Origin of the sequence: Amycolatopsis sp. NPDC021455 (assembly GCF_040640995.1) — a bacterium.
In the GTDB taxonomy this organism is placed as follows: domain Bacteria; phylum Actinomycetota; class Actinomycetes; order Mycobacteriales; family Pseudonocardiaceae; genus Amycolatopsis.
This window is the reverse complement of the sequence record NZ_JBFACT010000011.1, coordinates 1-115343: the sequence shown is the minus strand read 5'-3', so window position 1 is coordinate 115343 and position 115343 is coordinate 1. Positions and strand designations below refer to the sequence as shown.

Here is a 115343-nt window from a genome sequence, read left to right as displayed (position 1 = left end):
ACCGGCGTGGTGTTCCACGTCGTCCAGGAACCGGTCCCGGCGAACGACGGGGTCTCGGCGGTCGTGCCGTCGACGGCGATGGTCATCGGCCGGGCGGTCGTCGTGCCGTTGGCGAACCGGAACGTCAGCGACGTGCTGCCGGCGGTGGCGACCGAGACGGACCACTGGACGTAGGAACCGGTCAGGTTGTCGTAGTTGACGAAGCCGGTGCCGGTGAAGCCGGCGTGGTCGGCGTTGACCGCGCCCTGCGAGATGGTGGCGTTCTCGGCTTCGTAGGTGACTGTCGCGGCGTTCGCGGCCGCGGGCGCGATCAAGAACGCACCTGCGGCCGCGATCGCCATGGCGATCGCCCGGGGTCTGTGCATGAGGACCTCCGACAGTTAGGAAAGTTTCCTTACTGTCAGAAAACGCTAAGTCGACATGCGACCCTGGTCAATACGAACCGTACGGGCTCCCGTTGACCGGGAAGCCGTTCAGCGGGCCGACACCGTCCGAAGTGGACTCAGGACGCGAGCGCCGGGTAGAGCCCGGTCAGGTCGCCGGCCAGCCCGGCCCGCACGTTCCGGCTGAGGTCGTCGGCGAGCACCTCGAAGCGACCCTGCTCGACGCCGTCGAGGGCGAGCCGCGCCACGACCGCCGGGTCGGCCTTCGGACCGTCGACGTGCTTGGCCATGTCGGTGTCCATGTAGCCGACGTGCAGCGCGGTCACCAGCGTGTTCTGCGGCGCCAGCTCTTGGCGCAGCGCGTTGGTCAGCGACCACGCCGCCGCCTTCGCCGCGGAGTACGCCGCGACCTGCGGCGCGGTGAACCAGGACAGCACGGAGAGCACGTTGAGCACCGCGCCGCCGCCGTTGCGCTCCAGCACGGGCGCGAACTCGCGCGTCACCGCCAGGGTGCCGAAGTAGTGGGTGTCCATCTCCAGCCGGATGTCGTCGAGGGACCCGCCGAGCAGCGACGCGCCGGTGGACGACCCGGCGTTGTTGACCAGCAGCGTGACGTCTCCCGCGATCGCCACGGCTTCCCGGATCGACTCCGGGTCGGTCACGTCGAGCTTCAGCGGGACCACACCCGGCAGATCGACGGACTCCGGGTTCCGCGCGGCGGCGTAAACCTTGGCGGCACCACGCTCGAGAAGGGCGGCGGCGAACTGACGGCCGAGGCCCCGGTTGGCTCCGGTGACCAGCGCCACCGCACCCGTGATGTCCATGACGAGCTCCTCTCGCATCTGGCTTGCTCGTTGCAAGCTAGCTACGGCCGACCTTACGACGTAGACTTGCTCGGAGCAAGTCAGCACGAAGGGAACACACGATGAGCCGTCGCATCACGTGGGAGGACGCGTCCTGCCCGATCGCCCGTGCCGCCGACGTCCTCGGCGAGCCGTGGACGCTGCTGATCCTGCGCAACGCCACCGCGGGCACCACCCGGTTCGAAGACTTCCGCGCGCAGCTCGGGATCGCCGACAACGTGCTGACGACCCGGCTGGGCAAGCTCGTCGCCCGCGGCCTGCTGACGAAGCTCCCCTACCGGGACGGCGGCCGCACCCGCCACGAGTACCGCCTCACGCAAGCCGGCTCGGACGCGTTGCCGGTGCTGCACGCGCTCGCCGCGTGGGGCAACGCGCACACTTCGTCGGAGCACGCCCCCGGCCCGATGAACCTGGTCCACACCCGCTGCGGGCAGCTCACGCGGCCGGGCGAGAAGTGCGACAGCTGCGGAAAACCCCTCGTCCGGGCCGATCTCGCGTGGCGCGGCTCCTGGCTCACCGAAGGCGAGATCCCCCTCGCGGACCCGGTCGCCTGACCCGGTCCCCGGCGAGCCGGGGTCGGGGACGGCTAGGTTCGGGGGCATGCTCACCACGCTGGCCGTCGAGAACTACCGCTCGCTGCGCGATCTGGTGGTGCCACTGTCGGGACTGACCGTCGTCACCGGACCGAACGGCAGCGGCAAGTCGAGCCTGTACCGGGCCCTGCGGCTGCTGGCGGACGCGTCCCGCAACGGCGCCGTGGCGGCGCTGGCGCGGGAGGGCGGCCTGCCGTCGACGCTGTGGGCCGGCCCGGAGAACGGCGTGCGACGGGGCACCACCCGGGTTCAGGGCAAGGTGCACACGAAGGCCGTCGGGCTGCGGCTCGGCTTCGCGGGCGACGAGTTCGGCTATGCGCTCGACCTGGGCCTGCCAGTGCCGGCCGCGACGCTGTTCAACCTCGACCCGGAGTTCAAGCGGGAAGCGGTGTGGTCGGGGCCGGTCCTGCGGCCGGCGGCGTTGCTGGCGGACCGGGCGGGCCCGTCGGTGCGCACCCGCGTGTCGTCCGGGGCGTGGGGCGACGAGCGGTTCAAGATCCGGTTGACGGACAGCATGCTGAGCGAGTTCGCGGACCCGCGGGCGTGCCCGGAGCTGCTGGTGCTGCGGGAGCGCATCCGGTCGTGGCGGTTCTACGACCACTTCCGCACGGACGCGGACGCCCCGGCCCGCCAGTCCCGCATCGGCACGCGCACCCCGGTGCTGTCCCACGACGGCGCCGACCTCGCGGCGGCCCTGCAGACGATCATCGAAGTCGGCCGGGCCGCGGAGCTCGCGGAAGTGATCGACGCGGCCTTCCCGGGCTCGGCCTTGGAGGTGCGGCGCTCCGAGGACGGCCTGCTGTCGGTCGAGTTCCGCCAGCACGGCCTGCTGCGGCCGCTGTCGGCGGCGGAGCTGTCCGACGGCACGCTGCGGTTCCTGCTGTGGGTGGCGGCCCTGCTGACCCCGCGCCCGCCGGAGCTGCTGGTGCTGAACGAGCCGGAGACGAGCCTCCACCCGGACCTCCTCCCGGCCCTGGCCACCCTGATCGCGACCGCGGCGAAGGAAACCCAGCTGGTGGTGGTCTCCCACGCCCAGCCCCTGATCCGCGCACTGGCGGCGGTGACCGACGTGGGCACGGTGGAGCTGGAGAAGGAGTACGGCGAGACGAAGGTGGCCGGCCAGGGCCGCCTGGACCGGCCCTCCTGGCACTGGCCGGCCCGCTGACCCCAACGCCCCAATGTGGCATTGGGTGCGTCCAACGCACCGAACGCCACATTGGGTGCGTCCAACGCACCCAACGCCACATTGGGGTGCTTTGGGCCCTCAGCGGCGGCCGCGGGTGCTTTCGCGGATCTCCAGGGCGAACGGGGTCTGGATGTCCTGTGGCGGGGACGTCGTGTCTCCCGTGATGCGCCGGTGCACGAGGTCGACCGCCGCCTCGGCCAGTGCCGTCTTGTCGGGGGCGATCGTCGTCAGCGAGGGCAGCGAGAATGCGCTCTCTTCGTTGTTGTCGAACCCCACGATGGCGACGTCGTCCGGGACCCGCAGGCCCTGCTCGGCCACCGCCCGCAACGCGCCGACGGCCAGGAGGTCGTTGAAGCAGAACACCGCGTCCGGCGACGACGCCAAGGCCAGCAACGACTTCATCGCCGCCGCCCCCACCGACCGGTGCCACTTCTCCGCCGGGGCCACCAAAGCGTCCGAATAGGACAAACCCGCCTCGGACAGCGCCGCACGGTACCCGGCCAGCCGCTGGGACGACGTCCCGCGCGCCGGGTTCCGGCCGATCGCCGCGATCCGCGTGCGGCCCAGTGACGCCAGGTGGGACACCGCGGTCCGCGCCGCCAGGACGTTGTCGATCGCCACGTGGTCGATCGGCACGTCCACCGCGTGCTCACCCAGCATGACCAGCGGGATCCCGCCCGGATCCGCCGGGAAGTCCGCCGCCTCCAGGGCCTCCGGGTGCACCAGGGCGCCGTCGACCAGATGCGGCCCCAAGGACGACAGCGTCTCCCGCTCCCGCGCCCGCGTCCCCTGTGTCTGTTCGATCAGGACACTCCAGCCGCGCTTCTGCGCCGCCGTGATGACCAGGCCCGCCAGCTCCCCGAAGTACGGGATGGACAGCTCCGGCACCATCAGCGCCAGGAACCCGGTGCGCCCGCGGCGGAGGTTGCGGGCGCCGACGTTCGGCCGGTACCCGGTCGCCGCCAGGGCTTCCTCGACGCGCCGGCGGTTCTCCGGCTTGACGAAGGCGTAGCCGTTCACGACGTTCGACACGGTCTTCACCGACACTCCGGCAAGCGTGGCGACGTCCTTGAGCGTCACGGTCACGGGCGGTCCCTTCAGAGAGTGAGCACGAAGTGTAGCGAGCGGCTGCCGGTTTACAACGTTGTTCCAACGATGTAAAAAGTACCTCAAGGCTCTCGGGGTGACCCCGGTCACTCCGGCGAGCGGGTCATCAACGACGCTGCCCGAGGAGTCGCCGTGCTCTTGCCTTCCCGTCCCCGATTGGCGCTGGTCACCGCGGCCGCCGCCGCACTGACCCTCACCTCCTGCACCAGCCGGGAAGAAACCTCCGCCGCGCCCTCCAGCGGCGGCGGGCCGGCCGCGAGTGCCCAGTCCGCCGCGCCGGCCGCCGACGGCTGCACGCTCGCCAAGACCGGTTACCCCAAGCTCGACGTGAAGACCGCGGTGGTGGGTTTCTCCCAGTCCGAAAAGGAGGCCAACCCGTTCCGGATCGCCGAGACGCAGTCCATTCGCGACGAAGCCGCGAAGCTCGGCATCGGCAAGCTGCTCGTCACCAACGCCCAGAGCGACCTCAACCGCCAGATCAGCGACATCAAGTCGCTGCTCGACCGCGGCGCCCAGCTGCTCGTCGTCGCGCCGCTGAACTCCGACGGCCTCCAGCCCGCGCTCGACGCGGCGAAGGCCAAGAAGGTCCCGGTCGTCACCATCGACCGCAAGGTGACGTCGCAACCGTGCACCGACTACCTGACGTTCATCGGCTCCGACTTCGTCGAGCAGGGCAAGCGCGCCGCGCAAGAGACCGCGCGTATCACCGGCGGCACCGGCAAGGTCGCGATCCTGCTCGGTTCGTCGGGCAACAACGTCACCACCGACCGCACCAAGGGCTTCGAGGACGAGCTGGCGAAGACCCCGGGCCTGTCCGTCGTCGCCGAGCAGACCGGCGAGTTCGACCGGTCCAAGGGCCAGGCCGTGATGGAGCAGCTCATCCAGAGCCACCCGGACATCACCGCCGTCTACGCCGAGAACGACGAAATGGGCGTCGGCGCGGTCAACGCGCTCAAGACGGCGGGCAAGTCGCCGGGCAAGGACGTCAAGGTCGTCTCCATCGACGGCACCCGCAACGCCGTGCAGCTCATCGTCGACGGCAGCTACAACGCCGTGATCGAGTCGAACCCGCGATTCGGCCCGCTCGCCTTCCAGACACTGCAGAAGTTCGAGAACGGCGAGCCGATCCCCGCGAGCATCGTCATCACCGACGACCAGTACGACGAGACCAACGCCGCCCAGAAGGTCGGGAACTCCTACCAGTGACAGCCACCACCGAAGTGACGACCGCGCCGGTGCTCGAGGTGACCGGGGTGACCAAGCGGTTCCCCGGCACCCTCGCCCTCGACGACGTCAGCTTCGCGCTGGCTCCGGGCGAAGTGCACGCGCTGGTCGGCGAGAACGGCGCCGGCAAGTCCACGCTGATCAAGGTGCTCACCGGCGTCTACCGGCCCGACGAGGGCGAGGTGCGCCACCTCGGCGAGCCGGTGACGTTCAAGCGGCCGATCGACGCGCAGCGCGCCGGGATCTCCACGATCTACCAGGAGGTCAACCTCGTCCCGCTGATGAGCATCGCCGGCAACGTCTTCCTCGGCCGCGAGCCACGCACCCGCGCGGGGCTCGTGGACTGGTCGAAGATGTCCGCCGACGCCCGGGAACTGCTCAAGGGCTACGGCGTCGACAACGATGTCAGGCGGCCGCTGCACACGCTGGGTGTCGGCGCGCAGCAGATGGTCGCGCTCGCCCGCGCGGTCTCGGCCGACGCGAAGGTCGTCATCATGGACGAGCCGACGTCGTCGCTCGAGCCCCGCGAGGTCGAGACGCTGTTCGAGGTGCTGAACCGGCTGCACGCGGAAGGCATCGCGATCGTCTACGTCAGTCACCGGATGGACGAGCTGTACCGGGTCTGCGACAGCGTCACCGTGCTGCGCGACGGCCGGGTCGTCCACAGTGGACCGTTGAAGCCCTTGCCGCGCATCGAACTCGTGTCGCTGATGCTCGGCCGGGAGATCCGCCAGATCCGTGAAGAGGGCGTCACGGCGTTCGGCGAGGAGCACGACGTCGAGCGCGAGCCGCTGCTCAAGGCCGAGCACCTGAGCGGGCTGCGGAAGCTGCACGACGTCTCGGTGAGCATCCGGCCCGGCGAGGTCGTCGGCCTGGCCGGGCTGCTCGGCTCCGGCCGCAGCGAGACCGCGCGGGCGATCGTCGGGGCGTTCCCCTTGGACGGCGGCAGCGTCCTGCTCGCCGGGAAGCCGCTCAAGCGAGGCCGGATCAAGAACGCCATGCGCGCCGGGATCGCATTGCTGGCCGAGGACCGCAAGACCGACGGGATCATCCCGAACCTGTCGGTCCGCGAGAACATCGTGCTCGCCGCGCTGCCGGCGCTGTCGCCGTTCGGCCTGGTCAGCAAGGCCAGGCAGGACCGGATCGTGAAGATCTTCATGGACCGCCTGCGGATCAAGGCCGCGAGCCCCGAGCAGAAGGTGTCCGAGCTCTCCGGCGGCAACCAGCAGAAGGTGCTGCTCGCCCGCTGGCTGGCCACCGGCCCGAAGATCCTGCTCCTCGACGAGCCGACGCGCGGCATCGACGTCGGCGCCAAGGCCGAGGTCCAGGCGCTGATCGACGAACTCGCGCGGGAAGGGCTCGGCGTGCTGCTCATCTCGTCCGAACTGGAAGAGCTGATCGACGGCTCCGACCGCGTGGTCGTCCTGCGCGACGGCTCGGTCGCCGGCGAACTGACCGGCAGCAACATCACCGAAGAAAACGTCCTGGCAGCCATCGCAGCGGAGGGTGACAACGATGTCCACCGCCACCCTTGAGCGCGCGAAGGTCACCGCGTGGCTGCAGGACTACGGCGTCTACCTGGCCGTCGTCGTCCTGCTGCTCTTCAACGTGGTGTTCACCGAGAACTTCCTGTCCGCGGCCAACTTCCGCACGCAGCTGGTGCAGGCGGCACCCGTCTGCATCGTCGCGCTCGGCATGGCGCTGGTGATCGGCACCGAGGGCATCGACCTGTCCGTCGGCTCGGTGATGTCGATCGCCGCCGCGCTCATCCCGCTCTACCTCGGCGCCGGGCCGCTGATGGCGATCCTCGTCGCCGTCATCGCGGGGATCGTCTCCGGCCTGTTCAGCGGCTACCTCGTGGCCTACCTCGGGATCCAGCCGATCATCGCGACGCTCGCCCTGCTCGTCGGCGGCCGCGGGCTCGCCCTGGTCATCGCCCACGGCCAGCTCGTCCAGCTGCACAACCCGGACTTCCTGGCGCTGGGCACCGGCGACGTCCTGGGCGTGCCGATCATGGTCATCGTGGCGGCTGTGCTCGCGGTGCTGGCCGGGCTGGTCGTGCAGCGCACGACGTTCGGGCGGCACCTGGTCGCCGTCGGGGGCAACCGCGCGGCGAGCACCCTGGCCGGGCTGCCGGTGAAACGCGTGCTCGTCGGCGTCTACGTCATCTCCGGGGCGCTGGCCGCGGTGGCCGGCGTGCTGGCGACGTCGAGGCTGGGCGCCAGCGACCCGAACGACCTCGGGCTGCTCATGGAGTTGTCCGCGATCACCGCGGTCGTCGTCGGCGGCACGCCGCTCACCGGCGGCCGGGTCCGAGTGCTCGGCACCGTGTTCGGCGCCCTGCTCATGCAGCTCGTGCACGCCACCCTGATCAAGCACAACCTGCCGGACTCGACCGCGCAGATGGTCCAGGCGGCCATCATCGTCGCCGCGGTCTACGTGGCCCGCGAGCGGAGCAAGCGATGACCACCACCACTCAGAACGCCGCGCTCGCCGGGGTCCTGCAACGCCAGGGCGCGGCCGTCGTCCTCGTCCTCGGCATCGCCGCCGCGTGGTTCGCGTTCCCGCGCTTCGGGTCCGCGGACAACCTCCGTGACCTCGCGCTGCAGAGTTCGTTCCTGGCGATCATCGCGCTCGGCATGACGTTCGTGATCATCTCCGGCGGCATCGACCTCTCGGTCGGCTCGAACTACGCGCTCGGCGGCGTCCTCGCCGCGTACGGCGCGCAACACGGGCTGCTCGTCGCGATCCTGCTGCCCCTGGCGGTGTGCTCGCTGATCGGGCTGGTCAACGGCCTGCTCATCGCCCGCACCGGGATGGCGCCGTTCATCGTCACCCTCGCCTCCCTGCTGTTCGCCAGGGGACTCCTGCTCGCGCTGACGTCCGAAGGCGCGACGACGTACAAAGTGGTCCCGGGCTCGGCATTCCTCTGGCTCGGGCAGGGCACGGTCTTCGGCGTCGGCGTGCCGGTGTACCTGACCTTGGTCCTGTTCGCGCTCGGCGCGTTGCTCCTGCGCCGCACCGGGTTCGGCCAGTCCGTGTTCGCCATCGGCGGCGCCGAACAGTCCGCGCTGCTCATGGGCCTTCCGGTGGCGCGCACCAAGATCACGCTCTACACGCTCAGCGGCGCCCTCGCCGGGTTTGCCGGCGTCCTGACCGCCGCGTACCTGCAGTCCGGCGTCACGGTGATCGGCGTCGGCACCGAGCTCGACGCGATCTCCGTCGTCGTCATCGGCGGCACGCTGCTCACCGGCGGCGCCGGGACGATCGCCGGCACCCTCGTCGGCGTGCTGCTGCGCACGCTGATCCAGAACGTCATCAACCAGATCGGCACCCTCGACTCCAGTTACCAGACGGTGGTGAGCGGGGCCTTCCTGCTCGTCGTCGTGGTGATCCAGCGCCTGCTGGCGCGCTCCCGAACCCGCTGAACCAGGTCCCCTACCAGGAGGTTCGACGATGTTCCGCCCCGCCCGCCTCGCCGCCGCACTGGCGCTGGTCTTCACCGGCCTCGCGGTCCCCGCCGCGAACGCCGCGTCCCCGCCGCAGTGGCAGCGGCTCACCCCGCCGCTGTCCACCCCGTGGACCAACGACGTCTCCCCTGCCAACGCCCTCCCCGACTACCCGAGACCGCAGCTGACCCGCGACAAGTGGCAGAACCTCAACGGCGTCTGGGAGTTCGCCGCCGCCAAGCCCGGCGAGGCGGCCCCGGTCGGCCGTTCGCTGGGCGAGCGCATCCTCGTGCCCTACCCGGTGGAATCCGCGTTGTCCGGGATCATGCGCCACGAGACGCAGATGTGGTACCGCCGCACGTTCCAGCTGCCGCGCGACTGGCGCGGACAGCGGATCCTGCTGCACTTCCAGGCCGTCGACTACGACGCGACGGTGATCGTCAACGGCAAGACCGTCTCGCGGCACACCGGCGGTTACGACGCCTTCTCCGTCGACGTCACCGACGCCTTGACGACCGCGCGGGACCAGGAGCTGATCGTCGGCGTCGCCGACCCGAACGACCAGGGCGGGCAGCCGATCGGCAAGCAACGCCAGCCCGGCGACGGCATCTTCTACACGCCGACGTCCGGCATCTGGCAGACCGTGTGGATGGAACCGGTGAACCCGGCGCACATCGACCGCCTCGACATCACGCCGGACGCGGCCAGCGGCTCAGTTACGGTGAACGCCGTGGTCGGCGGGCCGGTGCGGCAGCGCGTCGAAGCCGTCGCCTACGACCACGGCCGCCCGGTCGGGCGCGTGAGCGGAGACGCGAACAAGCCGTTGAAGCTCAAGGTGGACCGGCCGCACCTGTGGTCGCCGGACGACCCGTTCCTGTACGACCTGCGCGTCCGGCTGGCAGGAGGGGACGAAGTCGGCTCGTACTTCGGCATCCGCTCGATCAGCGTCGGCAAGACCGCCGACGGCAAGCAGCGGATGCTGCTCAACGGCAAGTTCGTCATGCAGGTCGGCCCGCTCGACCAGGGCTTCTGGCCGGACGGCATCTACACCGCGCCGACCGACGCGGCGCTGAAGTTCGATCTCCAGCAGGAGAAGGCACTCGGCTTCAACATGGTGCGCAAGCACATCAAGGTCGAGCCCGACCGCTGGTACTACTACGCCGACAAGCTCGGGCTGATGGTGTGGCAGGACATGCCGGCGATGAAGGACGACGTCGAACCGTCCGCCGCGTCGCGCGTCAACTTCGAATCGGAAATGAAGCGGATGATCGACCAGCACCGCAGCTTCCCGTCGATCGTCACGTGGGTGCCGTTCAACGAGGGCTGGGGCGACTACGAGGTCGGCCGGATCGCCGATCTCGTCAAGTCCTGGGACCCGACCCGGCTGGTGAACGCCGAATCCGGCGTCAACTGCTGCCGGTCCGAACCGGACAGCGGCCGCGGTGACATCTACGACGACCACTCCTACACCGGGCCGGGCACGCCGACGCAGACCGGCACGCGCGCGGCGGTCGACGGCGAGTACGGCGGCCTCGGCCTCAAGGTCGACGGCCACCAGTTCGACCCGGCGGGCAGCTTCGCCTACGAGATGGAACCGGACAGCGCGACGCTGACCCGGCGCTACGGCGAACTCCAGCAGCGCCTGCTGCTCGTCGCCCAGCGGTGCGGGGTGTCCGCGGGTGTCTACACGCAGACGACCGACGTCGAGAAGGAGGTCAACGGCTTCTTCACCTACGACCGGCAGGTGAAGAAGATGGACTTCGCGGCAGTCCGCGCGGCCAACCTCGCGGTGATCAAGGGCGCCACCGGCAACCCGGTGTCCGGACCCTCGGTTCCCGCGGGCACGCCGGGGATCGACGGCATCGCCGCGTACCCGTTCGACGAAAACGCGGGCACGGTGGCTGCCGATGCGGTCGGCGACCACGACGCGACGCTCGTCGGCGGCGCGTCCTGGACGGCCGGGAAGAGCGGATCGGCGTTGGCCACCAACGGTTCCGGCCAGTACGCCGACACCGGTGCCGCCCTGCTGAACACCGAAGGCAGCTACAGCGCGGCGGCGTGGGTCAAGTTCAACGCCGTCGGCGACGGCTTCCAGACGGCGGTGAGCCAGGACGGCCCGGGCAACAGCGCGTTCTTCCTGCAGTACTCGGGCGCGGACCACCGGCTGGCGTTCAGCTTCGTGGGCACGCGGGCCCTGGCGCCCACCGCGCCGGAGCCGAACCGCTGGTACCACCTCGTCGGCGTCCGCGACGCGGCGGCGGGCACGCTCAAGCTGTACGTCGACGGCCAGCTGGCGGCGACGAAGAGCGTCTGCCTCGGCGAGGCGTCGACCGGGCACACGGTGATCGGCCGCGGCAAGTACGGCGGCAACCCGGTCGACTTCCTCGACGGGGCCGTCGACCAGGTCCACGTCTACGACCGGGCACTGTCCGATTCGGACGTGAATGCCCTTTTCACCAGCGGAAAGTAGCCGAGGCAACCGGTAACGCCCCCTGTGCGTGTGCGATAGCGGTATGGCCGCATCCCGCGGCCATCGGGTGCACACGCACAGGGGGTGAGCCGTTTTGGGCTCCGGAAGATCCACCCTGCCCGCGAGAGCGGGCGTCATCACATTCGTCACGGCGCTGGCCGCGGCCGGCACGGCGGTGCTCGCCGCGCCACCGGCAGCGGCGCAGACGGTCACCGAGACCGCGGCCTCGTCGTGGGCCTACGTCGACTCGGCGGCACCGAAGGCCAGCTTCGTCAACCAGGCCGGGAACGCGCCGGTCGGCGCGCACGTCTACGCCGGCGGCACGAAACACGTCTTCAAGTCCTACGTCACTTTCGATATCTCCGCGTTGAAGGGCAACCCGCTCGAGCGGGCGTACCTGAGCACCGGCGAAACCGCCGTCACCGACTGCTCCCACCCGCGGACGACCGAGGTCTGGCTGACCGAGCCCGCGAAAAAGCCGACCTGGAACAACCAGCCGGCGGAGCTCGTCAAGGCCACCGGCCCGTACATCGACTCTTCGTGCCCTTCGCGGCAGATCACCTGGACGGTCACCGCGGCGGTCCAGTCCGCGCTCGACGCCGGCCGCACCACGGCGACCTTCGTCCTGCGGCTGCCCGACGACCAGCAGAACGACCTGGCACTCGGCCGCGAGTACGACCCGAAGGCGGTGCTCGGGCTCACCTTCGACAAGGTGCCGGGCAAGCCGTCCGGGCTCACCGTCAACTACCAGGCGTGCACGGCGAAGCCCCTCGTGGTCTCGCGCCAGGCGCACCTGACCGCGACGGTTACCGACGGCGACGACTCCTACCTCAACGGGGAGTTCGCTTTCTGGCCGGCCGACGCGCCGGACCAGCGCCGTACCGTCGGCAACACGGGCATCGGGGTGGACCAGATCTGGGCCGACGTCGACTCGTTCCTCGCCGAAGGCGTCACCTACGTCTGGCAGGCGCGGGGCAAGGACTACCAAGGCAACTTCGGGCCGTGGAGCGCGACCTGCAAGTTCACCACCGACTTCACTCCGCCCAAGGCGGCGCCGGTGATCACGTCCACGGACTACGCGGCCCAGGCGCCGCCCGGGTCCGGGGGCACGGGCGTCCCGGGGACGTTCGTCTTCGACGCCAAGGGGGACAAGGACGTCGTCGGCTTCAAGTGGGACGGCGGCTACGCGGCCGCCGACCGCCGCGGCGGCAAGGCGACCGTCCGCTACGCACCTCGCAGCAGCGGACCGGTGAGCATCGGCGCGGTCTCCGTCGACGCGGCGGGCAACCAGTCGCCGTCGGCCGGCTACCGGTTCTGGGTCGCCGCCAACCAGCCCGGGGTGACCTGCGCACCGTTCGACGACTTCGTCGGCGTGACGCGGACATGCACCTTCACCCCGTACGGCACCACCCCGGTCACCGGGTACGTCTACCACCTGACCAACCAGCCGGACGAGACCGTGGCGGCCGGCCCCGACGGGACGGCGACCGTGCAGGTCACCCCGACCGATCCCCAGCTCACCTACCTCCAGCTGGCCGTGCGTGCCCAGCTCGCCACCGGCTACCTGACGTCGGAGAGCAGCGAGACGGTCGTGAGCGAGCCCGGCGAGCCCGAGGTCGAGTCGCTCACCGCGAACCCGACGCAGAGCCTCCCGGCACAGTTCCGGGTGCGCGCCGTGCTGCCCGGGTCGGTCTCGCTCACCTACCACTGGAACGACGAGGACCTGATCACGGTGCCGCTCGGCGCGGACGGCACCGCGACCGTGACGGTCACGCCGAAAACGTCGTCGTGGGGTTCGTTCTACGGCTACACCACGACCGCGTCGGGTGTCCGGTCCGGCTGGGGCGGGATGAACGTCTCGGTCGCGTCGAACAAGCCGAACGTGACGAGCGCGGAGTATCCGGAAGGCGGCGGCATGACCGGGGCGGTCGGCGTCCCGGGCACGTTCGTGTTCTCCTCGCCCGTGCCGGGCGCGGTGAGCTACACGTACGACTTCAACAACGGGGTGCACGGCACGGTGGCCGCGGGACCGGACGGCACGGCGAGCGTGGTCTTCACCCCGACGCAGAGCTACATCAACAGCATCTACGTGACGACGAAGTTCGCCGACGGCACGGTTTCCGAGCAGGGCGGCTACACGTTCTACGTCGCCTACTCTTCGCCGAACTTCTCGTGTGACCCCACCGGGTGGTCGGTGGCGCCGGGGCAGCACATCCAGTGCACCCTGACGCCGGTCCAGGCGAATCTGGCCACCTACGGCTACAAGGTGGACTCCGGCCCGGAGACCACCCTGGCGCCGGGGTCCGACGGCACCGCCACGTTCGGCTTCGACGTACCCGCGGACGCCCACAGCGGCTCGTACGTGAACCTGCGGGTGTGGAGCACGAACACCGCCGGCACCCGTTCCGACGAGACGGGTACCAGCTTCTACGTCTACGTGAACACCGGTGCTTCGGCCCGGGGCACGGCGACGGCGGTCTGACAGCCGTGACGGCCACCCGCTGTGGTGGCCGTCACGCTGGACCTGGAGCACGCTCCAGCCCCTAGCGTCGGTTCCGGCACCGAAACACTGGGGAAAGGAACCCGAGATGACCGACGAGCGCTTCGAGCGTGGCCTCAAGACCCTGAACGAGATCGACGGCGAGAGCGGGCAGCGCGTCCTCGACAACCTCGCCGACGTCTCGCCGGCGCTGGCCGAAGCCGTGGTGTCGTGGGGGTTCGGCGAGATCTACGCCCGGCCCGGCCTGGCGCCGCGCGAGCGCCAGCTCGTCACGCTCGGCATGCTCACCGCGCTCGGCGGGTGCGAACCGCAGCTGGAGGTGCACGTCAACGCGTCGCTCAACGTCGGGCTCACGCCGGCCGAGATCGTCGAGGCGCTGCTGCACTCGGCTGTCTACTGTGGATTTCCCAAGGCGCTCAACGCGACCTTCACCGCCAAGAAGGTCTTCGGCGAGCGCGGGCTGCTGCCGGTGACGCCCGCCTGACGTCACCGGCCGCGGGCGACGAGACCGGCCAGCAGGTTCGTGAGCGTCTCCCCGAGCCCGGCCGCGAACCCCGGCGGTTCGCCCAGCTCGGCGGCCGCGGCCGCGACGGCCGCCGTCGGGTTGGCGTGGGGCCACGACCCGGACACCAGCACCAGGACACCGCGGGCGAAGTGGCGGGCCCCTTCGGCCGGCAGCTCCGGGATCCGGTCGTGGACCAGGGTGCCGAGTCGCTCGGTGTTCGCGGCCGCGCGGCGTTTGAAGCCGCGGGCGGAGTCCACCGTGATGTTGCGTTCCAGCACCGGCGCCGTCGAGCTGACCAGCTCGCACAGCAGCGGCCGCTCGGCGAGCGTCCGCGCGATCGTCCCGGCGACCCGTTCTTCCCGCGCGAAGCCGGGTTCCGCCGGGCCGGGCTCGTCGAGCGCCTTCTCGAGGTCGTCGAGCCACGCCGTCCACACGTCGTCGAGGACCTCGAGGAAGATCGCCTCGCGGCTGTCGAAGTACCGGAGCACATTGGACTTCGCGAGCCCGACGCGGCAGCTGAGCTCACGCAGGCTGATGTCGGCGACCGGCCGCCGGTCGAGCAGCTCCCGCGCGGCCGCGAGGATCGCGGCGCGGCGGGCCTCGACCTGCTCGGGCCGCCGGGCTCGCTGGAATCCGGCGCTCATGGCGCCGACGTTACCGGTCAGGCGGCCTTTGTCCCGGCTTCGCGGCGCGACTTGACGCGGTGGTAGCTCCAGCCCAGCAGCGCGAAGAGGATCACCGACGACAGGATCAGGCTCGACCCGGTGCTCCAGCCGCTGAACGGCAGCGACTTCACCGTGCCCCAGACGATCCCCGCCGCCAGCAGCGCCAGCCCGGCCAGCACCGAACCGGCGATCCGCAGCGGCGAGGACACGCTGTCCTCGGCCGCCTTCATGGCGCGGTCGCGCACCGGGTCGACGTACCGCTCGAGTGCCGGGAACTCCGACGCCAGCAGCAGCAACCCGGCGAGCACCAGCAGCAGCCCGGGGCCGGGCAGGACGAGCAGCAGCACCCCGACCACCAGCAGGATGGCCCCCGCCACCGTGATCAGGATCCGCTTCGTCTGTTTGCCGATGCCCACTGGGCGTCTCCCCTCGTCGGGTCCGATTCTTCCTGGTCGCGGCCTCGCGTGCCACTCACGAGGACTCGCGTCCTGGCCGCGGCCACGGTCAGGCCCGCCAGCGCGACCACGCCGAGCGCGACCACCAGCCCGGGCCAGACGTAGAGCACCTGGGTGTAGGTACCCTGCCGGCCGGCGAATACCCACCCGAGCAGCTGCGGCAGGAACACCAGCGGGACGAGCGGCAGCAACGGCGGCACGATCCGCCACCACCGGCGCTTCCGGGCCCTGCGCACCCCGATCGCCGCCAGGCCCACCGCGACCAGGGCCAGCGCGGCGAGCACCCGGTCGGCGAGCACGCCGGCGGGCGGTGCGGGTTCCGGCGAGCCGCCCTCGAGCAGGCTCGCGAGGCCCTGGGCCAGCAGCTCCGCCTCGTTGTCCAGGGCCATCCCGGTGTTCGCGAGCACGGCGATGCCGTACCCGCCGGGCAGCAGCACCTGCGCCGCGGTGTGGGAGAACCAGTCGCCGGTGTGCGACGTTTTCCCGTCCTGGACGCGCCAGCCCAGCGCGTAGTCGCGTCCGGGCGCGGGCGTGTGCGCCAGCGCGGCGCTCGCCGGCGAGACCACCCCGCCGCCGTCCCGCTGCGCGCTGAGCCACTTCGCCATGTCCGCCGCGGTGCTGAGCACGCCGTGGCTGCCGCCGGTGAACCCGTCCGGTTCGGACACCGGGACCTCGATCCCGAAGGCCCGGACGTACCCCTCGGTCCCGGCGGGCGGCGCGTCCACGGAGGTGCTGCCGGTCATGCCCAGCGGCCCGAACACCTGCGTCCGCAGGTACTCCGCGAACGGCCGGCCGGCCACCACCTCGACGATCCGGGCGGCCACCTCGTAGTTCGGGTTGTGGTAGTGGAACCGCGCCCCCGGCTCGTCGGCGAGCGGCGCGTCACGCAGGCGGGCGACGGCCTCGGCGAGGCTGTGCGGCTGCGCGAGCTTCAGGTCGGGGAACGTGGAGTCGGCCATCCCGGACGTCTGGTCCAGCAGCATCCGGACGGTGATCCGGGCGCCGCGCGGATCGGCGAGCCGGAACTCCGGCAGGTAGCGCGTCACCGGCTCGTCGAGCCCGATCCCCAGCCGGAGCACCGCGAACGCCGTCATGGACTTGCTCAGCGACGCGATCGGCAGCCGCGTCGACGCGGTGATCGGCGCGCCCGTGGCGTCGTGGCCGTAGCCCGCGACGCGCACGATGTCGCCGTTGTGCGTCACGGCGACCGCGGCGCCGGGCAGGCCGGTGTGGTCGAGGTGGCTGCGGACGTAGCCGTCGAGGTCCATCGCCGGTGCCGCGGCCGCCGGTGGCGCGGTGGCGAGCAGGAGGACCGCGAGCACGAGGAAAAGCCTGGTCATGCGGGTCAACCTAGGGATCAACGGCCCTTCGCCACCTCTGCCGGACGACGCCCGCCACCCCCGACTTTCGGCAGGGCCTTGACAGTCCGCCTATAGTCAACTCATCGGTTGATAAACAGATTGGTTGATAAAGATGGCGATTGACGAGGAGGCACTGGACCGGGCGTTCACCGCACTCGGCGACCCGGTGCGCCGGGCGATCGTCGCGCGGCTGTCCCGCGGAGAAGCGACGGTCAACGAGCTGGCCGAGCCCTTCTCGATCACGAAGCAGGCGATCTCCCGGCACATCCAGGTGCTGGAGCAGGCGGGACTGATCACCCGAAGCCGCGACGGCCAGCGGCGGCCGTGCCACCTCGTGCCGTCCGCTCTCGAAGCCCTGACCGGCTGGATCGACACGTACCGGCTGGCGACCGAACGCAGCTACCGGCGGCTCGACGCCGTCCTGGACACACTGGAGGAGAAGTGAGCACCACGATCACCGCCCAGCCGGGCACGCCGTTCATCGAGATCAGCCGCGAGTTCGCGGCCCCGCCGTCGGCGGTCCTGCGCGCACACACCGACCCGGACCTGATCGTCCGCTGGCTGGGCCCGCACGGAATGGAGATGGAGCTCATCGAGTTCGACGCCCGTTCCGGCGGCGCTTACCACTACATCCACCGCGACTCGCGCGGCGAGCACGGATTCCGCGGCGTCTACCACACGGTCGAAGCCGACCGGATCATCCAGACGTTCGAATACCTCGGCGCCCCGGGCGAGGTGTCCCTGGAGTCGATGACGTTCACCGACCTCGGCGGCCGCACCCGCCTGTCGAGCCGTTCGGTGTTCCCGTCCGTCGAGGCCCGCGACACGGCGGTCGAGAGCGGGATGAACACCGGGATCACGCAGTCGTACGAGCGGCTCGACACGGTTCTGGAGGAGAACTGAGATGACGGTCGTCGCCAGCTTCTGCATGTCGCTCGACGGGTTCGTGGCGCGGCCCGACGACAGCGTCGGGCCGCTGTTCGACTGGTACCAGGGCGGTGACGTCGAGGTGCCGATGATCGGGTACCCGATCGACTTCCACGTCAGTCCGGCCAGTGCCTCTTACTTACGTGACTTTCTGGAATCCATGCGCGGTTCCGCTTTCGTGTGCGGCCGGCGAGTGTTCGACTACACCCACGGCTGGGGCGGCAACCCGCCCGGTGCCGGACGGGCTTTCGTCGTCACGCATCGGCCGCCGCCTTCGGACTGGTCTTCCGCCAACCTTGCGCCGTTCACCTTCGTTTCCGATGTCGCCGGCGCTGTCTCGCAGGCTCGGTCGGCCGGGGATGGGACTGTCGGGGTTTCCGGGCCCAGTATTGCTCAGCAGTGTCTTCGTCTCGGGCTTCTCGACGAGGTTCGGATCGATCTTGTCCCTGTTTTTCTCGGGGAGGGGGTTCGGTACTTCGCCGGGCTCGACTCCGGGCTTGGTTCGCTTGATCTTGTCGAAGTTGTTGCCGGGGACGGGGTTACTCATCTTCGTTACCGGGTGGGTTGAGTTTCGAGATACGGCTTCGCCGTGGCGCGAGTTGTTCGGTTGCCACCTGATCGTGTGATGACAGGTGTTCGATTCTTGGTGATCATGAGGTTATGACCGAACGTGCGATCTGGCGGGACGAGGCGGTGGCTCTGGCCGACCGTGTCGGTTCGCTGCTGGCGACCGTGCGGTCTGCGGAAGCCGAGTTGGGTGCGGTGTTGGTGGAGATCGAGCAGCGGGGTGTGCTGGAGCTGTTCGGCTACCGATCCGTACCCCGGCTGCTCGAGCATCTGGCGGATGTCCCGAAATCCTCCGCTGAGCGGATGGTGAGACGGGCCCGGGTGGTCAATCCCGGCCGGAACCTTGACGGCACCCCGATCCCTGCGGTGGCTGCGGCGACCGGGGTGGTGGCTCGGTCGGGGCGGTTGAGTACCCCGATGATCGATGTGATCGTCGGGGTGTTGCAGGACATTCCGCCGGAGCATCGGGAGGGTGCCGAGCGGCACCTGCTGGACTTCGCGGAGGAGGCGGGGCATCGGCAGGTCGCCGCGCTCGGTGCCCGGATCTTGGCCCACCTGGATCCGGACGGTCCCGAACCTGATGACTCCGAGCCTGCCATCCCTGCCCGGGAACTGTCGTTGCGGCGTAAGCGGTCTGGGGTCTGGGAGGTCAGCGGCAGGCTGGATGACGAGACCGGTGTCCGGGCCAGTGCCCTGCTGGACTCGCTTGCTCAGCGTCGCAGCAGCGGCGAGGGCCCGGATCTGCGGTCGCCGCAGGAACGTTACGGCGACGCCTTCTCCGACGCCATCGACCTGGCGTTGAAACACCCCGGACCTGCCGGTGCAGGCCGGGGAACGCGCCCATGTCATGGTCGCGGTCTCCCTCGCAGACTTGCGGTCCGGGATCGGTACCGCGCTGCTGGGCGACACCGGAACGATCTCCGCGGCCGAGGCCCGGTTGCACGCCTGCGACTGCACGATCATCCCCGCGGTTCTCGGTGCCCACAGTGAGCCCCTTGATGTGGGGCGGCTGCGTCGTCTGGTCCCGCGGGGTATCCGCCATGCCCTGTACCTGCGTGATCGGGGTTGTGCGTTTCCGGGTTGTCCTCGGCCACCGCGGCACTGTCAAGGCCACCACGTTCGGCACTGGGCTGATGGCGGCCCGACCGAGCTGGGGAATCTGGTGCTGATGTGCGCCCATCACCACCGGTTGCTGCACCGCTCCGGGTGGGAGGTCCGCATCGCCGCCGACGGTCTTCCGGAGTTCCTGCCCCCGGTGTTCCTGGACAGGCGGCGAAAACCGAGGCGCAACAACCTCCACCAACCCCTGCCCTTCGCGGCATAACCGAACACGGGACAGGCCCGCAGCCTCACGGCTACGGGCCTACACCCACGCGTATCAAAGCCAAATCGGTTCAACGAGCCGAGAATCGGTCACCACCAAGCACCCGCGGAGTGCCACCTACGCCCCCACCGGCAACAGCCCGCCACCTGGCGGCCGGCCCACCGGCCGACTTCGCCCACTGACCCGTGCCGTTCTCGACGAAGAGACCAACTTCCAGCCGCCACAACGCAAAGCCTGACCCCAGCCGGCCGCACAGCGGCGCGCATGTCCTAGCGGCGAGCCTCGCCGACAACCGACCCGCCGCAGACGATCGGACCCTCCAGCCGGACACCCCACAGCCAGGCCCCTGCGGCTCCGATAGCCCCACTCCTGCTACGGCCTCCACGAACCCCAGCCGTCAACCAAAAGCCGACCGCCCCGGCTGCCGACAACCGCAGCTGGAGAGCCAGGCCGGGGCAGCCGCACAACCGGGCAACCGCACAGCCGGGCGACCGGGCAACCGCACAACCCGGCAACCCGGCAACCCGGCAACCCGGCAACCCGGCAACCCGGCAACCGACCGGTCTACTCCCCCGCCGAGGCGAGCAGCTGCTCAAAGGGCACGAACTCCGGCCCAGCGGCAACAGCCGGCCGCCCGGCGACGCGTGAAGCCAGCTCGGCCCCGGCCTTCTCGATCCGCCGCTGCAACGCACCCTCCCCGCTTCCCCAGTCCGACGATGCCGCATACACGCCCGTCGCGACCGGATCCGCCTTCAGATACCCGAACAACGGGCGCAGCTGGTAGTCGAGTACCAGCGAATGCCTTTCCGTCCCGCCCGTCGCCGCGAGCAGGACCGGCTTGCCCACCAGGGAATCCGCGTCCAGCACGTCGAAGAACGACTTGAACAACCCGCTGTAGCCCGCCGTGAACACCGGTGTCACCGCGATCAGCGCGTCCGCGCCCGTCACCGTCTCGATCGCCGTCCCCAGCTGGGGGCTCGGGAAGCCCGTCAGCAGGTTCTTCGTGATGTCCACCGCTACATCTCGCAGCTCCACCACGGACACCTCGACCGGGGACCCGGCCGCGGCGACCGTCGCCGCGGCCAGGCGGTCCGCCAGCAGGCGGGTCGAGGACGGGACCGACAGTCCCGCTGTCACCACTGCGAGCTTCATACCAGCGCCGCCTTCAGCGATTCGTGCGTCGGGGCCTCCGGGACGTGGGCGGGACGCATCGAGTCCAGTTCCTTCCGCAGGACCGGCACGACCTCCGAGCCCAGCAAATCGAGTTGCTCCAGCACCGTCTTCAGCGGCAGGCCGGCGTGGTCCATCAGGAACAGCTGGCGCTGGTAGTCACCGAAGTGCTCGCGGAACGTGAGCGTCTTGTCGATGACCTCCTGCGGGCTGCCGACTGTCAGCGGCGTCTGGTCCGTGAACTCCTCCAGCGACGGCCCGTGCCCGTACACCGGCGCGTTGTCGAAGTACGGCCGGAACTCGTTCCACGCGTCCTGGGACTTGGGGCGGATGAACGCCTGGCCGCCCAGACCGACGATCGCCTGGTCCGCCGAGCCGTGCCCGTAGTGCTCGTAACGCTGGCGGTAGAACCCGATCAGCTGCTGGAAATGCTCCTTCGGCCAGAAGATGTGGTTCGCGAAGAAGCCGTCGCCGTAGTACGCGGCCTGCTCGGCGATCTCCGGGCTGCGGATCGAACCGTGCCAGACGAACGGCGGCACTCCGTCCAGCGGACGCGGTGTCGACGTGAACCCCTGCAGCGGGGTGCGGAACTTGCCTTCCCAGTCGACCACGTCCTCGCGCCACAGCCTGCGCAGCAGCGCGTAGTTCTCCACCGCCAGCGGGATGCCCTGGCGGATGTCCTGGCCGAACCACGGGTAGACCGGGCCCGTGTTGCCCCGGCCCATCATCAGGTCGACGCGGCCGTCGGCGAGGTGCTGCAGCATCGCGAAGTCCTCGGCGATCTTCACCGGGTCGTTCGTCGTGATGAGCGTCGTCGACGTCGACAGGATGATCTTCGACGTCTGCGCCGCGATGTAGCCCAGCATCGTCGTCGGCGACGAGGGCACGAAGGGCGGGTTGTGGTGCTCGCCGGTCGCGAAGACGTCGAGGCCGACCTCTTCCGCCTTGAGGGCGATGCGGACCATCGCCTTGATCCGCTCGTGCTCACTCGGCGTGGTGCCGTTGGTGGGATCGGTCGTGACGTCGCCCACCGTGAAGATTCCGAACTGCATGACCTGCTCCCTTCGCGAGCCCCATCTTACATGCGCGTTCAACTACTTCCAAGCAAGAGATATTCCGCCCGTCAAAGCCGCGAGACGCACCAAGTAAGGTCAAGGACATGGACGCGGAGCTCGCTCGGCTGGGTTTGGCAGAACGTTCGGTACGACTACTCGCCGGTCGCGACATCTGGGCCTCGATCACCCCCTTGCTCGCCCCGCGCCGGAACCTGGTGGCCGCCTTCGGTCACGTCGGTCCCGGCGCGGCGGCCCTGCTGCCCTTGCAACCCGGCGACACGCTGATCACGGACGCGAGCCTGGACACCGTGCTGTCCGGCGCGACGAGCCCGCACGCGCTGCTGCACTGGGTCAAGGCGGGCGTGATCGTGCACTCGCTGCGGGGGCTGAACGCGAAACTGGTGATCGCGGAGGACGACCCGTCCTTCGTCGTGGTCGGCTCGGCCGACGTCACCGCCGCCGGCCCGCGGCAGCTGTTCGAGGCCGTCACCGTCTCGCACGAGCGGCACACCGTCGAGGAGGCCCAGGAGGCCTGGCTCGAGTGGTGCGACCTCGCCGGTCCCTCGCTGACCGCCGGTGACCTCGAGCCGCTGCTGGAGCAGTACGGCGCCGGCAAGCCGGTCACGGCCCGCCCGGCGACGCCCGCCCGGCCCGCCGCCGCGCCGGCCCGGCCCGTGGTGACCAGCCGCCCGGCGACGCCGGTCCGGCCCGCGGCCGCGACGCCGCCGCCCTCCCCGGTGCGCCCGGCGACCCCGCCTGCTTCCCCGGTGCGCCCGGGTGTTCCGGGCGCCGCCCCTTCGACCGTGAACCGCCCCGGCGTCCCGGGCGGCACCTCTTCGCCCGTGAACCGCCCCGGCGTCCCGGGCGGCACCGCCGTGTCGCGGCCGGAGGTCCCGGCCGGCGCCATCCCCGATGTCCCCAGTACCTCGCAGCCCGCCACGGCCACGCCGGCCGCCCCTCCCGCCGAGCAGCCGGACCAGCCGGAGCAGGCGGCCCCGGCCACGCCCGCCGTCACCGCCGAGGCCGGAACCGCGGAACCGGTTGCGGCCGAGCCGGAAGCCAACGAGCCCGAACCCGCCGACGTGCCCCGGCCGAACTGGCCGCGCCCGGCCGAGCTGTACCTGGTGAGCCTCGTCGAAGGCGGGGAGCCGTCGGCCGAGGCCGAGTACCGGCTCGAAGAGCTGACCCGCGAGTACACCCACCCGGGCGAGAACGGCGAATCGCCGTTCCGGGTCGAGCTGTTCTGGGCCGACGACGGCCAGGGCCAGGACCCGCCGCGCACGCTGCGCCCGGGCGTGCACGTGATCCGCGTCTACAGCCAGAAGCAGGGCCGGGCCCTCGTCGGGTCGCGGATCGAGGCCCCCGGTCTCGTGCTGCACGCGTACGCCGACGAGTACGCCTACCCGCGACGCACGTACTGCTACCTCCTGACGCGGCAGACGGCGGCGAAACCGCTCTTCGGCGACCTCCGGAAGGGCCTCGCCGCGATCGGGGAGAAGCCGAACTTCCGGAACAGCTTCCAGGTCCCGCGGAAGATCGAAGCCCTGCTGGGCCTGTGGCCCGACCTGGGCTACGACCCCCGTTAGGGGCGGCGCACGCCACTCCGGGAGCGACAGCGCGCGGAAACTGTCGGGGCGGGCGGATATCCTGCAGTACGGTGCAGGCCGAGTCCGCACCACCACCAGCACTTTCGCGAGCCACGATCCGGGAGAACGACCCTGTGACTGCCGAGACCTTGTACGGGGCCGACGACCTGACGCATCTCGAGGGTCTCGAAGCCGTCCGCAAACGACCCGGGATGTACATCGGCTCCACCGACAGCCGGGGCATCAACCACCTCTTCTCCGAGGTGGTGGACAACTCCACGGACGAAGGTGTCGCCGGCCACGCGACGAAGGTCGTCGTCACCCTGCACGCCGACGGCAGCGTCCAGGTGGACGACGACGGCCGCGGCATCCCGACCGGCACCCACGCCAAGTCCGGTTTGTCCGGCGTCGAGCTGGTGCTGACGCGCCTGCACGCCGGCGGCAAGTTCGGCGGCTCCGGCTACAAGACCTCCGGCGGCCTGCACGGCGTCGGCGCTTCGGCCGTCAACGCGCTGTCGCACCGCTTCGACGTCACGGTGAAGCAGGACGGCAAGGTCCACCAGATGTCGTTCAAGCACGGCGTCCCGGGCATTTTCGACGGGCCCGGCCCGAAGGCGAAGTTCACCCGCCGGTCCGGGCTGAACGTCACCGGCAAGATGAAGCGCGGCGAGCGCAGCGGCACGTCGATCCGCTACTGGTACGACTCGCGCTACTTCGAGTCCGGCGCGGCGCTGGACGTCGAAGGCGTCCGGGCGAAGCTGCGCAACACCGCCTTCCTCGTCCCGGGCGTCACGTACGTGCTGCGCACCGCGATCGAAGACACGATCAACGAGGAGACGTTCCACTTCCCGCACGGCCTGGCCGACATGGTCGACTTCCTCACGCCGTCGGGCGAGAAGCCGGTCTGCGGCACGCTGCTGATCACCGGCGAAGGCACGTACAAGGAGAACGCGGCCGACGCCGCCGGCGTCATGCAGTCCAATGTGGAGCGTCACGCCGAGGTCGAGGTGGCGCTGCGCTGGGGCACCGGCTACGAGCGCACAGTCGAGTGCTTCACCAACACGATCCGCAACGTCCACGGCGGCACCCACCGCCGCGGCTTCGACCGCGCGGTGACGAAGGCGTTGCAGGAGGCCATCTCCAAGACCCGCGGGCTGCTCAAGCCCAAGGAGGACATGCCGACCCTGGAGGACGTCCTCGAGGGCATGACGGCCGTGGTGCACGTCCGGCTGCCGGAGCCGCAGTTCACGTCGCAGACCAAGGACGAGCTGTCCACCGCCGGCATCACCCGTGTCCTGCAGGGCATCGTCGACAAGCACGTCAAGGCCTGGACCGAGGACCGCAAGACGAAGTCCGAGGCCAAGGTCGTGCTGCAGAAGGTGGTCGACGCCTCCCGCGTCCGGCTCACCCAGAAGCAGCAGAAGGACGCCGCCCGGCGCAAGACCGCGCTGGAAGGCGCGGCGATGCCGCCGAAGCTGGTCGACTGCCGCACCACCGGCGTCTCCCGCAGCGAGCTGTTCCTGGTCGAAGGTGACAGCGCGCTCGGGTCGGCGCGGATGGCGCGCGTGTCGGAGTACCAGGCGCTGCTGCCGCTGCGCGGCAAGATCCTGAACGTCCAGAAGGCGTCGCTCGGCGACACGCTGAAGAACGCCGAGATCGCGTCGATCGTGCAGGTGCTCGGCGCGGGCACCGGGCGCACGTTCGACCTCTCGACCATGCGCTACGGCCGGGTCATCCTGATGGCGGACGCCGACGTCGACGGCTCGCACATCCGCACGCTGCTGATCACGCTGTTCGCGAAGTACATGCGCCCGGTGATCGAGGACGGCCGGCTGTACGCGGCGATGCCGCCGCTGCACAAGCTCGTCACGAAGGGCCGCAACCCGGAGACGCACTTCACCTTCACCCAGCGGGAGATGGAGCAGAAGTTCGCCGAGCTGGAGAAGGCGGGCAAGAACATCGTCACGCCGGTGCCGCGGTTCAAGGGTCTCGGCGAGATGGACGCCGACGAGCTGTGGGAGACCACGATGAACCCGGCCACGCGCTCGGTGCGCCGCATCACCATGGACGACGCCGAGGCCGCGGAGGCGGCGCTGGAACTGCTGATGGGCGAGAAGGTCGAGCCCCGGCGGAACTGGCTGGTCGCCTCCTCCGACCGGGTCGACCGCGAAGCCATCGACGCCTGATTTTCGCTCAGCTACCAAGGAGTTTCCCCGTGGCACGCCGCAAGGGCAGCACCACCAAGGTCGATCCCAGCGCGTTCGACTCCCCCGGTGCGCACGTCTTCGACAACTCGCTGAAGACCGAGATCGAAGACTCCTACCTGGAGTACGCGTACTCGGTCATCCACTCGCGCGCCCTGCCGGACGCGCGGGACGGGCTCAAGCCGGTGCACCGCCGGATCCTGTATTCGATGAACGAGAACGGCTACCGGCCGACGCACGCGTACGTGAAGTCGTCGCGCGTGGTCGGCGACGTGATGGGCAAGTACCACCCCCACGGCGACGTCGCGATCTACGACGCGATGGTCCGGCTGGCGCAGGACTTCTCGCTGAACGTCCCGCTGATCGACGGCCACGGCAACTTCGGCTCGCCCGACGACGGCCCGGCCGCCTCGCGGTACACCGAAGCCCGCATGTCGCCGGAAGCGATGCAGCTGGTCGGCGAGCTGGGCGAGGACACCGTCGACTTCCGGCCGAACTACGACGGCTCGCTCGAAGAGCCGTCCGTGCTGCCGGCGGCGTTCCCGAACCTGCTGGTCAACGGCACGTCCGGGATCGCGGTCGGGATGGCGACCAACATGATCCCGCACAACCTCGGCGAGGTCATCGCCGCGGCGCGGTGGCTGATCACGCACCCGTCCGCGACGCTCGACAAGCTGATGGAGTTCGTCCCCGGCCCCGACCTCCCGACCGGCGGCAAGCTGCTGGGCCTCGACGAGGTCCGCCGCGCGTACGAGACCGGCCGCGGCGTGGTCCGGATGCGCGCGAGCGTCGAGACCGGACCGCTGGAAGGCAGCCGCGGGCGGCAGGCGATCACGGTCACCGAGCTGCCCTACGGCGTCGGCCCGGAGAAGGTGATCGAGAAGATCACCGACGAGGTCAACAAGTCCAAGCGGCTCACCGGCATCGCCGACGTCAAGGACCTCACCGACCGCGAGAACGGCACCCGGCTGGTCATCGAGTGCAAGGTCGGCGTCAACCCGCAGGCCCTGCTGGCCGACCTCTACCGGCTCACGCCGCTGGAGCAGTCGTTCGGCATCAACAACCTGGTGCTCGTCGACGGCCAGCCGCAGACGCTGGGCCTGAAGGAGCTCCTGGAGGTCTTCCTCCGGCACCGCTACGACGTCGTCACGCGGCGGACCAAGTACCGCCGCCGCAAGCGTGAAGAGCGGCTGCACCTGGTCGACGGCCTGCTGATCGCGCTGCTGAACATCGACAAGGTGATCCGGCTCATCCGCGAGAGCGAGAACGCGCAGGCCGCGAAGGACGGCCTGATGACACGCTTCAAGCTGTCGGAGATCCAGGCGACGTACATCCTGGACACGCCACTGCGCCGGCTGACCAAGTACGACCGCCTCGAACTCGAGGCGGAGCAGGAGCGGCTGCGCGAGGAAATCGCGGAGCTGACCAAGATCCTCGACGACGAGTCGGTGCTGAAGAAGCTCGTCTCGTCGGAGCTGGCGAAGATCGCGAAGGACTTCCCGACCGAGCGCCGCACCGCGCTGATCGACGGCGACCTGAAGGAGGTCCTGGCCGCATCGAAGCCGTCCGGGCCGCTGGAGGTCGCGGACGACCCGTGCCAGGTGATCCTCTCGGCGACCGGGCTGGTGGCGCGCACCGCGGCCGAGTCCGAAGAAGCGACCGAGACGCGCCGCCGCAACGGCCGCGTGAAGCACGACGCCGTGGCGGCGCTCGTCCACACGACCGCGCGCGGGCAGGTACTGCTGGTGACCAGCCGCGGCCGGGCGTTCAAGACGGACGTGCTGCCGCTGCCGGTGCTGCCCGAGCAGGCCGGCACGGTCTCGCTGCGCGGCGGCATGGCGGCGAAGGAACTGGTGCCGCTGGAGAAGGGCGAGACGGTCGTCGGGATCGCCCCGCTGGGTGAACAGGCGGCGGGCTCACCGGGCCTCGCGCTCGGCACCCGGGCCGGCGTCGTGAAGATCTGCGCGCCGGAGTGGCCGGTCCGCTCGGACGAGTTCGAGGTGATCAGCCTCAAGGACGGCGACGAGGTCGTCGGCGCCACGTGGCTGACGGACGGTTCGGAGACGCTGGCGTTCGTGTCGTCGGAGGCGTCGCTGCTCAAGTACGCGGCGTCCCTGGTCCGCCCGCAGGGCCTCAAGGGTGGCGGCATGGCGGGCATGAACCTGGGTGCGGGCGCGTCGGTGGTGTTCTTCGGCGCGGTCCGCACGGACGACGACGAGCACGGCGAGCCCCTGGTGATCACCGCGACCGGCCAGAGCGTGAAGGTGACGCCGTTCAGCGAGTACCCGGCCAAGGGCCGCGCCACGGGCGGAGTCAGGGCCCAGCGGTTCCTCAAGGGCGAGACGGCGCTGCGAGTGGCGTGGATCGGCCCACGCCCGGCAGGTGCGGCGCGCAACGGCGACCCGGTGGAACTCCCGGAGATCGACGTCCGCCGCGACGGCTCGGGTCACGCGCACCCGGGCCCGGACGTGGTCGGCCACCTCATCGAACGCGACTGACGGCGGTCCCCGAGGTGACCTTCACCCCGAAGGTCACCTCGGCTCGGCCATCGGGACGCCGAAGAGCAGGCACTTCGGCGGACTGCCCGGCGCCGCCCGCACCGCCCGGTCGCAGCGGCCGAGCGGGCAGCCGTACGTCGTCGCTGAGCCGGCGAACCAGGCCGGGGTCTCGTCGGCGAGCTCCCCGTGGCGGATCGTCTGATCCAGCTCCGCCGCGGTGAGGCGGGCGATGTCCGCCTCGAGCGCGTGCCATCCGGCGAGCGTGTCCTCACCGCCACGGGTGGCCGCCACGAGTTCGTCGAACCGATCCCGCAGGGCGAACCAGTTCGCGTCGCCGGCGATCCGCCGCCACCTCGTGCACACCGCGGCCCACGCCTGCTGCCGCCGGGCCTCCTCCGACATACGACCTCCGGGTGTTTTCGCCGGTGACAGGACCTCGGTAAGGTGGCCAGCGTACGCACCTCGCCGGGGAGGTACAGGTGGCCGACGCGGAAATCCTCGCACGGAACGTCGAACTCCCGCCCGGCCGAGGCGGCCTGATCCGGCACGCCCTGCAGCGAATCAGCCATTCCGCGGACGGCTGGCACGGCCCGGTCGAAACGATTGAAATCACGCGAGTGATCGACGTCGGCCGCAGCGGCGCGGTCGTCATCGAGGTCGCCTTGCGCGCCGGGGACGAATACCGGCAACGCGTCGTGAAGATCGGCCCGGCCGGTGAAATGGCCCGCGAGTACGCGAATTTCCGCCGCTTTCTGGCGCACTACCCGGCAGCGTTGTGCGCACCGATCCAGGAGGCGACACCGGGGGCCGTGGACGCGGCCGAACAGCGGGACGGCGAAGTCGAGGCCGTGGTGTACGCGCACGTCACCGCCTACGCGGGCCGGCCGAGAACGCCGGCGCCGACGCTCGAAGACCTCGTCCGGGCCGCCTTCGACGGGCAAGCCGGAGTCACCGAGGTCCGGCGGCTGATCGAGCGGTTGTTCACGAAGATGTCCGACCCTTTCCACAGCCGCCGGAAGGTGCGCACGCAACGCAGCCTCCGTGATCTCAACCCTTCGCTCGGACCCGACCTGGTGCTCGGCCCGGCGGAAGTGCAAGCCGAACCGATCTACGCGGAAAACGTCCTCGACGTCTCCCTCGGTTCCGGCGAATTCCCGGCCGGGCGGGAATTGCGCATAGCGGATTCGGGCGCGCGGGAAATCCGCGTCGAAACACCCGACGGCCGGCCGGTGCTCGCCGGCCACGTGATCCGGAGCCGGTTCGCCGAACAGCGGCGGAAACTCGACGGTGCCTTCACCGCCGTCGAACGGTCCGGCGAATCGGTCGTCGCCGACGGTGTGCCGACCGCCGACCCGGCCATCGGCCTGCGTCCCGTGCTCACGGATCCCCGGTTCGGCCGGGTCCGCGGGGTCGCGCACGGGGATCTCAACGCTCGCAACGTCATGTGCGTCGAGAACGAGCCGCTTTTGATCGACTTCGCCGAGACGGCCGGCGACCGCCCGGTGCTGTCGGACGCCGCGTGGCTGGAGGTCAGCCTGCTCCGTGACGTCTTCGCCGGGCTCTCCTACGGGGATCTCGTGCGCATCCAGCGTTGCCTCGCGCTCGCCTCCCGGTTCCGGCCGCTGGTGAACGACCTCACCGAACTGGAAGCGGCCTTCGCCGCGGAGCTCACGGGCAGCGCTCTCGTGGCCTTCCAGGTCCTCCACGAGATCAGGACGCAAGCCCAGCTCGCCTTCCCCGGCGACGACGCTTGGCTCGACTACCTCGCCCAGCTGCACCTGTCGGTCTATCGCACGGTCAAATGGGACAGCCAAACCCCACAAGCGCTCCAGGCGGTCCACGCGGCCGCCGCGGTGGCCGCGGAATGGCTGGCCACCGAGGATCCTTACGCCCACTGGGACGACCTGCTCGAGCCGGTGAACCGGTTGTCCCCGCTCGTCGATCTCACCCGGCCGGACGCCGTCACGGCGGTGACCGGCCTGCTGGCCACCGTGGACTCCCGGCACCCGGGCATCGACGCCCCCGGCGTCGACGAACTGCGGGACCGCTTCGTCCGGGCCCGGTATCTCGAACCCGCCCGCGAACTGGTCATCGAACTCTCGCGGGAACACGAGACCTTCCACGTCGCGCAACCCGTCCCGGTGGGGAGGACGGCGGTGCTGGCCGGCGGCCCCGGCGCCGGGAAGTCCCGGCTCCTGCGCGAGCTGGCTCACTCCGGCGCCCTCGACATCGCCCGGCCCGGTCCGCAGGCGCCGCCGCTGCGCATGCCTCTCCTGGTGACCGCCGCCGGCCTGCCGGAAGACCTGCCCCGCGAAACACTCGTGCTCGGCGCCGTTCACCTCCTGCTCGACGGCGTCGACGAGCTGCCCGGCGACGAACGGAACCGGATCGCCGCGTGGTCCCGGTCGCTGCTCGAGCGCTTCCCCCGGGTCCGGCTGACCGTGGCGGCACGCAACGGGGCCTGGGCCGCCGACGCGTTCGGAATCCCGGTGATCGAGCTGAGGTCCTGGGGTGACTGGGAAATCTCCCGGTTCCTCCAGCGGTTCGAACTGCCGGAGTCGACACGCGACGCGACGAAGAAGGAAATCCTGGACGTGCACCGCGCCGACGGCGTGGCGCCGCCGGGATTCGTCGCCATGATCGCCGAAGCCGTCACCACGGCGAGGCAACCGTTCGGCTACTCGTACCAAAAGTACTTCGGCGCCGGCCTGACCGAAGGCGAGCTGGCGGCACTCGGCTCGGTCGCCGCGGCCGCCGTGGACACCGACCGTCCGGTACGGCCCGGCGTCGACGTGAGCGCTTTCGTCGATCGCGGAATCCTCGAACCCACCGGGCCGAGCGTGCGGTTCCGGCGGCGGGCGGAACGGGACTTCTTCGCGGCGCGGGCGTTGAGCCGGGAAGCCGGCCTCGTCCCGGAGCGCGCCCGCTCGTTCGCCTGGCGCGACGTCTGCCTGTTCGCGGCACGGCTGCCCAGCACACCCGACGCGGTCGTCGACCGGATGGTGCGGAGCGTGGGCACCGCCGATCCCCGGTACGCGGCCCGGCTGCTGTCGTTCCGGCCGGCCATCGCCCCCGGCCACCTGCCGGCGTGGGAAACGCTGCTCGCCGATCCGGCCGCCGGGTCGTACGCACACCGCGTGGCGGCCGACGCGCTGCTGCTGACCGCGATCCCGGCCGCCCGGCAGGCGCTCGGCGACATCCTCCTCCGGGAGACGACTCCTGCTTCGACCCAGCTCGACATCCTCGACGTGCTCGGGCCCCATGTCGTCCCGAACGAGGCAGACGCGGCCTTCGGGCATTGGGTCCGCGGGGTTCTCGGCGCCCTCCTCACCGGTGACTACGCCGCCGGCGTCCGGGTCGCGGCCATCTCGGTGATCAAGGCCGGCCAGCTCCGCGGGCTCGAGGTGCTGCTGGCGGAACTGTTCTCTTCCGCCGAGCCCGCGGTCGCGGCGGCGGCGGACGACGTGCTGCGGTCGTTCAAGGTGCTGGTGCCGGACCGGCTGGCGGAAGCCCGGGCCGCGCTGACGCCGAGGCACCTCGCCGACCTCGAAGCCCGGCTTCCGGCGTTGTTCCGGGCCGAGGACATCCGGGAAGCCAACCGCCGGCGGGTCGAACTGCTCGAACGGCACGGAACCCGCGCCGAACTCCTGTGCCGGAGGTTCCGCTACGGCATCGCCTCCTCGGTCGGTGATCTCCTGGAGGAAGCCGGGCACGTCGACCGCGACCCCCGGGCGGCCTCGCGGCTGCCGGTTCCGGCCGATCTGCCGGAGGAGGAGGCGGTGGCACTGGCCCACCGGATCCTGCGCGACAGCCCGCAGGACCGGGACTCCCTGGTCTTCGCCGCCCGGGTGGACTCGCCGCCGCACCTCCTGCTGATCGCCGCCGCCGCGGTGTCCTCCCCCGCCTCGGTGGACCATGCGGCGAACCTCGTCGCCGAACTCGCCCCCATCGTGACGGCGGACCGGATCGAAGGCCTGGCCGCGCTCGGTCAAGCCATCGCCACCCAGGACCGGCGGCGCGGGTTCACCGTGACCAGGCAGGCGACCCGCGTCCTTCGCGACCGTGACATCGCGGAGCGGTGGCACTGGTCGTGGCGCACCATGCTGGCCCACACGAGCCCGGGCCCCCACGAACTGGACCGGCTCCTCGCCGACGGAGTGGACGGCGCGCTCGAGGAGCTGGCGAAGTACGGGCCCTCGTGGGACCTTCTGCTCCAGCCCGTACCGCCCCTCGGTGCGGCCGCCCGTGATTTCCTGCTCCGGAAAAGCCACGAAGACGAGAGCGAATGGGTACTCGCCGTCGCGGCCGCCAGACTGACGAATACACTTCCCCGAGTATTCGAGATCGCCGGAAAGCGCGATCTCGCTACAGTCGCCGAAAGAGTTTCCAGCGGCCGTTATGGAATCGTTGAATCGACGCCCCGGGCGCGGGTGCTCGCCGCACTGGGCGCTCTTGCCCGGGAAAGCGCCGAACCGGACACCGCCCACCGCCTGCTCGCCGCGTTCGACACCGCCGGGCTGCATCCGAGCGTCGAAGCCGGCCGGCTGGCCGGGCTGGCCTTCCTCGGCGACTGGGAACCGCTGCTCCTGGCCGTCCCCGGCGACGGAGGCCCGCTGGACACCGCCTCCCACCAGGCAATCGGCACCTGGGTGCCGGGACCGTGCACGCCGGCCGGGCTACGCGACCCGGGAGACGTCGCGGCACGATTGCTGCGGCTGCGGGCGGAGCCGGGAACGACCCCGGAACGCCGGTCACTCCTCGACGAGCTGATCCACGACGCGGAACAATCCCATGGGAACCTTTTGCCCCGCCCGCAATGATCGAACCCGGCGAGTTGTAACACTCGCGCCATTATCTGCGAGCTTGTGGGAGTGAATTCCGTTCACTCGGCACGGGAAGGGGGCGAGCTCGCCCGTGGTGGTCCGCGATCAGCTGCCGTCGGAACACGGATTGTTCGCCGCGTTGGCGCCGGCGACGGTGTCCGCGCTCGTCCGGATCGGCACCGAGCGGGTTTACCACCCGGGAAACATCCTGGTGCGCCAAGGGGAATCGACCACCTTCGTCGTCCTGCTGCTGGCGGGGTGGGTCAAGGTGACGGCGACGACCGCCGACGGCGGCCACGCCCTGCTGGCCGTCCGGAGCAGTGGCGACCTGGTCGGAGAGCTCGCCGGGCTGGACGGAGAGCCCCGGTCGGCCACGGTGACGGCCGTCGGCAGGCTGCGTGCCCGGGTGATCGGCCGCCCGGAGTTCCAGCGCTTCCTCATCCGGTACCCGGACGCGGGGCTGGCCGTCAGCCGGATGGTCGCCGCCAAGCTCAGGTGGTCCACCCAGCGCCGGATCGACTTCAGCGGCTACGACGTGCCGGGACGGCTGGCCCGCATCCTCGTCGCACTGGTCTCGGCCTACGGCACGCCGACGCCGCGCGGCTGGGAGGTCGGTTTCCCCATCACCCAGCCCGAGCTCGCGGCGCTGATCGGCGCCGCCGAGCCGACCGTGCACAAGTCGCTCACCGAGCTCCGGCGCCGGAACGTCCTCGACACCGGTTACCGGCGGATGACGATCCTCGATCTCCCCGCGTTGCGCGCGGCCGCCGGACTGGCACCGTGACGCCGGCGTGAGATGAGGCAATCCCGTGCCAGCACGGGGTTCCCCGGCGTGGAGCGCGGCACAGTGCTGCCGGTGGACGTCGAGGAATGGCCGGCCCGTTCCCTGCTCGGCAGGCTCAGCCGCGGGGCGCGGGAAGCGCTGCTCCGGCTCGGCACCCCGGTCGGTTACGAGGCGCACCAGCGCATCATCCGCCAGGGCGATTCGGCGCGGCACACCCTGCTCGTGCTCCGGGGCCTGGTCAAGATCGTCGTCGACACCGAGCGAGGCCGGGACGTCGTCCTCGCCGTCCGGGGCCGCGGTGACCTGCTGGGCGAGATGGCGACGCTGGAACGGCGCCCGCGGGCGGCGCACGTGATCACGTGCGTCCCGGTCCAGGGCCGGATCATCCACAGCCCGGATCTCGGCGACTTCCTCGAGCACAGCCCGGAAGCGTGCCTGGCGGTGGCCCGGGTGCTCAGCGAGCGGTTGCGCGGCTCCGACCGCCGCGGGATCGACTTCATGGTGTGCCCGGCGCCGGTCCGGGTCGCCCGCACGCTGCTGGAGGTCACGCAACGGTGGGGCGAAACCCCCGACGCCGACCGGCAATCCGGCATTCCGCTGTCGCAGAAGGACATCGCGTCCCTGGCCGGGACCGGGCTGAGCTCGGTGGAAAAGGCCTTCCGGCTGCTCGAAGAGGCGGGTGCGGTCGACCGGCGGTACCGGCGCGTGCTCGTCACCGATCTGCGCCGGCTGCGTCGATTCGGCGAACTTCCTGACGAGATCCCGTACTAGTACGGGGTCGGCCGTCGCGTTCTGTCACAAAGTAAGGGCCGTCCTCTTCCCGCCACCGCCGTTGGCAGGACTTCGCCGCAATGCGGTTGCCGCGCCGAAAGGGTTCTCGATGCCGACTCCCCGTGACAGGTTCCAGCAGATGCGCAGCGCAGTCAGCGGGCTTTCCGGACGCCGGGCCGGCCCGGCGTCCGGAGAGGACGTCTTCGCGCGGGCCTTCCCCGAAACCGTGCGGCTGACCGAGCGGTACCACTACGAGCAGGAGATTTCGCGCAACTCCTCCACCCAGCGCAGTGATCCGCCCAGCGGTGAGATCGAAATCGTCGTGCCGTTCGACGGTGCCGACCACTTCACCCGCCAGGCCTGCGACGACGTCGAGGCCGCGGTGCGCGGCAAGCACCCCGACGAGCCGGTCAGCGCGCTGATCGGGCACGTGGTGTTCAGCGGCCACCAGCAGACCGATCTGGGGGACCGCCTCGGCCTCGACGACACCTACGGATCGCTCCCGATCCGCGTCCCGGTCACCGGGGAGGGCAGCCCGGGTGGGCTGCCGGAGCTGAGCGGCGACCGGCACGCCTGCGTGATCAGCCACGAGTACGCGCCGAAGCCGAGCCTGCTGGAAGTGATCCCGATCAAGGTCCAGGCGGACCTGCTCGACCCGGACACCGTCGGCGACATCGGCACGATCACCCCGGACGGCCAGGGCGGGGTGGACTTCTCGAAACTGGGCCAGCAGCCGAACTTCGAGTCCTTCCTGTGCCTGCTCCTCGAGGTCAGGCTGATCCTGCCGTGGAAGGAGAAGCGGGACGAGCCGAGCCCGGTGATCGACCGGATCTCGCTCGACTGGCCGTCCATCACCTCCCTGCAGGCACTCACCCTCAAGCTGCCGAAAGGCCAGGCGCCGATCACCTACAACCCGGTCGAGCGCAGCATCGAGTGGCGGGACATCCCGATGCGGCGGGTCCGGGAGACCGCCGGCCGGGAGGACGAGCTCGAGTTCGTCAGCGAGGGGATGGCGCTGGTGATCGAACAGCCCGGTGAGCTGTACCAGCAGCCGAGCCTGGACGGCCGGGTGGAGGTGAAGATCCCGGGCTACCTGCTTTCGGGCATGCGGACCCGGCTGTTCGACGGCACGGGCCGCCGAGCCGAGAGCGACGGCCACGAAGAGGTCAGCTGGGTCGATTCGCGGATCCACCTGATCCTCGACGACGCCTTCGCGCGGCGCACCCTCAAACCGCACCAGCACCTGTACTTCGACGAGGTGATCCCCGAGGACGCGCGCGTCGCCGACATCGAGAACGCCCTGCGCACGAGGGGCTTCACCGTGCACTTCCGGCCGATCTCGGACGACGGGACGAGGCGGCAGTGGGCGGGCACGGCCGAGCGCCCGGAAGGGCCCGAGAAGATGCTGCTGCAGCTCTACGTCGAAGGGAGCCGGCACGAGACCGAACGGCAGATCCGCCGCGGCGGCCAGACTTTCACCACCACCTTCCCGAGTGGCGAGCTCAGGTTGTTCATGTACGGCGCGCTGCCGCGGACGAGCGGGGCGATCACCCGCGAGATGAACGCACTGCACGCCGTCATCCGGGACCGCTTCGCCCGCATCCGCGCCACGCACTGACCCGCCACGAGAGGGAGACGGACAGATGTCGATCAAGATCCGGTCGCGGGCCCCGCAGGCCCGGTGCCACCGCTGCGGGTCACCGGAAATAGCGGCACTGTGCCACCACTGTGGCCGCCCGCTGTGCAAGGAACACCGCTCGGGCCAGGTCGTCACCAGCGAGTTCGACGGCCTCGGGTTCCAGAAGGCCGAGCCACAGCACTGCGCCGACCACCTCCACGTCGTGAAGCCGTCGATCCGCAAGTACGTCTTCGTCGCGGCGGCCGTGGCCGGCCTGGGTGTGCTGCTGATGTTCGCTTCGGTGGCCGTCGGGCTGGTGCTGTTCCTGGGCGGTCTCGCCGGCGGCGGCCTGGCCTGGTTCGAGGACCACCGCCGGACCGCCGTGGCGTTCGCGAACCGCCCCAAGCTGCCGGTGGTGCCGAGCATCGATTCGGTCCACGTGCGGGAACTCGTGCAGGGCAACCTCGTGCTGGACGAGAAGGGCACCTACTACAGCTCGGTCACCCCGGTCGAGGGCGGCATCACGCTGGACATGACCTTCGGCCGCCCGGACCAGGACCGCCTGCGCGACTACCGCACGAAGTACCGGCTCGACCCCGCCCAGGACGTCGAGTTCTCGGCCGGGTACGCGGTCCTGCGCGGCCGGGCCGGGCTGGAGTTCGCCGACCGGGCGCTCACGCCGCCGGTGCTGCCGCTGACGGGCCTGGTCCACGAGCACGCGTTCCTCGCCTCACCGGAAAGCCGGGCCGGCGCGAAGTGGCAGCTCGACTTGAAGCACCGGCTCACCAGCGGCCTGGAGGTCGACGCCTTCCCGCTGTGGCTGACCCCGTCCCTGGTTCCCGAATCCGACCAGCGAGCCCTGCAGCTGGACCTGCAGTGGCTGGGCAACTGGCCGTCGGAGGAGGCGAGCCTGGAGGCGGACAAGGTCGAACGGCTGACCCTCTACGTCCCGACCTCCTGGGGCAACGTCGAGTTCCTCTCCGAGAGCGCGACCATCGGCGGTCAGGCCGACCCGGTCACCGGCGGCCGGATGATCGAGTGGAAGCAGCTGCCGCTGGGGGCTCGGACGGACCACCGGCTGACCCTCGCCGTCCGGTTCGAGGACCGGATCCAGCTCACCGACGTGATCACCGGCTCGCTCGTGGTTTCCTTCAAGGGAGCGCTGTCCGGGCTCGAAGGGGTCGACTTCTACCACCCGATGGGCGGGCGCCGGAAGGGCGGCCGCGACGGCGAGGTGAAGACCGAGGTCACCGCCGGCGTCTCGCTCAGCCTCAGTGGCGTGCGGTACCAGGACGTCCGCGTGGTGCCCGACCAGAAGAAGGACGATCTCCTGGTCCGCCCGGAAAGCCACGAGTACCCCGGGGTGATCCCGGACCACGAGACGCTGATCGCCCTGACGGACGCGATGAGCAACAGCGGCTACTACGTCAAGTGGGTCATCGGGCACGCGCCGCGCAACGGCGACCGGGCCAACGCGCTGAACCGGGCGTGGGACATCGGTGGCCGGCTCTACGAAGGCGTCTACCCGGTCGACTTCTACGTCGGGCTGGCCGGCGAAGAGATCTACGGCGGCGACATCCACGCGGAATCGGGCAACAGCAAGGTCCGGTTGTCGGTCAAGGGTGCCTTCGCCAGCTCGGAGATGGAGGAACGCATCGAGTCCGTCTGGTACGGGCTGCAGGACATCGTCTCCGACACGCTGAAAGAGCGGAAGCGGCCCGAACCGGCCGGGCGCGGCGGCGACCGCGGGCACCGGTCCCGCCATGCCGGGCCGAGGGACGACGACCGGGCGAAGGCGCTCCAGGAGCTTCGGCGGCGACGGCGTGACTTCCAGGCCGCCGTCGCGGAGGGCCGGATCTCGGAAGAGCTGTTCCGGCAGTTCGACGCGGAGATCGAACAAGAGATGGCCGAGCTGAACCGGGCGGACGGCCCGTGGGACGGGGAGAAGTGAAATGGCGTGGGAATGCAGTGACTGCAGCGAACGGGAAGACGACCAGGACGGCGTCGTGATCGACGCCGTCTGCCACCACTGCGGCAAACCGCTGTGCCGCAAGGACCAGATGGTCGTCGCGCTGGACGATGCCTTCGCCCCGGCGCGGCTCACGGATGTGGTGCCGCCCGAAGGGTTCGGTGTGGCCCCGGCGGGTTTCGCAGTGCACTGCAAAAGCTGCCTCACCGCGCACCACGGGCGGGCCACGCTGCTCGAAGGGCTGCCGAAATGATCAAGGCCGAGGTGCTGGCCGGCCGGCTGAACGTCGGCCGGCCGGCCGATATCACCGTCCGCCTGACCAACAACGGCGACGGAACCTGCACGAACATCGTCTTCACGCTCCGGCTGCCGCCCCAGGTCCCCGCGGTGCGGGGCAGCCGGGCCCTGGAGGCAGCACGGCTGGCGCCGGGTGAAAGCTGTACCGCGGTCGTCCGCGTCCGCCCACGGCAGGCCGGCAGCTGGGAAGCGACCAGCACCAACTTCTCCTTCCGCGACCACCGCGGGGCGGCGTTCCGGGTTTCGGACTTCAGTTCGCCGCTGGCGGTGGCCGCCGCCGTGGAGGACGTCAAAGTGCCGGCGCCGCAGTTCGACATCACGTTGTCGACGCCGGTGCTGGCCCACGGCGTCTGGGACACGCTGCGCGGGAGCGTGACCAACACCGGCCCGACCCCGATCAGCTGGGGCCGGCTGAGCCTGCAGGGACCGTTCGTGATGGACCCCACCGGGGTCTCCGCCGATCTCGGCTGCCTGCAGCCGGGCGAAAGCGAGTCGTTCGCGTTCCACGTGCTGGCCCGGGAAGCCGGCCGCGAAGTGCCGGTCCACCTCAGCGCGGTGTGCGTCGACGGCACGGCCCAGCGGACGGAGAACGCGAAGAAGCTCTCGGTGCAGGTCGGCGAGACGGTCACGGCGAACCCGGATCAGGTGCGGATCCTCTACCTGGCCGCGAATCCCTCCGACGCCGAGCACCTCAGGCTCGCGGCCGAGGTGCGGGACATCAAGCAGACCCTGCGGCTCGGGTTCGAGCGCGACCGCTTCGAACTGGCCGAGCACGGCGCGCTGCGGGCCAGGGACCTGACCCAGGCGCTGCTCGACTTCTCGCCGCGGATCGTCCACCTGTCCGGGCACGGGGCCGAGGACGGGCGGTTCGTCGCCGAGACCGAGGACGGGGGGCGGAGGCTGCTCTCCACCGCAGGGATCGCCGCGTTGTTCAAGGAGGTGTCCGACAGCGTCGAGTGCGTGATCGTCAACGCGTGCTATAGCGATGATCTGGCGCAGGCGCTGGCCGAGCACATCAGCTACGTGATCGGCATGCGCAGCTGGATCGGCGACCGGTCCGCCATGGACTTCAGCGTGGGTTTCTACCAGGCGCTGGTGGCCGGGCGGGCGATCGAACCGGCGTTCCGGTTCGGCCGGGCGGCGATGGTGGCCGGCGAGAGCAACGGGCGCGGCGCCGACGTGCCGGTCCTGTTCCGCAGGCTCTGACCGCTCAGCTTCGCGGCACGTAGACCCAGGCGCGTTCGGCGAAGTTCTTCTGCGGGATCACGACGTCGGCGGGCGCGAACTCGGCGGCGTCGAGCGAGCCGTACCCGTCGGCGATGATGTCGGTGTAGAGCACGTCGGAAACGATGAGCGCGAAATCCGCGTCGGGCTCGCGGGCCAGCGCGGCGCGGACCGGGGCGCTGTCCAGCAGGCGGTGCACGGCGATGGTCGCGCCGCCGAGCCAGCCGTTGACCCCCGCGGCGACGTGCCCGCGGTGCAGGGCGACGCGCAGCCGCAGCCGGGCGTGCGCGTTGAGGTCCGCGTTGGTCACGGCGAGCTCGGCCCGGATGGCCGAGACGAGCCGCGGGATCACGTCGGACTCGTCGACGCCCGCCGGCAGGATCGCGAACTGCCCGTCGCCGGACTCCTGCAGGTCGACGTCCGGTTCCCGCAGGCCCGCCTGCCGACGGGCGCGCGCGAGCACGGCGACGAGCCGCTGCTGGGTGCGGGCGGCCTCGCCGGTGCTGAACCTGCTGTAGGACTCGGTGTCCACGGCGACGCACAACCGGACGGCCGGTGGCCGCGGGCTCACCGGCCGGGGCGGGCTCACCGGCGGGGACGCCGTCCGGGACCAGCCTTCGGGCGGGCCCACCGCGAACCGCACGGGCGGGCAGCCGCCGTGGCTGCGCCGAGGACGTCCCCGGCCGGCCAGCACCGTGCCGTCCAGCCGGAGGAAGCCGGTCACCGCCGTCAGGTCCGCCGGCGCGCACAGCACCGCCCGTGCTTCCCCGGCCGGTTCGATCGGCTCGTGCCCGAGCGGATCGCCGAGCAGCCAGCCGCAGCCTTCGGGCAGCTCGCCGATCGCCATCGGCCGGTCCGCGCCCGCCGCTTCCCACACGCGGACGCGGGGGTCGTCGAACCCCGCGACCAGGTGCGCCGCCACGAAGGGCGCGCTCGCCGCGTCCACCGCGAACCCCGTGCGGAACTCCAGGAACGCCGTCCCGGGCGGCGGCTCGGAGGCGACGTCGGCGGCACTTGCCTGGGGTGGCTCGAACCGGACTTCGCCGAACCGCCGGCCGCCGGGGCCGGTGACCGGCACCGTGCCGGGGCCGGTCACCGGACCGGCGGGAGGTCCGCGGCGAGCCGCACCGGACCGGCGACGAACGCGCTCTGCGGCGCGATGAGCGCCCGGCCGAGGCGGCCGTGGGCGATGTCGCCGAAGTTCGCGCAGATCACCCCGGTGTGGCCGGCGTCGTGGCCGGCCGCGGCCAGCTCCCGGCGGAGCCGCACCGCGCCGGGGTCCAGCATCGCCAGGTCGTGGACCTCGAAACTCCGCAGCTGCAGGTACGGCTTCCCGGTCACCGCGTCCGGCCCTTCCAGCACGGTCCGCACCGGGGTGAAGGCGAGCGTGCGGGTGAGGGGCTCGAGCGCTCCCAGACCGACTTCGGACAGTTCTTCGCGCAGCTCCCGGCGCAGGCATTCCGCCGCGGTCTCGCGATAGGTGCCGGTGGCGAACCAGGCCTGGAACGAGCGCAGCGAACCGGCGGGCAGGATCCCGCGGAGGTCGGCCTTCATCTTCTCGGCGCCCGCGTTCGTGCGTTCGGGCCGGAAGCTCCAGGATTCGAGGAGCCCGGACGCGGGCGGGTGCACCTTGACGACCCCGCCCGGCGGCCCGTAGGAGCCGGGTCGTTTGGGCGAGTCGAACAGGACGTACCGATCGTCGTCGGTGACCCGCAGCAGGGCGCTGAAGGAGACGCGGACCGGGAGCTGCCGCCTGCCGGCCATGAACACCACCGCAGCCCCCTTCCGTCCCGCCGCATCCACGATGACACAACGGCACGGCGTCCGGCATCCGTCAGGAGGGTTAGGCGACCTTGAACGACTGAGCCGCGCTGCCGCTGCAGGTCGCCTGGACCAGCTGGACGCTGTCCGCGGTGGAAGAACCCGGTACGGTCAGGCACTTGCCGCTGTGGCGGGCGACGAAGTGGTAGTAGCCGCCGCCCTCGGAGACCGGCTGCCACTGCTGGTTGCCACCGCCGCTGTAGGACCACAGCTGCAAGCCGGCGTTGTCCGCGGTCGAGACGTCCGTGACGTCGATGACCTCGGCCGCGTTCGTGTGGTTGTTTATCCGGTCGTAGCCGCCGCTCGTCGGGGCGAACTGGTACTGCTGGGCCGTCGTGCCGTTGCAGGTGTACTGCTGGATCACCGTGCCGTCGGCGCTGCCGGCCGCGCGGGCGTCGACGCACTTGCCGGACGCCTTGTTCGTCACCGCGTACCAGGCCGACGGGTCGATCGTGCCCGGGTCGGTCGGCCCGGTCGAGCCGCCGCCGAGCCACTTCAGGCCGTCGAGCACGAACCGGTTCTGGTCGGCGCTCTCGAACGTCGACGACAGCGCCGTGTTCGTCTGGTAGTTCATCGCGTTGTGGCCGAAGTTGGCGTACAGCATCTTGTAGTTCTTGTTCGTCCACGCGATCGGGTAGTAGCCGCTGTACCAGGTCTGGTTCGGGTCGGTGCCGATCGGGAACGTCGAGGAGTCCATCGACGCCAGGATGGTGATGTTGCCGTTCTGGCGCAGGTCGTTCTGCCAGGCGTACCACTCCGACGTCGACGAGCGGATCGTCGCCGGCAGGTTCGCCGTCGACGGGTGCGTGCGGTTCTCGATCTTCAGCGTCTCCGGCGTCGGGCCCCACGTGTTCGACGTGAACCGGCCGGTGCCGAGGAAGTCGTTGTGGAACCAGTTCGCGTAGGACGGCGTCGAGCTGTCGTTGTAGGCCGTGACGTGGAAGCCGAAGAACCCGCCGCCGGCCTGCATGTAGCTCTGGAAGCCCTGGAACTGCGCGGCCGACTGCGGCTGGTCGTCGAAGAACAGCACGACGTCGGCGGTGGCCTTGGTGATGCTCGTCAGCCGGTTCCAGTCGGTCGTCGACGAGTAGGTGTAGCCGTTGGCCGCCGCCTGCTGCGCGAACCAGACGTTGGCCTCCTTCTCGAAGCTGATGTGTGCGGCGTCGTAAGTGCCGCTGTAGAACGCGAGCACCTTGAACGGCGTCGCGGCCTGCACGGGCGGGGCTCCCAGCGAAAGCCCCAGGCACGCGGCGAAGAAGGCCAGGATCCGGATCAGCGGACGGCGGAGTCTCATGTGCGAACCTTTCGGATGGGGACGGAGATCACCAGGGGCGGTGCGGGTACCGCAGGCCGAAGCCGAACGGGAACAGCGCGGGCTTGCCGTCACCGGCGTTGATCGGCTGCTGATCGGCGCTGCGCATCCAGGTCACCGGTGTCTCCGGGGCCGGCAGCAACCCCGCGGCCAGCGCGCCGATGCCGAGTCTCCGTCGAAAATTCACGCCTTGGATTAAGACACAACATCAGGCAGCTGGTCCAGACCTCTGCGGGAACTCGGGTGCCGCTCACCGGGACCCCGGTAGGCTGGCGATCGATGCCGGACACACCGGAAGGAAAGGGCTGGCTGCCGCCCGGGTTCCACCTCGGCACCCACCGCCACGCCGACGGCCAGCTGGTGTACGCGGCCACCGGCGGCTTCGCCACGACCACCGCGCTCGGGACCTGGGTCGCGCCGGCCGACCGGGTCACCTGGACGCCACCCGGGTTCGACCACTCCCACCGCTGCTACGGCCGGACCGACTTCCGGCTCGTCGTCATCCCGGCCGACCTGTGCGGCGAGCTCGCCGCCCACCCCTGCGTGTTCGGGGTGAGCCCGCTCCTGCGCGAGGCGCTCCTGGCGCTGACCGGCCCGAAGGAGAGCCGGCCCGGCGCCCACCGGCGGCTGCGCGCCGTCGTGATCGACGAGCTCGCCGGGCCGCCCGAACAGGCCCTGCACCTGCCCGAACCCCGCGACGACCGGCTGCGCGCCGTCACCGATCTCCTGCACGCCGAGCCCGCGCGGGCCACGACGCTGGCCGAACTGGGCCGGGCGGCCGGGGCGAGCGAACGCACCCTCAACCGCCTCTTCCAGGCCGAACTCGGCATGAGCTTCCTCCGCTGGCGGACCATCCTGCGCGTCCACCACGCCCTGGTCCACCTGACCGAGGGCCGGTCCGTCACCGACACCGCGATGGCGTGCGGGTGGTCCAACCCGTCGAGCTTCATCGACGCCTTCACCGAGGTCGTCGGCCTGACGCCGGGCCGGTACCAGGCCGGGCTGCGGTAAATTGGCGGGTTTCCGGTACCCGCTGTCCGGTCACCGGTTGGTGGCGAACACTGCCGGGTCCACAGTGGAGCCATGGCCGAACACACCACCGTCATCGTCATCGGAGCCGGGGTCGCCGGGCTCACCCTCGGGAACATCCTGCTGCGCAACGGAATCGACTGCGTCGTCCTCGAGAAGTACCCCCGGGAGCACGTCGAACAGCGCCAGCGAGCCGGGACCCTCGACAGCCGCGGCGTCCGGATGTTCCGCGAGCAGGGGCTCGAAGAGGTGCTGGCCCACGACGCTTCGACCGAGGTCGAGGGCGGCTTCTTCCTCGACGGCGAGGAGCTGCCGATCGACTTCGCCGACGACGCCGGCGACAGCCTCTTCCTGCCCCAGCAGGTCCTCGTCCGCAACCTCACGGACGTCTTCCTGCGCGCCGGCGGCGACCTCCGGTTCGAGGCCGACGGCATCACCCTGGGGAACCTCGAGCACCCCGTCGTGCGGTACGGGGACCGGGTCCTCACCGCCGACTTCGTCGCCGGCTGCGACGGCGACCGCGGGGTCAGCCGGACCGCCTTCCCGGCCGGCGTCCTCACCCGGTACTCGCGCGAATACGGCTACGCCTGGCTGAGCGTCCTGGCCGAGGTGCCCACGAACCCCAGCGGCATGGCGATCCACGCCCGCGGCCTCGCGGGGATGATCCCCCGCGGCGCGCACGCCAGCCGGCTCTACCTCCAGTGCGCGCTCGACGACGACCTCGCGCGCTGGCCGGACGAGCGCGTCTGGAGCGAGCTGGAGGCCCGGTTCGGCCGGCCGGTCGCGCCCGGCCGGATCGCCGACAAGCGGCTGGTGCCGCTGCGGAACGTGGTCCACAGCCCGATGCAGCACGGCCGGCTCCACCTGCTCGGGGACGCGGCGCACATCGTTCCGCCGATGAGCGCCAAGGGAATCCACCTCGCCCTCTTCGACGCCGAGGTCTTCGCGCGCGGCATCCTCCGGCAGGTGAAGGAGGACGATCCGAGCGTGCTCGAGAGCTATTCCGAAACGTGCCTGAGCCATGTCTGGAACTACCAGGCGTTCGCGGCGTGGATCACCGACCTCATGCACGACGCCGGTGACGCCTCCTACGCGGGGGAGTTCCGCAAGCGGGTCGCCCGCGCGGAACTGGAGCGTCAGTTCACCTCGCCCGCCGCGGGCCGCCTCTTCGCCGAGTTCACGGCCGGGGTCGCCTAACGATCCGAGCGCAGCGAGGCCGGGTCGAACGACTCCCAGTACGCGTCCTCGTCCTCGGGAGAAGGCGCGGGAGAACGCTCGGCCGCCAGGGGCGTCGCCGCACCCAGCCGCTCGGCCCGCAGCCGCTGGAACTCTTCGACCGTCATGCCCGGGTCGTCGTCCTCGGCCCGCGCCGGCGCCGGCACTCCCGTCATCCGCTCGATCAGGTACGTCATGTCCTCGCCGAGCAGCAGGGCGACCTTGTTGTAGCCGTCCTGGGTCGCCTCGCGCATGGCCGCCTGGGCGATCTCCACCACCAGCGTGCCCAGGCGGTCGCCGAGGTTCACCGCCGTCGGGGCCAGCCACAGGCGCAGCAGCTTGCCGCGGGCGTCGACGGTGACCTCGACCTGGCCGTCGATGTCGTGGGCCGTGCCGGACGCCGACGCCAGCAGCGAGTCCACCTTCGCCATCGCCTCTTCGCGGGCCCGGGCCTGGGCGATCAGCTGACGCGTCGTGATCACCGCGGTCCCTCTCCGTACGCGTAGGTCTCGGCGTCCGGGTCGTCGTCCGGAATCGGTTCGTAGCCGAGGGTCTCCAGCTGTGAAGCGTCCACAACGGACGACAGCGCGTGGTACATCCGGTCACCCGCGCGCCGGGTCGCGCGCTGGGCCAGCTCGAAGATCCGGTCGGCGAGCACCGCCGACCCGTGCCGCAGCGCCGAGCGGTGGATGGTGAGCCCCGTCAGCAATCCGCCGGGTGCCACCTGGACTTCGATGCCGTCGGACGACGCCTTGCCCACCACCGGACCGGACCGGGCCAGGCGCGCCGAGACCTCCTCGCCCGCCCGCGAGGCCTGCTCGGCGATGCGGGCGGAAGCCAGCTCGATGTCGATGTCCGCCAAAGGAATCACCCCGTCGGGCGGTAGAAGCCGATGAACGACTGTCCCGCGTTCGTGGTGCGGATCTTGCTGATCTGCACCGGGTCGCCCGCCTCGATCATCTGGCCGTCGCCGATCACCATCGCCACGTGCCCGGACCAGACGACCAGATCGCCCGGCAGCAGCTGGTCGATCGACGGCACCTCGGCCCCGACCGTCTGCTGCGCCGCCGTCCGCGGCAGCTGCAGCCCCGCGTCCTGGTACGACGTCATCGTCAGCCCGCTGCAGTCGAGGCCGACTCCCCGCGCGGTGCCGCCCCAGACGTACGGCACGCCGAGCTGCGACAACGCCGCCCGCACGGCCTTCGCCGCGGTCTCGTTCGGCGCCATGACCTGCTTGCCGCCGGGCAGGTTGATCGCGACGCCGGAACCGGGCTGCGGCGGGATCGCGACCGGCAACCGCGGCTTGTGCACGGTGCCACCGCCGCCGCCGCCTCCCCCGCCACCGCCGTGGGAACCCTCGGAGCCGCCGCCGGAGTAGCCGCTGTCGCTGTTGAACGACGAACCGACCTTCGTCGCGGAAGCGGCCGAAGACGCCGACGTCGCCTGCTCCCCGCCGAGCTGGTTGCCGATGTCGGTGAGCTGGTTGATCGTCTGCTCGCTGAACGTCGCGGCCTGCCCGGTCAGCTGCCCGATCTTCGTCTGCAGCTTCAGCAGGATGTCGCGCGACGCGGCCGCGCGGCTTTCCAGCGGCTGGATGGTCTTCACCGCTTCCAGCGCCTTCATCGACGCCGAGATCTCCTTGATGATCTGGTCGCGGACCTGGTCGTTCTTGATCTCGCCGACGTGCAGCGTCTCGGCCGCTTCGGTGACGGCCTTCTCGATCTCGGCGCTCTCGTCGAGGAGGTCCTGGACCTCCTTCTCCAGGCTCTGCGACGTCGCGGTGGCGCGGTCGGTCGTCGAGCCCGAACTCGCCGAGGCCAGCGAAACGCGCTGCTCCGACGCGACGTCACGGGTGCGGCCCACCGACGTCTGCAGGGCGACGTGGGCGTCCCGCGCGCCGGTGATCGCGACCGGGTCGTGGCGCAGCTTCTGCGCGAACTGGTTCGTGGTGTCCAGGCCGTGCCGGACGAGCAGGTCGGTGTGCTCGGTCACGCGTCGCCGCCGAGTCTGCGGAGGACGTCGCCGTGCTCGGCTTCGACGGCCGCGTAGTTGCGGTCGGTCTGCCGGGCGGCTTCGCCGACCTGCCGCCAGCCGCCGCCGACGCGGTGCATCTTCTCCCGCAGCGCCCGCATCCGGCCGCTGTAGGCCCCGGAGAAGCCGGACTCGCCGCCCATTTCCGAGAAGCCGTGGCCGCCGAGCGTCACGTGCGGGCCGACGTGCTTTTCGGCCGCACCCTTGACGTCTTCACCGAGCGGGTCGACTTCGCGCGCGTAGCGCGTGTACGCGCCGTCGTCGACGTGAAACCCCGAATGCGAACCGTCCACTGGCCCTCCCTGTCACCGGGGGTGCGACGTGCGCGCGGCACCCCCGGTTCCCTGTGACATCCGGGCTCCGCCCGGGCCGGGGGCTCCGCCACCCGGACCCCCGAAGAGATGTCGTGCGGGATCAGCCTAGTCGACGGTCCGTACCCGGGTGGGCGAATTGCCCGGAGTCAGCCGGTGACCTTCTTGAGCCAGTTCGGATCCTGCCAGGACACGATCGCGCCGTTCGCGGTGACCGTCGGCGTGCCGAAGCCGCTCTGCCCGCCGCCGAAGTCCTGCGCCAGCTTCGGGTCGTTCTCGATCTGCTGGAACGCCGTGTTGATCTGCTGGTCGTAGGTGCCGGCGTTGACCGTCTGGGCGAACGCCGGGTCGGTGATGCCGACGTTCTTGCCGAGCTCGATCAGCTGCGTCTTGTCGTAGCCGCGCTTGCCCTCTTCGGGCTGGTTGGCGAACAGCGCGTCGTGGAACTGGAGGAACTTGCCGGCGTCGGCCGCGGCCAGCGCCGCGTTCGCCGAGTCGAGCGAGTAGCCCGGCGGGCTCGATTTCTGGTTGAGCAGCGGCACCATGTGGTAGCGGACCTGCAGCTTGCCGTCGTTGATCGCCTGCTCGATGTCGGTCTTGTACTGCTTCTCGAACTCCCCGCAGATCGGGCAGAGGAAGTCCGCGTAGACGTCGATCGAGGCCTTGGCGCCGGGCTTGCCCACGGTGACGACCACGCCGTCACGCTTCTGGGTGACATCGCCCGTCAGCGCGCTCGTCGTCTCGCCGGGGTTGATGATCTTTCCCTCGGTCTTGTTCCGGTCCGCGATCGTCCAGATCACGCCGCCGATGACCAGCGCGGCCACGACGACCACGGCGCCGATCCCGATGATCCACTTCCGCCGGTCGCCGGATGCCCCCCTGGCCTGCGCGACCACCTTCGGGCCGGCCTGTGCCGCCTGACGACGCTTCCGAGCGGTCCGCTCAGCTCCACCCACTGTGTATCAGTTCCCTTCCGCGATACCCGAGTAGTCGGGCTCGGGCTCCCCCCGGTTCCCGCGACCTCGCGCCAGCCAGCCGTCGACCGACAGCCAGGTGCGCGGCCGCGCCAGCAGCCACGCGGCCAGCAGCGCGAACCCCGTGTCGCGGAGGATCTCCTGCGGGTACTCCGTCTGCCCCGCCGCCACCCGGCCGCCGCCGCCGAAGCACCCGCAGTCGATGCTCAGGCCGCGGGCCCACGACTGGGCGATCCCGGCGATGAGCACGAGCAGCAGCCCCAGCGCGGCACCGGCGGCCCACCGGGTCGCCAGGCCCGCGAGCAGGAACAGCCCGAGCACGAGTTCGACGAGCGGCAGCGCGATGGCCACCACGTTCGCGAGCGCGTCCGGCAGCACGTCGTACGCCTGCACGGCGATCAGCGTCTGCCCGGGATCCGCCAGCTTGAGCGCACCGGAAACGAGCCAGACGGCCGCCAGCCCGAGCCGGGCGAGCGTGCCGACGGTGTTCAGCACGGGTTGGGACGGTCGCACCACGCACTTAGGCTAACGGGAGGACCTGAGAACTTCGTGAAGCAGGACGGCGGCGGAGGGAGCGGCTGGATGCGGTGGCGCGCGCTCCTCGGCTCGACGTTGCTCCTGGTCACGGCGTCGGCGTGCGGGCCGGGCCACGTCTCGCCCACCGATTCGGTGGTCGCCCGGGCGAGTGCCTCGGATCACCTGACCATCGGCATCCGGTTCGACGCGCCGGGGCTCTCGGAGCACACCGTGGACGGCCGGTTCGTCGGGTTCGACGTCGATGTCGCCACTTTCGTCGCTTCGGAACTCGGCGTCCCGGCGAACGACATCACCTGGCGCGAGACGACGTCGGCGACGCGCGAGACGGATCTCACCTCCGGCGCGGTCGACCTGGTCGTGGCGACGTACTCGATCACCGACAAGCGCAAGCAGCTCGTGTCGTTCGCCGGGCCGTACTTCACCACGGGCCAGGACCTGCTGGTGCGGCGGACGTCGGCCGACATCAGCGGCCCGGAGGCGCTCAACGGGCGGCGGCTGTGCTCGGTCACCGGCTCGACGCCGGCCCAGCAGGTGAAGGACAGGTTCGCCCAGGCCGTCCAGCTGGTCGAGTACCCGCGGTACTCCGACTGCGTGACCGCGCTGCTCGCCGGGCAGATCGACGCGGTCACCACGGACGCGGTCATCCTGGCCGGCTACGTCGCGCGCGACCCCGAGCTGCTGAAGCTCGTCGGGAAGCCGTTCTCGAAGGAGAACTACGGCATCGGCCTGCGCAAGGGCGACACCCAGGGTGTGTCCGCGGTCGACGACGCGATCCGGAAGATGGTCTCCTCCGGCGAATGGCTGCGCTCGCTCAACGCGAACATCGGCCCGTCCGGCTACCAGCTGCCCCCACCTCCCGAGGTCACCCAGAAGTGAAGCTCCCCGACCTGCCGGTCCGGTCCGTGCTGCCCGACGTCGTCGCCGCGCTCGACGCGCACGGCGCCGCGGTGCTCGTCGCGCCGCCCGGCACGGGGAAGACGACGCTGGTCCCGCTCGCGCTGGCTTCCACCGGGGGCCGCGTGGTCGTCGCCGAGCCGCGGCGGCTGGCGGCGCGGGCCGCGGCGGCGCGGATGGCCGCGTTGCTGGGTGAACCGGTCGGCGAGACGGTCGGCTACGCCGTGCGCGGCGACCGCAAGGTGTCCGCGCGGACCCGGATCGAGGTCGTGACGTCGGGGCTGCTGGTGCGGCGCGTCCAGGGCGACCCGGAGCTGCCCGGCGTCTCGACGGTCCTGCTCGACGAGTGCCACGAGCGGCACCTGGACGCGGACCTGCTGCTCGCGCTGCTCCTCGACGTCCGCGCCGGGCTGCGCGAGGACCTCCGGCTGCTGGCGACGTCGGCGACGGTCGCGTCCGGCCGGCTCGCGGCCCTGCTCGGCGACGCCCCCGTCGTCACGGCATCGGCGCGGACCTACCCGGTGGAGTTCTCCTACGTCCCCCCTGCGCGCGGCGAGCGCGTCGAGGCGTGCGTCGCGAGGACGGTGCGGACGGCGTTGTCCTCGGGCGACGGCGATGTCCTCGCCTTCCTGCCCGGCGCCGGGGAGATCGCCCGGACAGCGGGACTGTTGCGACTGTCCGAATTGGACACTGTAGACGTCTTGCCGCTGCACGGGAGGCTGTCGGCGGCGCACCAGGACGACGCGCTGCGGCCGCGTGACCGGCGCCGGGTGGTGCTGGCGACGGCGGTGGCCGAGTCGAGCCTGACGGTGCCGGGCGTGCGCGCGGTGGTGGATTCGGGGCTGGCGCGCGTGCCGCGGGTCGACCACCGGCGCGGGCTGCCCGGCCTGGCCACGGTCCGGGTGTCGGCGGCGGTGGCCGCGCAACGCGCGGGCCGCGCGGGCCGCGAGGCGCCCGGGCGGGCGTACCGCTGCTGGGCGGAGCACGAGCAGGCGACGTTGCCGGCGTACCCCGAGCCGGAGATCCGCACGGCCGAACTGGCCCGGCTGGCGTTGGAGCTGGCGTGCTGGTCGACCCCCGACGGCAGCGGCCTGACCTGGTGGGACCCGCCGGGCGAGGGCGCGCTGGCGGCGGGGCGGGCGTTGCTGGCGACGCTCGGCGCGACGGACGCTTCGGGCGCGGTCACCCCGCGCGGACGACGCATGGCCGAGCTGGGCCTGCACCCGCGGCTGGCCCGCGCCCTGCTGGACGGTGCGGCGGAAGTCGGCGCCCGCAACGCGGCGGAAGTGGTGGCGCTGCTGGACACGGGCGGCACGCTGACCGACGTGGAGGCGGAGCTGCGCCGCCTGCGCTCGGCGGGAGACGAGGCCGCCCGCCGCTGGAAACGCGAAGTACGGCGCTTGGAATCCTTGATCTCCGGCCACCGTGCCGGAGCAAGCGCCGTGAAGGCCTCCTTACCGGCTCTTACAGCCGGTAAGGAGGCCTTCACGGACCATCGGGGCGGCGCAGGGGACCGTCGGCCGGATCCCGCGCTGGTCGTCGCCCTCGCGCACCCCGAACGGCTCGCCCGGCGCCGTCCGGGCGGTGCTCCCGTCTACCTCATGGCCGGCGGCACCGCGGCCGAACTCCCGCCCGGCAGCGGCCTCGACGCCGGGTGGCTGGCGATCGCCGAAGCCACCCGCGATCCCGGCCGCGCGCACGGCACCATCCGCCTCGCCGCGGCCGCCGACGAACGCCTGGCCACCCGGGCCGCACCCACCCTTCTGTCCGAAGTGGACGAAGTCACCTGGGACGGCGACGTCGTCGCGCGGCGCGTCCGCAGGCTCGGCGCCATCACCCTGTCCGAGAAGCCCCTCAAGGACGCCGACGTCCGCGGAGCTCTCGTGACCGGCCTCCGCGAGAACGGCCTCGGCCTCCTCAAGTGGAGCGAAACCGCGACCCGCCTCCGGGAGCGCATGGCGTTCCTCCACCGCGCGCTCGGCGAACCGTGGCCCGCGGTGGACGACGCGACCTTGCTGTCCGATGTGGACAAATGGCTGGATCTCGGCGACGCCCGCCGCAAAGCCGATCTCGCGAACATCGACGCGGGCACGGCGTTGAAGGCCCTCCTCCCCTGGCCGGAAGCCGCCAAGCTGGACGACCTCGCCCCCGACCGGCTCGAAGTCCCGTCGGGCTCCCGCATCCGCGTCGACTACCGCGGCGACCGGCCGGTCCTGGCCGTGAAACTCCAGGAAACCTTCGGCTGGACCGAAACCCCGGTGATCGCCGGCGTCCCGGTGGTGCTGCACCTGCTCTCCCCCGCCGGCCGTCCGGCGGCGATCACCGCCGACCTCGGGTCCTTCTGGACGAGTGGCTACCCGGCGGTGCGGGCCGATCTGCGCGGCCGCTACCCGAAGCACCCGTGGCCGGAGGACCCCGCCACCGCCGTCCCGACCCGGCACACCCGCCGCCGCGGCTGACCCGGATCACCGGTCTGTATCGAAACGGTTCCCTTCGGTAACGTGGAGCACCCCCCGCGCGACTTCGATGGGCGGCACGGGGCCGGGGGCACCCGGGCAGAGGGAGGTACGGTGGCGACGGCGAAGTCGGGCGGGCGCGGGGTGGGCCGGTGACCCGGGTTTTCCTCAGCTACGCCGAAGAGGACGCCGGCGTGGCCCGCCGGGTCGCCGAACGGCTCCGCGCCTCGGGCGCCGAAGTCTTCCGCTGGGAGGATCCCGAACACCGGGCCGAGCGGTTCATCGAACGGATCCAGGCCGAAATCGAAAAGGCCGACGTCTTCGTGGCGCTGATTTCCCCGGTCGCCCTCGGCTCGACGTGGTGCGGGCGGGAACGCGAAATCGCCTTCCACCGCGAAACCCAGCTGAAACGGCAGTTCGTCTACGTGTTCGAGGTCGCCCCGACGAAGTTCGACGGGACCGGGCTCCTGCGCACCTACGCCTGGGTCGACCTGAAGGAACCGGTCGACGAGCAGAAGCTGGCCCGCGCGCTGGCCGTGCTGGAACGGGAACGGCCGGCACCGGCCGAAGGCGGGACCAACGGGACACCGCCGAACGTCTTCCGCAACCGCACCGACGAGCTCACGCGCATCCGCACCACCCTCGGCACGACCGGCACGGACGACTTCTGGCTGGTCGTCTCCCCGCCGCGGATGGGGAAGTCGTGGTTCCTGCACCGGCTGCTCTGGGAGCTCAAGGAAGGCGACTGGCGCGCCCGGCTGATCGACCTGCGCAACCTCACCAGCGACCACCGCGCCGACTGGGCCAAGGTGCTGTGCCAGCTCCTGGACGTCGCCGAACCCGACGGCGCCTTCACCGAAGAAGACCGTTACCGGGCCGCGGCGGTCGTGAGCAACCGCTCGTGCCGGCAGCTCTTCCTGCTCGACAGCGCCGAACTTCTGGAACAGCCGGCCGCGCACCGGCTGCGCCGGGAGCTGACCGAGATCTACAAGCTCGTCGGCGACAGCGGCAACGAGCAGACCCGGATGAGCGTGGTGGTCGGGACGCGGCGGCAGGACGAATGGCAGGGCTTCCGCAGTTCGGGCGGCTCGTCGGTGCTGTTCCAGGTGCTCCCGCTGACCGAGTTCACCGTCAGCGTCGTCCGGCAGGCCCTGCACGAGTTCAAGCGGACCTTCGGCTCCGACCGGCTGAACCGCTGGGCCGAAGGGCTCCACCAGCTGAGCGAGGGCCTGCCCGCCCTGCTGGTCAAGGGCCTGCGGTGGGCGGAGGAGACGGCGTTCACGCGGCTCACCGACTGCGAAACCGGTAACCCGGCCGTCTTCGACACCGTCGCCCGCCCGTACATCAGCGAAGACCTGCTGGCCGCCGACAGCCTCCTCCCGTTCGGCGGGGAACAGCTCTCCGCCCGCAAGAAGGCGCTCGAACTGACGTTGCGGGCGATCGTCCCCTACCGCATCTTCACGCAGTCGCACCTGCGCCACCACATCGAGCACGACGTCGAACTCGCGGACGCGCTGCACGCCGCCGGCTGGGACGAGACCGGGCTGTGGGAGGCGATGAGCCGGACCGCGCTGCTGGCGAGCCCGTCGGAAGAGCTGTGGCAGGTCCTCAACCCGCCCATCCGGCGGCTGCTGTACCGGTACTACCACCCGGACACCCCGGCGCGGCGCCGCGTGCACGTGTCGGCCCGTGAGTTCTACGAGAAGTGGGCGGTGACGCCCGCCGGCGTCGAGCAGGGCGTGGTGCTGATCGAATGCCTGTGGCACGAAGCCACGAAGCTCCGCCTGGAAGAGCACCGGGACCTGCGGCCGAAGCTGCTGGCCGCGACGGTCGAACTGTCGGCCGCGTTCGGCAGGCCGGAACGGTTCGGCCCGGCCGAGTTCAGCCGGTACGTCACCCAGAAGCTCGGCGCCGACGGCGAGTTCGCCGCACTCCTGCGCTCCGAGGAAGGCCTGTTCGACGACGTCGTCCACACGCTCGGCGAGACCATCTCCGGAGGTGGCTGATGCAGCCGATGCCCGTCACCGACTACGTGCCGCGCCGGGAGGAAGCCGAGCTCCTGGCCGAGGTGGCCCGCATACGGTCCACCCGCCGCAGCGGCGTCCTGCTGATCTACGGCGTCGGCGGGGTGGGGAAGACGAAGATGGTCCGCGCGCTGGCCGGACGCGGGGGCCCGGACCGGCACACGCACTGGATCACGCCGATCGACATCGACGACTCCGAGTTCTGGCTGCTGGAGAACCTGCAGCGGGTGGTCGCCGAAGAGCTGGACCCCGGCTCGGACTTCTTCGGCCCCTTCTTGACCTACCTGTCCCAGCTGCCGCAGTACTCGGCCCGCCGGATCGGCCGGGACACCATCGCCAGCCACCACCGGCGCATGCGCGAGCTGTTCGTCGAGTGCTACACGGACTTCGTCGAGAAGACCGGCGCGACCGTGGTGGTCACCCTCGACACCGTCGAGACGATCCGCAGCACCTACCTGCTGATCACCCTCACCCAGTGGATGCGCCGGCTCCCGGCCACCCTGTTCGTCCTGTCGGGACGGCCGGCGACCGGCTGGAACGGGCGCGACCCCATCCGCGAGCACCTCGACGACCCCCGCAACCCGCTCCCGGTGACGGAGATGGAGCTGCACGGCTTCGGCCACGACGACGCCGTCGGCTTCCTCGACGCGAGCGTGCTCGGCGACTCGCTCACCGGCGAGCAGAAGGAACGGCTGGCCGAGCTGACCGCGGGGCACCCGCTCTGGCTCGCGCTCGCCGTCGACTACCTGCAGCGACGCGATCCGCCGCCGGAAATGGCCGACGAGGGGCCGTGCGACGGGCCGCTGCGCGAGAACTTCCGGCGCCGCCTGGTCACCCCCTACCGCAGCGCGAACTTCTGGTCGGAGGCGATCAAACGCCTCGCGGTCGTCCGCCACAGCATCGACCAGCGGGTGTGGGGCCGCCTGATGGACGACCAGGAGTTGCCCGAAGGCGTCGAGGACTGGGACCAGGCGTGGACGGAACTGTGCCGCCGTCCCTGGATCCGCCGCCGGGCCAACGCCCGGTACGTCACCCTGCACGACGCGCTCGCCGAAGAGCTGTGCCTGCGGCTGATCCCGCTGCACGACCTGGACGAGACGTGGCGCCACCAGATGTGGCGGAAGGCGTTCGACGCCTACGAAAGCCTGGGCGGCGCCGAGTACGAGGCCGTGGTGAGCGAGCTTTCCACCGTCTTCGACACCGGCGAGGACCCCGACAACGCCGTGTTCCGCCGGGTCGCGGAGCTGGACATCCGGAAACGCGAGTTCGATCAGCTCCGCACCGCCGCGCTGTACTACCGGCTGCTGAGCGACTTCGAAGGCGGCACCGAGCTGTTCCTCGAGACGTTCAGCACCGCCGCCGCCCAGCACGACCTGCACTTCCAGGAGCTGGCGTGCCACGAGCTCGAGCGGTTCCTGCCGCCGGCTTCGGAAACGGCGTTGCTGGAGGACGCCGTCGGGGTCGTCATCGAGCGGTTCCGCTCATGGCTGGCCACGACGCCGCTGCGGTACCTCGACATCGGGATCAGGATCGCGCAGTTCCTCACCAACAACGCCCAGCCCAGGGCCGCGTTGTCGCTGCTCGACCGGCTGCCGGAGGAGCAGGCCGACCCGGACCTGCGGTACCGGCTGGCGAACGAGCGGGGCAACGCCTGGATGGGCATCCCGGGCGAGGTCGAGCTGGCCAAGCACCACTTCGACCTGGCGCTGGAGTACGCCGGCGACCTGCCGTCACCGGAACGGGAGCACCGGCGGGCCCAGGCGTACAAGGAACTCGGGTACTACACCAGGAACCTCGGCCGGTGGCAGCAGGCCGACGAGTACTACCAGGCGGCCTACGAGGTCATCGCCGCCGTCGTCGGCCCCGGCCGTCCGCGCGCCGACCGTGAAGAACTGGCCTCCATCCAGGCCAACTGGGCGTACCTGCGCGCGCTGCACGGTCAGTACGACGACGCCCGCAACCTGATCGAGAGCGCGATCGCCGTGCGGCGGCGGCTGGGTTCGGACCACCAGCTCGCCGTTTCCTACAGCGTCTCGGGCGAGATCTACCGCTACGAACGCAAGTTCACCCTGGCGTGGCAATCCTATGCCCAGGCGGAGACGTGCTTCTCGACTCTGCGTAACTGGCCGTGGATCGGGATGATCCTGCAGGAGCAGGCGATCTGCCTCTTCCAGGCGCACCAGTCCGGGTACGAGCTGCTGTCCGATCCGGTCACGCAGGCCAAGCAGATCATCCTGCGCTCCCTGGAGATCTGCCGCGACTACGCGATCAGGTGGTACCCGTCCGCGCTCAACCGCGCCGGGCGGATCTTCGGCGACGAAGACCCCGACCTGGGCCTCGACTACCTCGACAAGTCGGTCGCCGAGGCCACGAGGGTCGCCGACGGGTGGTTCGTTTCGGCCAGCCTGATCGAGTACATGGAGCTCGTCTACGAAGTCTGGACCCGCACCCGGGAACCGCGCTACCGTGCCCTCATCAGGTCGCGGGTGGCCGACATCGAGCGCGCGATCGAAGAATACGACTACACCGATCTCGAGGCCCGCTGGGACCTGCTCCAGGGCCACCTGATCCTGCACGACAATCTCGACGGCACCGCGTCGGAGACATTGGACGACGCTTTGACGCACTATTCCGTGGGCTTCCGCATCCTCGCGGATCGCCGGGTCGGCTCGCACGGCGCCGCCGCCATCGCGAGCGAGTTCGAAAGATTCCACCAGCTCTTCTCGCTGCTGAACACCGAAACGCAAGCCCGGTGGTACGCGAGGCTGCGGGAGGACTGGTCGACCAAGAGCCGCTCGACCTCCTTGCTGGCGAGGCTGGAGCAACTGTACTAAGACCACCCGCGTGTTCCGGGGCGTCCGGCCAGTGAGAGGGTTCTGCGATGCATTCCAGCGACCAGCGCGCTGTGGCACTGTCCGGTTCGGACATTCCGGGAGCGCACGAGCTGCTCGTCCACAGCTGCGAGGACTGCGCCTGCCCGCCGAGCGGCGGAAGTGCCGTGCGGACGGCCGCCGAGCCGCCCGGCGGCCCGCTCGTGCGCGCGCGGGAGATCGTGGAATGCCCGGTGGACGACGAGCACACCGCGTTGTTCAATCCGGACGGGAACGGCGGGGTGCTGATCGTCAACCGGCGGGGCCGCGCCCTTCTCGACCTTTTCGCCACGCCCCTGGAGATCGACCGGATCGCGGCGGCGGGATTCGGCGACGAATCGGCGGCCGCGGCGGTGCGTCACCTTTTCGGGCACGACCTGCTGCACCCGGCGGGCGCGCCCCCGGATCCCCGGTTCGCCGAAAGCCGGCAGCTGACGGCCTGGCTGCACGTCACGAACAAGTGCAACCTGAAGTGCCCGTACTGCTACGTCAGCAAGTCCGACGACGCCATGAGCCGGGACACCGGCCGGGATTCCGTCGACGCGCTGGTCCGCTCGGCGGTCCGGAACGGTTTCTCCGCGCTGCGCCTCAAATACGCCGGCGGCGAAGCGAGCCTCAACGCCGACGTCCTGCTGGATCTGCACCAGTACGCGCAGGAGCAGTGTGACGCGGCCGGCCTGACGCTGAGCGCGGTCCTGCTGAGCAACGGCGTCGCGATCGGCAGGCGGCTGGCGGCGGCGCTGACCGAGCACGGGATCGGCGTGATGATCTCGCTCGACGGCATCGGCGAGGCCCACGACGCCCAGCGGCCCACGGTCGGCGGGCGGGGGTCGTCGCACCTCGTGCTCCGCACCGTCGGCCGGTTGCTCGAGGCCGGCGTCCGGCCGCACATCTCGATCACCATCACGAGCCGCAACGTGGACGCGGTCGGCCCGGTCGTCCGGTTCGCCCTCGAACGGGACCTGACCTTCAGCTTCAACTTCTTCCGGGACAACGACTGCTCGGCGGCCGTGGCCGACCTCCAGTACGAAGAGAAGGCGATGCTCGAGGGCCTCGAAGCGGCCTTCGCGGAGATCGAAGAGAACCTGCCCCGGTGGAGCGTCCTGGGGTGCGTGCTGGACCGGGGCCAGCTGCTCGCGCCCCGCCGTCGCGCCTGCGGCGTCGGCGACGACTACGTCGTGATCGACCAGCGCGGCGGGATCGCCAAGTGCCACATGGAGATCGGCGACACGCTCGGCGACGTCCGCACGGTGGACCCGGTGCTGGCCGTCCGCGACGACTCGCGCGGGATCCGGAACCTGCTCGTCGAGGACAAGCAGGGCTGCCGCGACTGCACGTGGCGCCACTGGTGTTCCGGCGGCTGCGCGGCGGCGACCTTCCGCGCCACCGGCCGGTTCGACGTCCGTTCGCCGAACTGCGCCATCTACCGGACCATCTACCCCCAAGCCGTGCGGCTGGAGGGGTTGCGGCTGCTGCGGTACGCGGTGACCTGACCCCTGCCGAAAGTCGGGGGCGGCCCGCGACCGTCGTCCGATGCCCCCGGTGCCCCGGAAACCGCAGACTCCCGGAGACAGGCGAAACCGGGAGGAACAATGATCACGCTTCGAAGACTCACGAAGCGCTACGGGGCGAAGACCGTCGTCGACGCGCTCACGTGCGACGTCACACCGGGCCAGGTGACCGGGTTTCTCGGGCCCAACGGCGCCGGGAAGTCGACGACCATGCGGATGACGGTCGGGCTCGACCACCCGCAGGACGGCGAGGCCCTGGTCGGCGGCCGGCGCTACGGCGAGCTGCGGCACCCGCTGCGCGAGGTCGGCGCGCTGCTCGACGCGAAGGCCCTGCACCCCGGCCGCAGTGCCGGGAAGCACCTGCTGGCCATGGCACGCAGCAACGGGATCGCGACGAGCCGCGTCGAGGAGGTGCTCGCGACCGTCGGGCTCTCCGACGTCGCGGGCAAGCGGGCCGGCCAGTTTTCGCTCGGCATGGGGCAGCGGCTGGGCATCGCGGGCGCGCTGTTGGGCGACCCGGGGGTGCTGCTGTTCGACGAGCCGGTCAACGGCCTCGACCCGGACGGCGTCCGCTGGGTGCGGCAGCTGATGCGCTCCCTGGCGGCCGAGGGACGCACGGTGTTCGTCTCGAGCCACCTGATGAGCGAGATGCAGCTGACGGCGGACCACCTGATCGTCATCGGCAAGGGCAGGCTGCTGGCCGACGCACCGGTGGCGGAGTTCATCGCGGGCAATTCCCGCACGACGGTCTCGGTGCGGGTCCCGGCCGACGGCGAACGTTCCGCATTGGACACGCGGTTGCGCGCGGAGGGCGGACTGACGCACCCGGGTGAGCCGGGCGAGCTGCTGGTGGACGGCCTCGAAGTCACCCGCGTCGGCGACCTGGTGCACGAACTGGGCATCCGCGTGCACGGCCTCACCGAGCGGACGGCGTCGCTCGAGCAGGCGTACATGGAACTGACGGCTTCTTCGGTGGAATACGGGGTTTCGGCATGACCGCATCGGTGGAAACGCGGGGCGGCCTGTCCGGAGCGGTGGCCGCGGAGTGGACGAAGTTCTGGTCGGTCCGGGCAACGTGGTGGTGCGTGGTCACGGGGACGGCGTTGATGCTGGGCTACAGCACGCTGTCGGGCATCGCGCAGCGCTACGACGGCGAGCGGCTGGGCGCCCACACGATCGCCCTGGGCGGCGGCTTCTACCTGGCCCAGTTCGCGGTGATCGCACTGGCAACGCTGTTCGTGACAAGCGAGTACGCGAGCGGCGGCATCCGGTCGACGCTGCTGTGGACACCGGTGCGGTCAAGGGTCGTCGCGGCGAAGGCGGCGGTGCTGCTGCCGGTGCTGTTCGCGTACGGCGTGTTGCTCGCGTGTGCCGGAATGGCACTGGCAGCAGCGGTGAAGGACGGCCACGGCCTGCCGACGTCTCTGGACGCGGGCTTCACGACGGCGTCCGGCATGGGCGGCTACTTCGCGCTGCTGGGCCTGCTGTGCACGGGAATCGGCTGGGCGTTGCGCAGCGCGGCGGGAACGCTGGTGTCGGTGATCGTGCTGCTGGTACCGCTGCCGCTGATCGTGGCATCGCTGGGGTGGCCCGAGGCGATGCCGTATTTCCCGGGGATCGCGGGCGTCAACGCGATGGTCGAGGCCGGCCGGCCGAATCCGATCACGATGACAGTGGCGCCTTACGCGCCCTGGGTGGGGCTGGTGATCTGCGCGGCCTGGGCGTTGGCGGCCCTGCTGGCAGGTGCGGCGGTGTTGCGCCGCCGCGACGCCTGACGCCCCCGCCACTCCCAGGCAGGGGGCTCCGGCAAAGTCGCACCCGGACTCCGGACACGCAGGTCCGCTCGCCATGTGTGATGGCCGCTGCGATGTCCTGAACGACTCGTTCAGGACGTCCGACGACAGGAACGAGTCGTTCAGGACATCGAGCAAGCCCGGCCCAACTGCACCCCACCCAGCCCCCTCCCGCAACCCCGGTACTGCCGTCCGTAGTCACAATCCGGCTTCGGGGTGGTGGGCCACTGAACTGCGTCTCAACCGGTCAACCCCGCCTCGTAGGCAGTGATCGCCGCCTGAACCCGGTTCTTCACCCCGAGCCGGGTCAGGATCGTGCTCACGTGCGCCTTGACCGTCCCCTCCACGACGAACATCCTCGCCGCAATATCCGCATTGGACAGTCCAGAACCCAGCAGCGCCAGCACTTCCCGCTCCCGCGGCGTCAACGCGGCAATCCGCTCCCGGGCCGCCGCGGCACGCGCCAGCTGTCCCCCGGACAGCCGGGCGATCACCCGCTGCGCCACCTTCGGCGAGAGGAACGCGGCCCCGTCGGCGACCGCGTGGATACCCGCCAGCAGCTCACGCGGATCCCCCGACTTCAGCAGGAACCCACCCGCACCCAGCCCCAGGGCACGCTCGATGTAGTCGTCCTCGCCGAACGTCGTCAGCATGATCACGCCGGTGGCCGGCAGCAGCCGCCGGATCTCCGCCGCCGCGCCCAAACCGTCCAGCCCCGGCATCCGGATGTCCAGCAGCACCACGTCCGGATGCGTGGCCAGCACCTGCGAGACGGCCGAACGGCCGTCGGCGGCCTCGGCGACGACCTCGATCCCCGGATCCGCCGCGAGGATCGCCGCCACCCCCGCCCGCATCATCGCTTCGTCGTCGGCCAGCACGACCCTGATCACGGTGCCCCCTCGGCGAACCTGTCCTTGGCGACCAGCTTGCCATCGGCGAAGCAGAGCCGGTACGCGGCATAGTCGCTGTCGAGCCACGACCGCCCGGTGCCGTAGTACTCGCACGCGACCCCGGGCACCGGCGGCCGCGGCGGCTCGCCCCGCACCGGGCGCGCGATGCGCTGGCGCTCGGGCAGCTGCGGCGCCACCTCGGCCCGCGGCTGCCCGATCCACAGCCCGTCGTAGACCGGCCCGGGCAGCTCCGAAGAGTTCCACTGGTAGAGGAACGCGATCCCGGCGACGGCGAGGACCACCGCGAACAACGCCAGCGGGACGGCGACGGCCTGGATCAGGCTGCGCCGCACGTCGCGCCGCGCCAGCTCGAGGGCCCGGGCCGAGGCCGACGGCTCGACGTCGTCGTCGGAAACAGCGGCCGGCTGGACCGGCGCGGCACCGTGCGGCAGCGTCGCGGTGACGGCGAACCCGCCGGCCTCGGGCCCGGCCCGCAGCGTCCCGCCGGCGAGCCGGACGCGCTCACGCAGGCCGATCAGCCCGACGTGCCCGGACGCGGCCCCGGGCAGCGGCCCGGCGGGCGGTGGCGCGTTGACCACGCTGACGTCGGTCCGCGCGCCGGTACTGCTCACCCGGACCGTCACGGCCGCTCCCGGCGCGTGCTTCGCCACGTTCGTCAAGGCTTCCTGCACCACGCGGTAGGCGGCACGAGCCACCATCGGCGGCGCCGCGTCGGAGTCCACTGTGGACCCGATGAGCAGCCCGGAGGCCCGCGCGCGGGCGATCAGCTCGCCGAGGTCGCCCTGCACCGGTTCCACCGGCGCGGCGTCCTCGCGCAGCACGCCGATGATCTCGCGCAGCCGCTCGGTGGCGGCCGCGGCACTGGTCCGCAGCTGCGCGGCGGCGTCGCGCTGGACGTCGTCGAGGCCACCCGCGACCTCCAGGGCGGCGGCGCGGACGGCGATCAGGCTCAGCTCGTGCCCCAGCGAGTCGTGCATGTCGCTGGCGATCCGCGCCCGCTCGCGCAGCCGGGCCTGTTCGGCGACGAGCCGCTGCCTGCTCTCCATCTCCTCGGCCCGGCGCCAGCCGGTTCGCGCGAGCTCGCCGCGCACGCGGACGTACCGGCCGAGCAGCCACGGCGACAGCCCGGCGAAGACGAGGATCGCCACCATCTCCGCCCAGTCGCCCAGGCCGTCGGAGCCGAAGACGAGCGCGATCGGGAGCGCCAGCACCACGAAGACCGTCCCGAGCAGGATCCCGGGACGGGCGCGCGGCATCCGCAGCCCGGCCTGGTAGCTCATCGCGACCAGCACGAAGATCACCCACACGGGCAAGTGATCGCCGTAGGAGAACGGCACGGCGAGCGCACCGGCCAGCGCGATACCGAGCGAGACGGCGGGGTACCGCCGGGCCGTCGCGACCGCCCCGGCCACGACCACGAGACCGACGACCAGCTCCCCGTAGAACCGCGTCTCCAGCGTGCCCGCGGCGACGACGAACGCCAGGAACAGCCCGAGAGCGACGTCCAGCACCACCCGCCACCTGCGCTTCGTCACCTCTCGCACAGTTGGAGAAGCTACAAGCCGTGCCGGCGGGCGACCACTGCCGAAAGTCAACCCTTCAGCGTGTCCAGGAACGCCAAGGTCTGCGGCCAGGACAGCGCGAACGCGCCGGCGTTGACCTCCGCGCCGTGCCGCGAGGAGTCGCTGAAGCCGTGCTCGGCGCCGGGGAAGTGCTGGGTGAACGTCGCACCCCGCGGCCGCGACTGCAGTGCCGTCTGCAGGCGCCCGAACGTCTCGTGCGAGACGACGACGTCGGCCTCCGGGTAGGCGACGAGCACCGGTGCGGTGATCTGTGTCGACAAATCGACGGCGTTCAGTTCGTGGTTCGGCGGTGCCGGGTCCCGGACGGTCGGGTGGTAGGCGACGACGCCGGAAAGCCGCTGGTCCCGCGCGGCGAGCAGGAGGGCGAACCGGCCGCCGAGGCACCACCCCATGACCCCTGCCGAAGCGCAGCCGAGGTCGCCGAGCAGGTGGTCGAGCAACGCCGTCTGCTCGGCGAGCGCGGTCTCGTCGCGCAGGTCGCCGAGCTTCGCGCCGAGGTCTTCGCGGGAGGTGTTGTCGGTGCTGGCGCCGTGGAAGACGTCCCAGGCCAGCGCGGTGATCCCCCGTCCGGCCAGCTCGTCGGCCCAGGCCCGGACCTGCGTGCCGATCCCGGTGATCATGGGCAGCAGCAGCATCCCGGACACCGACCCGCCGGACGGGCGGGCCAGGTAAGCGGAGAGTTCGCCGACACGGACGGTGGACGTCTCGATGCTCATATCCGCACGGTAGCGGCCCCGGTGTTGCATGATGATCCACCATGGCCGAGCGCACACTCGCCGATCAGTTGGGCGGCTACCTCCCCGAAGGCATCGAGGCCCTCGAAGAGCACGAGCGGCAGGACCTCGCGGACGCCCTGCGCGACGCACGCAGGCGGCAGGCGAAAGCGCTCGCCGAAGCGGGCGAGGAAGGGCTCAAGTACGTCCCCGCACTGCTGCGCGGCGCGGTCCGGAAGGCAGTGGGCCTGTGACGGAGAACTACGCGGCCGAGGCGGAGATCCTCAAGCTGGCCCGCGTCCTCGACGTCGAGCCGGAGCGGCTGGGCTACCTCGCCCGCGTCGACGCCGACGACCTCCAGGCCTTCCGCGAGCAGGTCACCGACACGCTGTTCGACGCGAACGCCGCCGCGCTGCAGCGGATGGCGCTGGCCGCGCGGGTGGTGCCCGTCGGGGTGCTCGCCAAGATCGCCGAGAAGGTGTTCGGCCCGCTGCTGTGCGCGCGGATCGCCGGGCTGGTCGACGTCTCGCGCGGGGTCGACGTCGCCAAGCGGCTCCACCCGCGGTTCCTCGCCGACGTCGCCGCGGAGCTCGACCCGCGGCGCGCGAGCGCGATCATCACCCGCATCCCGCTGGACACCGTGCTCGCGGTGGCGGCCGAGCTGACTCGCCAGGAGGACTGGATCACGCTCGGCCGGTTCGTCGGGCACCTGCCGGACCCGACCGTCCGGCAGGCCCTCGCACAGATCGACGACCCGTCGCTGCTGCGGATCGCGTTCGTGCTCGACGACAAGCACCGCATCGACCACGTCGTCGGCCTGCTCCCGGCCCACCGGCTCGGCCGGCTGGTCACCGCCGCGAGCGCCGACGAAGACCTCTGGACGCCGGCGCTCGACCTGCTGACCCACCTCGGCGAGGCGCGGCGCGCCACGCTGAAACCGATGCTCGCCGGCCTGCCCGGCGGCTTCCGGGAACGCGTTCAGGCGACGATCAGGTAGATCCCGTAGCCCACGATCGCCGCGCAGGCGGCGAAGCAGACGACCGCGCCGGCCAGCGGTCCCGTGCCGGAGGCACCGGACTCGCGGGCCGATTCGCGCTGGGAGAGCCCGACCACCCCGAAGGAGAACAGGCTCGCCAGCACGACGACCGAAGCCAGGGCGACGACGAAGACGATCCCGAGGGAACCCCAATTGATGTGCACGGCGCTCCTCAGGCGTTGACCGGCTGCGGCACGGCGGATTCGGACGCGTTGACGGAATCGGCGTCGACCGGGTTCCGCTTCGAGGCGAGGTAGATGCCGAGCGCGACGACGACCCCGGCCAGGCCGACCAGCACGGTGCCCCAGGTCCCGAGCGTCGAGACCTCGGCGGCGACCGCGCCGACGATGGCGGCGGCGGGCAGCGTCAGCGCCCAGGCGAGCACCATCTTGCCCGCGACGCCCCAGCGGACCTCGGCGAGCTTGCGGCCCAGGCCGGAGCCGATGATGCCGCCCGAGCAGACATGCGTGGTCGACAGCGCGAAGCCGAGGTGCGCCGACGTCAGGATGACCGCCGCGGCGCTGGTTTCGGCCGCGAAACCCTGCGGCGTCCGGATTTCCGTGAGCTTCTTGCCCATGGTCTGGATGATCCGCCAGCCGCCGAGGTAGGTGCCGAGCGCGATCGCGGTGCCCGCGGTCAGGATCACCCAGAGCGGCGGGCCCGAGTTCGGCGCGAGCGAGCCGGACGCGATCAGCGTCAGCGTGATGACGCCCATGGTCTTCTGCGCGTCGTTCGTGCCGTGCGCGAGCGACACCAGCGACGCGGAGGCGATCTGGCCGGCCTTGAAGGTCCGGCCCACCGTGTCCTGCTTCGCCCGGGCGGTGATCCGGTAGACGAGGAAGGTGCCCAGCGTCGCGACGATCCCGGCGACGATCGGCGAGGCGAGAGCCGGGATGAGGACCTTCTCGACGACCTTCCCGAAGTGGACGGCGTCCGAGCCCGAAGCGATCCAGGTGGCTCCGATCAGCCCGCCGAACAGCGCGTGCGACGAGCTCGACGGCAACCCGATCAGCCAGGTCACGAGGTTCCACACGATGGCACCGACGAGCCCGGCGAAGATGATCACCGGCGTCACCTTGGTGTCGTCGACGATCCCGCCGGAGATCGTCTTCGCGACCTCGACCGAGAGGAACGCGCCGGCGAGGTTCAGCAAGGCGGACACAGCGACGGCGACTCGCGGCTTGAGCGCCCCGGTGGCGATGGAGGTGGCCATCGCGTTGGCGGTGTCGTGGAAGCCGTTGGTGAAGTCGAAGGCCAGCGCGGCGACGATCACCACCAGCACGATCAGCGAGAAGTCCATGGGCCGCTCTCTTCCGTAGCTGTTGGTTGGCAACGCTACTGATCGACTTCGGCCAGACCGATCCCTGAGGCGTGACGGCTTCCTGAACTCTCGATGAACCGGGGTGCGAAAACCGGGCGAACGGCACGCGACGTCAGCGCACGCGCTCCCCGGCGCGCCACACCATGTTCGTCAGCGGCACCCCGGGCCGGTACGCCAGGTGCGTCACCGAAGGCGCGTCGAGGACGTGGACGTCCGCCCGCGCACCGGGCCGCAGCACGCCGACGTCGTCGCGGCGCAACGCCTTCGCGCCGCCCGCCGTCGCGGCCCAGACGGCCTCCTCGATCGTCATCCGCATCTGCAGCACCGCCGTCGCCACGCAGAACGCCATCGACGTCGTGTACGAGCTGCCCGGGTTGGCGTTGCTGGCCAGCGCGACGGTCGCGCCCGCGTCGAGCAGCCGCCGTGCCGGGGCCAGGGGCTGGCGGGTCGACAGGTCGCACGCGGGCAGCAGCGTCGCCACGGTGTCCGACGCCGAGAGGGCTTCGACGTCCGCGTCCGACAGGTGCGTGCAGTGGTCGACGCTCGCCGCGCCGAGTTCCACCGCCAGCCGGACGCCGGGGCCTTCGCCGAGCTGGTTGCCGTGGACGCGCAGGCCGAGTCCGCGCTCGGCGGCGGCCTTCAGGACCCGTGCCGACTGGGCCTCGTCGAACGCGCCGGTCTCGCAGAACACGTCCGCCCAGCGGACGCTTCCCGCTACGGCGTCGAGCATCTCCCCGCACACCAAGTCCACATAGGACTCCGCGTCGGCACCCGGCGGCACCAGGTGGGCGCCGAGGAACGTGACCTCGTCAGCCACCTCCCCGGCGATCCGGGCGCTCCGGGCTTCGTCCGCGACGGTCAGCCCGTAGCCCGTCTTCGTCTCCAGGCAGGTCGTCCCTTGCCGCGCCGCTTCGCCGACGTGGCGACGCAGGTTCGCCGCCAGCTGCTCGTCGGACGCCTCCCGCGTCGCGCCGACGGTGATCGCGATACCGCCTGCCGTGTAAGGCTTTCCCGCCATCCGCGCCTCGAACTCGGCGGTGCGGTCACCGGCGAAGACGAGGTGCGTGTGGCTGTCGACCCAGCCCGGCAGCACCGCGCGGCCGCCGACGTCGACGCGCTCGTCGGCGGCCGGCGCTTGGCTCGCCGGGCCCACCCAGGCGACCTTTTCCCCCTCGACGATCAGGGCCGCGCCGGTCAGCCGGCCCAAGCCGGGGTCGTTGGTGGTGAGTTCCCCGATGCCCGCGATCAGGACTGCCACAGTGCCTCGATCTCCTTCGCCAGGACGGTTTCCGGTCGTTCGATCAGCTGATGCACACCTTCCCGCACCACCTCGCGGCCGGCGACGACGACGTGCCGGACGTCGGCCGCGGACGCCGCGAACACGACCCCGGACGGCTCGATCCCCGCGGTCCGCAGCGAGTCCAGGGCCACGGTGACGAAGTCCGCGCCCGCCCCCTCGGCGAGCGCGCCGACCTCGTCCCACCCGATCGCCGCGTGGTCCGTGCCCGCTTCCAGGAGCTCCCCGGCGCTGAACCGGCCGCGTTCCTCACTGGCCAGCCGGTCGTCCAGCTCCAGCGCGCGGGTCTCCTCGAAGGCGTCGACGACGGCGTTGCTGTCGCTGCCGACACTCAGCCGCGTCCCGGCGTCCCGCAGGGCGCGGGCCGGGCCGATGCCGTCGCCGAGGTCACGTTCCGTGGTCGGGCAGAAGCACGCCCGCGCGCCACTCAGCCGTTCGATGTCCGACGTCGTCAGGTGCGTGGCGTGCACGGCGACCAGGCGCTCGGTCAGCACCCCGCGGTCGTCCAGCAGCTCGGTGGGGGTGCGGCCGTAGGCGGCCTGGCACTGCTCGTTCTCGGCCCGTTGCTCCGACAGGTGAATGTGGACGATCTGCGCACTGTCCACAAGCGACAGCTGATCCGCCGGCACGGCCCGCACCGAATGGATCGCCGCGCCGACCCGGAACAGCTCGTCTTCCTTCAGCGCGGCCACCCGTTGCGCCCACGCCGAAGCCGAGCCGTCCGAGAACCGCCGCTGGACTTCGTCGGGCTCGACGCCGATCCCGCCCGCCAGGTAGCACGTGTCCAGGAGCGTCAGCCGGATCCCGGCGTCGGCCGCCGCCTGCCGCAGGGCCGCCCCCATCGCGTTCGGGTCGGCGTACGGCTTCCCGCCGGGCGCGTGGTGCAGGTAGTGGAACTCGCCGACGCTCGTGTACCCGCCGAGCACCATCTCGGCGTAGACCCCGCGGGCCAGCCGGTAATACGTCTCGGGGTCGAGCCGGGACGCCAGCGCGTACATCCGCTCGCGCCACGTCCAGAACGTGCCGCGCTCGTGGTGCGTCCGGCCCCGCAGCGCCCGGTGGAAGGCGTGCGAGTGCCCGTTCGCGAAGCCCGGCAGGGTCAGGCCGCCGAGGATCGTGCCCGTTCGCGGCGAATCCGGCGTCACCGACGTGATCCGGCCGTCGGCGACGTCGATCCGCACGCCGGACGCGATTCCGCCCGGCAGCCAGGCCTGTTCGCACCAGAAAACTGTCGGTGCCGGGCGATAGGCTGGAAACGGGGGGCGCCCCCGCGGGCTGAAGGTCATCGCGCCAGCCGCTCCAGGACCGTGGCCAGCGCCGCGGCACCGGCTTCGACGTCCTCGGCCTCCGCGAACTCCTCCGGCGAGTGACTGATGCCGGTCGGGTTGCGCACGTAGAGCATCCCGGCCGGGACGAATCCGGCGAGGATCGCCGCATCGTGCCCGGCGCCGGTCGGCAGCTCCGGCGGCGCGCCGAGCCACCCACCGAGGTCACGCCGGAGGGTGTCGTCGAACACGACATCGTCCGAATAGGACTCGCGCGTCACGGTCACCCGGCAGCCCTCTTCCGCGGCGTCGGCTTCCGCCGCGCGGGCGATGTCCTCGACCAGCGCCGGGGTCGCGGTTCCGGGCACCCGCGCGTCGAGCCACAGGTCCACAGTGGACGCGATGACATTGGTGCCACCGGGCGTGGGCACCAGGCGGCCGACGGTCGCCCGCGCGTCGGGCACCGCGCGGGCCAGTCGCCGGACGGCGGTGACCGTCGCGGCAGCGGGCAGCATCGGATCGGCCCGGTCGGCCAGCAGCGTCGCCCCGGCGTGGTTTCCCTGGCCGCTGAAGGAGAACCGCCACCGTCCGTGAGCGATAACCGTGCTCCCGACGGCCACCGGCGAGCCGAGGTCGGTCAGCCCACGTCCCTGCTCGACGTGCAGCTCGAGGAACTTCCCGACCAACCCGAGCCGTCCGGGATCGGCGCCGATCAGGCCGGGATCGAAGCCGGCCTTCGCGGCGGCTTCGGCGAACGTCACGCCGTCGGCGTCCCGCAGCCCGCGCGCCTTGTCGGCGTCGATCGTGCCGGTGAGCAGCCGCGAGCCGAGGCACGGGACGCCGAACCGGCCGCCCTCCTCCTCGGCGAACACGACGACGGCGAACGGCTTCCCGGGCCGGAACCCACGCGCTTGCAGGGTTTCCACCGCGGCCAGCGCGCTCGCGACGCCGAGCGGGCCGTCGAAGGCCCCGCCGCCGGGGACCGAGTCGAGGTGGCTGCCGGTGACGACGGCGTCCGGCCCCGGCGGCCCCCACCAGGCCCAGATGTTGCCGTTGTGGTCGGTGTCGACGTCGAGCCCGAGACCCAGCGCGCGCTCACCGAACCACGCGCGCAGGTCCTGCTCGGGCAAGTCGAAGGCGTGCCGCGAGTAGCCGCCGCGCTTCGGGTCGCGCCCGACGTCGTCAATCTCGGCGAGGAGCCCGGAGGCACTCACTCGGCGTCCCGCATCGGGACCCGCACGCCGCGCTCGCCGGCGACCTCGGCCGCGCGGTCGTAACCCGCGTCGACGTGCCGGATGACGCCCATGCCCGGGTCGTTGGTGAGCACGCGCTCCAGCTTCTGCGCGGCCAGCGGCGTCCCGTCGGCGACGCTGACCTGGCCGGCGTGGATGGACCGGCCCATGCCGACGCCGCCGCCGTGGTGGATCGAGACCCAGCTCGCGCCGGACGACGTGTTGACCAGCGCGTTGAGCAGTGGCCAGTCGGCGATCGCGTCGGAGCCGTCGGCCATCCCCTCGGTCTCGCGGTACGGCGAGGCGACGCTGCCGGAGTCGAGGTGGTCGCGGCCGATGACGACCGGCGCCTTCAGTTCGCCGCTGGCGACCATCTCGTTGAACCGCAGGCCCGCCAGGTGGCGCTCGCCGTAACCGAGCCAGCAGATTCGCGCCGGAAGTCCTTGGAACGCCACGCGTTCCCCGGCCATCTTGATCCAACGGGCGAGGGATTCGTTCTCCGGGAACAGTTCCAGCATCGCTCGGTCGGTCGCGGCGATGTCCTCGGGGTCACCGGAGAGCGCGGCCCAGCGGAACGGGCCGTTGCCCTCGCAGAACAGCGGCCGGATGTAGGCGGGCACGAAACCCGGGAAGTCGAACGCGCGCTCGCAGCCGCCGAGCTTGGCCTCGCCGCGCAGGGAGTTGCCGTAGTCGAAGACCTCGGCCCCGCGGTCGAGGAAGCCGAGCATGGCCTCGACGTGGTCGGCCATCGACTCGCGCGAGCGGTCGGTGAACTCGTCGGGCTTCTTGGCCGCGTAGTCGTGCCAGTCGTCGACGCTGACGCCCTTGGGCAGGTACGAAAGCGGGTCGTGCGCCGACGTCTGGTCGGTGACGATGTCAACCTCGACGTTCCGCCGCAGCAGCTCCGGCAGCACCTCGGCGGCGTTGCCGACGACGCCGACCGACAGCGCGCGCTTCTCCTGCTTGGCCTTGGTGACGCGGGCGATGGCGTCGTCGAGGTCGTCGGCCACCTCGTCGAGGTAGCGCGTCTCCACGCGGCGGTGCGCACGCTGCGGATCACACTCGATGACCAGCGCGACGCCGTCGTTCATCGTCACGGCGAGCGGCTGCGCGCCACCCATGCCGCCGAGGCCGGCGGTCACGGTGAGCGTGCCCTTCAAAGACCCGCCGAACTTCTTCTTCGCCACCGCGGCGAACGTCTCGTAAGTGCCCTGGAGGATGCCCTGCGTGCCGATGTAGATCCACGAGCCCGCGGTCATCTGCCCGTACATGGTCAGGCCCTGCTGCTCGAGGCGGCGGAACTCCGGCCAGGTCGCCCAGTCGCCGACCAGGTTCGAGTTCGCGATGAGCACGCGCGGCGCCCACTCGTGCGTGCGGAACACGCCGACCGGCTTGCCGGACTGCACCAGCAGCGTCTCGTCGACGTCCAAAGTGGTCAGTTCACGCGTGATCGCGTCGAAGCTGGCCCAGTTGCGGGCGGCCTTGCCGGTGCCGCCGTAGACGACGAGGTCCTCGGGCCGCTCGGCGACTTCCGCGTCGAGGTTGTTGTGGAACATCCGCAGCGCGGCTTCGGTCTGCCACGACTTGGCGGTGAGCTGGGTGCCGCGGGCGGCACGGACGACGCGGGACATTCTCAGACCTCCAGACGGGCGGCGTCGAGGACGGCGCCGGAGCGGACGAGTTCTTCGGCGGCCGCGATCTCCGGCGCCAGGTGGCGATCCGGGCCGGGGCCGTTCACTTGGGTACGCAGGAGATCCCGGACGCGGCCGGTGACCGGCGACGGCTCCAGCGGCGCGCGGAAGTCCAGCGCGCGGGCCGCCGTCAGCAGCTCGATGGCGAGGACGGTGGTCAGGCCGGCGACGGCCTTGCGCAGCTTCCGCGCGGCCGACCACCCCATCGAGACGTGGTCCTCCTGCATGGCGCTGCTCGGAATCGAATCCACGGACGCCGGGACGGCGAGCCGCTTGAGTTCGCTGACCACGGCGGCCTGCGTGTACTGGGCGATCATGTGCCCGGAGTCGACGCCGGGGTCGTCGGCGAGGAACGGCGGCAGGCCGTGCGAACGCGCCTTGTCGAGCATCCGGTCGGTGCGCCGCTCGGCGATGCTGGCGACGTCGGCGATCGGGATGGCCAGGAAGTCGAGCACGTACGCGACGGGAGCGCCGTGGAAGTTGCCGTTGGACTCGACGCGGCCGTCGGCGAGGACGACCGGATTGTCCACAGCGGACATCAGCTCGCGCTCGCCGACGAGCTCGGCGTGGGCGAGGCTGTCGCGCGCGGCGCCGTGGACCTGCGGGGCACAGCGCAGCGAGTAGGCGTCCTGGACGCGGTTGCAGTCCGGGCCGCGGTGGCTCTCGACGATCTTCGAGCCCTGCAGCGCCTGCCACATCCGGGCCGCCGACTTCGCCTGCCCGGGGTGCGGCCGGAGAGCCTGCAGGTCGGCGGCGAAGGCGCGGTCGGTGCCGAGCAGGGCCTCGACGCTCATCGCGGCGGTGAGGTCGGCGATGTCGAAGAGCCGGTGCAGGTCGGCGGCGGCGAGCAGGAGCATGCCGAGCATGCCGTCGGTGCCGTTGGTGAGGGCCAGGCCCTCCTTCTCGGCGAGCACGACCGGCTCGATGCCGGCGCGCTTCAGTGCTTCTTCCGCTTTCATGACTTCGCCGCGGTACGTCACTTCGCCCTCGCCCATGAGCGCGAGCGCGACGGCGGCGAGAGGCGCGAGGTCGCCGGAGCAGCCGAGCGAGCCGTACTCGTGGACGACCGGGGTGATGTCGGCGTTGAGCAGGGCCGCAAGCGTTTGCGCGGTGCCCGGCCGGACGCCGGTGTAACCGCTGGCGAGGGTCCGCAGCCGCAGCAGCATCAGCGCGCGGACGACCTCGGCCTCGACGGCGGGCCCGGCGCCGGCGGCGTGCGAGCGGATCAGGCTGCGCTGCAGCGCGGTCCGGCTCTCGACCGGGATGTGACGGGTGGCGAGCGCGCCGAAGCCGGTCGAGACGCCGTAGGTCGGCGTGACGGCGTGGGCGAGGTTCTCGATGTGCTGACGCGTCGCGGCGAGGTTCTTCTCGGCCGCGTCGCTGAGCCCGACGGGCGCGTGGCCGCGGACGACGTCGACGACCTGGGCGGCGGTCAGGGGCTCCGGGCCCAGGAGCACTTTTTCCGGCATGGGCCCATTGCACCCCTTCGGAACCGCTGGTGGGATGCCTGAACGAGTGGTTCTGTCTGGTATCCCAGACTCGGCTACGCTGGTCCCGAGCACCCCAATGTGGCGTTGGTTGCGTTGGACGCACCGAACGCCACATTGGGTGCGTTGGACGCACCCAACGCCACATTGGGGCGTTTGGGCCCGACGGAGGTGAGCCGTGGGCGAGAGCAGTGAGGTTCCGGCGCTGCGCCGCGGGCTGGCCGTGCTGCGCCTGCTGGCGACGCGTCCCGGCCCGGTGACGGCGGCGGCGATCGCCCGGGAGGCGGGTCTGCCCCGGTCGACGACGTATCACCTCCTCAACGAGCTGGAGGCCGCCGGTTTCGTCGTGCACCTGCCCGCGGAACGCCGCTACGGCCTCGGCATCGCGGCGTTCGAGCTGGGCTCGGCGTACCTGCGGCACGACCCGCTCGAACGGCTGGCCGGGCCGTTGCTGCGCAAGCTCGTCGACCGGGCCGGGCACACCGCGCACCTGGGCGTCCTGCACGGCAACGAGTCGCTGTACCTGATCAAGGAACGCCCGGCGCGCCCGGAGACGCTGGTGACCGAGGTCGGCGTCCGCCTGCCGGCGCAGCTGACGGCGTCCGGCCGCGCGATCCTGCGCCACCTGCCCCCGCCGCACGTCCGGGCGCTGTTCCCGTCGGCGTCGGCGTTCGTCCTCCGCACCGGCCGCGGCCCCCGCACGCTGGCCGAGCTGCGCCGAACGCTCACGGCGGAGCGCCGTCTGGGCTGGTCGGTCGAAGACGGCCACGTCACGGACGGCTTCGCGTCGGTGGCCTGCCCGGTGTTCGACCACGGCGCCCGCCCCCTGGCGGCGATCAGCGTGACCTTGCGCCACCACTGCGCGGCGGAGCCGTGCGAGGAGACGTGGCCGGAGCTGGCGGCGGAGGTCGCGGCGACGGCCGCCGAGCTGACCACGCGCATCGGCGGCCACCCGGGCTGACGGCGCTGGTGCGATCGGGGCAACTCCTCACCGAGGGGCTCGATTCCGTTCCGGTGCGTGCTTACCGTGGCTGGACAGCGGTTTCCAGGGGGCACCGGTGCGGAACGGACTGCGCTTGGGGCTGGCCCGGCGTTGGGCGTTGTGGCGGCAGGGCCCGCGGGTGGTGGCGTACTGCCTGGCGAGCGAGGTCGCCGCGGCGGTGCTCGCCCTCCGGACGGCCCCGCCGCCGGTGGACCGGCGGACGCTGCTGGTGCTGGGCGCGTTGCTGGTGCTCGGGACGGCCCAGGCGGAAGTCGGGCGGCAGGTGGAGCGCAACCAGCGCCGGAGGTCGGGCCCTCCGCACATCAACATGACATCGGCGTGGACGTTCGCCGGGGTCCTGCTGCTCCCCCCGGCGCTGCTGGCGATCCTGGTCGGCGGCCTGTACCTGCACCTGGCGACGCGCAGCTGGTACCACCTGCCGCGGGTGCCGGCGTCACGGACGGTGAGCAACGCGGCGATAATCCTGCTCTCCTGCTACGCGGCCCAGGCCTCACTGCGCCTGACCGGCATCGAGGACATCCGGTCGGCACCGGCACACGGCTGGGCGGGCACGTTCACCGTGGTGGCGGCGGGACTGACGTTCTTCGTGGTGAACGCTTTGCTGGTCCTGCCGGCCCGCCGCCGGATCGGCCGGACACCGGTGGAGTTGTTCGGCACCTGGTCGGACAACGGCCTGGAGCTGGCGACGTTGTGCCTGGGAGCGGTGAACGCGCTGGCGCTGGTGACGTTGCCGGGCCTGGCGGCGCTGGTGTTGCCCCCGGTGGTGCTGCTGCACCGGACGGTCCTGGTGAAGCAGCTGGAGGTGGCGGTACGCAGGGACGAGAAAACGGGCCTCTACAACACGACCGGCTGGCACGCGCTGGCGGAGCGAACCCTGGCGGAGGCCGAGCGCCACAACGGAACGTTCGGCTTGCTGATGCTGGACCTGGACCATTTCAAGCAGGTCAACGACACCTACGGCCACCTGGCAGGCGACGCGGTGCTGCGCGCGGTGGCGCAGGCGATCACCTCATCGGTCCGAGGCCGGGACGACGCGGTAGGCCGCTTCGGCGGCGAGGAGTTCGTAGTACTGCTCCCCGGCATCGACCAGCTGGACGTAGGCCCCCTGGCAGAGCGAATCCGCAGGGCGGTGAGCACCCTGACCGTCCCAACAGGACAGTCGGCGATCACGGGCCTGTCGACCTCGATAGGAATAGCGGTCTACCCGAGAGCGGGAACATCCCTGCAGCGCCTGCTGGACGCAGCGGACACGGCGCTCTACCACGCAAAGGCGACGGGCCGGAACAAGGTGGTGCACGTAACGGACCTGGTCTGAGGATCAGACGGGTTCAGACGGGTTCAGACGGCCCGCTGCCGCCGCCCGACATCGAGCCCGAGCATGGCGAGAAGCTCGGCACAGTCGCGGACATCGGAGGAGTGACTGGCCACGGTGAGAAGAGCCCGATCATTTTGTTCGGCAAGCCGTTCGGCCTCCTCAGCCCGAATAACCCCCATACGGCTGTCATCGTCATGGGCAGCGGAGCTGCCTTGCGGGCGGGCCAAGGTCATCTGGCACCTACTTCCAACCCCGCGGAAGCGGAGCAATGGGTCGGGACCCCAGCATGACACTAACAAGAATTTCACCCACAAGTGACCCCCACCACAGCACAAAGAGCCCAGCCAACCACTCTGAGTAGCCTGGCGAAGCTGGGCGGGGCTGGTTCGCCTTGACCGGCAAGCTCACAGCTCAGGGGCCCACCACCCCGACGCCAGATTGTGACGACGGCCGGCAGCACCGCGTCAAGGCGGGAAAGCGTGCCTTGACCCGGCACTGCCGGCCGTGTGCAGGCTTCGGATCGGGGCGGTGGGAGGGGTCTGGGTGGAGCACCAGTCATGCTCCAGCGTGCGGTTCACGCGGAGAGGCATCTCCAAGGGGGCCGCTACGACTTCTCCGCGGACGGACCTGCGCTGCCCTGAACGACTCGTTCCTGTCGCCTGATGTCCTGAACGAGTCGTTCCTGTCATCGGAGGTCCCGAACGAGTCGTTCAGGACACCAAACCACCACCACCCCGCACCAGACCGACTCGCCGGCACCCCGAGCGCGGGGTCCGGGGCGAAGCCCCGGAAGAAGGGCGAAGCCCGAAGGGGGCAAGGGGCGAAGCCCCAACCAGTCGCAGGGGCGAAGCCCCGAGACAAGGGGACCGGGGCGAAGCCTCGGGCGGGGGTCCAGGGGGCGAAGCCCGCCTGGCGGGGGTCTGGGGGTTCGACCCCCAGATAAACACCCGAGAACGAAGAGAAGGCCCAGCCCCGAAGGGGCGTGGGCCTTCTCGAAGTGGAGGTGCCGGGAATTGAACCCGGGTCCTCTGGCGTATCGACAGGGCTTCTCCGTGCGCAGTTCGCTTCGTCTCTGCTTGGCTCCCTCAGTCATGCGAACAAGCTGAGGTGACGAGCCCAGCCACTGTTTGCTTCACGGCTGTTCCCCGTGGCCGGGACAGTCGCTGAGCCTCCTAGCTGATGCCGGCTACCGGGTCGGAGGCGTCCCCGGGCCGACAGACTAGAACTTCGCTCAGGCGGCGAGTTCGTAGTCGCGCTGGTACTTGACCTTGGCGCTTATTGGTTTGCGATGACGCTTACGGTGGTCTCTCGCCTGCACCGGCACGCTTCCCCTGACTCAACGTCCAAAGTCGAAACCGTTCACCCCCTTGTCGGGATCACAACCTCTCCATCATAACGCGTGCCGCCACCGTTTTGATCCCGGTGGGGTAGGGCCAGCCCTACCGGGGGGATGCCCGCGCACCCCATGTCCCCGGGCGCGCCGAACGGCGATGCTGGAGTCCGGTTGAAGGGAGCCTGGTCATGGTGGGTGAAAGGCGGGATCCGCCGTTCGGTGGGTCGCTGGTGTTCTTGCTGATGAACCTGCCGCTCGGGGTGCTCGCGTTCGGGGTGCTGACGTCGTTCACGGCGGCCGGGCTGGGGACGGCGGTGGTGTGGGTGGGTGTGGGCCTGCTCGCGGTCGTCGTTCTCGCGGTGCGGGGGGCCGCGCGGATGGAGCGTGCGCGGGTCTACGCGCTGCTGGACCGGTATGTCGATCTTCCTTACCTGCCGTTGCCGGCCGGTAAGCAGAGCCTGCGGTGGAAGGCGCGGCTGAAGGATCCGTCGACGTGGCGGGACCTGGCTTACTTCTTCCTCCTCTTCCCGTTGGGCCTTGTCGAGTTCGTGCTGGTCACGGCGTTCTGGTCGACGAGCCTGGCGCTGGCGGCGCTGCCGGTCTCCTACCGGTGGCTTCCGGGCGGTGCGTACTACTTCCCGTCGGAGGATCTGCGGTGGCTGACCGTGGATTCGGCGGTGGAGGCGCTACCGTGGGCGGCGCTGGGGGTGTTGTTCATCGCTTTGTCGGTCGCGCTGACGAAGGCGCTGGCGGGGATGCACGCCCGGGTGGCGAACGCGCTGCTGGGGCCGACCGTGGCGCAGCGCCGTCGGATGGAGCGCTGGTGGGAAGACGTCGAAGAGCAGAACCTGGTGGCGGGATGAGCGAGGCACAGCGGCTGGAGCATGCGCGGCCGCACCCGGCTCGCACGATCGTGTACATGATCGTGAGTTTCGTCTTCCGGCTCCTGCAGTTCGTGCTGATCGTCACCGGGATCGCCGTGGGGGTGTCGACGGCGGTGATCTGGGTCGGCTTCCCGATCCTGCTCGCGACGACGAGCTTCATCCGCTGGTCGGGCGACCGGGAGCGCGAGTGGCTGGGCATGATGCTGCGGGTGCCGTTGCCGCCGGTGGAGCGGCGTCCGTACGACGGCCTGCCGCTGCTGCGGCGGTGGGTCGTGCGGTTGAGCGACACGACGACGTGGCGGGACCTGGCCTACCTGATGGCCGCGTTCCCGCTGGCGTGTGCCGAGCTCGGGATCGCGCTGGCGTCGATCGTGCTGCTGCCGATGGCGATCTGGGTGACGCCGTGGCTGGGCTGGCTGCACGGGGAGCTGGGGCTCGCGCTGCTGGGTCCGGATCGCACGAAGCGGCTGGAGCAGAAGGCCGAACGGCTGCAGGCTTCGCGGGCTCGGGGCGTCGACGCGGCGGAGGCGGAACGGCGCCGCATCGAGCGTGACCTCCACGACGGTGCTCAGCAGCGGCTCGTGGCGGTCGCGATGAGCCTGGGGCGGGCGAAGTCGAAGTTCGACCAGGACCCGGAGGCGGTGCGGGAGCTGATCGCCGAGGCGCATTCGGACGCGAAGCTGGCGGTGTCGGAGCTGCGGGACCTCGCGCGCGGGATCTACCCGGCCGTGCTCGGTGACCGGGGGCTGGACGCGGCGCTGTCGGCGCAGGCGGCGAAGTCGCCGATTCCGGTGGACGTCTCGGTGGACGTCGACCCGCGGCCGCCGGCGGCGGTGGAGACGACGGCGTACTTCATCGTCGGCGAGACCCTGACGAACATCGCGAAGCACTCCGGCGCGACCGAAGCGACCGTGAAGGTGTGGCGGACCGACGACCACGTCGTCGTCGAGATCACCGACAACGGTCACGGCGGCGCCGAGGTGCGCCCCGGCGGCGGGCTGGCCGGCCTGGCCGACCGCGCCGCGACGATCGACGGCGTCATCACCGTGGTCAGCCCCGTCGGCGGGCCGACCGTGATCCGGGCTGACCTCCCCTGCCAGTGGTGAATAGGCTGGACCCCGTTCATCCACGAGCTTGGGGGCCGGATGCGGGTAGTCATCGCCGAGGACGCCGTGCTGTTGCGGGCCGGGGTGACCCGCCTGCTCGCCGACGAGGGCATCGAGACGGCCGCGGCCGTCGACAACGGGGACGACCTGCTCGGCGCGGTCAAGGAACACCGCCCTGACCTGGCCATCGTGGACGTCCGGATGCCCCCGACGTTCACCGACGAGGGGCTGCGCGCGGCGCTGGCGGCGCGCAAGGAGGTCCCGGGGCTGCCGGTGCTGGTGCTTTCGCAGTACGTCGAGGAGTCGTACGCGGTGGAGCTGCTCTCGGGCGGCGCCGGCGGGGTCGGCTACCTGCTGAAGGAGCGCGTGGCGGACGTCGCGGACTTCCTCGACGCCGTCCGCCGGGTGGCCAACGGCGGCACGGCGATCGACCCGGACGTCATCGCCCAGCTGATGGCCCGCGGCCGCCGCAACCCCTTGGACGCGTTGACGGCCCGCGAGTCGGAAGTGCTGGGCCTGATGGCCCAGGGCTTGTCGAACACGGCGATCGCGAACTCACTCGTGGTCTCCCACGGCGCGGTCGAGAAGCACATCGGCAACATCTTCTCGAAGCTCGGCCTGGAAGCGAGCGCGGAGGAACACCGCCGCGTCCGCGCCGTGCTGACCTACCTCGGCCGCTGAGCAGAACTCTCCGTCACCGAAGTTCCCGTAGAGTGGACAAAGGGTCACCCGTTCCGCGGGCGGCACCCCCCTGATCGCTCACCTACCATGAGCGAACCCGCCGGAGAGGAGCGCAGATGTCCGACGGATCTCGGTGCGTCCGCTTCTTCGGCGGACCGCTCGACGGCCGCGTCCAGGAGCTCGGCGACGCCGAACCGGTGCCCGGCACCGTCATCCGGCACATCCACCTGCACGGCGGCCCGAAGATCGAGACGCGCTACGAACTCGGCCTCACCGAGACGGGCTGGGAATACCGCGTCGCGGCGACGCAGCACGAACCCGAGCCGGACGGCCTGAGGTAGGGAGAACCCCCGTATCCGCCGGGGGTGGACAGGACCCCCAAGACGCCGGTCAGCACCGCTGTTTTCGCAGGTCGAAGCGACCAGGCTGAACGGCATGCAGACAAGCCAGGGGGTCGCGAGCGGCGGCCGGGACAGGTTTCTCGACGTCGTCCGGGCGGGGGCCATCCTCGCCGTCATCGCCCAGCACTGGATCATGCCGGTGCTGTCCTATTCCGACGGCCGCCTCGCGACCGGCAACGCCCTCGCGACGCCCGGCTGGTGGATCGTCACGTGGCTCAGCCAGGTCATGCCGCTGGTCTTCTTCGCCGGGGGTGCGGCGAACCTGATCTCGTTCCGCCGCGCGGACACCACGCGGAAGTGGCTCGCCGGCCGCATCCGGCGCCTGATGGTGCCGGTGCTGCCGCTGGTGGCCGTCTGGCTGGTCATGCCGGACTTCCTCCGCGGCCTCGGCGTGCCACCCCAGCCGGTGCAGGTCGCGAGCGCGATCGCCGCGCAGCTGCTGTGGTTCCTCGCGGTGTACGTCCTCGTCGTGCTGCTCACGCCGGTCATGGTCGCCGCGCACCGGCGCTGGGGGCTGAAGGTGCCGCTGGTCATGGCCGTCGCGGGAGTGCTCGTCGACGTCGCCCGCTTCAACGACTTCGGTTACGTCGGCTACCTCAACGCCGTGTTCGTCTGGGTCGCGGTGCACCAGCTGGGCTTCCACTACGTCGAAGGCCGCCTCGGCACGCTGACCCGCCGCGGCGCGCTGACGCTGTCCGCCGCCGGCTTCGGCATCACCGCGCTGCTGGTCGCGTTCGGGCCATACCCGGCCAGCATGATCGGCATGCCGGGCGCGCCGGTGTCGAACATGAGCCCGCCGACCGTGCTGCTGGCCTTCCTCGCCGTCGGCCAGATCGGCCTGCTGCTGGCCTTCCGCCCGCAGCTCAACGCGCTCGCGGCGCGTCCCGTCGCCGGCGACGCCCTCGGCTGGCTCGGCGCGCGGTTCATGAGCGTCTACCTCTGGCACATGCCGGCGCTGATCGTGGTCGCGGGGGTCACGGTGTACGGCCTCGGCTACCAGACGCCCGAGCCGGGCACGGTGTTCTGGTTCGTCATGGCGCCGGCGTGGTTCGCGGTGTGCGGGCTGGTCCTGCTGGGCCTGCTGCGGTTGTTCGCCCACTTCGAGATGCGGCGCGACACCGCCGCGGTGACGGTGCGGATGCCGCAGCTGGTCGTCGCCGGCCTGATGATCTCCGGCGGCCTGCTCGGCCTGGCGGCCCACGGGTTCGCCCCGCTCTCGGACGGCATCGCGGGCGGCCCGCTGCCGTGGGTGGCCCTGGCGACGGCCGGATTCTTCCTGGCGGGCAAGCAGATCCCGGTGGTCGAGCTGCTGGGCCGCGCGGTCACCGTGAGCGAACGCGCCGCACTCCGGCGGTGAATGTCCGTGAAGGCCTCCTTCCCGGCCATAAGAGCCGGGAAGGAGGCCTTCACGGACATTCGGCGGGTCAGCTGAGCAGGCGCAGCGGGGTGTCGTGCAGGACCGCGCGCAGGAACGGCTCCTCCAGGCGATCGTCGGCCGCCCAGCCGGCGATCGCCTGCAACTGCGTCGCGTACGAGTACGGGATGTTCGGGAAGTCCGTGCCGAGCACCACGCGATCGGCGAACCCGGCCAGCCGCGCGGTCCAGTCCGGCGGCAGCGGCGACATCGCCTCGGCGAACGGCACCCCGACCATCGTGGTGTCCAGGTGCACCCGCGGGTACTTCGCCATCAGGTCGAACGCCGTCCCGAACTCCGGCATCGCCGCGTGCGCGAGCACCGCCGTCAGGTTCGGGTGCCGCGCCAGGACCTCTTCGAACACCGACAACCCGGTGAAGTCACCCCGCAACGGACCGTGTCCACAGTGGACGACGACCGGGACGCCGGCGTCGGCCAGCGCACCCCACACCGGTTTCAGCAGGTCGTCACGCGGGTCGTATGCGCCGACCTGCACGTGCGCTTTGAACACCCGGGCACCGGCCCGCAGCGCACCGTCCACAGCGGACCCAGCGCCAGGCTCCGGGTAGAACGTGCCGGTCGGCACGGCGTCCGGGACCCTCGCGGCGAACTTGAGCGCCCACGAGGTCAGCCACTCCGCCATCCCCGGCTTGTGCGGGTAGACCAGTGGCGCGAACTTCAGGACGCCGAGCGATCGCAGCGTGGCCAGCCGGTCCTCTTCGGACGTCCGGTAGAACACCGGCCACGCCGTGCCGTAGTGCGTCGAGGCCCGGTCGAAGTACGCCCAGACCTTGTCCATCACCGGCTTCGGCAGGAAGTGGACGTGCAGGTCCACCAGACCCGGCAGGCCCAGCGACGCCGTCCACCGCGCGACGTCGGCGTCGTCGGCCGGGCCGGGCGTCACTCCGTGAACCGGCCCTTCAGCGCGCGGCCCATCGCCTTGCTGATGTCCCGCTGCGCGTCCCGCTTGGCCAGCGCCTGCCGCTTGTCGTAGGCCTTCTTGCCCTTCGCCAGGGCGATCTCGACCTTGACCTTGCCGTCCTTGAAGTACATCGACAGCGGCACCAGCGAGAGGCCGCTCTCCTTGGTCTTGCCGATGAGCTTCTCGATCTCCCGCCGGTGCAGCAGCAGCTTCCGGGTCCGCCGCGGCATGTGGTTGGTCCACGTGCCCTGCGTGTACTCCGGGATGTGCACGTTGCGGAGCCAGACTTCGCCGTCGTCGACCGTCGCGAACGCGTCCGCCAGCGACGCCTTGCCCTCGCGCAGGCTCTTGACCTCGGTGCCGACGAGCACGAGACCGCACTCGTAGGTGTCGAGGATTGAGTAATCGTGCCGCGCCTTGCGGTTCGACACGATCACCTTCTGGCCACGTTCCTTGGGCATACGACCACTCTACGTGATTCTCAGGGCGGCAAGCAGCCGGTTAAACCTAGTGCCGGACGTACAGCCGCAGCGTGACGTACCCGGTGATGGCGGAGATCACCACGGACACCGCCAGCAGGATCGGCGCGACCGGGAACAGCAGCTCCAGCATGGTGATCTTCGGGAACACGTCCCCGGTGAACACCGAGTCCAGGAAGCCGGCCTTCGTGATGATCAGCATGATGATCCCGAGGACCGCACCGACCACGCCGGCGACCACCGCCTCCAGGAGGAACGGCAGCTGTGTGTACCACCGCGTCGCGCCGACCAGCCGCATGATGCCGACCTCGGTGCGGCGGGTGAACGCGGACACCTGGATCGTGTTGGCGATCAGCAGCAGCGCGGCGATGGCCATGATGAGCGCGGCGCCGAAGGCCATGTTGCGGACGCCGTTGAAGGCGTTGAACACGCGGTCGAGGAACTTCTTCTGGTCGTCGACCTTCCGCACGCCCGGCTTGGTCGCGTACTCCTGCACGATCGCGTCGCTGCGGTCCGGGTCCTTCAGCTTCACGTGCAGCGACGCGGGCAGCGACTCGGGACCGGTGAGCGCGATCAGCTCCGGCTGGCTCTCGAAGATCTTCTTGAAGCGGGCGAAGGCCTGGTCGCGGTTCTCGAACACGACCGACTCGACGCCGTTGTTGCTCTGCAGGTCCGAGCGCAGCGACTGGCACAGCGCCTGGGTGCAGTTCTTGTCGTTCGCGCTGATGTCGTCGGTGAGGTAGACCGAAACCTCGACGTCGGCGAGGAAGTTGGCCTTCATCTTGTCGATCGTCCGGACGGCCAGGAGGCCGCCGCCGAGCATGGCGAGCGACACGGCCGTGGTCAGCATCATCGCGATGGTCATCGTGACGTTCCGGCGCAGGCCGGTGACTACCTCACTGAAGACGAAACTGGCGCGCATGGCGGGTGCAGGTCCTTGGGGTCGGGGGCTTGGCGGGCGGGGCGGTCAGCGACCGATGCCGTAGACGCCGCGGGCGTCGTCGCGGATCACCCGGCCGAGCTGCAGCTCGACGACTCGGCGCCGCATGGAGTCCACGATGGAGTGATCGTGGGTGGCCATCAGGACGGTCGTGCCGGTGCGGTTGATCCGCTCCAGCAGCAGCATGATGTCCTGGCTGGTGTCGGGGTCCAGGTTCCCCGTCGGTTCGTCGGCGAGCAGCACCAGCGGGCGGTTCACGAACGCGCGCGCGATCGCGACGCGCTGCTGCTCACCACCGGAGAGCTCGTTGGGCAGCCGGTCGGCCTTGCCGTCGAGGCCGACGAGCTCCAGCACCTCGGGGACGACCTTCTTGATGGTCGGGCCGGGCTTGCCGATGACTTCGAGGGCGAACGCGACGTTCTCCGCGACGGTCTTGTTGGCCAGCAGCCGGAAGTCCTGGAACACGCAGCCGATGGTCTGCCGCAGGCGGGGGACCCGGCGGCGGGCCAGCTTGGCGACGTCGAAGTTGGACACCATCACGCGGCCCTTGGTCGGCGTCTCTTCGCGCAGCAGGAGCCGGAGGAAGGTCGACTTCCCCGATCCCGAGGGACCGATGAGGAAGACGAACTCACCCTTTTCGATGTCGACGGACACCCGCTCGAGCGCGGGCCGCGTCGAGGTCTTGTAGACCTTGGAAACCTCTTCGAGCCGGATCACGATTCGGCATACTACCCACCGGTCTCGTGAAGCCCCGGTTGCCCGGTCCACCCGGGTGGAGCAGCGGGTGTTTGCGTACGGTGAGCGGTCGGGCAAACACCCGCTGCGCCGATCAGCCGCTCTGCTTGCGCCAGCGGATGCCGGCGTCGAGGAAGCCGTCGATGTCGCCGTCGAGCACCGCGGTCGGGTTGCCGACCTCGAACTCGGTCCGCAGGTCCTTCACCATCTGGTACGGGTGCAGCACGTAGGAGCGCATCTGGTTGCCCCAGCTCGAGCCGCCGTCCTTGAGCGCGTCCATCTCCTTGCGCTCTTCCTCCTTCTTGCGCTGCAGCAGCCGCGCCTGGAGGACCTTCATCGCGGCCGCCTTGTTCTGCAGCTGCGACTTCTCGTTCTGGCAGGAGACGACGATGTTCGTCGGGATGTGCGTGATGCGCACCGCACTGTCGGTCGTGTTGACGCTCTGCCCACCGGGGCCCGACGAGCGGTAGACGTCGACCCGGATGTCCTTTTCCGGGATGTCGACGTGGTCGACCTCTTCGACCTCGGGCAGCACCTCGACGTGCGCGAACGACGTCTGGCGGCGGCTCTGGTTGTCGAACGGCGAGATCCGGACGAGCCGGTGGGTGCCCTGCTCGACCGAGAGGGTGCCGTAGACGTAGGGGGCGCTGACCTTGAACGTCGCCGACTTGATGCCCGCCTCTTCGGCGTAGGAGATGTCGTAGACGTCGGTCGGGTAGCCGTGGCGCTCCGCCCAGCGCAGGTACATGCGCAGCAGCATCTCGGCGAAGTCGGCCGCGTCGACGCCGCCGGCCTCGGAGCGGATCGTGACGACGGCGTTGCGGTCGTCGTACTCGCCCGAGAGCAGGGTGCGGACCTCGAGGCCGTCGATGGCCTTGCCGAGGTCGGCGAGCTCGGTCTCGGCCTCGCCCATGCTGCCGGAGTCGCCCTCGGCCTCGGCGAGCTCGTACAGCACGCCCAGGTCGTCGAGCCGCTGGCGCAGGTCGGAGACCCGGCGCAGCTCGCCCTGCCGGTGGGACAGCTGGCTGGTGACCTTCTGCGCCGCCTCCGGGTCGTCCCAGAGGGTGGGGCTCGAGGCCTGCTGCTCCAGGTCGGCCACCTGGGCACGCAGCGCATCCAGGTCCATCACCGACTCGATCTGCGTCAGCTTGCCGGCCAGGTCCTTCAGTGCCGCGTCGAACTCATCACTCACGTTTGTCAAGGTTACGGCAAAACCCACGACCGGTTGCGAGGACCGGTCGTGGGTGCGCGAACCTCAGGCCGCGGGGATGGCGTCGAGCAGCTTCAGCGCGGCCTTGGCCTGCGCCTGGGCGAACTCGGCGACGGCCTTCTCGTACGGCCCGTCGGCCGCCTTGGTGGCCGCCCGCGCGTCGTCGAGCTGCTGGCTGTAGCTGGCCCGGGCGGAGTCGAGCAGCGACTGGCGCTGCTTCGCCGTCAGCGAGCCGGCGTGCACGAGCCGCAGGATGAGCGGGCTTCGCAGGTGGTCGGGGCCGGCTTCGGACGTCAGCCAGGCCTTGAAGGCCTTCTTGCCGGCGGCGGTGATCAGGTACTGCTGGCTGGAGCGCGGGCCCTGCTTGCCGAGCCGGACGAGGCCTTCCTTGGACAGCGCCGGGAGCTCCCGGTACACCTGGCTGCGGGTGACGCTGAAGAAGGCACCGAACCGCTCTCCGGCTCCGGCGACGAGCTGCCCGCCGGTGGCGGGACCGTCGTGGAGCAGACCGAGCAGGGCGGCGGCTGTTGCATTCAATTCGGACACGTCCTCTACATTCCCACTTATCGACCGCTGTGTCCACAGTGGTCTGCAGATCTGTCCATTGTGGCTAGTGAGATCCCCTCGTTCGGCCCAACGCGACCGGGTCCACTGTGGACCCTGGATACGCTGTGCAACCACCGGGGTCACGCCTTGGTCCGAAAAGCCGCACACGCACCGCCGCGGCACCGTCCAGGCAGGTGACTTCGGCAGGCGGCCTTCCCCGGCTTGGCGGACACCGAACACGCACCGCAACCACCCGCAAACAACGGCCGAATCACGGGATTCGTAGAAAATGGCGCCCGGAACGGGGAATCCGAAGGGATGAAGGCCGCTTGACAGGCGTTTGAGAGTTCGACTTCATCGCAACGCGAAAGAGGCCGGTGTCCGCAAATTCTGCGAACACCGGCCTCTGCCGTGGTAGCGGGGACAGGATTTGAACCTGCGACCTCTGGGTTATGAGCCCAGCGAGCTACCGAGCTGCTCCACCCCGCGCCGTTGTGGTACTTGAAGAAGATTACACGGTGCTTCCATCGCGTTTACACCGGGGTCCCCGAACCCGGCTGACCAGGGGTTTCGAGCCAGCCGCGGACTCCACTGAGGACCATCGCCAGGCCGTCCTCGAACCGTACGTCGGCGTCCCCGAGCACGGCCTCACCCGCCGTCTCGCGGTACCGCTCGTCGAACTCCCCCGGCATCGGACGGACGGCCTGCTCCTCGATCACGTAACCGATGACGAAGCAGTACACGGTGAAGGTCGCGCGACTGGCCCGCCCCTCGTCCAGCCCGGCCTCGATGCTCCGGCGCAGCGGATGCTCCCCGACCAGGCTCAGGTCGGCGAGATAGGTCCCGGAGAAGACCTTCCCGCCGTCGCGGTAGGCCAGCATCATGCGGCGCAGCGCCCGCGCCCGGTGCGCGACGACGTCCCATTCCCCCAGCGACGCGGGCGTCGCCCGCTCCTCGGCGGAGTCGCGGTACATCTGCGTCGCCATCTCGTCGAGCAGCTCCTGCTTGTTCTTCAAGTGCCAGTAGAGCGCCGGCGCTTTGACGCCGAGATCGGCGGCGATCAGCCGGAGCGTGAGGCCGTTCAGTCCGACTTCGTTGAGCAGCTTGAGCCCGGATCGCGCGATGTCCTGCCTGCTCAGAGCCATTTTTCACCGATCACTCAGTTCACCGGGTTGACAGTTTAACGATGTTAAGGGCATCCTCGGAACAGGTCAATTTAACGTTGTTAAGGAGCTGGGGATGGAAGAGCTGACGGCGGAGGTGGTCGTCGCCGGAGCGGGGCCGACGGGCTTGATGCTGGCGAACGAGCTGGCACTGGCCGGAGTGGACGTTCAGTTGCTCGAGCGGATGCACGAGCGAACGGGCCTGTCGAAGGCCCTGAACCTCCAGCCCCGCACCGCGGAGATCCTGGACCTACGGGGCCTGCTGGGCCGGGCGGAGAACAGGTCGTTCGCGACAGTCGCGGACGGACACTTCGCGGTGATCCCGGTGAGCTACACGGGCTGGAACACCCGCCACCCCTACCAGCTGGGCATCCCCCAGGCGGAGGTGGAGGCAACGCTGGAGGAGCGGCTGGCCGAGCAGGGCGTCCGAGTGAGGCGAGGCCACGAGCTGACCGCGTTCTCGCAGGACGCCGCGGGGGTGACGGTCACCGCGGGCGACCTCCGAGTGCGAGCGGCCTACCTGGTGGGCTGCGACGGAGGACGCAGCGCGGTACGCAAGGCGTTGAACATCCCGTTCGAAGGAACGGAAGGAAGGGGCCACGGCGTCTCGGCGGACGTGCTGTTCGAGGCGCCCCCGCCGGAAGCTCCGACGAAGTGGCGCTCGATGGACAAAATGGTGACATCGCGGAGCCCGGGCAAGTTCGTGGGCGTGATCCCCTTGAACGAACCGAACCTGTACCGCGTAAGTTTCGGCGACCGCCTGCACCGCCCGGAAAACCTCCGGGCGAAGGTCACCGACGACGAAGTCCGCGCAGCGGTCGAAGAGCGCTTCGGCCCTGAGGCGAAGATCGCGGAGATCCGCTGGGCATCCCGGTTCTCGGACGACAGCCGCCTGGCGGCGAAGTACCGGGTAGACCGGGTCTTCCTGGCAGGCGACGCCGCGCACATCCACTTCCCGGCGGGAGGCCAGGGCTTGAACCTGGGCGTCCAGGACGCGATGAACCTGGGCTGGAAGCTGGCGGCAGAGCTGAGGAACCAAGCTCCGCCACATCTCCTGGACACGTACGAGTCCGAGCGCCGTGAGGTGGCCAAGCAGGTCCTGGACAACGTCGCGGCGCAGAACGCTCTGATCCCGCTGACGAAGGACCAGTTGGCCCTACGAGCCCTCTTCAGAGACTTGGCAGAGCTGCCGGAGGTCCAGCATCACTTGTCAGGATTGGTCTCCGGGTTGAGCATCAAGTACGGAACTGGGGAAACCCATCCGGCAGCGGGGGCCCGGCTACCGGACTTCCCCGTAGGCGACGGCTTCGCGAGCGACCGATTCCACAAAGGAAAGTTCGTTCTGCTGACGAAAACTCCAGCCGAACCTCCGCATCCGGAGGTGGAGGTCGTGGAGGTTTCGGAACTCCCCTGGCCGGATCTGGAGAAGATCTTGGTACGCCCGGACGGTTACGTGGCCTCGACCGGCTCAACCTCAGGCTGGCTTTCCGCCGGCTCGGGGACCCACCACCCCGAAGCCCGATTATGACTACGGCCGGCAGTGCCGCGTCAAGGCGGGAAAGCGTGCCTTGACCCGGCACTGCCGTCCGTGTTTCGGCTTCGTATCGGGGCGGCGGGGGAGGTCTGGGTGGAGTGCCGGTCCCGCTTCAGCGTGCGGTCCACCCCGGCGCAACCGCACCGGGCCCAGTTGCCTGAGGGGCACCCTCATGAACTCGAGCAGGTGCGGAAGCCCACTGCCCTCCCTGGGGCAACCACGCGCAGGGGGGTCCAGGGGCGGCGAAGCCCCCTGGCGGGGGTCTGGGGGTTCGACCCCCAGGGCAAATGCGAAGGAGGGCCGGCCCGCCGATTTGGCGAGCACAGCCCTCCCAACCTCTGTAGCGGGGACAGGATTTGAACCTGCGACCTCTGGGTTATGAGCCCAGCGAGCTACCGAGCTGCTCCACCCCGCGTCGTGGTACCTACCTTACGCCCTGGTTTCTCGGGGGTGCAAAGCAGGTGCCGCGAGGGTAAGCGAGGTCACCTTCCCGGTGGGGTGCTGGGGGGTGCGCTGGTGCCGGGGGCGGCGGTCTTGGCGGCTTCGTAGGCCCTGGCGGCCGCGTCCAGTGCGGCGAGTGCGGCGCCTTGGTCGGTGAAGTTGCCGGATTGCTGGGCGGCTTTGAGTTTGGCGATGGCGGCTTGGATGTCGGCCACCGCCTTGTCGAGGGCCGCGTTGCCGCCGCCGGTGTTGGGTGGTGTCGTCGTCGGGCTGGTGGGGGTGGTCGGTGGTGTCGTCGTCGGCTGCCCCGCTTGGGGTGGCGTGGTCGTGGCCTCGCCGGTGCCGGCGCCGAAGACCTGGTCCAGGGCTTCCTGGAGGGTCGCGCCGTAGCCGACCTTGGGTCCGTAGGAGACGAGGACGCGGGCCAGCTGCGGGTAGCTGTTCTGGTTTCGCTGCCGGATGTAGACGGGTTCGACGTAGAGGAAGCCGTCGGCGACCGGGAGTGTGATCAGGTTGCCGTAGATGGGGGTGACGTTGGGGTTGTTGAACAGGGTGCGGTCCTGGGCGACGCGGGAGTCGCTCTGGAACCGGTTCTGGACTTGGACCGGGCCGTCGACCTGGGTGGCTCCGGTCGCCGCGCTGGGTAGCTGGAGGACGCGGATCTTTCCGTAGTCGCCGGGGTCGGACGAGACGGACATCCAGGACGCGAGGTACTGGCGCTGGAGGCCGGTGAGGGAGCTGGTCAGCTGGAACGTCGACTTGGTCTGGCCGGGGGTGTTGGCCAGGACGTAGTAGCCGGGCTGGTTGGCGGCGCCGGCCGCGGCCGGGTTGGAGCCGCCTTCGGCGGTCGGGTCCTGCGGGACGCTCCAGAACGCCTGCTGGGAGTAGAACTCCTGCGGGTTGCTGACGTGGTAGCGGGACAGCAGCTCACGCTGGATCTTGAAGAGGTCCTCGGGGTAGCGGAAGTGGGAACGCAGGTCCGGGGAGATCTCGGAGCTGGGCTTCACGAGTCCGGGGAAGACCTTCTCCCAGGCGTTGAGGACGGGTTCCTTGTCGTCGATCGAGTACAGGGTGACGGTGCCGTTGAAGGCGTCGACCGTGGCCTTGACCGAGTTGCGGATGTAGTTGATGGAGCTGTTGGCCTGCCGGGCGACGCCGTTGAGGGAGTCGTTGGTGGCCGCGCCGAGCTGGGTCTGCTGGGCGTACGGGAAGTTGTTGAGCGTGGTGTAGCCGTCGACGATCCACTGGATCTTGCCGTCGACGACCGCCGGGTACGGGTCGCCGTCGAGGGTCAGCCACGGGGCGACCTTGCTGACGCGGTCGCGCGGGTCGCGGTTGTACATGATCTTCGAGTTGTCGCCGATGGCGTCGGAGAACAGGATGTTCCGTTCGCCGTACTCGGCGGCGAAGGCCAGGCGGTTGAACCAGTTGTCGATGGGGACGCCGCCGGTGCCCTTGTAGGTGTAGCGGTCGGTCGTCGTGTCGTATTCACCGGGCGCGTTGCCGGAGGTGCCGCCGACGATGGCGTAGTCGGATTCCGCGGCGGACAGCTCGCCGTAGTAGATGCGGGGTTCCTTGACCTCGATGCCGGGCTGGCCGGGCGCGGGCGCGCCGGCGCCGGTCGGGTTCTGGGTGTCGCTGGTGGTGGCGATCGGGTAGCCGCCGTCGGAGTTGGCGTCCTTGACCGCGCGGTCGATGGTGTTGGCGGGAGCGACGACGAAGCCGTTGCCGTGGGTGTAGACGAGGTGCTTGTTGATCCAGCTGGTCTGGTTGCCGGTCAGGCCCTCGGTCTTGATCTCCTTGGCGGCGACGATGTAGTCCTGCGTCACGCCGCCGACGGTGTAGCGGTCGATGTCGAGCTTGGCCGGGAAGCCGTAGAAGTTCTCGCGGCCGACGCGCTGGGTGAAGGTGTCGGAGAGGATGTTCGGGTCGAGCAGCCGGATGTTCGACATCGTCCCGTTGTCGGCCTTGATCTGGTCCGGCGTGGCGGACGAGCTGCCGGTGTAGGGCTGGTACTGGACGTCGGTGAGGCCGTAGGCGCGGCGGGTGGCGTCCATGTTGCGCTGGATGGACGTCGCTTCCTTCTCGTTCGCGTTCGGCTTGACCGAGAACTGGTCGAGGATGGCGGGCCACGCGACGCCGACGAGGATGCTGGAGAGGATCAGCAGCACCAGGGCGATGGCCGGGAGCTGCAGGTTGCGCAGGAAGGCGCCGGCGAAGAACGCGATCGCGCAGATCACCGAGATGCACAGCAGGATCAGCTTGGCCGGCAGGACCGCGTTGAGGTCGGTGTAGGTGGCGCCGACGAACAGCGGCATGCCGCGGTCGGACAGCAGCAGGTTGTACCGGTCGAAGAAGTACTCGATCGCCTTCAGCAGCACGAACAGGCCGACGGTGATGGCGAGCTGCGCGCGGGTCGGGCCGGCGAGCTGGCCGCCCTTGCCGGCCAGCCGGATGCCGCCGAAGACGTAGTGCGAGATCAGCGCGCCGAAGAAGGAGATGACGACGGTGATGAACAGCCAGCCGAGGAGCCAGTTGTAGAAGGGCAGGTCGAAGGCGTAGAAGCCGACGTCGTTGCCGAACTCGGGGTCGGTCTGGCCGAACGAGGTGCCGTTGAGGAACAGCTGCACGACCTGCCAGTCGCCCTGGGCGGACAGCCCGGCGATGAGGCCGGTGAGCACCGGGATGCCGATGCCGAAGAGGCGGATGCGGGCGACGATCGCGGAGCGGTAGCGCGCCAGCGGGTCGTCGGCGCCGGAGATCGGCACGAACACCGGGCGCGTCCGGTAGGCGATCATCAGGCTCACCGCCAGCGCGCCGCCGACGAGCAGGCCGACGGCGAAGAACAGGATGATCCGGGTCACCACCTGGGTGGTGAACACCGACCGCGCGCCGACTTCGCCGAACCACAGCCAGTCGACGTACGTGTCGAGGAGGCGGGCCCCGAGCAACAGCGCCAGCACGATCACCGCGGCGATGATGAGGAGGATCCGGCTCCGCCGGGACAGCTTCGGCAGGCTCACCGGGGGCCGAGTCGCCACGGCACACGCTCCTGTCTTCGTGAACACTTGAGCAGGGGCGCGTGCGCCCCCTGATTCCCTAACTCTACGGATGCCCGGTGGAGTTCCCGGGACCCGCCCAAACCGGACTCGCGGCGTCGCCGCGCAGGTCGACCTGACACGATGTGCGCATGGCAGCGAACGAAGCGCGACAGGCCGGCGTGGCCGCGCTCGCCCGTGAGATCGAGGACTTCATGGCCGCGAGTGGCTGGGACCAGCCGCCGCAGCTGTTCGCGCTGGTGCCGACAGCGGCGCTGCTGGACGAGCAGCCGGAGCTGGCCGGGCAGCTCGACCGGGCGAACCCGCTGACCCCGGTGGCCCAGGAAGCGCTGCCGGAGGGCGACCTGGCCGAGGCGCTGGGCCGGATCGCCTGGCCGGACCTGGTCATCGGGTGCGCGCTGGCCCAGGAGATCATCGTGCTCCCGCCGGGCTCGGAGTCGGAGCTGCCGGACGTCGCCGAGGCGGACGCGGAGAGCCTGCGCCGCGCGGCCGCCGACCACCCGCAGCGGACGGAGGCCCGCCTGGTGGCCGCCGTCCTGCGCGACGGCGAAGGCGCCTGCGTGATGCGGCTGCGCGGCATCGGGACGGCCGAAGGAACGGACGAGTCGATCGACGAGATCGTGGAAAGCCCCGACCTGGCCCCGAACCTGGTCGAAGCGCTCAAAGCGACACTTCTTCCCTAGCAGGACGCGGTCGGGCGCCCCGCCTTGAGGTTGGCCAGCTGGGCGAGCGCGTCGTCCAGTGTGGACACCTTGATGAGGTTGAGCCCGGCGGGCGCGGCGGTCTTGGCTTCGGCGCAGTTGTGCTCCGGCACCAGGAAGTCGGTGGCGCCGGCCTCGCGGGCGCCGACGACCTTGAACGAGATCCCGCCGATCGGGTCGACCTCGCCGGTCTCGGTGATCTCGCCGGTGCCGGCGATGTGCCGCCCGCCCGCGAGGTCGCCGGGCTGCAGCCGGTCGATGATGGCGAGGGTGAACATCAGCCCGGCCGACGGGCCGCCGACGTCCTGCAGGGAGATGTTCACGGTGAACGGCGCGTCGGCGCGGTCGACCGCGGTGAGGCCGATGAAGCCCTCCTTGCGGTCGGGGCGCGAGGCGAGCGTGAGCGGCACTGTCCGCTCGGGCTGGCCGTCGGACTGGAAGGTGATCTGGACGGTCTGGCCGGGCTGGGTGCCGGTCAGCGCGGCCCGCACGTCCGCGGCCTCGACGATCTTCTTGCCGTTGACCGTGATCAGCCGGTCGCCCGGGGCGAGCACGTGGTCGGCCGGGCTGCCGGAGACGATCTGCTTGGCCAGCACCTTGATCGGGTAGCCGAGCTTGCGCAGGGCGGCGACCTGGGCGTTCGTCTGCGAGTCCTGCAGCTGCTGGATGTTCTCCTGCTTGACCTGCTCGTTCGTCTCGCCGGGCTTGAAGTACTCCTCGCGCGGCGCGAGCGCGAACCGGCCGCTGGCCCAGAAGCCGAGGCCCTGGAACAGGGTGACGCCGTCGTGCAGGGAGACGGTCGTCATCCGCAGCTCGCCGGTGGTCTGCTGGGTCTCGTGCCCGGTGACCTGGATGACCGGGTTGCCCGCCGCGTCGCGACCGAGCGTGTCGTAGGTGGGGCCGGGGCTGATCGCCACGAACGGCACCGGCACGACCGAGCCGAGCACCACGAAGATCAGGAACAGCGAGCCGCTGACCACCAGTGTCCAGCCGCGGCGGGTCATCCGCCGGGCCTCGCCGGCCGGCTCCGCCGCCGGTTCCGGGGCGCTCTTCGCGGGGGCGGTCTCCTCGGAGGACTTGGTCACGACCGACAGCGTACGGTGACCGCGTTCGCTTCCCGGTGAAGGCCACGCGCACGGGTCCGGTTGACGCGCTCGACGGCCGCCGACCCGCGTACGGTGGACACATGAGCAAACCCCCGTTCGGCTTCGGACCTTCCGATCCCGACAAACGAGGTGAGAACGACCCCTCGGAAGGCGGGCAGCAGTCCGGCGCCGAGGCCTTCAACCAGCTCGGGCAGATGCTGAGCCAGCTGGGCCAGATGCTCAGCCAGGCCGGCAGCTCCAGCGGGCCGGTGAACTACGACCTCGCCAAGCAGATCGCCCTGCAGACGCTGGGCAGTGCCGGCAACACCGGCGAGAGCAAGCTGGGCTTCCGCGGCGGCGACGACGCGAACGCGGCGGTGCGTGACGCGGCCCACCTGGCGGAGCTGTGGCTCGACGCGGCGACGGTGTTCCCGGCGGGTGCGACGTCGACGGTCGCGTGGTCGCCGCGCTCCTGGGTGGAGAAGACGCTCCCGACGTGGCAGCGGCTGTGCGACCCGGTGGCCCGGCGCGTCTCGGGCGCCTGGATGGAGGCACTGCCCGAGGAGGCCAAGCAGGCCGCGGGCCCGCTGCTGCAGATGATGGGGCAGATGGGCGGGATGGCCTTCGGCTCCCAGCTCGGCAACGCACTGGCGCAGCTCGCGCAGGAGATGCTGACGGCGTCCGAGATCGGCCTGCCGCTGGCCCCGGCCGGGACGTCGGCGCTGCTTCCGGCGAACATAGAGAAGTTCGCCGAGGGCCTGGAGCTGCCGAACAGCGAGATCCTGGTGTTCCTGGCCGCGCGCGAAGCCGCGCACCAGCGCCTGTTCACGCACGTGCCGTGGCTGCGGCAGCGGCTGCTGGCGACGGTCGAGGAGTTCGCCCACGGCATCACGGTCGACACGTCGGCGCTGGAGTCGCTGGCCGGCCGGATCGACCCGGCGAACCCGGCGAGCATCGAAGAGGCGATGTCGTCCGGGCTGCTGGAGCCCCAGACGACGGACGAGCAGAAGGCGGCGCTGAACCGCCTGGAGACGCTGCTCGCCCTGGTCGAGGGCTGGGTCGACGTGGTGGTGTCGGAAGCGGTCGGCGACCGGCTGCCGGGAGCGGACGCGCTGCGCGAGACGCTGCGCCGCCGAAGGGCGACGGGCGGCCCGGCGGAGCAGACGTTCGCCACGCTGGTGGGCCTGGAGCTGCGCCCCCGCCGGATGAGGGCGGCCTCGGCGCTGTGGAAGCTGGTGGGCGACCGCCACGGCCTGGAAAAGCGCGACGGCCTGTGGTCCCACCCGGACCTGATGCCGACGGCGGAGGACCTGGACGAACCGATCGACTTCGCCGACCGAGTGGGCACGACCGACTCGCTCGACGACCTCGACCCGATAGCCGAGCTGGAACGCACGGAGCGTTCAGAACGCGACTCACCCCCGGAAGACGACACCAAGAACTGAAGCAGCACCCAGAGCCGGGCGCCCCGCAACCGCGAGGCGCCCGTCTCCATCTCCACCCCGTGATGCCCCTCCAATCACAAGTGATGTCCCTCCAGTCACACGTGATGCCCCTCCGAGCACGCGAACCGACCCTCCAGGTACGCGAGTCAGCCCGTCGAGCCGCTCGAGCCGCACCGCACTGCGCGACTTCGCGGCGTACTGCAAACAGCGTGACACCGGCACGACGATCCGCGAGCTGCAGCGCCTGGAGTGGGAGCGGGTGGACGAGCACCTGCTGGAGGTCCGGGTTTCAGCGGACGCGTTCTGTCACTCGATGGTCCGCAGCCTGGTCGGCGTGCTCCTCCTGGTGGGCGACGGCCGCCGCACCGACGCCTGGCCCGGGAAAGTCCTTCAGAGCGGCATTCGCGACAGCGCGGTCGCCCCCGCCCACGGCCTCACCCTCACCGCCGTCGACTACCCACCGGACGCCGAACTCGCCGCCCGGGCGGAGCAGACCCGCAACGTCCGGACGCCGGGTAGCCGATCCCCGATGTCCTGAACGACTCGTTCAGGACGTCAGGCGCCATGAACGAGTCGTTCAGGACGTGCGTCAGTCGCCGCGGCGGACTGGGCCCAGGAGCTGCTGCTCCTGAGACGCGAAGCGACCGGGGTGGCCCGCACCAGCGGACCACCCCGGTCACCATCACCCGCTCAGTCCTCGAGGGAGATCCCCCACCCGGCGGCGGCCGACAGCCCTTCGAGGTACCCCATCGCCCGTTCGGTCTTCGGGTACCGCCGCACGAGCGCCCAGAACGCGGCGTCGTGGCCGGGCTCGCGCAGGTGTGCCAGCTCGTGCACCAGCACGTAGTCCAGCACCCACGGAGGGACCTTCCGCAGCCGGTCGCTGACCCGGATGGTCGCGTCGACCGGCGTGCAGGACGCCCACCGCGTGCGCATCGGCGGCACCCAGCGGACGCTCGCCGGCACCGCGGCGCCGTCCAGGTACTTGCCCGACAGCAGCGCGCAGCGCGTCAGCAGGGTTTCGTCCGACGTCTTCGGGGACGCCGGGCGACGGGGTTCGGAGCGCTGCAGTTTGCGCTCCATCTCGGCGACCCAGTGTTTCTCCTCCGCCCTGGTCATCCGCGCGGGGATGAGCACGACGAGCGTGTCGTCTTTCCAATACGCGGTGACCGTCCGGTGCCGGCGCTGGCTGCGCCGCACTTCGACCTTGTGTCCAGGTGTGTCCGACGGGGGGTTCGTCTCCCCCCGGCCTCTCAGTGAAGGCGTCCGTGCTTCGACCACCCGACCACGGTAAGGCCAGACACCGACAATCCCGAGTGCGTTGAGGTCACAGACCCGAGTTGTCCACAGCCGATCTCAGTTGTGGACAACTCGGCCGTTCCACGGCCTTCGCGGGCCTTCCCGTCGCCGCCGGATGCGATCCTGCGGGCATGTTCCTCTCCACCGCGGACATGCCTCCGGTGCTGCTGCCCACCCACCCCGCCCTGCTCCCGGGCCTGACGGTGCTGGACCGCGGCCCGCGCGAAATCCAGATCGGGCTCGACCCGCGCCACGGCGTGATCGTCGAAAACCTGCCCCCGAACCTCGTCCGGCAGGTGCGCGCGCTCGACGGCAGCCAGCCCGTCGAGCGGCTCCTGCTCGCCGAGAGCGAACACAGCGACCAGCTCCGGACGCTGCTGCGGCAGCTCACCGCCCTCGGCCTGGTCACCGACGCCGGACGGCCCGAAAGCCCGGGTCCGCGCGGTGAGACCGGATTCTGGTCGCTGCGCGCCCGGCACCACCAGGCAGCGTTGGCGGACCGGCGGCGCGCCGCCGCGGTCTCGGTGCACGGTGACGGCCGCCTGGCGGTCGCCACCGCCGTCCTGCTGGCCAACGCGGGCGTCGGGCACGTCGACCTGCGGGTGCCCGGCGTGGTGACCGAGCACGACCTCGGCTCGGGCTTCACCGACGCCGACGTCGGTCGGCCCCGGCGGGAGGCACTCGCCGCCCTGCTCCGGCGGGTCGGTCCCGAGGTCCGCGTCACGCGCCTGCACGACCGCCATCCGGATCTGGCCCTGCTCACCGACGCCGTCGTGCCCGCTCCCGAAGTCGTCGCCGACCTGGTGGACGACGGCGTCCCGCACCTGCTCGTGCGCGTCCGCGACGGGACGGGCATCGTAGGGCCGCTGGTCGTGCCGGGCCGCAGCTCGTGCCTGCGCTGCGCCGACCTGCACCGGACGGACCTCGACCCGTGCTGGCCGCGCGTCGCCGGGCAGCTCGCGGGCCGGCACCAGCGGCCCGACCTCGGCGCGGTCCACGCCTGCGCGTCGCTGGCCGTCGCCCAGGCCATGCGGCTGCTCTCGCCCGCCGAACGCCCGCCACCGGCGTGGAACGCCACCCTCGAAATCGACGCCTTCGACGGCCGCATCCGCCACCGCGGCTGGCCGCCGCATCCCCGCTGCGGCTGCGGCGCCCGGGCCGTACTCCAGGAGACGTAGGCCACCAAGACGCCGCGAGCAGGCTGCGCGCCGCCGAGGACGCAGGGCAGAATCGCCGGTGTGACCGACTTCCGCGACCCGGCCGATCGTGACACCGCGATGCCGCGCAAGGGTGCCGCCCGTACCGCCAAGCTCGCCAGTCTCCCGCTCGGCATCGCCGGCCGGGCGGTCGGCGGGTGGGGCAAGAGGCTCGCGGGCCAAAGCGCGGAGCAGGTGAGCGCGACGCTGTCGGCCAAGGCCGCCGAGCAGCTGTTCGAGGTGCTCGGCACGCTCAAGGGCGGGGCGATGAAGTTCGGCCAGGCGCTGAGCGTGTTCGAGGCGGCGGTGCCGGACGACATGGCGAAGCCGTACCGCGAAGCGCTGACGAAGCTGCAGGCCGCCGCGCCGCCGATGCCGGCCCGGCAGACCCACCGGGTGCTCGCCGAGCAGCTGGGCCGCACCTGGACCAGCCGGTTCGCGTCGTTCGACGACGAGCCGGCGGCGGCCGCGAGCATCGGCCAGGTGCACCGCGCGGTCTGGCACGACGGCCGCGAGGTCGCCGTCAAGGTGCAGTACCCGGGCGCCGACGAGGCGTTGCGCAGCGACCTCCGGCAGCTGCAGCGGTTCAGCAGGCTGTTCCAGGCGTTCGTGCCCGGCACCGAGGTCAAGCCGCTCCTCGCCGAGCTCGCGGAACGGATGAACGAGGAGCTCGACTACCAGGCCGAAGCCCAGAACCAGCGTGCCTTCGCGAAGGCCTTCGACGGCGACCCCGGCATCCTGGTGCCGCGGGTGGTGGCCAGCGCGCCGAAGGTCGTCGTCACCGAATGGGCGAACGGCATGCCCTTGTCGAAGGTGATCGCCGACGGCGACCGCGAGACCCGGAACCTCGCGGGCCGGCTGCTGGCGGAGTTCCACTACTCCTCCCCCGAACGCGTCCACCTGCTGCACTCGGACCCACACCCGGGCAACTTCATGATCACGGCCGACGACAGGCTGTGCGTCATCGACTTCGGCGGCGTCGCCCGGCTGCCCGAGGGCATCCCCCGCCACCTGGGCGAGATGACGCGGCTGGCCCTCGACGGCGAGTCCGCCGGGCTGATGCGCCTGCTGCGGGAGAACCGGTTCATCCGCCTCGACAGCGACCTGACCGCGGACGAGGTGCTGGCCTACCTCGCGCCCTTCACCGAGCCGCTGGCCGAGCCGACGTTCCACTTCACGCGCCGCTGGATGCAGAAGCAGGCGGGCCGGGTGGGCGACAGCCGCGGCAACGACTTCCGGGTCGGCCGGCTGCTCAACCTGCCGCCCGAGTACCTGATGATCCACCGGGTGACGGCGGGGTCCACGGGCATCCTCTGCCAGCTCGACGCGGAGATCCCGGCCCGCGGCATCGTGGAGCGCTGGCAGCCCGGTTTCGCCGGCTGAGTTGTCCACAGGCGGGGCCGCGAAGGGACGGTTTCCGCCGAGTTGTCCACAGCCTCGGGGGACGGGGTTCCACCCGGTTGGCCGAGCAGCCATGCTCGAACCATGACCGCTACTCAACGCACCGATCCACTGTCCCTCAGTAATCCCGGCACCTGCGAGGTGATGAGTCTCGAACAGCTGCGCAAGGCCGGGGTGTCCGACCGAAGAACCCGGCGGCTCTGCGGCCCCGGCGGGCCGTGGCGCCGCCTGCACCCCGGTGTCGTCCTGCTCCGCAACAGCACCCCGACCCGGCGGCAGCTGCTGCACGCCGCGCTCGGCCGGTACGGCGCGGAGGCGGTGATCACCGGCGCCGACGCACTGCAGGCGCACGGCGTGAAGTGCCCGGCCGACGGCGAGATCCAGCTGCTGGTGCCCGGCCACTGCCGGGTGGCTGCCTGCGCAGGCGTCCGCGTGGCACGCACGGCCCGGTTGCCCGGCCCGCTGGTGGTCGACGGGCTGCCGTTCGCGCCGCCGGCCCGGGCGACGCTCGACCTGGCCCGGTCGGCGGCCGACCCGGCCCGGATCCGGCACCTGCTGACGCTGCCGCTCTACTGGGGCCTGTGCGACCGGCGGGAGCTGCTGGCGGAGCTGGCCGACGGCCCGCAGCGCGGTACGGCGGCGGTCCGGAAGGTGCTCCGGACCATCGACGAGCGGCCGATCCAGGCCCACGGCCTGGCGACGCGCGTCCTCGACGTCGCCCGGCTCCCGCCGCCGGTCTGGGACGTCACGATCTGCGACCGGCGCGGCCGCCGCATCGGCGAGGCGGACGCGTGGTGGGACGAGATCGGGCTGGCCTGGCAGTACCGCTGCGGCCCGGGCCCCGGCGGCGGCTTCAGCCACCTCGCGCTGGCGGCCACGGGAATCGTCCTGGTGCGCTGCACGGTCCGGCAGCTGCGTCAGGTCCCCCGGGAGGTGGCGCTGGAGCTGGCCCGGGCGTTCGGCGAGGCATCACGGACACCCCGCCCGCGAGTCCGCGCGGTCCCGATGACGCCCATCGGCGACGCGGCCTGAGCACGACCGCAAAGGAGCATCGGATGATCACCAGTATTCGTCGGGCAGCTTGCCCTCGATGTCACGCACGTGCTGCCGCGCGCAGTCCGGGCACAGCCACCGAAGCGTGCCCCGTTCGCGGGTGGACACCCAGGCGAGCGCCGTAGCCGGGTCGTCGTTCGGGCCGCGGGTGCGGCCGCAGCGGGTACACGCCGGCGGCTCCGGGGCGCTCACCGCAACCGTCCACAGTGGAATGCCTTGGCGCCGAACAGGAAGAGATCGTCGCGGCGGCCGAGGAAGTCCGGGCTCCGCGGATCGGTGAGCGAGGCGAGCACGGCACGATCGTCGGCGTCGAGCCACTCCCCGGCCGAGTCGGCGAGCCAGCCGACGCGGTGCACGACGTACTCGCGCAGCAGGTTCGAGCCGGGCATCGGGTGGTCGATGAGCGTGCCGAACGACTCGACGTCCTCGAGCCCGGCTTCGCGGAGCGCGCGCGGCCAGCCGTAGGGCATGGCGACGCTGCCCGCGACCCGGGCCCGCATCCGTGCGAACCACTCGCCTCGCGCGGCGAGCAGCCGCTGTTCCAGCCCCGGCCGTCCGACCCCGAGATCCCAAGGGAGGCACCGTATTTCGAGTCCGCCTTCGGCGATGGCGAGCATTCCGCCCGGCCGCAGGAGGCCGGCGAGCGTGCGCAGCGCGGCCTGCTGATCACCGACGTGGTGCACGACGCCGGAAGCCCACCCGAGGTCGGCGCCGGGCACCTGCCGGGCCAGTTCCGGGTCGGCGAGGTCCGCGGCGATGCCCACGACCTCGACAGCACCGGCGGCCGCCTCGGTGACGGCCCGCTCCGCCTCGGCCAGCAGCTCCGGCGTGGCATCGACGAGCACCACGGTGCCCCCGCCGCGACGGGCCAGCTCGCGCGCGAAAAGCACGCTCATTCCCCCGGCCCCGCACCCGACGTCGACGATGGTGGGCCGTTCGGCCACGCCGGCGACGAGCCGCCGGGCGACGGGCGCCAGCGCCTCGGCGTCGAGGGCGTCGGCCATGCGCAGCTGGGCGAGGCGATCCGCCCAGTCGATGTCGTCATGGGTGTGTGCGGGCACCAGCCCATTCAACACCAGCCGCCTCGCCGCGGCCCGCCACCGACCAGCACGAAGGCCCCCGCCGCCCGAAGGCGGCAGGGGCCCTGCGCTCAGTCCTGGTTCTGGTACCGCTCCGCCCGTCGAGCGGCCCATCGGGCTACTCGCGTCCAGCGGCGTACCGCACGCGCGCTACCTCGGGCCCGCTGGGCGCGGATCCCCTCCTCCAGGTCCCGTATTCGAGCCCTGGACAGTTCTTCGTAAAGCAACATCTCGCTGATCTCCTCGATCTCGGTCTTCGTCAACTGCAGTTGCGGACAGATCCGCGCTTCGTAGTCCTTCGCGGTGACCGGTTCGACGCTCATGCGGCGGCGCTCCGGTGATCGCCGCCGGCCTTGGCCGCGGCGGGCTCGACGGCGGCGTTCTTGCGCGGACGGCCACGGGGCCGCTTGCGCGCGATCACGACACCGCGCTCGAAGATCTCGCCACCCCAGACGCCCCACGGCTCACGCCGGGCCAGCGCACCGGCCAGGCAGGCCTCGCGCACCGGGCAGTCGGCGCACTGCGCCTTGGCGCGCTCGAGCTCGGCCGGGGACTCCGCGAACCACAGGTCCGCGTCGCCGGAACGGCAGGGCAGCGCCACGTCGGGGACGGCGATCGGGTCGAGCAGGTCGGCGAATATTGCCTCACCCGAGGTGTAGGCGATGGCCGAAGACATGGGGGTTCCTCCTTGTGTCGTACGGGTTTTCGGTTGGGAGATGGAGCTGGGCAACGCTGGTTCCTCTTGGGTTGTGCAGCCAAAAACACGAAGGCCGCGGATCCGGGTTTTCCGGTTCCGCGGCCTTCGTGAGCCTCGTGTCCTGACTAGGTCAGGAACTTCGCTCCCGTATCGACAACGGAACACGGAACTGCTTGATGGTCGGCAGATCGGCCTGCGGGTACGCGGCGAGAACGCCCTGCGTCCCGAAGACGGCGACACCGGTGGCCCCACGCCGCTCGACGCGACGCATGCCACGGATCTCGTGCGCGCTCACGGACACACCGGTGCCCGGGCGCGAAGCGACCGCGGCTTCCGCGGCACAGGACAGACGGGTGCCCGGGTTCGTGAGCGTCACGTTGATGGTCATTTCACCGGCACCTCCTTCTGTACTCTGCACACACGGCCGCCGAGCGGCGCTGCAACGTGGATCCCCAGCCGAGCCCTTCGGGCTCGGTACTGGCAGGTTATTGCCCCCCACCACACCGGGGCAACTCAATTAACGGGAAAATCCTCGAAGTTACGAAGATCGCCCCTGAGCAGCGGGTTCGCCGCGTCGATCATGGCCGCGACGCGGTCAAGTCAGCATCGGCGCACGCCGGCCGCGCACGCGCCGACGCCGCCCGGGAAGCGTCCGCCCCGCAGGCTGCCCGAAAGGACGGCCCGATCGGGCACCGCGGACCGCCGCGCGACCCAGCGGCCGACCGCCGCGCGACCCACCCCGCACACGCAGACCATCCGGGCGCCGCGCGACGCCACCGACCGCCGTCAGGACTCCGCCGACGACCGGACCACGCCGAGGATCTCCGCTCCAAATCGTTCGAGCTTGGTCGCGCCGATCCCCGAGATCGACACCAGCGCTCCTTCATCCGCCGGGCGCTGCTCGGCGATCGCCATCAGCGTCGCGTCCGTGAACACCACGAACGCCGGCACCTTCAGCTCGCGGGCCCGGTCGCCGCGCCAGGACTTCAGGCGCTCCAGCAGGGCCTCGTCCACCGTGGACGGGCAGCGGCCGCAGCGGCCCAGCTTGATGTCGATCGTCTCCAGCAGCGGGCCGCCGCACACCCGGCAGCGCGTCTTGACCGGCGTCGACGGCTTCTGCTGTGACCGGGCCACCCTGGCGGCCGGGTGGTCCTCCGGGACCAGGCCGTAGAGGAACCGGCTGCGCCGCCGGTTGCGCCGCGCGCCCGGGGTGCGGGCCAGCGCCCACGACAGCCACAGGTGCTCGCGGGCCCGGGTGACGCCCACGTAGAACAGCCGCCGCTCCTCCTCGATCGCCGCCTCGTCGTCGCCGGCGTGCAGGATCGGCATCGTTCCCTCGGCCAAGCCCACCAGGAACACCGCGTCCCACTCCAGGCCCTTCGCCGCGTGCAGCGAGGCCAGCGTCACGCCCTCGACGGTCGGCGGGTGCTGGGCCGCCGCTCGCTGGTCGAGCTCGGCGCAGAAGCGCGGCAGGTCGGCGTCGGCAACCGTCGCAGCGAGCTCCTCGGCCAGTTCGACGATCGCCAGCAGCGCGTCCCACCGCTCCTTCGCCGCGCCGCCGGCGGGCGGCGACTCGGTGAGGCCGACCCGCGCGAGCACCGAACGCACCGTCGTGACCAGGTCGGAGCTGCCGTCGCCGCTCGCCGCGCGCAGCGCGGACATCGCCTGCCGGACCTCCGTCCGGTTGAAGAACCGCTCGCCGCCGCGGACGAGGTACGGGATGCCCGCCTCGGCCAGCGCCGACTCGTACGCCTCGGACTGCGCGTTCACCCGGTAGAGGATCGCGATCTCGCTCGCCGAGACGCCGCCGTCCAGCAGCTCGCGGACCCGCCGGGCGACGGCCTCGGCCTCGACCGCCTCGTCGTCGAACTCGGCGAAGCGGGGCTCCGGCCCCGGCGGCCGCTGGCCGATCAGCTTCAGCCGCGAACCCGCCGGACGCCCCCGCGCGGCGCCGATCACCCGGTTCGCCAGCGCGACGACCTCGGGGGTCGACCGGTAGTCACGCTCGAGCCGCACGACGGTGGCGTCCGGGTAGCGCCGCGTGAACTCGAGCAGCGGCCGCGGCGACGCGCCGCCGAAGGAGTAGATCGTCTGGTTGGCGTCGCCGACGACGGTCAGGTCGTCGCGGCCGCCGAGCCACGCGTCGAGCAGGCGTTGCTGCAGCGGCGTGACGTCCTGGTACTCGTCGACGACGAAGCAGCGGTAGCGGTCGCGGAACTCCTCGGCGACGGCGCCGTGCTCTTCGAGCACCGCCGTCGTGTGCAGCAGGAGGTCGTCGAAGTCGAGGACCTGCGCGGCGTTCTTCAGCTCTTCGTAGGTCCGGTAGACCTGGGCGACCTGCGCCGCCGGGGCCGGGATGTCGCGCTGGGCGCGGGCGGTGACGGCCGGGTAGTCGTCCGGGCTGACCAGCGACGCCTTCGCCCACTCGATCTCGCTCGCGAGGTCGCGCAGGACCTCGACCTCGGTGCCGAGCTTGGCGCGGTTCGCGGCCTGGCCGACGAACCGCAGCTTGTTCTCCAGCAGGTCCCACGGCCGGTCGCCGACCACGCGCGGCCAGAAGTACCGGAGCTGACGGCGGGCGGCGGCGTGGAACGTCAGCGCCTGGGCCGCGTCGACGCCGAGGCCGCGCAGCCGCGTCCGCATCTCCCCCGCGGCGCGCGTCGTGAACGTGACGGCGAGCACCTGACCGGCGGAAACGTGCCCGGACCGGACGAGGTGGGCGATCCGGTGGGTGATCGTGCGGGTCTTGCCCGTGCCGGCTCCGGCGAGCACGCAGACCGGCCCTCGCGGGGCGCTGGCGGCGGCGCGCTGCTCGGGGTCGAGGCCATCGAGCAGACGGTTCAGGCTCCTGGGTGAAAGTACGCCGGTCACGTCCGGCATCCTCGCAGAGGGGGACGGGGAATCGGGGCAGGGGCACGCGGCCGTATCCTGGTCATATGGCGGGACAGCAGGACAAGGAAGCGGCCAAGCAGGCCAAGAAGGAGAAGCGCGCGGCGAGCAAGGCACGCCGTGGCCAGCTCTTCGAGGCCTTCAAGATGCAGCGCAAGGAAGACCCGTGGCTCATCCCGTGGATGGCAGGCGCGATCGTCGTCGTCACCGGCGTCCTGTTCGGGATCGGGTTCTTCTTCAACGCCCAGTGGGTGCTGCTGCCGCTGGGCCTGGTCCTCGGCGGCCTGCTCGCCATGATCATCTTCGGCCGGCGCGTCCAGCGCACCGTCTACTCGAAGGCCGACGGCCAGCCCGGCGCCGCGGCGTGGGCGCTGGAGAACCTGCGCGGCCGCTGGAAGGTGACGCCGACCGTCGCGGCGACGACGCAGCTCGACGCGGTGCACCGGGTCCTCGGCGGCCCCGGCGTGGTGCTGGTCGCCGAAGGCGCGCCGCACCGCGTGAAGACCCTGCTCGCCCAGGAGAAGAAGCGCGTCTCCCGCCTGATCGGCGACACGCCGATCTACGACGTGATCATCGGGCACGACGAGAAGCAGATCCCGCTCAAGAAGCTCCAGGGCTACCTGATGAAGCTGCCGCGCAACCTCAAGCCGGCCCAGGTCGACGCCCTCGAGGCGAAGCTGGCCGCCCTCGGCAACCGCGGCGCGGCGCTGCCGAAGGGCCCGATGCCGGCCGGGGCGAAGATGCGCAACGTCCAGCGGACCATCCGCCGCCGCTGACCCCGCTCAGGGAAAAGGCCCCCGTCCGAACCCGGACGGGGGCCTTTTCGCTGCTCAGCGCATCCGGATGACCACGGTGCCGGTCAGCCGGTCGAGCCAGCTGCGGCCGTCCGCGTTGCGGACCGCCGCCGGGATGATGACGAACGTCAGCACCGCCCGGACCAGCGCCCGCGGCGGGCCGACCAGCGCGGCGCCGTCGAGGCGGGCGACGCGGATGCCGACGGCGGCCATGCCGGGCGTGAAGCCGAAGAAACCGGCGGAGATCACGGAGATGATCGCCCAGACGCCGCCGGACCAGAGGTTGAAGTTCTGCATCGCGACCGGGTCCTGCAGGTTCGGGTGCAGGAAGATGGCCGTGACGAGGGCCGCGACGACGAGGTCGACGATCAGCCCGAGCAGCCGCGCGCCCCCGCTCGCCGCCGAGCCGACGCCCGACTCGGGCAAACCGAACTTCTCGCCCGGCCAGCGCGAGCCGTGCTGATCAGTGCCCTGACCACCGTCGCCGGTGCCGGGCAGCCATTCACCGGTCCATCTCGCCACCCGTCTAGGGTATGCCGGTGGCGCGGAGCACATCCGACCTGGTCGGATACCCGATATCGACCACCCGTTAACACTGGCGAAACATACGGGTGACGGTCGGGCAACACCGCACTTTTAGCGTGAGCCGAAGAGAGCACTGCCGTACGAGCTCGAACGAGAAGGAGTCACCGAGGGTGCCCACTACTCCAGACGACATTCAGCGCCTCATCGCCGACCAGAACGTCGAGGTCGTCGATGTCAGGTTCTGCGACCTGCCCGGCGTGATGCAGCACTTCACGGTCCCCGCGACAGCGTTCGACAACGACGCCATCGACGAGGGACTCGCGTTCGACGGCTCCTCGGTGCGTGGTTTCCAGTCGATCCACGAGTCCGACATGCTGCTGCTGCCGGACCTCGACACGGCGCGGATCGACCCGTTCCGCAAGGCGAAGACGTTGTCGATCAACTTCTTCGTGCACGACCCCTTCACCCGTGAGGCGTACAGCCGCGACCCGCGCAACATCGCGCGCAAGGCCGAGCAGTACATCGCGGAGTACGGCGTCGCCGACAACGTCTACTTCGGCCCCGAAGCCGAGTTCTACATCTTCGACTCGGTCCGCTTCGACTCCGCCGAGCACGCCTCCTTCCACGAGATCGACTCGATCGAGGGCTGGTGGAACACCGGCGCCGACGAGGACGGCGGCAACCAGGCCTACAAGACGAAGTTCAAGGGCGGCTACTTCCCGGTCCCGCCGGTCGACCACTTCGCCGACCTGCGCGACGACATCGTCCGCAACCTGACGAACTCCGGTTTCACCATCGAGCGCGCGCACCACGAGGTGGGCACCGCCGGGCAGACCGAGATCAACTACAAGTTCAACACGCTGCTGCACGCCGCGGACGACCTGCAGCTGTTCAAGTACATCGTGAAGAACACGGTGTTCGCGCAGGGCAAGACCGCGACGTTCATGCCGAAGCCGCTCGCCGGCGACAACGGCTCGGGCATGCACTGCCACCAGTCGCTGTGGAAGGACGGCCAGCCGCTGTTCCACGACGAGTCGGGCTACGCCGGCCTGTCGGACACCGCGCGCCACTACATCGGCGGCCTGCTCAAGCACGCGCCGAGCCTGCTGGCCTTCACGAACCCGACGGTGAACTCCTACCACCGCCTGGTCCCGGGCTTCGAGGCCCCGGTTTCGCTGGTCTACTCGCAGCGCAACCGCTCGGCGTGCGTCCGTATCCCGATCACGGGCAACAACCCGAAGGCGAAGCGCGCCGAGTTCCGCTGCCCGGACTCGTCGGGCAACCCGTACCTGGCGTTCTCGGCGATGATGATGGCCGGCCTCGACGGCATCAAGAACAAGATCGAGCCGCCGGACCCGATCGACAAGGACCTCTACGAGCTCCCGCCGGAAGAGGCCAAGAACGTCAAGCTGGTCCCGGGCGACCTGGGCACGGTGCTCGACACCCTCGAGGCCGACCACGACTACCTCCTCGAGGGCGGCGTGTTCACGCCGGACGTGATCGAGACGTGGATCTCGTACAAGCGCGAAAACGAGATCGACCCGCTGCGCCTGCGCCCGCACCCGTACGAGTTCGCCCTGTACTACGACGTGTGATCGAACCGGCCGTCACCGGGTGACGGCCCACCGGACACGGGACGGCAGCCGAGGGGAATACCCCGGCCGCCGTCCCGCTCCTTTATGCGCGGCCCGCGTAGATGAGGTCGCGCACCTGCAGTGATGTGCTGTCCGGCTCGATCTCCAGCTCCTCCTGGAGCACCGCTTCGAGTTGCTCGAAGACGCGCAGCGCCTCCGCACGGCGTCCCGAGCGGTTCAGCGCGATCATGCGCTGGCGGTGGAATCCCTCGTGCAACGGATTCCTCTTGCACAGCAGCGCCAGCTCCTCCAGGCACTTCGCGTGCCATCCCAGCCTGAGCTCCGCCTGCAGGCACTGCTCGAGCGCGTACAACCGCGACTCCCGCAGCCGGAGCACCTCGGCGTCGAGCGTCTCCGTCAACGCCACGTCGGCGATCGGCTCGCCTCGCCACTCCGCCAGGCCCTCCCGGATCAGCCGCGTCCCTGCCGCGAGCGACCCCTCCTTCAGCGCCGCGAGTCCCGTGCGGACGCGCTCGCGGTAGCGGCCTAGGTCGGTGGCTCCCGGCTCGACCGCCAGCACGTAGGACGCCCCCTGCGTGACCACGATGTCGCGTGCCTCCAGCCGTGACCTCGACGGCAGGGTCGCTTCGAGGGTCCGGCGCAGCGTGGTGATGTAGGTGTGCAGGGTGCCCCGCGCGGAGTTCGGCGGGTGCCCTTCCCAGAGCCCGTCGATCAGCGAGCTGACCGACGTCGCCGCGTTCGCGTTGAACGCCAGCATCGCGACCAGCTGCTTCATCTTCGTCGGCGTCGGCGTGATGTCCTCGGTACCGCAGCCGAGCCGGAGCGGGCCGAGCAGCCGGAGCTCGATCCTGGCGGTCGTTCGCGGGGTTTCGATGGTCGCCGTCATCGCGCACCGCCTTCCGGCCAGATCCGGGCGGCGGCCGCCAGCATCGTCTCCAGCTTGCGCCACTGGTCGTCCTCGGTGAGCCGGTTACCCTGCAGCACCGACGCGAACCCGCACTGCGGGCTGATCGCCAGCCGCTCCACGGGCAGCCAGCCGGTCGCCTCCTCGACGCGGCGCTCGATGTCTTCCACGCTCTCCTGCTCCGGCACCTTCGACGAGATCACGCCCAGGACCGCCACCTTGCCTTCCGGCACGAACCGCAGGGGCGCGAACGAGCCGGCGCGCTCGGTGTCGTACTCCAGCAGCAGCCGCTGGTGGTTCAGCCCGGTGAACAGCCGCTCGGCGATCTCGTCGTAGTGGCCTTCCCGGTGCCAGCGGCTTTCGCGGTTGCCCCGGCAGATGTGGATGCCGAAGGTGACGTCCGGGAAGCCCGCGATCACCGCGTTGTCGGCTTCGATCGCGCGTTCCAGCTTCGCCCGCGGGTCGATGCCCTTCGCCCGCATCGCCGCCACCGCTCGATCGTCCACATAGGACGTGTAGGACGGGCCGTCGATGTGGATGTACCGGCAGCCTTCGGCGACCAGGCCCTCGACCACCCGGCGCTGCACGCGGACGACGTCGGCCAGGAACTCCTCCTCGTCCGCGTAGAACTCACGCGAACCCTGCGCGTCGAACCCTTCCACGACCCGATCCGGGTTGAGCAGGGTGACGCTCGCCGGGAGACCGGTCAGCTCCCGCACGTGCCAGTACTCGAACAACGGCCGGTTGTTCAGCAGCCGCAGGCGCGAGCCGACCGGGCGCCGCACCTCCTGCGAAGGGTCGGCGCGGCGGCCGGTGCCCGGCTCGTCCGCCGGCGCGCCCGACCGCGCGGGGAGCACCGCGCCGCCCGAAGGCACGCCGTAGGCGTCTCCGACGATGCCGTGCAGGCCCGTCGTGAACGCCGCGAGCTCGTCGATCCACGCTTCCAGCCCGGCGACCCCCGAGAAGCTCTCCATGAAGGTCAGCCGCCGCAGCTCGCCGTCGGTCGCGAACGGGAGGCCCAGCGCCTCCTGCCGCTTGACCACCCCGGCGATCGCGGCGTCCGCCTCCCGGCTGAGCTCGGCCGCCGAGATGTCGCCGCGGGAGCGCGCTTCGAAGGCCAGCTTCAGCTTCTCGGGCCGGAGCAGGCTGCCCACCGTGTCGACCCGCAAGCGGGCGAAGTCCGTCGTCATGTCTTTCACCCCCGTGATCGGCCGGCGGCCACCGGCGCCCCGTCGCGCCGGTGGGTGGCTGAGGCGGCGCCGACGAACTCGTCGTGGACGGCCGCCAGCGCCCGGTCTAGGTGGCCGCTGCGGCAGAGCACGGAGATCCGGCCGCCGGTCACCTCCAGGTCGTCGACCGGCACCGCGGCCAGCCGCAGCGCCCCGAGCAACCGCTGCGGCTGGGCGAGGTCACGGCCGATGCCCCGGCGCACCACCGAAATCCGGCCGAGCGGCGCCGGGCCCCACAGCGCCTCGCGGCCGCCGAGCACCTGACGCACGCGCGCCGCGGCGACGTGGGGCACGACGAACGAGACACCGGTGCAGCACGACGGGATGTCGACCCGGCCGTAGCGCACCATGATCGGCTCGACCGACTCGACCGCGAGCCCGGCCATCAGCCGCGCCACCTCGTCCGGGGCGATGTCTTCGACGTAACAGGACAGCAGCGGGTCCTGGTGCGCGATCCCGGTGACCTCGTGGTCCTCGGTCTCCCCGGCCGGCGTGCCGGGCCGGCGCCCGACCCAGCTGCCGACGCCGTCCCCGCCCGCGCTGTACAGCATCCGTACGGCGACTTCGTGCCGCCACGCGTATTCCACGGCCGGGAGCGCGAGCACCCGCGCACCGCACGCGGCGAGCTCGGCCATCTCCGGGTAGGGCACCACCGGGATCCGGACCGCGCCCGGCACCCGCCGTGGATCGGCGGTGAAGACCCCGTCGACGTCGCTGCAGATCTCGCAGGAGTCGGCGCCGAGCGCGGCGGCCAGCGCTACCGCGGTGGTGTCCGAACCGCCGCGGCCCAGCGTCGTCCGGTCGCCCGTGGTGCGCGACCGGCCCTGGAACCCGGCGACGACCGGGACGCGACCGGCGGCCAGCTCCGCCTTCAGCCGTGCCGGTTCGACGCCGATCACGGTGGCGCGGCCGTGACTGTCATCGGTGACGACGCCCGCCTCGTCGCCGGTGAGCGACCGCGCCGGGACACCGAGGTGCCCGAGCGCGATCGCCAGCGCGGCCGCGGAGACGCACTCGCCGGTGCTGACGAGCGCGTCGAGCTCACGCGCCGCCGGGTCGTCGGACAGCTGGTTCGCCAGCGACAGCAGCGAGTCGGTGGTGCCGCCCATCGCCGACACCACCGCGACCACTTCGTCGCCGGCCTCGCGGCTGCGCCGGACGTGCTCGGCGACCCGCTTGACCTTGTCCACGTCGGCGACCGAGGTGCCGCCGTGTTTCTGCACGATCAACGCCATCTTCGTCTCCCCAGGCCGGGTGCGGCCTCACTGTTCGTGGAGGAACTCGCGGATCGGGTAACCGACGTGCCGCTGGTCGCTCAGCGTGTGCCCGAGCACCGTGTCGCCGGGGCGCAGCTCGGTGATGTTGCGGACGCCACCGTCGGCGTCCAGCGCCCGCACGTGCCAGTCGTCCTGCGCGATCAGGTCCACCATCTGGCCGTTCGCGGCCCGTGCCTGGATGCGCAGCAGCGGACGGGTCTCCATCTTGATCCGGCCGACGACGATCCGGCGCGCCCGCCCTTCGGTGGTGACCGCGAGGATCTCCGAGCCCGAGTGCAGCTCGGCGAGGTAGCGCGTGCGGTTGTTCGGCGTGAGCGTGTAGGAGTGCAACGCCGCCGCGTTGACCCGGAACGGCCGGGTGGCCATGTACGGCAGCGGGTGCGTCTCGCTGCTGACGAGGATCATCCCGGTGGCGTAGGAGCCGACGAGGATGCCTTCGTTCTGCTGCATGTGCGAGCAGGTGTCGATGCAGACGCGGTCGCCGAGGCCCAGGTGCGTCAGCTCGACGACCTCCAGCTGCTGCAGCGCGAGCTTGCTGTCGCCGCCGTGGCAGATCTTCACGAGCTCGGTCGCCTCACCGACGGCGCTCGGTGCCAGCAGCACGCCCTCGGAGCCGCGCTCCAGCACGCCGAAGGTCACCGCGGCGTCGGCGATGTCCTCGACGACGGTGATGAGGTTGCCCGGCGCCTTGTCGGCGGCGGCCAGCAGGATCTCCAGCGGGATCTTGCTGGGGTCCTGCTGGAACTCGACCAGCGTCCAGTCCGCCTCGGCCGCCCAGCGGCAGGCGATGGAAAGCGTTTCCTCGCCGGTCACGGTGACCATCACGCCGGTCTCGACGGCCGTGGACTCCGGCGTGATCTGCCCGGCCAGGCGGTAGTCGACGATCAGCACGTCGACCGCGGCGGCCAGGTCCGGCACCGACGCCTTGGGCGTGTCCAGCGTGACGAGACCGATCTTGCGGACGGTCGGCGGCAGATCGGCGACGAGCGCCGGGTCGTCGCAGAGGAACCCGGCGACCCCGGCGTGCACGGACTCCTCGATCACCGGGCGGGCCAGGTCGCCGAGCCGGCGCGTGTCGATCCAAGCGAGCTTCATCCCTTGCTCCTTCACGGAATTCGGTGGACAACGTCGGCGATCCGGCGGATGGTCTGCCGCGGATCGGCGGAGAGGAAGGCGTTGCGGCCCATCGCGACGCCGCGGGCGCCGGAGGACATGACGCCGGCGATCATTTCGGCCAGCTTGTCGTCGTCGCCGATGGCGGCGCCCCCGGCGGCGAGGACGGGGATGGGGCAGCCCGCCACGATTTCGGCCATGGTGTCGGGGGACCCGGTGTAGGGCACCTTCACCAGGTCGGCCCCCAGGTCGGCGGCGAGGCTGGCCGCGTGCGCGACCAGCGCGGGGTCGAGCGGGTCGGGCACCCCGGGGCCACGGGGGTAGACCATCGCGAGCAGCGGCAGGCCGAACCGGCCGCACTCGCCCGCCACCCGGCCGAGGTCCGCCAGTTGCGCGGCTTCGGTGCGGGAGCCCATGTTGACGTGCACGCTGACCGCGTCGGCGCCGAGCCGCGCGGCCTCTTCCACGTCGGTGAACAACGTCCGCTCGTGGACGTCGGCGGCGAAGCGGGTGGCGCCGTTCAGGTGGACCACCAGCGCCAGCCCGCCGAGCGCTTCCGGGGTCAGGAACCGGACGCGCCCCTTGTGCACGATCACCCCGTCGGCCCCCGCCGCGCCGGCGAGCGCGACGAACCCGGCGAGCCCGCCGGGCAGGTCCAGCGGGCCGTCGGCGACGGAATGGTCCAACGGAACGAGAAAGCAGTTCTGCGATCCAGGCCGCGACATCCGCCGGGCCCGCAGGCGTTTGCCCGAGTAATCCGTGTCGAGCACCATGACGTCCCCTTCCGGCGGCCATGAGCTGCTTGCCCCAGCGACGTTAAGCGGCCCGGCCGAGCGTTGTCAAGATATTTGACAACGCCCACATGACTTGTAATATGCAGAAGTCACAGGCAGTCAATAACGCTTTCGGCCGAGAGAGGATGCGGACCGATGAATCAGCACCCGCGGAATCAGTGGTATGTGGCGGCGTGGCGGCACGAGGTAGGTCGCCGGCTCCTGGCGAGGACGATCTGTGACGAACCGGTGCTGCTCTACCGCACCCGGGACGGGCGGGCGGTCGCGCTCGCCGACCGGTGCGTGCACCGCAGGCTGCCGCTGTCGCTCGGCAAGCTGGTCGACGACGACGTCGAGTGCGGCTACCACGGCTTCACCTACGACTGCACCGGTACCTGCGTCTCCGTGCCCGGCCAGGACCGGATCCCCCGCACCGCGCGGGTCGCCGCCTACCCGCTGGAAGAGCGGGACGGGCTGGTGTGGGTGTGGATCGGCGACGCCGGCGCGGCGGACCCGGCGGCGATCCCCGCCTGCACGTGGCTGGACGACCCCGGCTGGGTGGCGGTCGGCGAAGTCACCCACTCGCCGTTCCGCACCGGCCTGCTGCTGGACAACCTCATGGACCTGTCGCACGAGACCTACCTGCACGCCGGCCTGATCGGCACGCCCGAGGTCGCGGCCACGCCGATCACCTGGCACGTCGAGCCGGACCGGCCGGTGGTGCGCGTGTCGCGCCACATGTCCGGCGCGCAGTGCCCGCCGTTCTACTCCGAGACCACCGGCATGCCGAGCCCGGTCGACCGCTGGCAGGACATCGAATACACCGCGCCCACGCTGTGGGTGAACCACGCCCGGATCGCGCCGGCCGGCGTCGAGCCCGGCCCGGACGGGTCCGACCCGCGTGCCGCGCACGCCAAGATCATCCACCTGCTCACCCCGGAGACGGCCACGTCGTGCTGGGACTTCTGGGCCGTGGCCAGGGATTTCGCGCTGACCGACCAGGGCGTCAGCGACTTCCTGCTCAAGATGAACACCGAAGTCGTCCAGCAGGACCTCGACGCGCTCACCGAGCTGGAGAAGGTCGTCGCCCGGGAGCCGGCGGACGCCCAGGAGCTCAGCATCGGCATCGACGGCGGCGGCCTCGCCGCCCGCGAGGTGTACGCCAAGCTCGTCGCCGGCGGCTGAGCGTGCACCCGCCGACGTTCGAGGCCGTCGTCGCCTCCCGCACGGAGCTCGCGGACGGCGTCGTGGGGTTCGACCTCCTGCCTGCCGGCGGCGGGGAACTGCCGCCCTGGACGCCGGGGGCGCACATCGACGTCGCCCTCGGCGGCTTGATCCGCCAGTACTCGCTGTGCTCGTCCCCCATCGAGCGCGCGTACTGGCGGATCGCCGTACTCCACGAACCGGCCGGCCGGGGCGGATCCCGCTACCTGCACGAAAAAGCCCGCGTCGGCACGGTGCTGCGGGTCACCGGCCCGCGCAACCGGTTCCCCCTCGTCGACGCTCCCGGGTACCTGTTCGTGGCGGGCGGCATCGGCATCACCCCGCTGCTGCCGATGGTGCACGAGGTCGCCGCCCGCGGTGTCCCCTGGCGCCTGGTCTACGGAGGCCGTACGCGGGCTTCGATGGCGTTCACCGGCGAGCTCGCGCGCCACGGTGAACACGTGGAATTCCTGCCACAGGACGAATCCGGGCCGTTGCCGGTGGCGCGGCTCGTCGCCTCCGCCGCCGGTCAGGCGGTGTACTGCTGCGGGCCTTCGGGCCTGCTGGACGCCGTGCGCGCGCACTGCGCGGGTTCGGCGGTGGCGAGCGTGCACACCGAGGCGTTCACCGGCGCGGACCCGGTCGAGGGCGCGGAATTCGACGTCGTGCTGGAGCGGTCCGGGCTCACGCTCACCGTGCCGCCCGGCGTTTCGGTGCTCGAAGCGGTCCGCGCGGCCGGTGTGGGGGTGTTGTCCTCGTGCGAGCAGGGAACGTGCGGCACCTGCGAGACCGTGGTGCTGCACGGCCGTCCGGAACACCACGACAGCCTGCTCAGCGAGGCCGAACGGGAAACCGGGGACGTGATGATGATCTGCGTGTCCCGTTCGGCGGGCCCCAAGCTCGTGCTGGACCTGTGAACGCTCCGGCGGCGGGGCCCCGGGCCCCCCGGGCCCCCCCCCGCACCCCCCCGGGGGGCAGCCCCCCCCCCCCAGCCCGGGGGCCGGGGGGTACCCCCCCCCCACCCCCC

General features: G+C 70.9%; 101 protein-coding genes, 2 tRNA genes, 1 other RNA gene and 3 pseudogenes (1 of these 107 running past the window's edge). 52 read left to right on the top strand and 55 right to left on the bottom strand.

The features are described 5' to 3' along the window. Positions 1–341 (bottom strand): annotated as a pseudogene (locus AB0G28_RS16675) (carbohydrate-binding protein); its annotated part reaches 76 nt to the left of the window's first position; the annotation flags it as partial. 161 nt (positions 342–502) lie between these two features. After that, complete coding sequence (locus AB0G28_RS16670; RefSeq protein WP_361089077.1) at positions 503–1207, bottom strand: SDR family oxidoreductase; 705 nt, start codon at positions 1205–1207, stop codon at positions 503–505. 101 nt (positions 1208–1308) lie between these two features. On the opposite strand from AB0G28_RS16670, the gene AB0G28_RS16665 reads away from it, so the two are divergent. Together AB0G28_RS16665 and AB0G28_RS16660 are read left to right on the top strand one after the other, a co-directional pair. Then, positions 1309–1800, top strand: coding sequence for a helix-turn-helix domain-containing protein (locus tag AB0G28_RS16665; protein ID WP_361089075.1), 492 nt, complete (start codon positions 1309–1311; stop codon positions 1798–1800). A 46-nt stretch (positions 1801–1846) separates the two neighbouring features. Then, on the top strand, positions 1847–3004 hold the full coding sequence (locus AB0G28_RS16660) for an AAA family ATPase (protein ID WP_361089073.1): 1158 nt from the start codon (positions 1847–1849) through the stop codon (positions 3002–3004). 99 nt (positions 3005–3103) lie between these two features. On the opposite strand, the gene AB0G28_RS16655 is transcribed toward AB0G28_RS16660, so the two are convergent. After that, a complete protein-coding gene (locus AB0G28_RS16655; RefSeq protein WP_361089071.1) occupies positions 3104–4111 on the bottom strand; it encodes a LacI family DNA-binding transcriptional regulator in 1008 nt (335 codons plus the stop codon). Between the two features lie 153 nt (positions 4112–4264). On the opposite strand from AB0G28_RS16655, the gene AB0G28_RS16650 reads away from it, so the two are divergent. From AB0G28_RS16650 to AB0G28_RS16620, 7 genes are all read left to right on the top strand, one after another. After that, the gene (locus AB0G28_RS16650) at positions 4265–5338 is read left to right on the top strand and encodes an ABC transporter substrate-binding protein (protein WP_361089069.1); all 1074 of its coding nucleotides are present in this window, start codon (positions 4265–4267) and stop codon (positions 5336–5338) included. Next, complete coding sequence (locus AB0G28_RS16645; RefSeq protein WP_361089067.1) at positions 5335–6891, top strand: sugar ABC transporter ATP-binding protein; 1557 nt, start codon at positions 5335–5337, stop codon at positions 6889–6891. The genes AB0G28_RS16650 and AB0G28_RS16645 overlap by 4 nt, the downstream gene beginning before the upstream one ends. Then, positions 6872–7822, top strand: a complete 951-nt coding sequence (locus AB0G28_RS16640) for an ABC transporter permease (RefSeq protein WP_361089065.1) — start codon at positions 6872–6874, stop codon at positions 7820–7822. The genes AB0G28_RS16645 and AB0G28_RS16640 overlap by 20 nt, the downstream gene beginning before the upstream one ends. Further along, positions 7819–8784, top strand: coding sequence for an ABC transporter permease (locus AB0G28_RS16635; RefSeq protein WP_361089063.1), 966 nt, complete (start codon positions 7819–7821; stop codon positions 8782–8784). Before AB0G28_RS16640 ends, AB0G28_RS16635 begins: the two co-directional genes overlap by 4 nt. A 28-nt stretch (positions 8785–8812) precedes the next feature. After that, positions 8813–11275, top strand: a complete 2463-nt coding sequence (locus AB0G28_RS16630) for a LamG-like jellyroll fold domain-containing protein (RefSeq protein WP_361089061.1) — start codon at positions 8813–8815, stop codon at positions 11273–11275. A gap of 94 nt (positions 11276–11369) precedes the next feature. Continuing rightward, positions 11370–13757: a DNRLRE domain-containing protein gene (locus AB0G28_RS16625; protein WP_361089059.1), complete on the top strand. Its 2388-nt coding sequence runs from the start codon at positions 11370–11372 to the stop codon at positions 13755–13757. A 106-nt stretch (positions 13758–13863) separates the two neighbouring features. After that, a complete protein-coding gene (locus tag AB0G28_RS16620) occupies positions 13864–14259 on the top strand; it encodes a carboxymuconolactone decarboxylase family protein (protein ID WP_361089057.1) in 396 nt (131 codons plus the stop codon). Positions 14260–14261: 2 nt separating this feature from the next. Here the strand turns inward: AB0G28_RS16620 and AB0G28_RS16615 are convergent, their stop codons facing one another. From AB0G28_RS16615 to AB0G28_RS16605, 3 genes are read right to left on the bottom strand one after another with little or no spacing between them, the layout of a single operon-like run. Continuing rightward, positions 14262–14924 carry a TetR family transcriptional regulator gene (locus tag AB0G28_RS16615; protein ID WP_361089055.1) on the bottom strand — a complete coding sequence of 221 codons (663 nt, stop codon included), beginning with the start codon at positions 14922–14924 and terminating at the stop codon, positions 14262–14264. Between the two features lie 17 nt (positions 14925–14941). Beyond that, complete coding sequence (locus AB0G28_RS16610; protein WP_361089053.1) at positions 14942–15361, bottom strand: PGPGW domain-containing protein; 420 nt, start codon at positions 15359–15361, stop codon at positions 14942–14944. Continuing rightward, entirely contained in the window at positions 15328–16740 is a 1413-nt protein-coding gene (locus tag AB0G28_RS16605) for a serine hydrolase domain-containing protein (protein ID WP_361089051.1), read from the bottom strand. The genes AB0G28_RS16610 and AB0G28_RS16605 overlap by 34 nt, the downstream gene beginning before the upstream one ends. A gap of 133 nt (positions 16741–16873) precedes the next feature. Here AB0G28_RS16605 and AB0G28_RS16600 point away from each other — a divergent pair, with 133 nt between their 5' ends. From AB0G28_RS16600 to AB0G28_RS16585, 4 genes and pseudogenes are all read left to right on the top strand, one after another. Continuing rightward, positions 16874–17206 (top strand): metalloregulator ArsR/SmtB family transcription factor, encoded by a 333-nt coding sequence (locus AB0G28_RS16600; RefSeq protein WP_361089049.1) that lies wholly within the window; start codon positions 16874–16876, stop codon positions 17204–17206. Continuing rightward, positions 17203–17664 carry an SRPBCC family protein gene (locus tag AB0G28_RS16595; RefSeq protein WP_361089047.1) on the top strand — a complete coding sequence of 154 codons (462 nt, stop codon included), beginning with the start codon at positions 17203–17205 and terminating at the stop codon, positions 17662–17664. The genes AB0G28_RS16600 and AB0G28_RS16595 overlap by 4 nt, the downstream gene beginning before the upstream one ends. Position 17665: 1 nt before the next feature. Continuing rightward, positions 17666–18256, top strand: coding sequence for a dihydrofolate reductase family protein (locus AB0G28_RS16590; RefSeq protein WP_361089045.1), 591 nt, complete (start codon positions 17666–17668; stop codon positions 18254–18256). A gap of 92 nt (positions 18257–18348) precedes the next feature. Next, positions 18349–19579: pseudogene (locus tag AB0G28_RS16585) on the top strand (DUF222 domain-containing protein). Positions 19580–20143: 564 nt separating this feature from the next. Here AB0G28_RS16585 and AB0G28_RS16580 read toward each other — a convergent pair. Further along, positions 20144–20731, bottom strand: coding sequence for an FMN reductase (locus tag AB0G28_RS16580; RefSeq protein ID WP_361089043.1), 588 nt, complete (start codon positions 20729–20731; stop codon positions 20144–20146). Next, complete coding sequence (locus AB0G28_RS16575; protein WP_361089041.1) at positions 20728–21801, bottom strand: LLM class flavin-dependent oxidoreductase; 1074 nt, start codon at positions 21799–21801, stop codon at positions 20728–20730. The genes AB0G28_RS16580 and AB0G28_RS16575 overlap by 4 nt, the downstream gene beginning before the upstream one ends. Positions 21802–21908: 107 nt before the next feature. On the opposite strand from AB0G28_RS16575, the gene AB0G28_RS16570 reads away from it, so the two are divergent. From AB0G28_RS16570 to AB0G28_RS16560, 3 genes are all read left to right on the top strand, one after another. Then, positions 21909–23390, top strand: a complete 1482-nt coding sequence (locus tag AB0G28_RS16570; protein ID WP_361089039.1) for a hypothetical protein — start codon at positions 21909–21911, stop codon at positions 23388–23390. A gap of 134 nt (positions 23391–23524) precedes the next feature. Further along, positions 23525–25576: a DNA topoisomerase IV subunit B gene (locus tag AB0G28_RS16565; protein WP_361089037.1), complete on the top strand. Its 2052-nt coding sequence runs from the start codon at positions 23525–23527 to the stop codon at positions 25574–25576. A gap of 29 nt (positions 25577–25605) precedes the next feature. Continuing rightward, positions 25606–28092: a DNA topoisomerase (ATP-hydrolyzing) gene (locus AB0G28_RS16560; RefSeq protein WP_361089035.1), complete on the top strand. Its 2487-nt coding sequence runs from the start codon at positions 25606–25608 to the stop codon at positions 28090–28092. A gap of 33 nt (positions 28093–28125) precedes the next feature. Here AB0G28_RS16560 and AB0G28_RS16555 read toward each other — a convergent pair whose 3' ends face one another. Then, entirely contained in the window at positions 28126–28494 is a 369-nt protein-coding gene (locus tag AB0G28_RS16555) for a hypothetical protein (RefSeq protein WP_361089033.1), read from the bottom strand. A gap of 77 nt (positions 28495–28571) precedes the next feature. On the opposite strand from AB0G28_RS16555, the gene AB0G28_RS16550 reads away from it, so the two are divergent. The 7 genes from AB0G28_RS16550 (at position 28572) to AB0G28_RS16520 (ending at position 39560) form a co-directional block, all read left to right on the top strand. Further along, complete coding sequence (locus AB0G28_RS16550; protein ID WP_361089031.1) at positions 28572–32912, top strand: hypothetical protein; 4341 nt, start codon at positions 28572–28574, stop codon at positions 32910–32912. Between the two features lie 94 nt (positions 32913–33006). Further along, positions 33007–33699, top strand: a complete 693-nt coding sequence (locus AB0G28_RS16545) for a Crp/Fnr family transcriptional regulator (protein WP_361089029.1) — start codon at positions 33007–33009, stop codon at positions 33697–33699. A 48-nt stretch (positions 33700–33747) separates the two neighbouring features. Beyond that, positions 33748–34470 carry a Crp/Fnr family transcriptional regulator gene (locus AB0G28_RS16540; protein WP_361089027.1) on the top strand — a complete coding sequence of 241 codons (723 nt, stop codon included), beginning with the start codon at positions 33748–33750 and terminating at the stop codon, positions 34468–34470. Positions 34471–34609: 139 nt separating this feature from the next. Continuing rightward, positions 34610–36088, top strand: coding sequence for a hypothetical protein (locus AB0G28_RS16535; protein ID WP_361089025.1), 1479 nt, complete (start codon positions 34610–34612; stop codon positions 36086–36088). Positions 36089–36113: 25 nt separating this feature from the next. After that, positions 36114–38039, top strand: a complete 1926-nt coding sequence (locus AB0G28_RS16530) for a hypothetical protein (RefSeq protein WP_361089023.1) — start codon at positions 36114–36116, stop codon at positions 38037–38039. A 1-nt stretch (position 38040) separates the two neighbouring features. Beyond that, positions 38041–38310 carry a hypothetical protein gene (locus AB0G28_RS16525; RefSeq protein ID WP_361089021.1) on the top strand — a complete coding sequence of 90 codons (270 nt, stop codon included), beginning with the start codon at positions 38041–38043 and terminating at the stop codon, positions 38308–38310. Then, positions 38307–39560, top strand: coding sequence for a CHAT domain-containing protein (locus tag AB0G28_RS16520; protein WP_361089019.1), 1254 nt, complete (start codon positions 38307–38309; stop codon positions 39558–39560). The genes AB0G28_RS16525 and AB0G28_RS16520 overlap by 4 nt, the downstream gene beginning before the upstream one ends. A gap of 4 nt (positions 39561–39564) precedes the next feature. Here the strand turns inward: AB0G28_RS16520 and AB0G28_RS16515 are convergent, their stop codons facing one another. From AB0G28_RS16515 to AB0G28_RS16500, 4 genes are all read right to left on the bottom strand, one after another. Then, entirely contained in the window at positions 39565–40674 is a 1110-nt protein-coding gene (locus tag AB0G28_RS16515; protein ID WP_361089017.1) for a hypothetical protein, read from the bottom strand. Next, on the bottom strand, positions 40671–41342 hold the full coding sequence (locus AB0G28_RS16510) for a hypothetical protein (protein ID WP_361089015.1): 672 nt from the start codon (positions 41340–41342) through the stop codon (positions 40671–40673). The genes AB0G28_RS16515 and AB0G28_RS16510 overlap by 4 nt, the downstream gene beginning before the upstream one ends. A 79-nt stretch (positions 41343–41421) precedes the next feature. Beyond that, positions 41422–42693, bottom strand: coding sequence for an RICIN domain-containing protein (locus tag AB0G28_RS16505; RefSeq protein WP_361089013.1), 1272 nt, complete (start codon positions 42691–42693; stop codon positions 41422–41424). 28 nt (positions 42694–42721) lie between these two features. Then, positions 42722–42898, bottom strand: a complete 177-nt coding sequence (locus AB0G28_RS16500; RefSeq protein ID WP_361089207.1) for a hypothetical protein — start codon at positions 42896–42898, stop codon at positions 42722–42724. 92 nt (positions 42899–42990) lie between these two features. On the opposite strand from AB0G28_RS16500, the gene AB0G28_RS16495 reads away from it, so the two are divergent. Together AB0G28_RS16495 and AB0G28_RS16490 are read left to right on the top strand one after the other, a co-directional pair. Further along, positions 42991–43722, top strand: a complete 732-nt coding sequence (locus tag AB0G28_RS16495; RefSeq protein ID WP_361089011.1) for a helix-turn-helix transcriptional regulator — start codon at positions 42991–42993, stop codon at positions 43720–43722. A gap of 72 nt (positions 43723–43794) precedes the next feature. Next, complete coding sequence (locus tag AB0G28_RS16490; RefSeq protein ID WP_361089009.1) at positions 43795–44937, top strand: 4-hydroxybenzoate 3-monooxygenase; 1143 nt, start codon at positions 43795–43797, stop codon at positions 44935–44937. On the opposite strand, the gene AB0G28_RS16485 is transcribed toward AB0G28_RS16490, so the two are convergent. From AB0G28_RS16485 to AB0G28_RS16460, 6 genes are all read right to left on the bottom strand, one after another. Then, complete coding sequence (locus AB0G28_RS16485; protein ID WP_361089007.1) at positions 44934–45437, bottom strand: YbaB/EbfC family nucleoid-associated protein; 504 nt, start codon at positions 45435–45437, stop codon at positions 44934–44936. The genes AB0G28_RS16490 and AB0G28_RS16485 overlap by 4 nt on opposite strands. Then, positions 45434–45817 carry a YbaB/EbfC family DNA-binding protein gene (locus tag AB0G28_RS16480; protein ID WP_361089005.1) on the bottom strand — a complete coding sequence of 128 codons (384 nt, stop codon included), beginning with the start codon at positions 45815–45817 and terminating at the stop codon, positions 45434–45436. The genes AB0G28_RS16485 and AB0G28_RS16480 overlap by 4 nt, the downstream gene beginning before the upstream one ends. 5 nt (positions 45818–45822) lie before the next feature. After that, a complete protein-coding gene (locus AB0G28_RS16475) occupies positions 45823–46947 on the bottom strand; it encodes an NlpC/P60 family protein (RefSeq protein ID WP_361089003.1) in 1125 nt (374 codons plus the stop codon). Next, positions 46944–47279 (bottom strand): hypothetical protein, encoded by a 336-nt coding sequence (locus tag AB0G28_RS16470; protein ID WP_361089001.1) that lies wholly within the window; start codon positions 47277–47279, stop codon positions 46944–46946. Before AB0G28_RS16470 ends, AB0G28_RS16475 begins: the two co-directional genes overlap by 4 nt. 167 nt (positions 47280–47446) lie before the next feature. Then, positions 47447–48193 (bottom strand): thioredoxin domain-containing protein, encoded by a 747-nt coding sequence (locus AB0G28_RS16465; protein WP_361089201.1) that lies wholly within the window; start codon positions 48191–48193, stop codon positions 47447–47449. Between the two features lie 66 nt (positions 48194–48259). Continuing rightward, positions 48260–48766 (bottom strand): MauE/DoxX family redox-associated membrane protein, encoded by a 507-nt coding sequence (locus AB0G28_RS16460; protein ID WP_361089199.1) that lies wholly within the window; start codon positions 48764–48766, stop codon positions 48260–48262. Between the two features lie 87 nt (positions 48767–48853). Here AB0G28_RS16460 and AB0G28_RS16455 point away from each other — a divergent pair, with 87 nt between their 5' ends. From AB0G28_RS16455 to AB0G28_RS16425, 7 genes are all read left to right on the top strand, one after another. Then, entirely contained in the window at positions 48854–49684 is an 831-nt protein-coding gene (locus AB0G28_RS16455) for a glutamate ABC transporter substrate-binding protein (RefSeq protein WP_361088999.1), read from the top strand. Further along, positions 49681–52161, top strand: a complete 2481-nt coding sequence (gene hrpB, locus AB0G28_RS16450; RefSeq protein WP_361088997.1) for an ATP-dependent helicase HrpB — start codon at positions 49681–49683, stop codon at positions 52159–52161. Before AB0G28_RS16455 ends, hrpB begins: the two co-directional genes overlap by 4 nt. Before the next feature lie 149 nt (positions 52162–52310). Beyond that, the gene (locus AB0G28_RS16445) at positions 52311–54164 is read left to right on the top strand and encodes a TIR domain-containing protein (protein WP_361088995.1); all 1854 of its coding nucleotides are present in this window, start codon (positions 52311–52313) and stop codon (positions 54162–54164) included. Beyond that, positions 54164–57016, top strand: coding sequence for an AAA family ATPase (locus AB0G28_RS16440; RefSeq protein ID WP_361088993.1), 2853 nt, complete (start codon positions 54164–54166; stop codon positions 57014–57016). The genes AB0G28_RS16445 and AB0G28_RS16440 overlap by 1 nt, the downstream gene beginning before the upstream one ends. A gap of 47 nt (positions 57017–57063) precedes the next feature. Then, positions 57064–58545, top strand: coding sequence for a radical SAM protein (locus AB0G28_RS16435; protein ID WP_361088991.1), 1482 nt, complete (start codon positions 57064–57066; stop codon positions 58543–58545). Positions 58546–58644: 99 nt separating this feature from the next. Then, entirely contained in the window at positions 58645–59559 is a 915-nt protein-coding gene (locus tag AB0G28_RS16430; protein WP_361088989.1) for an ATP-binding cassette domain-containing protein, read from the top strand. Then, positions 59556–60338: an ABC transporter permease gene (locus AB0G28_RS16425; RefSeq protein WP_361088987.1), complete on the top strand. Its 783-nt coding sequence runs from the start codon at positions 59556–59558 to the stop codon at positions 60336–60338. Before AB0G28_RS16430 ends, AB0G28_RS16425 begins: the two co-directional genes overlap by 4 nt. A gap of 257 nt (positions 60339–60595) precedes the next feature. Here the strand turns inward: AB0G28_RS16425 and AB0G28_RS16420 are convergent, their stop codons facing one another. The 3 genes from AB0G28_RS16420 to AB0G28_RS16410 are packed head-to-tail and all read right to left on the bottom strand — an operon-like array spanning position 60596 to position 63566. Continuing rightward, a complete protein-coding gene (locus AB0G28_RS16420) occupies positions 60596–61246 on the bottom strand; it encodes a response regulator transcription factor (RefSeq protein WP_361088985.1) in 651 nt (216 codons plus the stop codon). Beyond that, on the bottom strand, positions 61243–62811 hold the full coding sequence (locus AB0G28_RS16415; protein WP_361088983.1) for a histidine kinase: 1569 nt from the start codon (positions 62809–62811) through the stop codon (positions 61243–61245). Before AB0G28_RS16415 ends, AB0G28_RS16420 begins: the two co-directional genes overlap by 4 nt. 47 nt (positions 62812–62858) lie before the next feature. Next, positions 62859–63566, bottom strand: coding sequence for a dienelactone hydrolase family protein (locus tag AB0G28_RS16410; protein WP_361088981.1), 708 nt, complete (start codon positions 63564–63566; stop codon positions 62859–62861). A gap of 41 nt (positions 63567–63607) precedes the next feature. On the opposite strand from AB0G28_RS16410, the gene AB0G28_RS16405 reads away from it, so the two are divergent. Continuing rightward, a complete protein-coding gene (locus AB0G28_RS16405; protein WP_348953630.1) occupies positions 63608–63817 on the top strand; it encodes a hypothetical protein in 210 nt (69 codons plus the stop codon). Further along, a complete protein-coding gene (locus tag AB0G28_RS16400) occupies positions 63814–64560 on the top strand; it encodes a hypothetical protein (RefSeq protein WP_361088979.1) in 747 nt (248 codons plus the stop codon). The genes AB0G28_RS16405 and AB0G28_RS16400 overlap by 4 nt, the downstream gene beginning before the upstream one ends. On the opposite strand, the gene AB0G28_RS16395 is transcribed toward AB0G28_RS16400, so the two are convergent. The 7 genes from AB0G28_RS16395 to hutH all read right to left on the bottom strand — a co-directional run bounded on the left by AB0G28_RS16395 (position 64542) and on the right by hutH (position 72874). Further along, positions 64542–64763 carry a hypothetical protein gene (locus AB0G28_RS16395; RefSeq protein ID WP_361088977.1) on the bottom strand — a complete coding sequence of 74 codons (222 nt, stop codon included), beginning with the start codon at positions 64761–64763 and terminating at the stop codon, positions 64542–64544. The two genes, AB0G28_RS16400 and AB0G28_RS16395, sit on opposite strands and share 19 nt — an antisense overlap. Before the next feature lie 8 nt (positions 64764–64771). Beyond that, positions 64772–65899: an inorganic phosphate transporter gene (locus AB0G28_RS16390; RefSeq protein WP_361088975.1), complete on the bottom strand. Its 1128-nt coding sequence runs from the start codon at positions 65897–65899 to the stop codon at positions 64772–64774. Between the two features lie 133 nt (positions 65900–66032). Continuing rightward, positions 66033–67178 (bottom strand): imidazolonepropionase, encoded by a 1146-nt coding sequence (hutI, locus tag AB0G28_RS16385; protein ID WP_361088973.1) that lies wholly within the window; start codon positions 67176–67178, stop codon positions 66033–66035. Further along, positions 67166–68398 (bottom strand): formimidoylglutamate deiminase, encoded by a 1233-nt coding sequence (locus AB0G28_RS16380; RefSeq protein ID WP_361088971.1) that lies wholly within the window; start codon positions 68396–68398, stop codon positions 67166–67168. Before AB0G28_RS16380 ends, hutI begins: the two co-directional genes overlap by 13 nt. 101 nt (positions 68399–68499) lie before the next feature. Next, positions 68500–69696 (bottom strand): allantoate amidohydrolase, encoded by a 1197-nt coding sequence (locus AB0G28_RS16375; RefSeq protein WP_361088969.1) that lies wholly within the window; start codon positions 69694–69696, stop codon positions 68500–68502. Beyond that, the gene (gene hutU / locus AB0G28_RS16370; RefSeq protein ID WP_361088967.1) at positions 69693–71345 is read right to left on the bottom strand and encodes a urocanate hydratase; all 1653 of its coding nucleotides are present in this window, start codon (positions 71343–71345) and stop codon (positions 69693–69695) included. Before hutU ends, AB0G28_RS16375 begins: the two co-directional genes overlap by 4 nt. A 2-nt stretch (positions 71346–71347) precedes the next feature. Then, complete coding sequence (gene hutH, locus AB0G28_RS16365) at positions 71348–72874, bottom strand: histidine ammonia-lyase (RefSeq protein ID WP_361088965.1); 1527 nt, start codon at positions 72872–72874, stop codon at positions 71348–71350. Positions 72875–73070: 196 nt separating this feature from the next. On the opposite strand from hutH, the gene AB0G28_RS16360 reads away from it, so the two are divergent. After that, positions 73071–73853, top strand: a complete 783-nt coding sequence (locus AB0G28_RS16360; RefSeq protein ID WP_361088963.1) for an IclR family transcriptional regulator — start codon at positions 73071–73073, stop codon at positions 73851–73853. 97 nt (positions 73854–73950) lie between these two features. After that, positions 73951–75210: a GGDEF domain-containing protein gene (locus AB0G28_RS16355; protein ID WP_361088961.1), complete on the top strand. Its 1260-nt coding sequence runs from the start codon at positions 73951–73953 to the stop codon at positions 75208–75210. A 23-nt stretch (positions 75211–75233) separates the two neighbouring features. Here the strand turns inward: AB0G28_RS16355 and AB0G28_RS16350 are convergent, their stop codons facing one another. Continuing rightward, positions 75234–75443, bottom strand: a complete 210-nt coding sequence (locus tag AB0G28_RS16350) for a hypothetical protein (RefSeq protein WP_361088959.1) — start codon at positions 75441–75443, stop codon at positions 75234–75236. Positions 75444–76205: 762 nt separating this feature from the next. After that, positions 76206–76577, bottom strand: a transfer-messenger RNA (tmRNA) gene (gene ssrA / locus AB0G28_RS16345). A 154-nt stretch (positions 76578–76731) separates the two neighbouring features. Between ssrA and AB0G28_RS16340 the strand changes: the two genes are divergently transcribed. The 5 genes from AB0G28_RS16340 (at position 76732) to AB0G28_RS16320 (ending at position 80972) form a co-directional block, all read left to right on the top strand. Then, on the top strand, positions 76732–77406 hold the full coding sequence (locus tag AB0G28_RS16340; protein WP_361088957.1) for a sensor domain-containing protein: 675 nt from the start codon (positions 76732–76734) through the stop codon (positions 77404–77406). Next, a complete protein-coding gene (locus AB0G28_RS16335) occupies positions 77403–78533 on the top strand; it encodes a sensor histidine kinase (RefSeq protein WP_361088955.1) in 1131 nt (376 codons plus the stop codon). Before AB0G28_RS16340 ends, AB0G28_RS16335 begins: the two co-directional genes overlap by 4 nt. A 39-nt stretch (positions 78534–78572) precedes the next feature. Continuing rightward, positions 78573–79214, top strand: coding sequence for a response regulator transcription factor (locus AB0G28_RS16330; protein ID WP_285455598.1), 642 nt, complete (start codon positions 78573–78575; stop codon positions 79212–79214). 116 nt (positions 79215–79330) lie between these two features. After that, positions 79331–79555, top strand: a complete 225-nt coding sequence (locus AB0G28_RS16325; protein ID WP_361088953.1) for a hypothetical protein — start codon at positions 79331–79333, stop codon at positions 79553–79555. Positions 79556–79649: 94 nt separating this feature from the next. Next, positions 79650–80972, top strand: coding sequence for an acyltransferase (locus AB0G28_RS16320; protein ID WP_361088951.1), 1323 nt, complete (start codon positions 79650–79652; stop codon positions 80970–80972). Positions 80973–81039: 67 nt separating this feature from the next. Here the strand turns inward: AB0G28_RS16320 and AB0G28_RS16315 are convergent, their stop codons facing one another. From AB0G28_RS16315 to AB0G28_RS16280, 8 genes are all read right to left on the bottom strand, one after another. After that, on the bottom strand, positions 81040–81933 hold the full coding sequence (locus AB0G28_RS16315; protein ID WP_361088949.1) for an amidohydrolase family protein: 894 nt from the start codon (positions 81931–81933) through the stop codon (positions 81040–81042). Beyond that, on the bottom strand, positions 81930–82412 hold the full coding sequence (gene smpB, locus AB0G28_RS16310) for an SsrA-binding protein SmpB (protein ID WP_361088947.1): 483 nt from the start codon (positions 82410–82412) through the stop codon (positions 81930–81932). Before smpB ends, AB0G28_RS16315 begins: the two co-directional genes overlap by 4 nt. A gap of 46 nt (positions 82413–82458) precedes the next feature. After that, the gene (gene ftsX, locus AB0G28_RS16305) at positions 82459–83352 is read right to left on the bottom strand and encodes a permease-like cell division protein FtsX (protein ID WP_361088945.1); all 894 of its coding nucleotides are present in this window, start codon (positions 83350–83352) and stop codon (positions 82459–82461) included. 45 nt (positions 83353–83397) lie between these two features. After that, the gene (gene ftsE / locus AB0G28_RS16300; protein ID WP_043776592.1) at positions 83398–84087 is read right to left on the bottom strand and encodes a cell division ATP-binding protein FtsE; all 690 of its coding nucleotides are present in this window, start codon (positions 84085–84087) and stop codon (positions 83398–83400) included. 112 nt (positions 84088–84199) lie between these two features. After that, entirely contained in the window at positions 84200–85297 is a 1098-nt protein-coding gene (gene prfB / locus AB0G28_RS16295) for a peptide chain release factor 2 (RefSeq protein WP_361088943.1), read from the bottom strand. Positions 85298–85360: 63 nt separating this feature from the next. Further along, the gene (locus AB0G28_RS16290; RefSeq protein ID WP_361088941.1) at positions 85361–85861 is read right to left on the bottom strand and encodes a helix-turn-helix transcriptional regulator; all 501 of its coding nucleotides are present in this window, start codon (positions 85859–85861) and stop codon (positions 85361–85363) included. A gap of 412 nt (positions 85862–86273) precedes the next feature. Next, positions 86274–86350: transfer RNA gene (locus AB0G28_RS16285), tRNA-Met, on the bottom strand. Positions 86351–86394: 44 nt separating this feature from the next. Next, positions 86395–87006, bottom strand: a complete 612-nt coding sequence (locus tag AB0G28_RS16280) for a TetR/AcrR family transcriptional regulator C-terminal domain-containing protein (RefSeq protein WP_361088939.1) — start codon at positions 87004–87006, stop codon at positions 86395–86397. 94 nt (positions 87007–87100) lie between these two features. On the opposite strand from AB0G28_RS16280, the gene AB0G28_RS16275 reads away from it, so the two are divergent. After that, on the top strand, positions 87101–88552 hold the full coding sequence (locus tag AB0G28_RS16275; protein WP_361088937.1) for an FAD-dependent monooxygenase: 1452 nt from the start codon (positions 87101–87103) through the stop codon (positions 88550–88552). A gap of 347 nt (positions 88553–88899) precedes the next feature. Here AB0G28_RS16275 and AB0G28_RS16270 read toward each other — a convergent pair. Next, positions 88900–88973: transfer RNA gene (locus AB0G28_RS16270), tRNA-Met, on the bottom strand. Between the two features lie 67 nt (positions 88974–89040). Next, positions 89041–92040 (bottom strand): UPF0182 family protein, encoded by a 3000-nt coding sequence (locus tag AB0G28_RS16265; protein ID WP_361088935.1) that lies wholly within the window; start codon positions 92038–92040, stop codon positions 89041–89043. 149 nt (positions 92041–92189) lie between these two features. Here AB0G28_RS16265 and AB0G28_RS16260 point away from each other — a divergent pair, with 149 nt between their 5' ends. Beyond that, positions 92190–92741, top strand: coding sequence for a PPA1309 family protein (locus AB0G28_RS16260; RefSeq protein WP_361088933.1), 552 nt, complete (start codon positions 92190–92192; stop codon positions 92739–92741). Here AB0G28_RS16260 and AB0G28_RS16255 read toward each other — a convergent pair. Next, positions 92738–93844 carry a PDZ domain-containing protein gene (locus AB0G28_RS16255; RefSeq protein WP_361088931.1) on the bottom strand — a complete coding sequence of 369 codons (1107 nt, stop codon included), beginning with the start codon at positions 93842–93844 and terminating at the stop codon, positions 92738–92740. The two genes, AB0G28_RS16260 and AB0G28_RS16255, sit on opposite strands and share 4 nt — an antisense overlap. Positions 93845–93945: 101 nt before the next feature. On the opposite strand from AB0G28_RS16255, the gene AB0G28_RS16250 reads away from it, so the two are divergent. Both AB0G28_RS16250 and AB0G28_RS16245 read left to right on the top strand, forming a co-directional pair. After that, positions 93946–95289: a zinc-dependent metalloprotease gene (locus tag AB0G28_RS16250; protein WP_361088929.1), complete on the top strand. Its 1344-nt coding sequence runs from the start codon at positions 93946–93948 to the stop codon at positions 95287–95289. Positions 95290–95467: 178 nt separating this feature from the next. Further along, positions 95468–95827 (top strand): annotated as a pseudogene (locus AB0G28_RS16245) (tRNA pseudouridine synthase A); the annotation flags it as partial. A gap of 152 nt (positions 95828–95979) precedes the next feature. Here AB0G28_RS16245 and AB0G28_RS16240 read toward each other — a convergent pair. Then, positions 95980–96489 (bottom strand): M48 family metallopeptidase, encoded by a 510-nt coding sequence (locus tag AB0G28_RS16240; RefSeq protein ID WP_361088927.1) that lies wholly within the window; start codon positions 96487–96489, stop codon positions 95980–95982. Positions 96490–96719: 230 nt separating this feature from the next. Here AB0G28_RS16240 and AB0G28_RS16235 point away from each other — a divergent pair, with 230 nt between their 5' ends. From AB0G28_RS16235 to AB0G28_RS16225, 3 genes are all read left to right on the top strand, one after another. Further along, complete coding sequence (locus AB0G28_RS16235; RefSeq protein WP_361088925.1) at positions 96720–97766, top strand: ThiF family adenylyltransferase; 1047 nt, start codon at positions 96720–96722, stop codon at positions 97764–97766. Between the two features lie 60 nt (positions 97767–97826). Then, positions 97827–99167, top strand: coding sequence for an AarF/ABC1/UbiB kinase family protein (locus AB0G28_RS16230; protein WP_361088923.1), 1341 nt, complete (start codon positions 97827–97829; stop codon positions 99165–99167). A 162-nt stretch (positions 99168–99329) separates the two neighbouring features. Further along, positions 99330–100217, top strand: a complete 888-nt coding sequence (locus tag AB0G28_RS16225; RefSeq protein ID WP_361089197.1) for a hypothetical protein — start codon at positions 99330–99332, stop codon at positions 100215–100217. Between the two features lie 27 nt (positions 100218–100244). On the opposite strand, the gene AB0G28_RS16220 is transcribed toward AB0G28_RS16225, so the two are convergent. The 6 genes from AB0G28_RS16220 to AB0G28_RS16195 form a co-directional block, all read right to left on the bottom strand. Beyond that, a complete protein-coding gene (locus AB0G28_RS16220) occupies positions 100245–100430 on the bottom strand; it encodes a hypothetical protein (RefSeq protein WP_361088921.1) in 186 nt (61 codons plus the stop codon). Continuing rightward, a complete protein-coding gene (locus AB0G28_RS16215) occupies positions 100427–101299 on the bottom strand; it encodes a class I SAM-dependent methyltransferase (protein WP_361088919.1) in 873 nt (290 codons plus the stop codon). Before AB0G28_RS16215 ends, AB0G28_RS16220 begins: the two co-directional genes overlap by 4 nt. Before the next feature lie 89 nt (positions 101300–101388). Then, positions 101389–101640, bottom strand: coding sequence for a hypothetical protein (locus tag AB0G28_RS16210; protein WP_361088917.1), 252 nt, complete (start codon positions 101638–101640; stop codon positions 101389–101391). Continuing rightward, positions 101637–101993, bottom strand: a complete 357-nt coding sequence (locus tag AB0G28_RS16205; protein ID WP_361088915.1) for a WhiB family transcriptional regulator — start codon at positions 101991–101993, stop codon at positions 101637–101639. The genes AB0G28_RS16210 and AB0G28_RS16205 overlap by 4 nt, the downstream gene beginning before the upstream one ends. Positions 101994–102144: 151 nt before the next feature. Then, positions 102145–102402 (bottom strand): hypothetical protein, encoded by a 258-nt coding sequence (locus AB0G28_RS16200; protein ID WP_361088913.1) that lies wholly within the window; start codon positions 102400–102402, stop codon positions 102145–102147. A gap of 398 nt (positions 102403–102800) precedes the next feature. Further along, on the bottom strand, positions 102801–104894 hold the full coding sequence (locus AB0G28_RS16195) for an ATP-dependent DNA helicase UvrD2 (RefSeq protein WP_361088911.1): 2094 nt from the start codon (positions 104892–104894) through the stop codon (positions 102801–102803). 56 nt (positions 104895–104950) lie between these two features. Between AB0G28_RS16195 and AB0G28_RS16190 the strand changes: the two genes are divergently transcribed. Further along, positions 104951–105679 (top strand): DUF4191 domain-containing protein, encoded by a 729-nt coding sequence (locus AB0G28_RS16190; protein ID WP_361088910.1) that lies wholly within the window; start codon positions 104951–104953, stop codon positions 105677–105679. A 54-nt stretch (positions 105680–105733) separates the two neighbouring features. On the opposite strand, the gene AB0G28_RS16185 is transcribed toward AB0G28_RS16190, so the two are convergent. Then, positions 105734–106123: an RDD family protein gene (locus tag AB0G28_RS16185; RefSeq protein ID WP_361089195.1), complete on the bottom strand. Its 390-nt coding sequence runs from the start codon at positions 106121–106123 to the stop codon at positions 105734–105736. A 269-nt stretch (positions 106124–106392) separates the two neighbouring features. Here AB0G28_RS16185 and glnA point away from each other — a divergent pair, with 269 nt between their 5' ends. After that, positions 106393–107817 (top strand): type I glutamate--ammonia ligase, encoded by a 1425-nt coding sequence (gene glnA / locus AB0G28_RS16180; protein WP_361088907.1) that lies wholly within the window; start codon positions 106393–106395, stop codon positions 107815–107817. A gap of 82 nt (positions 107818–107899) precedes the next feature. Here the strand turns inward: glnA and AB0G28_RS16175 are convergent, their stop codons facing one another. From AB0G28_RS16175 to AB0G28_RS16155, 5 genes are read right to left on the bottom strand one after another with little or no spacing between them, the layout of a single operon-like run. After that, complete coding sequence (locus AB0G28_RS16175; protein WP_361088906.1) at positions 107900–108703, bottom strand: AfsR/SARP family transcriptional regulator; 804 nt, start codon at positions 108701–108703, stop codon at positions 107900–107902. Then, the gene (locus tag AB0G28_RS16170; RefSeq protein WP_361088904.1) at positions 108700–109911 is read right to left on the bottom strand and encodes a cobalamin-independent methionine synthase II family protein; all 1212 of its coding nucleotides are present in this window, start codon (positions 109909–109911) and stop codon (positions 108700–108702) included. Before AB0G28_RS16170 ends, AB0G28_RS16175 begins: the two co-directional genes overlap by 4 nt. Before the next feature lie 5 nt (positions 109912–109916). Then, positions 109917–111185, bottom strand: coding sequence for an aspartate kinase (locus AB0G28_RS16165; protein ID WP_361088902.1), 1269 nt, complete (start codon positions 111183–111185; stop codon positions 109917–109919). A gap of 27 nt (positions 111186–111212) precedes the next feature. Then, positions 111213–112322 (bottom strand): 3-dehydroquinate synthase II family protein, encoded by a 1110-nt coding sequence (locus AB0G28_RS16160; protein WP_361088900.1) that lies wholly within the window; start codon positions 112320–112322, stop codon positions 111213–111215. A gap of 11 nt (positions 112323–112333) precedes the next feature. Beyond that, the gene (locus AB0G28_RS16155) at positions 112334–113113 is read right to left on the bottom strand and encodes a 2-amino-3,7-dideoxy-D-threo-hept-6-ulosonate synthase (protein ID WP_361088898.1); all 780 of its coding nucleotides are present in this window, start codon (positions 113111–113113) and stop codon (positions 112334–112336) included. A gap of 156 nt (positions 113114–113269) precedes the next feature. Between AB0G28_RS16155 and AB0G28_RS16150 the strand changes: the two genes are divergently transcribed. Both AB0G28_RS16150 and AB0G28_RS16145 read left to right on the top strand, forming a co-directional pair. After that, a complete protein-coding gene (locus AB0G28_RS16150) occupies positions 113270–114298 on the top strand; it encodes an aromatic ring-hydroxylating dioxygenase subunit alpha (RefSeq protein WP_361088896.1) in 1029 nt (342 codons plus the stop codon). Positions 114299–114300: 2 nt separating this feature from the next. After that, positions 114301–115233: a PDR/VanB family oxidoreductase gene (locus AB0G28_RS16145; protein WP_361088894.1), complete on the top strand. Its 933-nt coding sequence runs from the start codon at positions 114301–114303 to the stop codon at positions 115231–115233. Positions 115234–115343 lie beyond the last annotated feature (110 nt).

Coding starts and splice junctions, on each gene's coding strand:
- AB0G28_RS16160 (WP_361088900.1), bottom strand. CDS start 112,322: ATGAAGCTCGCTTGGATCGACACGCGCCGGCTCGGCGACCTGGCCCGC.
- AB0G28_RS16605 (WP_361089051.1), bottom strand. CDS start 16,740: ATGACCAGGCTTTTCCTCGTGCTCGCGGTCCTCCTGCTCGCCACCGCG.
- AB0G28_RS16575 (WP_361089041.1), bottom strand. CDS start 21,801: ATGCAGTTCGGAATCTTCACGGTGGGCGACGTCACGACCGATCCCACC.
- AB0G28_RS16275 (WP_361088937.1), top strand. CDS start 87,101: ATGGAAGAGCTGACGGCGGAGGTGGTCGTCGCCGGAGCGGGGCCGACG.
- AB0G28_RS16165 (WP_361088902.1), bottom strand. CDS start 111,185: ATGGCGTTGATCGTGCAGAAACACGGCGGCACCTCGGTCGCCGACGTG.
- AB0G28_RS16225 (WP_361089197.1), top strand. CDS start 99,330: ATGAGTCTCGAACAGCTGCGCAAGGCCGGGGTGTCCGACCGAAGAACC.
- AB0G28_RS16635 (WP_361089063.1), top strand. CDS start 7,819: ATGACCACCACCACTCAGAACGCCGCGCTCGCCGGGGTCCTGCAACGC.
- AB0G28_RS16455 (WP_361088999.1), top strand. CDS start 48,854: ATGCGGTGGCGCGCGCTCCTCGGCTCGACGTTGCTCCTGGTCACGGCG.
- AB0G28_RS16210 (WP_361088917.1), bottom strand. CDS start 101,640: ATGAGCGTCGAACCGGTCACCGCGAAGGACTACGAAGCGCGGATCTGT.
- AB0G28_RS16580 (WP_361089043.1), bottom strand. CDS start 20,731: ATGAAGCTCGCAGTGGTGACAGCGGGACTGTCGGTCCCGTCCTCGACC.
- AB0G28_RS16530 (WP_361089023.1), top strand. CDS start 36,114: ATGTCGATCAAGATCCGGTCGCGGGCCCCGCAGGCCCGGTGCCACCGC.
- AB0G28_RS16250 (WP_361088929.1), top strand. CDS start 93,946: ATGAGCAAACCCCCGTTCGGCTTCGGACCTTCCGATCCCGACAAACGA.
- AB0G28_RS16670 (WP_361089077.1), bottom strand. CDS start 1,207: ATGGACATCACGGGTGCGGTGGCGCTGGTCACCGGAGCCAACCGGGGC.
- AB0G28_RS16405 (WP_348953630.1), top strand. CDS start 63,608: ATGGCCGAGCGCACACTCGCCGATCAGTTGGGCGGCTACCTCCCCGAA.
- ftsX (WP_361088945.1), bottom strand. CDS start 83,352: ATGCGCGCCAGTTTCGTCTTCAGTGAGGTAGTCACCGGCCTGCGCCGG.
- AB0G28_RS16665 (WP_361089075.1), top strand. CDS start 1,309: ATGAGCCGTCGCATCACGTGGGAGGACGCGTCCTGCCCGATCGCCCGT.
- AB0G28_RS16600 (WP_361089049.1), top strand. CDS start 16,874: ATGGCGATTGACGAGGAGGCACTGGACCGGGCGTTCACCGCACTCGGC.
- AB0G28_RS16570 (WP_361089039.1), top strand. CDS start 21,909: ATGGACGCGGAGCTCGCTCGGCTGGGTTTGGCAGAACGTTCGGTACGA.
- AB0G28_RS16430 (WP_361088989.1), top strand. CDS start 58,645: ATGATCACGCTTCGAAGACTCACGAAGCGCTACGGGGCGAAGACCGTC.
- AB0G28_RS16555 (WP_361089033.1), bottom strand. CDS start 28,494: ATGTCGGAGGAGGCCCGGCGGCAGCAGGCGTGGGCCGCGGTGTGCACG.
- AB0G28_RS16660 (WP_361089073.1), top strand. CDS start 1,847: ATGCTCACCACGCTGGCCGTCGAGAACTACCGCTCGCTGCGCGATCTG.
- AB0G28_RS16335 (WP_361088955.1), top strand. CDS start 77,403: ATGAGCGAGGCACAGCGGCTGGAGCATGCGCGGCCGCACCCGGCTCGC.
- AB0G28_RS16620 (WP_361089057.1), top strand. CDS start 13,864: ATGACCGACGAGCGCTTCGAGCGTGGCCTCAAGACCCTGAACGAGATC.
- AB0G28_RS16525 (WP_361089021.1), top strand. CDS start 38,041: ATGGCGTGGGAATGCAGTGACTGCAGCGAACGGGAAGACGACCAGGAC.
- AB0G28_RS16205 (WP_361088915.1), bottom strand. CDS start 101,993: ATGTCTTCGGCCATCGCCTACACCTCGGGTGAGGCAATATTCGCCGAC.
- AB0G28_RS16495 (WP_361089011.1), top strand. CDS start 42,991: ATGCCGGACACACCGGAAGGAAAGGGCTGGCTGCCGCCCGGGTTCCAC.
- AB0G28_RS16280 (WP_361088939.1), bottom strand. CDS start 87,006: ATGGCTCTGAGCAGGCAGGACATCGCGCGATCCGGGCTCAAGCTGCTC.
- AB0G28_RS16390 (WP_361088975.1), bottom strand. CDS start 65,899: ATGGACTTCTCGCTGATCGTGCTGGTGGTGATCGTCGCCGCGCTGGCC.
- AB0G28_RS16330 (WP_285455598.1), top strand. CDS start 78,573: ATGCGGGTAGTCATCGCCGAGGACGCCGTGCTGTTGCGGGCCGGGGTG.
- AB0G28_RS16410 (WP_361088981.1), bottom strand. CDS start 63,566: ATGAGCATCGAGACGTCCACCGTCCGTGTCGGCGAACTCTCCGCTTAC.
- AB0G28_RS16155 (WP_361088898.1), bottom strand. CDS start 113,113: ATGGTGCTCGACACGGATTACTCGGGCAAACGCCTGCGGGCCCGGCGG.
- AB0G28_RS16615 (WP_361089055.1), bottom strand. CDS start 14,924: ATGAGCGCCGGATTCCAGCGAGCCCGGCGGCCCGAGCAGGTCGAGGCC.
- AB0G28_RS16640 (WP_361089065.1), top strand. CDS start 6,872: ATGTCCACCGCCACCCTTGAGCGCGCGAAGGTCACCGCGTGGCTGCAG.
- AB0G28_RS16175 (WP_361088906.1), bottom strand. CDS start 108,703: ATGACGGCGACCATCGAAACCCCGCGAACGACCGCCAGGATCGAGCTC.
- AB0G28_RS16235 (WP_361088925.1), top strand. CDS start 96,720: ATGTTCCTCTCCACCGCGGACATGCCTCCGGTGCTGCTGCCCACCCAC.
- AB0G28_RS16535 (WP_361089025.1), top strand. CDS start 34,610: ATGCGCAGCGCAGTCAGCGGGCTTTCCGGACGCCGGGCCGGCCCGGCG.
- AB0G28_RS16320 (WP_361088951.1), top strand. CDS start 79,650: ATGCAGACAAGCCAGGGGGTCGCGAGCGGCGGCCGGGACAGGTTTCTC.
- AB0G28_RS16490 (WP_361089009.1), top strand. CDS start 43,795: ATGGCCGAACACACCACCGTCATCGTCATCGGAGCCGGGGTCGCCGGG.
- AB0G28_RS16510 (WP_361089015.1), bottom strand. CDS start 41,342: ATGGCCGGCAGGCGGCAGCTCCCGGTCCGCGTCTCCTTCAGCGCCCTG.
- AB0G28_RS16340 (WP_361088957.1), top strand. CDS start 76,732: ATGGTGGGTGAAAGGCGGGATCCGCCGTTCGGTGGGTCGCTGGTGTTC.
- AB0G28_RS16190 (WP_361088910.1), top strand. CDS start 104,951: ATGGCGGGACAGCAGGACAAGGAAGCGGCCAAGCAGGCCAAGAAGGAG.
- AB0G28_RS16170 (WP_361088904.1), bottom strand. CDS start 109,911: ATGACGACGGACTTCGCCCGCTTGCGGGTCGACACGGTGGGCAGCCTG.
- AB0G28_RS16440 (WP_361088993.1), top strand. CDS start 54,164: ATGCAGCCGATGCCCGTCACCGACTACGTGCCGCGCCGGGAGGAAGCC.
- AB0G28_RS16325 (WP_361088953.1), top strand. CDS start 79,331: ATGTCCGACGGATCTCGGTGCGTCCGCTTCTTCGGCGGACCGCTCGAC.
- AB0G28_RS16425 (WP_361088987.1), top strand. CDS start 59,556: ATGACCGCATCGGTGGAAACGCGGGGCGGCCTGTCCGGAGCGGTGGCC.
- smpB (WP_361088947.1), bottom strand. CDS start 82,412: ATGCCCAAGGAACGTGGCCAGAAGGTGATCGTGTCGAACCGCAAGGCG.
- hutU (WP_361088967.1), bottom strand. CDS start 71,345: ATGTCCCGCGTCGTCCGTGCCGCCCGCGGCACCCAGCTCACCGCCAAG.
- AB0G28_RS16350 (WP_361088959.1), bottom strand. CDS start 75,443: ATGACCTTGGCCCGCCCGCAAGGCAGCTCCGCTGCCCATGACGATGAC.
- AB0G28_RS16200 (WP_361088913.1), bottom strand. CDS start 102,402: ATGACCATCAACGTGACGCTCACGAACCCGGGCACCCGTCTGTCCTGT.
- AB0G28_RS16630 (WP_361089061.1), top strand. CDS start 8,813: ATGTTCCGCCCCGCCCGCCTCGCCGCCGCACTGGCGCTGGTCTTCACC.
- AB0G28_RS16260 (WP_361088933.1), top strand. CDS start 92,190: ATGGCAGCGAACGAAGCGCGACAGGCCGGCGTGGCCGCGCTCGCCCGT.
- AB0G28_RS16435 (WP_361088991.1), top strand. CDS start 57,064: ATGCATTCCAGCGACCAGCGCGCTGTGGCACTGTCCGGTTCGGACATT.
- hutH (WP_361088965.1), bottom strand. CDS start 72,874: ATGCCGGAAAAAGTGCTCCTGGGCCCGGAGCCCCTGACCGCCGCCCAG.
- AB0G28_RS16590 (WP_361089045.1), top strand. CDS start 17,666: ATGACGGTCGTCGCCAGCTTCTGCATGTCGCTCGACGGGTTCGTGGCG.
- AB0G28_RS16520 (WP_361089019.1), top strand. CDS start 38,307: ATGATCAAGGCCGAGGTGCTGGCCGGCCGGCTGAACGTCGGCCGGCCG.
- AB0G28_RS16505 (WP_361089013.1), bottom strand. CDS start 42,693: ATGAGACTCCGCCGTCCGCTGATCCGGATCCTGGCCTTCTTCGCCGCG.
- AB0G28_RS16150 (WP_361088896.1), top strand. CDS start 113,270: ATGAATCAGCACCCGCGGAATCAGTGGTATGTGGCGGCGTGGCGGCAC.
- AB0G28_RS16195 (WP_361088911.1), bottom strand. CDS start 104,894: ATGCCGGACGTGACCGGCGTACTTTCACCCAGGAGCCTGAACCGTCTG.